The organism is Nocardia sp. NPDC004711 (assembly GCF_053601595.1).
The window spans coordinates 54704-170046 of sequence record NZ_JBSGCB010000009.1 but is presented as its reverse complement, the minus strand read 5'-3'; the positions used below and the strand labels follow the sequence as shown (position 1 = coordinate 170046).

General features: G+C 69.2%; 101 protein-coding genes and 3 pseudogenes (2 of these 104 running past the window's edge). 53 read left to right on the top strand and 51 right to left on the bottom strand.

Annotated features, from left to right (window positions below; genetic code table 11):
• Positions 1-2142 carry the 5' portion of an NAD-glutamate dehydrogenase domain-containing protein gene (locus ACWEKS_RS11275; RefSeq protein WP_452339939.1) on the bottom strand. It extends 963 nt beyond the left edge of the window, so 2142 of the gene's 3105 nt are visible here — the first part of the coding sequence; it begins with the start codon at positions 2140-2142; the stop codon falls past the left edge of the window.
• 86 nt (positions 2143-2228) lie between these two features.
• Positions 2229-2444, bottom strand: a complete 216-nt coding sequence (locus ACWEKS_RS11270; protein ID WP_452339996.1) for a hypothetical protein — start codon at positions 2442-2444, stop codon at positions 2229-2231.
• On the opposite strand from ACWEKS_RS11270, the gene ACWEKS_RS11265 reads away from it, so the two are divergent.
• Positions 2412-2606 (top strand): hypothetical protein, encoded by a 195-nt coding sequence (locus tag ACWEKS_RS11265; protein ID WP_452340001.1) that lies wholly within the window; start codon positions 2412-2414, stop codon positions 2604-2606. The two genes, ACWEKS_RS11270 and ACWEKS_RS11265, sit on opposite strands and share 33 nt — an antisense overlap.
• Positions 2607-2732: 126 nt before the next feature.
• On the opposite strand, the gene ACWEKS_RS11260 is transcribed toward ACWEKS_RS11265, so the two are convergent.
• Positions 2733-4244, bottom strand: a complete 1512-nt coding sequence (locus ACWEKS_RS11260; RefSeq protein ID WP_452339938.1) for an amino acid permease — start codon at positions 4242-4244, stop codon at positions 2733-2735.
• A gap of 1126 nt (positions 4245-5370) precedes the next feature.
• Between ACWEKS_RS11260 and ACWEKS_RS11255 the strand changes: the two genes are divergently transcribed.
• Both ACWEKS_RS11255 and ACWEKS_RS11250 read left to right on the top strand, forming a co-directional pair.
• Positions 5371-5691, top strand: a complete 321-nt coding sequence (locus ACWEKS_RS11255) for a hypothetical protein (RefSeq protein ID WP_452339937.1) — start codon at positions 5371-5373, stop codon at positions 5689-5691.
• Positions 5692-6105: 414 nt separating this feature from the next.
• A pseudogene (locus ACWEKS_RS11250) lies at positions 6106-6283 on the top strand (peroxidase); the annotation flags it as partial.
• On the opposite strand, the gene ACWEKS_RS11245 reads toward ACWEKS_RS11250, so the two are convergent.
• Together ACWEKS_RS11245 and sigJ are read right to left on the bottom strand one after the other, a co-directional pair.
• Positions 6262-6522, bottom strand: a complete 261-nt coding sequence (locus ACWEKS_RS11245) for a hypothetical protein (protein WP_452340000.1) — start codon at positions 6520-6522, stop codon at positions 6262-6264. The pseudogene ACWEKS_RS11250 and the gene ACWEKS_RS11245 overlap by 22 nt on opposite strands.
• A 437-nt stretch (positions 6523-6959) precedes the next feature.
• Positions 6960-7835 carry an RNA polymerase sigma factor SigJ gene (sigJ, locus tag ACWEKS_RS11240; RefSeq protein WP_452339936.1) on the bottom strand — a complete coding sequence of 292 codons (876 nt, stop codon included), beginning with the start codon at positions 7833-7835 and terminating at the stop codon, positions 6960-6962.
• A gap of 72 nt (positions 7836-7907) precedes the next feature.
• Between sigJ and ACWEKS_RS11235 the strand changes: the two genes are divergently transcribed.
• On the top strand, positions 7908-8789 hold the full coding sequence (locus ACWEKS_RS11235; protein ID WP_452339935.1) for an alpha/beta fold hydrolase: 882 nt from the start codon (positions 7908-7910) through the stop codon (positions 8787-8789).
• Between the two features lie 454 nt (positions 8790-9243).
• Here the strand turns inward: ACWEKS_RS11235 and ACWEKS_RS11230 are convergent, their stop codons facing one another.
• Complete coding sequence (locus ACWEKS_RS11230) at positions 9244-9486, bottom strand: hypothetical protein (RefSeq protein ID WP_452339934.1); 243 nt, start codon at positions 9484-9486, stop codon at positions 9244-9246.
• 178 nt (positions 9487-9664) lie between these two features.
• Here ACWEKS_RS11230 and ACWEKS_RS11225 point away from each other — a divergent pair, with 178 nt between their 5' ends.
• From ACWEKS_RS11225 to ACWEKS_RS11215, 3 genes are all read left to right on the top strand, one after another.
• Positions 9665-10813, top strand: a complete 1149-nt coding sequence (locus ACWEKS_RS11225) for an alkene reductase (protein ID WP_452339933.1) — start codon at positions 9665-9667, stop codon at positions 10811-10813.
• A 73-nt stretch (positions 10814-10886) separates the two neighbouring features.
• A complete protein-coding gene (locus ACWEKS_RS11220) occupies positions 10887-11261 on the top strand; it encodes a DoxX family protein (protein WP_452339932.1) in 375 nt (124 codons plus the stop codon).
• A 147-nt stretch (positions 11262-11408) separates the two neighbouring features.
• On the top strand, positions 11409-11567 hold the full coding sequence (locus ACWEKS_RS11215; protein WP_452339931.1) for a hypothetical protein: 159 nt from the start codon (positions 11409-11411) through the stop codon (positions 11565-11567).
• A 329-nt stretch (positions 11568-11896) separates the two neighbouring features.
• Here the strand turns inward: ACWEKS_RS11215 and ACWEKS_RS11210 are convergent, their stop codons facing one another.
• Genes ACWEKS_RS11210 through ACWEKS_RS11195 form a run of 4 tightly spaced genes read right to left on the bottom strand, consistent with a single transcriptional unit; the run spans position 11897 to position 21607 of the window.
• Entirely contained in the window at positions 11897-13195 is a 1299-nt protein-coding gene (locus tag ACWEKS_RS11210; RefSeq protein ID WP_452339930.1) for a hypothetical protein, read from the bottom strand.
• Positions 13195-16638, bottom strand: a complete 3444-nt coding sequence (locus tag ACWEKS_RS11205; protein WP_452339929.1) for a hypothetical protein — start codon at positions 16636-16638, stop codon at positions 13195-13197. Before ACWEKS_RS11205 ends, ACWEKS_RS11210 begins: the two co-directional genes overlap by 1 nt.
• A 24-nt stretch (positions 16639-16662) precedes the next feature.
• Positions 16663-18780 (bottom strand): hypothetical protein, encoded by a 2118-nt coding sequence (locus ACWEKS_RS11200; protein ID WP_452339928.1) that lies wholly within the window; start codon positions 18778-18780, stop codon positions 16663-16665.
• Between the two features lie 16 nt (positions 18781-18796).
• Positions 18797-21607: a DUF6603 domain-containing protein gene (locus ACWEKS_RS11195; RefSeq protein WP_452339927.1), complete on the bottom strand. Its 2811-nt coding sequence runs from the start codon at positions 21605-21607 to the stop codon at positions 18797-18799.
• Between the two features lie 618 nt (positions 21608-22225).
• On the opposite strand from ACWEKS_RS11195, the gene ACWEKS_RS11190 reads away from it, so the two are divergent.
• Positions 22226-22546: a hypothetical protein gene (locus ACWEKS_RS11190; protein ID WP_452339926.1), complete on the top strand. Its 321-nt coding sequence runs from the start codon at positions 22226-22228 to the stop codon at positions 22544-22546.
• A gap of 138 nt (positions 22547-22684) precedes the next feature.
• Here ACWEKS_RS11190 and ACWEKS_RS11185 read toward each other — a convergent pair whose 3' ends face one another.
• The gene (locus tag ACWEKS_RS11185; RefSeq protein WP_452339925.1) at positions 22685-23725 is read right to left on the bottom strand and encodes an epoxide hydrolase family protein; all 1041 of its coding nucleotides are present in this window, start codon (positions 23723-23725) and stop codon (positions 22685-22687) included.
• 43 nt (positions 23726-23768) lie between these two features.
• Between ACWEKS_RS11185 and ACWEKS_RS11180 the strand changes: the two genes are divergently transcribed.
• From ACWEKS_RS11180 to katG, 3 genes are all read left to right on the top strand, one after another.
• Entirely contained in the window at positions 23769-24323 is a 555-nt protein-coding gene (locus ACWEKS_RS11180) for a TetR family transcriptional regulator (RefSeq protein ID WP_452339924.1), read from the top strand.
• A gap of 1411 nt (positions 24324-25734) precedes the next feature.
• Entirely contained in the window at positions 25735-26148 is a 414-nt protein-coding gene (locus ACWEKS_RS11175; protein ID WP_379381392.1) for a Fur family transcriptional regulator, read from the top strand.
• A gap of 64 nt (positions 26149-26212) precedes the next feature.
• Positions 26213-28420 (top strand): catalase/peroxidase HPI, encoded by a 2208-nt coding sequence (katG, locus tag ACWEKS_RS11170; protein ID WP_452339923.1) that lies wholly within the window; start codon positions 26213-26215, stop codon positions 28418-28420.
• 74 nt (positions 28421-28494) lie between these two features.
• Here the strand turns inward: katG and ACWEKS_RS11165 are convergent, their stop codons facing one another.
• From ACWEKS_RS11165 to mmuM, 7 genes are all read right to left on the bottom strand, one after another.
• Entirely contained in the window at positions 28495-29022 is a 528-nt protein-coding gene (locus ACWEKS_RS11165) for a hypothetical protein (protein WP_452339922.1), read from the bottom strand.
• A 31-nt stretch (positions 29023-29053) separates the two neighbouring features.
• Positions 29054-29272 (bottom strand): ferredoxin, encoded by a 219-nt coding sequence (locus ACWEKS_RS11160; protein ID WP_379380697.1) that lies wholly within the window; start codon positions 29270-29272, stop codon positions 29054-29056.
• Positions 29269-30501 (bottom strand): NADH-ubiquinone oxidoreductase-F iron-sulfur binding region domain-containing protein, encoded by a 1233-nt coding sequence (locus tag ACWEKS_RS11155; protein ID WP_452339921.1) that lies wholly within the window; start codon positions 30499-30501, stop codon positions 29269-29271. The genes ACWEKS_RS11160 and ACWEKS_RS11155 overlap by 4 nt, the downstream gene beginning before the upstream one ends.
• Positions 30498-31067 carry a ferric reductase-like transmembrane domain-containing protein gene (locus ACWEKS_RS11150; protein ID WP_452339920.1) on the bottom strand — a complete coding sequence of 190 codons (570 nt, stop codon included), beginning with the start codon at positions 31065-31067 and terminating at the stop codon, positions 30498-30500. The genes ACWEKS_RS11155 and ACWEKS_RS11150 overlap by 4 nt, the downstream gene beginning before the upstream one ends.
• A gap of 58 nt (positions 31068-31125) precedes the next feature.
• On the bottom strand, positions 31126-32253 hold the full coding sequence (locus tag ACWEKS_RS11145) for an FAD:protein FMN transferase (RefSeq protein WP_452339919.1): 1128 nt from the start codon (positions 32251-32253) through the stop codon (positions 31126-31128).
• Positions 32250-32513, bottom strand: coding sequence for a hypothetical protein (locus ACWEKS_RS11140; RefSeq protein WP_452339918.1), 264 nt, complete (start codon positions 32511-32513; stop codon positions 32250-32252). The genes ACWEKS_RS11145 and ACWEKS_RS11140 overlap by 4 nt, the downstream gene beginning before the upstream one ends.
• Before the next feature lie 245 nt (positions 32514-32758).
• On the bottom strand, positions 32759-33658 hold the full coding sequence (mmuM, locus tag ACWEKS_RS11135) for a homocysteine S-methyltransferase (protein ID WP_452339917.1): 900 nt from the start codon (positions 33656-33658) through the stop codon (positions 32759-32761).
• A 37-nt stretch (positions 33659-33695) separates the two neighbouring features.
• On the opposite strand from mmuM, the gene ACWEKS_RS11130 reads away from it, so the two are divergent.
• Positions 33696-34547: an alpha/beta fold hydrolase gene (locus tag ACWEKS_RS11130; protein ID WP_452339916.1), complete on the top strand. Its 852-nt coding sequence runs from the start codon at positions 33696-33698 to the stop codon at positions 34545-34547.
• Positions 34548-34590: 43 nt separating this feature from the next.
• On the opposite strand, the gene ACWEKS_RS11125 is transcribed toward ACWEKS_RS11130, so the two are convergent.
• Positions 34591-35337, bottom strand: a complete 747-nt coding sequence (locus ACWEKS_RS11125; RefSeq protein WP_452339915.1) for an SCO6745 family protein — start codon at positions 35335-35337, stop codon at positions 34591-34593.
• Between the two features lie 227 nt (positions 35338-35564).
• Here ACWEKS_RS11125 and ACWEKS_RS11120 point away from each other — a divergent pair, with 227 nt between their 5' ends.
• Positions 35565-36275: a metal-dependent hydrolase gene (locus ACWEKS_RS11120; protein WP_452339914.1), complete on the top strand. Its 711-nt coding sequence runs from the start codon at positions 35565-35567 to the stop codon at positions 36273-36275.
• An 87-nt stretch (positions 36276-36362) separates the two neighbouring features.
• Entirely contained in the window at positions 36363-36857 is a 495-nt protein-coding gene (locus ACWEKS_RS11115; RefSeq protein WP_452339913.1) for a phosphoribosyltransferase, read from the top strand.
• Between the two features lie 81 nt (positions 36858-36938).
• On the opposite strand, the gene ACWEKS_RS11110 is transcribed toward ACWEKS_RS11115, so the two are convergent.
• From ACWEKS_RS11110 to ACWEKS_RS11100, 3 genes are all read right to left on the bottom strand, one after another.
• Positions 36939-37430 (bottom strand): peptidylprolyl isomerase, encoded by a 492-nt coding sequence (locus ACWEKS_RS11110; protein ID WP_379396555.1) that lies wholly within the window; start codon positions 37428-37430, stop codon positions 36939-36941.
• A gap of 211 nt (positions 37431-37641) precedes the next feature.
• Entirely contained in the window at positions 37642-38028 is a 387-nt protein-coding gene (gene gloA2 / locus ACWEKS_RS11105; RefSeq protein ID WP_452339912.1) for an SMU1112c/YaeR family gloxylase I-like metalloprotein, read from the bottom strand.
• Positions 38029-38087: 59 nt separating this feature from the next.
• Positions 38088-38489: a winged helix-turn-helix transcriptional regulator gene (locus tag ACWEKS_RS11100; protein WP_379380661.1), complete on the bottom strand. Its 402-nt coding sequence runs from the start codon at positions 38487-38489 to the stop codon at positions 38088-38090.
• Between the two features lie 134 nt (positions 38490-38623).
• On the opposite strand from ACWEKS_RS11100, the gene ACWEKS_RS11095 reads away from it, so the two are divergent.
• The 3 genes and pseudogenes from ACWEKS_RS11095 to ACWEKS_RS11085 all read left to right on the top strand — a co-directional run.
• A complete protein-coding gene (locus ACWEKS_RS11095) occupies positions 38624-40204 on the top strand; it encodes an MFS transporter (RefSeq protein WP_452339911.1) in 1581 nt (526 codons plus the stop codon).
• Between the two features lie 108 nt (positions 40205-40312).
• A pseudogene (locus ACWEKS_RS11090) lies at positions 40313-40408 on the top strand (hypothetical protein); the annotation flags it as partial.
• Positions 40409-40566: 158 nt separating this feature from the next.
• A pseudogene (locus tag ACWEKS_RS11085) lies at positions 40567-40773 on the top strand (LmrA/YxaF family transcription factor); the annotation flags it as partial.
• 193 nt (positions 40774-40966) lie between these two features.
• On the opposite strand, the gene ACWEKS_RS11080 reads toward ACWEKS_RS11085, so the two are convergent.
• Both ACWEKS_RS11080 and ACWEKS_RS11075 read right to left on the bottom strand, forming a co-directional pair.
• Positions 40967-41818, bottom strand: coding sequence for a fructosamine kinase family protein (locus ACWEKS_RS11080; protein ID WP_452339910.1), 852 nt, complete (start codon positions 41816-41818; stop codon positions 40967-40969).
• Between the two features lie 63 nt (positions 41819-41881).
• Positions 41882-42673 carry a helix-turn-helix domain-containing protein gene (locus tag ACWEKS_RS11075; RefSeq protein ID WP_452339909.1) on the bottom strand — a complete coding sequence of 264 codons (792 nt, stop codon included), beginning with the start codon at positions 42671-42673 and terminating at the stop codon, positions 41882-41884.
• Between the two features lie 118 nt (positions 42674-42791).
• Here ACWEKS_RS11075 and ACWEKS_RS11070 point away from each other — a divergent pair, with 118 nt between their 5' ends.
• The 3 genes from ACWEKS_RS11070 to ACWEKS_RS11060 all read left to right on the top strand — a co-directional run bounded on the left by ACWEKS_RS11070 (position 42792) and on the right by ACWEKS_RS11060 (position 44949).
• Positions 42792-43577 carry a DeoR/GlpR family DNA-binding transcription regulator gene (locus tag ACWEKS_RS11070; protein WP_452339908.1) on the top strand — a complete coding sequence of 262 codons (786 nt, stop codon included), beginning with the start codon at positions 42792-42794 and terminating at the stop codon, positions 43575-43577.
• A gap of 39 nt (positions 43578-43616) precedes the next feature.
• Positions 43617-43985, top strand: a complete 369-nt coding sequence (locus ACWEKS_RS11065) for a hypothetical protein (RefSeq protein ID WP_452339907.1) — start codon at positions 43617-43619, stop codon at positions 43983-43985.
• Positions 43986-44112: 127 nt separating this feature from the next.
• A complete protein-coding gene (locus ACWEKS_RS11060) occupies positions 44113-44949 on the top strand; it encodes an SDR family NAD(P)-dependent oxidoreductase (protein ID WP_452339906.1) in 837 nt (278 codons plus the stop codon).
• A 66-nt stretch (positions 44950-45015) separates the two neighbouring features.
• Here the strand turns inward: ACWEKS_RS11060 and ACWEKS_RS11055 are convergent, their stop codons facing one another.
• Positions 45016-45552: a sugar O-acetyltransferase gene (locus ACWEKS_RS11055; RefSeq protein WP_452339995.1), complete on the bottom strand. Its 537-nt coding sequence runs from the start codon at positions 45550-45552 to the stop codon at positions 45016-45018.
• Between the two features lie 84 nt (positions 45553-45636).
• Here ACWEKS_RS11055 and ACWEKS_RS11050 point away from each other — a divergent pair, with 84 nt between their 5' ends.
• Both ACWEKS_RS11050 and ACWEKS_RS11045 read left to right on the top strand, forming a co-directional pair.
• Positions 45637-46536: a TIGR03619 family F420-dependent LLM class oxidoreductase gene (locus ACWEKS_RS11050; RefSeq protein ID WP_452339905.1), complete on the top strand. Its 900-nt coding sequence runs from the start codon at positions 45637-45639 to the stop codon at positions 46534-46536.
• 301 nt (positions 46537-46837) lie between these two features.
• Positions 46838-48046, top strand: coding sequence for a hypothetical protein (locus ACWEKS_RS11045; protein WP_452339904.1), 1209 nt, complete (start codon positions 46838-46840; stop codon positions 48044-48046).
• On the opposite strand, the gene ACWEKS_RS11040 is transcribed toward ACWEKS_RS11045, so the two are convergent.
• The 3 genes from ACWEKS_RS11040 to ACWEKS_RS11030 form a co-directional block, all read right to left on the bottom strand.
• Positions 48047-49699, bottom strand: coding sequence for a DUF4153 domain-containing protein (locus tag ACWEKS_RS11040; RefSeq protein ID WP_452339903.1), 1653 nt, complete (start codon positions 49697-49699; stop codon positions 48047-48049).
• Between the two features lie 541 nt (positions 49700-50240).
• A complete protein-coding gene (locus ACWEKS_RS11035; protein ID WP_452339994.1) occupies positions 50241-51224 on the bottom strand; it encodes a HAMP domain-containing sensor histidine kinase in 984 nt (327 codons plus the stop codon).
• An 82-nt stretch (positions 51225-51306) separates the two neighbouring features.
• The gene (locus ACWEKS_RS11030) at positions 51307-51984 is read right to left on the bottom strand and encodes a response regulator (protein WP_379380639.1); all 678 of its coding nucleotides are present in this window, start codon (positions 51982-51984) and stop codon (positions 51307-51309) included.
• Between the two features lie 119 nt (positions 51985-52103).
• On the opposite strand from ACWEKS_RS11030, the gene ACWEKS_RS11025 reads away from it, so the two are divergent.
• The 4 genes from ACWEKS_RS11025 (at position 52104) to ACWEKS_RS11010 (ending at position 54977) form a co-directional block, all read left to right on the top strand.
• A complete protein-coding gene (locus tag ACWEKS_RS11025) occupies positions 52104-52655 on the top strand; it encodes a hypothetical protein (protein ID WP_452339902.1) in 552 nt (183 codons plus the stop codon).
• A gap of 124 nt (positions 52656-52779) precedes the next feature.
• Positions 52780-53340 (top strand): copper chaperone PCu(A)C, encoded by a 561-nt coding sequence (locus ACWEKS_RS11020; protein WP_452339993.1) that lies wholly within the window; start codon positions 52780-52782, stop codon positions 53338-53340.
• Positions 53333-54571, top strand: coding sequence for a Dyp-type peroxidase (locus tag ACWEKS_RS11015; protein ID WP_452339901.1), 1239 nt, complete (start codon positions 53333-53335; stop codon positions 54569-54571). The genes ACWEKS_RS11020 and ACWEKS_RS11015 overlap by 8 nt, the downstream gene beginning before the upstream one ends.
• Positions 54572-54641: 70 nt before the next feature.
• Positions 54642-54977, top strand: a complete 336-nt coding sequence (locus ACWEKS_RS11010; protein WP_402775110.1) for a YnfA family protein — start codon at positions 54642-54644, stop codon at positions 54975-54977.
• A gap of 166 nt (positions 54978-55143) precedes the next feature.
• Here the strand turns inward: ACWEKS_RS11010 and ACWEKS_RS11005 are convergent, their stop codons facing one another.
• Positions 55144-55773, bottom strand: a complete 630-nt coding sequence (locus ACWEKS_RS11005; RefSeq protein WP_379380633.1) for a TetR/AcrR family transcriptional regulator — start codon at positions 55771-55773, stop codon at positions 55144-55146.
• A gap of 119 nt (positions 55774-55892) precedes the next feature.
• Between ACWEKS_RS11005 and ACWEKS_RS11000 the strand changes: the two genes are divergently transcribed.
• Entirely contained in the window at positions 55893-57353 is a 1461-nt protein-coding gene (locus tag ACWEKS_RS11000; RefSeq protein ID WP_452339900.1) for an MFS transporter, read from the top strand.
• On the top strand, positions 57350-58036 hold the full coding sequence (locus ACWEKS_RS10995) for an SGNH/GDSL hydrolase family protein (protein WP_452339899.1): 687 nt from the start codon (positions 57350-57352) through the stop codon (positions 58034-58036). The genes ACWEKS_RS11000 and ACWEKS_RS10995 overlap by 4 nt, the downstream gene beginning before the upstream one ends.
• Positions 58037-58150: 114 nt before the next feature.
• Here the strand turns inward: ACWEKS_RS10995 and ACWEKS_RS10990 are convergent, their stop codons facing one another.
• Positions 58151-58501, bottom strand: coding sequence for a hypothetical protein (locus ACWEKS_RS10990; protein ID WP_379380628.1), 351 nt, complete (start codon positions 58499-58501; stop codon positions 58151-58153).
• A gap of 189 nt (positions 58502-58690) precedes the next feature.
• Here ACWEKS_RS10990 and ACWEKS_RS10985 point away from each other — a divergent pair, with 189 nt between their 5' ends.
• On the top strand, positions 58691-59674 hold the full coding sequence (locus ACWEKS_RS10985; protein ID WP_452339898.1) for a glycosyltransferase family 9 protein: 984 nt from the start codon (positions 58691-58693) through the stop codon (positions 59672-59674).
• A gap of 61 nt (positions 59675-59735) precedes the next feature.
• On the opposite strand, the gene ACWEKS_RS10980 is transcribed toward ACWEKS_RS10985, so the two are convergent.
• Together ACWEKS_RS10980 and ACWEKS_RS10975 are read right to left on the bottom strand one after the other, a co-directional pair.
• Positions 59736-60665 carry an EamA family transporter gene (locus ACWEKS_RS10980; protein ID WP_452339897.1) on the bottom strand — a complete coding sequence of 310 codons (930 nt, stop codon included), beginning with the start codon at positions 60663-60665 and terminating at the stop codon, positions 59736-59738.
• Between the two features lie 233 nt (positions 60666-60898).
• Positions 60899-61225 (bottom strand): ArsR/SmtB family transcription factor, encoded by a 327-nt coding sequence (locus ACWEKS_RS10975; protein ID WP_452339896.1) that lies wholly within the window; start codon positions 61223-61225, stop codon positions 60899-60901.
• Positions 61226-61408: 183 nt separating this feature from the next.
• On the opposite strand from ACWEKS_RS10975, the gene ACWEKS_RS10970 reads away from it, so the two are divergent.
• A complete protein-coding gene (locus ACWEKS_RS10970) occupies positions 61409-62092 on the top strand; it encodes a M23 family metallopeptidase (protein ID WP_452339895.1) in 684 nt (227 codons plus the stop codon).
• 184 nt (positions 62093-62276) lie between these two features.
• Positions 62277-63335, top strand: coding sequence for a hypothetical protein (locus ACWEKS_RS10965; RefSeq protein WP_452339894.1), 1059 nt, complete (start codon positions 62277-62279; stop codon positions 63333-63335).
• On the opposite strand, the gene ACWEKS_RS10960 is transcribed toward ACWEKS_RS10965, so the two are convergent.
• Positions 63286-63612, bottom strand: coding sequence for a hypothetical protein (locus ACWEKS_RS10960; RefSeq protein WP_040857932.1), 327 nt, complete (start codon positions 63610-63612; stop codon positions 63286-63288). The two genes, ACWEKS_RS10965 and ACWEKS_RS10960, sit on opposite strands and share 50 nt — an antisense overlap.
• A 195-nt stretch (positions 63613-63807) precedes the next feature.
• Between ACWEKS_RS10960 and ACWEKS_RS10955 the strand changes: the two genes are divergently transcribed.
• Complete coding sequence (locus tag ACWEKS_RS10955; protein WP_040857934.1) at positions 63808-64143, top strand: RNA polymerase-binding protein RbpA; 336 nt, start codon at positions 63808-63810, stop codon at positions 64141-64143.
• 137 nt (positions 64144-64280) lie between these two features.
• Here the strand turns inward: ACWEKS_RS10955 and ACWEKS_RS10950 are convergent, their stop codons facing one another.
• From ACWEKS_RS10950 to ACWEKS_RS10930, 5 genes are all read right to left on the bottom strand, one after another.
• Positions 64281-65063, bottom strand: coding sequence for an ABC transporter permease (locus tag ACWEKS_RS10950; RefSeq protein ID WP_452339992.1), 783 nt, complete (start codon positions 65061-65063; stop codon positions 64281-64283).
• Positions 65064-65155: 92 nt separating this feature from the next.
• The gene (locus ACWEKS_RS10945; protein ID WP_452339893.1) at positions 65156-66148 is read right to left on the bottom strand and encodes an ATP-binding cassette domain-containing protein; all 993 of its coding nucleotides are present in this window, start codon (positions 66146-66148) and stop codon (positions 65156-65158) included.
• Positions 66145-79797, bottom strand: a complete 13653-nt coding sequence (locus ACWEKS_RS10940; RefSeq protein WP_452339892.1) for an amino acid adenylation domain-containing protein — start codon at positions 79795-79797, stop codon at positions 66145-66147. The genes ACWEKS_RS10945 and ACWEKS_RS10940 overlap by 4 nt, the downstream gene beginning before the upstream one ends.
• A gap of 406 nt (positions 79798-80203) precedes the next feature.
• A complete protein-coding gene (lnt, locus tag ACWEKS_RS10935; protein ID WP_452339891.1) occupies positions 80204-82150 on the bottom strand; it encodes an apolipoprotein N-acyltransferase in 1947 nt (648 codons plus the stop codon).
• Positions 82140-83735: an amidohydrolase gene (locus ACWEKS_RS10930; RefSeq protein WP_452339890.1), complete on the bottom strand. Its 1596-nt coding sequence runs from the start codon at positions 83733-83735 to the stop codon at positions 82140-82142. Before ACWEKS_RS10930 ends, lnt begins: the two co-directional genes overlap by 11 nt.
• A gap of 96 nt (positions 83736-83831) precedes the next feature.
• On the opposite strand from ACWEKS_RS10930, the gene ACWEKS_RS10925 reads away from it, so the two are divergent.
• Genes ACWEKS_RS10925 through ACWEKS_RS10915 form a run of 3 tightly spaced genes read left to right on the top strand, consistent with a single transcriptional unit; the run spans position 83832 to position 84563 of the window.
• Positions 83832-84035: a hypothetical protein gene (locus ACWEKS_RS10925; RefSeq protein ID WP_452339889.1), complete on the top strand. Its 204-nt coding sequence runs from the start codon at positions 83832-83834 to the stop codon at positions 84033-84035.
• Complete coding sequence (locus ACWEKS_RS10920) at positions 84028-84348, top strand: type II toxin-antitoxin system PemK/MazF family toxin (protein ID WP_452339888.1); 321 nt, start codon at positions 84028-84030, stop codon at positions 84346-84348. Before ACWEKS_RS10925 ends, ACWEKS_RS10920 begins: the two co-directional genes overlap by 8 nt.
• Before the next feature lie 41 nt (positions 84349-84389).
• Positions 84390-84563, top strand: coding sequence for a hypothetical protein (locus tag ACWEKS_RS10915; RefSeq protein WP_452339887.1), 174 nt, complete (start codon positions 84390-84392; stop codon positions 84561-84563).
• Between the two features lie 37 nt (positions 84564-84600).
• Here ACWEKS_RS10915 and ACWEKS_RS10910 read toward each other — a convergent pair whose 3' ends face one another.
• The 3 genes from ACWEKS_RS10910 to ACWEKS_RS10900 form a co-directional block, all read right to left on the bottom strand.
• Positions 84601-85095 (bottom strand): FxsA family protein, encoded by a 495-nt coding sequence (locus tag ACWEKS_RS10910; RefSeq protein ID WP_364610100.1) that lies wholly within the window; start codon positions 85093-85095, stop codon positions 84601-84603.
• A gap of 81 nt (positions 85096-85176) precedes the next feature.
• Positions 85177-85839 (bottom strand): response regulator, encoded by a 663-nt coding sequence (locus ACWEKS_RS10905; RefSeq protein WP_452339886.1) that lies wholly within the window; start codon positions 85837-85839, stop codon positions 85177-85179.
• An 89-nt stretch (positions 85840-85928) separates the two neighbouring features.
• Positions 85929-87161, bottom strand: coding sequence for a sensor histidine kinase (locus ACWEKS_RS10900; protein ID WP_452339885.1), 1233 nt, complete (start codon positions 87159-87161; stop codon positions 85929-85931).
• Positions 87162-87261: 100 nt separating this feature from the next.
• On the opposite strand from ACWEKS_RS10900, the gene ACWEKS_RS10895 reads away from it, so the two are divergent.
• On the top strand, positions 87262-88032 hold the full coding sequence (locus ACWEKS_RS10895) for a TSUP family transporter (protein ID WP_452339884.1): 771 nt from the start codon (positions 87262-87264) through the stop codon (positions 88030-88032).
• Between the two features lie 16 nt (positions 88033-88048).
• On the opposite strand, the gene ACWEKS_RS10890 is transcribed toward ACWEKS_RS10895, so the two are convergent.
• Positions 88049-88873, bottom strand: coding sequence for a TetR/AcrR family transcriptional regulator (locus ACWEKS_RS10890; protein ID WP_452339883.1), 825 nt, complete (start codon positions 88871-88873; stop codon positions 88049-88051).
• 187 nt (positions 88874-89060) lie between these two features.
• Here ACWEKS_RS10890 and ACWEKS_RS10885 point away from each other — a divergent pair, with 187 nt between their 5' ends.
• The 5 genes from ACWEKS_RS10885 (at position 89061) to ACWEKS_RS10865 (ending at position 94309) form a co-directional block, all read left to right on the top strand.
• Positions 89061-90587 (top strand): TldD/PmbA family protein, encoded by a 1527-nt coding sequence (locus ACWEKS_RS10885; protein WP_452339882.1) that lies wholly within the window; start codon positions 89061-89063, stop codon positions 90585-90587.
• 21 nt (positions 90588-90608) lie between these two features.
• Entirely contained in the window at positions 90609-92006 is a 1398-nt protein-coding gene (locus tag ACWEKS_RS10880) for a metallopeptidase TldD-related protein (protein ID WP_452339991.1), read from the top strand.
• 180 nt (positions 92007-92186) lie between these two features.
• Complete coding sequence (locus ACWEKS_RS10875; RefSeq protein ID WP_452339881.1) at positions 92187-92432, top strand: hypothetical protein; 246 nt, start codon at positions 92187-92189, stop codon at positions 92430-92432.
• Positions 92433-92590: 158 nt separating this feature from the next.
• Positions 92591-93187, top strand: a complete 597-nt coding sequence (locus tag ACWEKS_RS10870; protein WP_452339880.1) for a dihydrofolate reductase family protein — start codon at positions 92591-92593, stop codon at positions 93185-93187.
• 219 nt (positions 93188-93406) lie between these two features.
• Positions 93407-94309, top strand: coding sequence for a S1C family serine protease (locus ACWEKS_RS10865; RefSeq protein ID WP_452339990.1), 903 nt, complete (start codon positions 93407-93409; stop codon positions 94307-94309).
• A 12-nt stretch (positions 94310-94321) separates the two neighbouring features.
• Here ACWEKS_RS10865 and ACWEKS_RS10860 read toward each other — a convergent pair whose 3' ends face one another.
• Positions 94322-94591: a helix-turn-helix domain-containing protein gene (locus tag ACWEKS_RS10860; RefSeq protein ID WP_354832275.1), complete on the bottom strand. Its 270-nt coding sequence runs from the start codon at positions 94589-94591 to the stop codon at positions 94322-94324.
• A 79-nt stretch (positions 94592-94670) separates the two neighbouring features.
• Here ACWEKS_RS10860 and map point away from each other — a divergent pair, with 79 nt between their 5' ends.
• Positions 94671-95438 carry a type I methionyl aminopeptidase gene (map, locus tag ACWEKS_RS10855; RefSeq protein ID WP_452339879.1) on the top strand — a complete coding sequence of 256 codons (768 nt, stop codon included), beginning with the start codon at positions 94671-94673 and terminating at the stop codon, positions 95436-95438.
• A gap of 254 nt (positions 95439-95692) precedes the next feature.
• Positions 95693-96379 (top strand): TetR family transcriptional regulator, encoded by a 687-nt coding sequence (locus ACWEKS_RS10850; RefSeq protein WP_452339878.1) that lies wholly within the window; start codon positions 95693-95695, stop codon positions 96377-96379.
• Here the strand turns inward: ACWEKS_RS10850 and ACWEKS_RS10845 are convergent.
• The gene (locus tag ACWEKS_RS10845; RefSeq protein WP_452339877.1) at positions 96376-96969 is read right to left on the bottom strand and encodes a TetR/AcrR family transcriptional regulator; all 594 of its coding nucleotides are present in this window, start codon (positions 96967-96969) and stop codon (positions 96376-96378) included. The two genes, ACWEKS_RS10850 and ACWEKS_RS10845, sit on opposite strands and share 4 nt — an antisense overlap.
• A gap of 93 nt (positions 96970-97062) precedes the next feature.
• Here ACWEKS_RS10845 and ACWEKS_RS10840 point away from each other — a divergent pair, with 93 nt between their 5' ends.
• Both ACWEKS_RS10840 and ACWEKS_RS10835 read left to right on the top strand, forming a co-directional pair.
• The gene (locus ACWEKS_RS10840; RefSeq protein ID WP_452339876.1) at positions 97063-97794 is read left to right on the top strand and encodes an alpha/beta fold hydrolase; all 732 of its coding nucleotides are present in this window, start codon (positions 97063-97065) and stop codon (positions 97792-97794) included.
• A gap of 120 nt (positions 97795-97914) precedes the next feature.
• The gene (locus tag ACWEKS_RS10835) at positions 97915-98295 is read left to right on the top strand and encodes a PPOX class F420-dependent oxidoreductase (protein ID WP_354832266.1); all 381 of its coding nucleotides are present in this window, start codon (positions 97915-97917) and stop codon (positions 98293-98295) included.
• Between the two features lie 447 nt (positions 98296-98742).
• On the opposite strand, the gene cobN is transcribed toward ACWEKS_RS10835, so the two are convergent.
• Complete coding sequence (cobN, locus tag ACWEKS_RS10830) at positions 98743-102378, bottom strand: cobaltochelatase subunit CobN (protein WP_452339875.1); 3636 nt, start codon at positions 102376-102378, stop codon at positions 98743-98745.
• Between the two features lie 299 nt (positions 102379-102677).
• On the opposite strand from cobN, the gene ACWEKS_RS10825 reads away from it, so the two are divergent.
• The 3 genes from ACWEKS_RS10825 (at position 102678) to ACWEKS_RS10815 (ending at position 105343) form a co-directional block, all read left to right on the top strand.
• Positions 102678-102932 carry a hypothetical protein gene (locus tag ACWEKS_RS10825; RefSeq protein ID WP_452339874.1) on the top strand — a complete coding sequence of 85 codons (255 nt, stop codon included), beginning with the start codon at positions 102678-102680 and terminating at the stop codon, positions 102930-102932.
• Between the two features lie 410 nt (positions 102933-103342).
• Complete coding sequence (cobG, locus tag ACWEKS_RS10820) at positions 103343-104542, top strand: precorrin-3B synthase (RefSeq protein WP_452339873.1); 1200 nt, start codon at positions 103343-103345, stop codon at positions 104540-104542.
• A 249-nt stretch (positions 104543-104791) separates the two neighbouring features.
• Positions 104792-105343: a hypothetical protein gene (locus ACWEKS_RS10815; RefSeq protein ID WP_452339872.1), complete on the top strand. Its 552-nt coding sequence runs from the start codon at positions 104792-104794 to the stop codon at positions 105341-105343.
• Here ACWEKS_RS10815 and ddaH read toward each other — a convergent pair.
• Positions 105312-106184: a dimethylargininase gene (gene ddaH / locus ACWEKS_RS10810; RefSeq protein WP_452339871.1), complete on the bottom strand. Its 873-nt coding sequence runs from the start codon at positions 106182-106184 to the stop codon at positions 105312-105314. The two genes, ACWEKS_RS10815 and ddaH, sit on opposite strands and share 32 nt — an antisense overlap.
• Positions 106185-106339: 155 nt before the next feature.
• Here ddaH and ACWEKS_RS10805 point away from each other — a divergent pair, with 155 nt between their 5' ends.
• The 4 genes from ACWEKS_RS10805 to ACWEKS_RS10790 all read left to right on the top strand — a co-directional run bounded on the left by ACWEKS_RS10805 (position 106340) and on the right by ACWEKS_RS10790 (position 109746).
• Complete coding sequence (locus tag ACWEKS_RS10805; protein ID WP_379380569.1) at positions 106340-106777, top strand: Lrp/AsnC family transcriptional regulator; 438 nt, start codon at positions 106340-106342, stop codon at positions 106775-106777.
• Positions 106778-106906: 129 nt separating this feature from the next.
• Positions 106907-107542 (top strand): precorrin-8X methylmutase, encoded by a 636-nt coding sequence (locus tag ACWEKS_RS10800; RefSeq protein ID WP_452339870.1) that lies wholly within the window; start codon positions 106907-106909, stop codon positions 107540-107542.
• The gene (gene cobJ, locus ACWEKS_RS10795) at positions 107539-109164 is read left to right on the top strand and encodes a precorrin-3B C(17)-methyltransferase (RefSeq protein WP_452339869.1); all 1626 of its coding nucleotides are present in this window, start codon (positions 107539-107541) and stop codon (positions 109162-109164) included. The genes ACWEKS_RS10800 and cobJ overlap by 4 nt, the downstream gene beginning before the upstream one ends.
• 36 nt (positions 109165-109200) lie before the next feature.
• Complete coding sequence (locus tag ACWEKS_RS10790; protein WP_379400066.1) at positions 109201-109746, top strand: PadR family transcriptional regulator; 546 nt, start codon at positions 109201-109203, stop codon at positions 109744-109746.
• A gap of 12 nt (positions 109747-109758) precedes the next feature.
• Here ACWEKS_RS10790 and ACWEKS_RS10785 read toward each other — a convergent pair whose 3' ends face one another.
• From ACWEKS_RS10785 to cynR, 5 genes are all read right to left on the bottom strand, one after another.
• Entirely contained in the window at positions 109759-110505 is a 747-nt protein-coding gene (locus tag ACWEKS_RS10785) for a cobalt-precorrin-6A reductase (RefSeq protein ID WP_452339989.1), read from the bottom strand.
• Positions 110502-111077: a hypothetical protein gene (locus ACWEKS_RS10780; RefSeq protein ID WP_452339868.1), complete on the bottom strand. Its 576-nt coding sequence runs from the start codon at positions 111075-111077 to the stop codon at positions 110502-110504. The genes ACWEKS_RS10785 and ACWEKS_RS10780 overlap by 4 nt, the downstream gene beginning before the upstream one ends.
• A gap of 199 nt (positions 111078-111276) precedes the next feature.
• On the bottom strand, positions 111277-112032 hold the full coding sequence (locus ACWEKS_RS10775; protein ID WP_452339867.1) for an aspartate/glutamate racemase family protein: 756 nt from the start codon (positions 112030-112032) through the stop codon (positions 111277-111279).
• 26 nt (positions 112033-112058) lie between these two features.
• Positions 112059-113606: an NCS1 family nucleobase:cation symporter-1 gene (locus ACWEKS_RS10770; RefSeq protein WP_452339866.1), complete on the bottom strand. Its 1548-nt coding sequence runs from the start codon at positions 113604-113606 to the stop codon at positions 112059-112061.
• A 189-nt stretch (positions 113607-113795) separates the two neighbouring features.
• Positions 113796-114683, bottom strand: coding sequence for a transcriptional regulator CynR (cynR, locus tag ACWEKS_RS10765; RefSeq protein WP_452339865.1), 888 nt, complete (start codon positions 114681-114683; stop codon positions 113796-113798).
• A gap of 208 nt (positions 114684-114891) precedes the next feature.
• Here cynR and ACWEKS_RS10760 point away from each other — a divergent pair, with 208 nt between their 5' ends.
• On the top strand, positions 114892-115343 hold the 5' portion of the coding sequence (locus ACWEKS_RS10760) for a nuclear transport factor 2 family protein (protein WP_379380553.1). 19 nt of this gene lie beyond the right edge of the window; 452 of the gene's 471 nt are visible here — the first part of the coding sequence; its start codon is at positions 114892-114894; the stop codon falls past the right edge of the window.

The following is a 115343-nucleotide window of genomic DNA, read 5'->3' as shown; positions in this document are numbered from 1 at the left end:
GCCGGTTCCCGCGCGCCGGCGGGCGGTGAGCTCCGCCGGAGTGGGCAGGAATTCGGCGGCGCGGTCGAGGCCGGTGGCCTGCTCCAGGTTCTCGATCAAACGACCGTGCCGATCGATCAGGAAGGGGGCGTGCGCCTCGGCCAGGCTGATGGCCAGCGACTGCCGATCGCAGTCGGCGAGCACAGCGGCGACCACCGCGCCGGCATTGTCGGCCAGCAGCCGATCCCGTTCGGCCGGAGTCAGCGAACCCGCGGTCACCGCGGCCGCGAGCGCGATCTTGAGATTCACCTCGCGATCCGAAATCGCCACGCCCGCAGCATTATCGATGAAATCGGCATTGACCCGGCCGCCCGCCACCGCGAACTCGATGCGCGCCCGCTGGGTGAGACCCAGATTGCCGCCCTCGCCGACCACCCGGCAGCGCAGCCGCGACGCCGCAATCCGCACCTCGTCATTGGCCGGGTCGGCGACCGCGGTGTCCGGCTCGTCGCCGCCGCGCACATAGGTGCCGATCCCACCATTGAACAGCAGGTCCACCTCGGCACTCAGAATCGCCCGGATCACCTCGGGCGCAGGCAGTTCCGTCGCGGTGACGCCCAGCCGATCACGCACCTCGGGGGAGAGCGGGACGGACTTGGCGGTGCGCGGCCACACGCCGCCGCCCTTCGAGATCAGGGCGCGGTCGTAGTCGGCCCAGCTGCTGCGCTCCAGACCGGCCAGGCGGCGGCGCTCGCCATACGACAGCAGCGGGTCCGGGTCCGGGTCGAGGAAGATGTGGCGGTGGTCGAAGGCCGCCACCAGCAGAATCCGATCGGTTTCGAGCATGCCGTTGCCGAAGACGTCGCCCGACATATCGCCGATGCCCGCCACCGTGAACGGCTGCGCGTCGGCGTCGATGCCCAGCTCGGCCAGATGCTGCCGGATCGAGCACCACACGCCACGCGCGGTAATGCCCAGTGCCTTGTGGTCGTAGCCGCTGGAACCGCCCGAGGCGAACGCGTCGCCGAGCCAGAAACCCCGCGATACCGCAATGTCATTGGCCAGATCGGAGAAGCGCGCGGTGCCCTTGTCCGCCGCGACCACCAGATACGGATCGTGGTCGTCGTACACCACACAGTGCGCGGGCGGGATCGTCACGCCGTCGACAATATTGTCGGTGACATCGAGCAGGCCGCCGATGAACGCCGAATACGCCGATTCGACGGTGGCGGGATCGCTTCCGCGCCGGGCCACGAACACCCCCTTCGCGCCGGTCGGCACGATGACCGCGTTCTTGACCGTCTGGGTCTTCATCAGCCCGAGCACCTCGGTGCGGAAATCGTCCCCGCGATCCGACCAGCGCAAGCCGCCGCGGGCGATAGCGCCGCCTCGCACGTGGCTGCCCTCCACATCGGCCGCGTGCACGAAGATCTCGCGATAGGGCGTGACCGGGGCCGAGATCGAGAGCCGGGCCGGATCGACCTTGAACGCGGCCACCGCGCGACCCGGCTGATACCAGTTGGTGCGCAGCACCGCGGTGCAGAAGGTGTACAGGCCACGCAGCAGCTGATCCTCCGGCAGCGTGGCCGCGGCCTCCAGCCGTCGCTGCACCGCCGCATCGGCGGCGGCCACCGACTCGGCCCGCCCGGCAGTTCGCGCCGGATCGAACCTGGCGTGGAACAACTCCACGAACGCGCGCACGAATTCGGTATGGGCGGAAAGGATCTCGGTGACCGTGACCTCGCTCAGGCGCAGGCCCACCTGCCGTAGATAGCGGCACGCGGCACGTACCAGGACCACGTCCTGCCAGGCCAGCTCGGCCGTGCCGACCAACCCGATCAACCCGTCGACCTCCACGGCGGTGTCCACGGCCGCCAGGAACGCTTCCGCGATCAGCTCGGCCGTTCGCTCGTGCAACGGAAAAGCGGTGGGGCGGAAGGTGAACCGATGCACGGCACGTAACTCATCGCCACTCACCTCATGGGTGATCACCTGCAATCCCAGCGCCGAGAAGACCTCGATCAGCGTGGTGAGATGCGGCGGCGCGCCATGCCAGACCAATCGCGCCGACGACAGCTCACCCGCGATCCGCTCGAATTCCAGCCGGGGGACGGCATCGATCCGCTGTTCGTCCAGCGTGCCGGTGCCTGCTCCGCGATACATCCGTTCAACTCCCTGTGCGCGATGGGTCCGTCCGCAGCCAATCTGCCGCATTGGAGACCCACGACACAGTGGACGAACCGGCACGCTCACCCCACCCCGATCCGCCGCCCTGTCCATTGCCGACCGACCCTGCGACGCGCACCACGATGCGGCACTCGACGCTCTCCGCCGCCGCCGCAGCGTTTCACGAACCGCCCCCGCAGTCCGGTGACCACCTCGTAGTGGATGGTGCCGAGTGCGCTGGCCCAGTCCTGTGCGACGGGTTCGCCGTGTTGGCCGTGTTGGCCGTTGCCGAAGAACACGGCGTGGTCGCCTTCGTGGACGCCGCCACCCGGGCCGAGGTCCACGACCACCTGGTCCACCGGGTTGCCCGGCTCATCGGCGTGGGGGAGATGGGAGAAGATCGCGCGCAGGCGGATCGTGCCCGCGCGGGTGACCCGGATGAGTTCGTCTGTCCACCTTGATCGCGATCGTCGCGGGTTTCCCGACCGAGGAGGCGGCCGCGGCGACGACGAGCAGATGCCGGGTGGAGGGGACCCCGATCTCGATGCCCGCCTCGATGGCGCCGCGGTAGTCGCCGTCGGGGTTGTTCAGCCAGCACACCGGAGCGAGCTGGCCGGGCCGGGATCACCGCGCGTCCCCGGATCAGGTGCCTGTTCGGCGGCCGGGGCGCCACCGGAGCCGCCGCGTGCCCGTCCGAGTCGGGTCATCGCGGCGTAGCCGGCGCAGACCAGCCCCGCCCAGGCGGCGCCGACCGCCACCGCGGTGCGCCCGCTGTCGGTGAAGAACAGCAGGACCACGACCAGGCCGAGGAATCCCAGGGCGAGCGGGGTGGTGACCCGTGCGGCGGGGAGGCGGTAGTCGCTGGCCGGGAGGATGCCATCGGCGACGCGGGCGCGGTAGATCCTGTGGCAGACCAGGATGACGGCCCAGACGAAGATGATGCCGACGGTGGAGACCGAGGTGATATAGGCGAAGGCCCTGTCGGGGGAGACGGCGTTGACGACGACGCCGAGGACCATGACACCGGCCGAGAGGCAGATTCCGGTGAACGGCACCGAGCGGGAGCTGAGGGTGCCGACCCGGGCGGGTGCCTCCCCGCGCAGCGACAGGCTGCGCAGCATCCGTCCGGTGGAGTAGATGCCCGAGTTGCACGAGGACAGTGCGGCGGTGAGCAGCACGAAATTGATGATGCCGGCCGCCGCCGGGATGCCGATCTGCTCGAAGACCTCGACGAACGGGCTCTTTCCGGACTGGAAGTTGCGCCACCCGGCGACGGACATGATCACCAGCAGCGCACCGATGTAGAACAGACCGATGCGGACCGGGAGGGTGTTGATCGCCTTGCGCAGTGTCTTCCTGGGCTCGCGCGCCTCACCGGCTGTCACCCCGACGAGTTCGACTCCGACGTAGGCGAACAGCACGATCTGCAGGGTCATCAGGGACTGGCCGAATCCGTGCGGGAACACCCCGCCATCGGCCCACAGGTTGGTCACCGACGGGTGGGCGGCGTGACCGAATCCGATGGTCAGAACCCCGATCCCGATCAGGATCATGCCGATGATCGCGGTGATCTTGACCGCGGAGAACCAGAACTCGGCCTCCCCGAACAGCCGCACCGAGATCAGGTTCGCCCCGAACAGCACGGTCAGCACAACCAGGGCGGTGATCCACGGCCTGATGTCGAACCAGTACTCGATGTACTTGCCGGCGACGGTGATCTCGGCCATGCACGTGCTCACCCACACCGCCCAGTAGGTCCAGCCGGTGGCGAACCCGGCGAACCGGCCGAGGAACTCGTGGGCGTAATCGGCGAAGCTACCGGAGACCGGCCGGTAGGTCAGCAATTCGCCCAGTGCCCGCATGATCACGAAGATCGCCAGGCCCGCGAGCAGGTACGACACGATCAACGCGGGACCCGCCTGCGCGATCGCGCCGCCCGATCCGTAGAACAGGCCGGTCCCGATCGCCCCACCGATCGCGATCATCTGAATCGTCCGCGGACTCAATCCGCGGGCGTAGCCCTCCGACTCGGTGGCTGCGGGCTCGGGTTTCGTACCGGCCATCGTGGCCGTCCGTTGTTGGTGGTCGGGCAGTGTCATGTGCACTCCTTCGGTGATCGCGGCCGCGGCCCTGACGTCGACGTCGAGAGGGCGGTCCGATGGCGCGGCGCGGTCATCACCCGGATCGCATTCCGGATGGGTCGTCGCCGAGGATGGCGCGGCCGGGGAGGACTAGGCGGCCAGGTCCAGGCAGGTGAACAGAACCCGATCGGCGCGCAGCCGGGAGTATTCCTCGGCGACGGGTTTGCAGGGGATTCCGATTCTCACGGGTAGAGCTCCTGAACGTGTGTGGATGTGAGCGACAGGTGTCGCAGCGAACGGTGGACGTGAGGCGCATCACTCGCTGGCGTCACCAAGTATGAATATTCATCAATTCGCTGCCAACGAAACTGCAGATAATTCTGTAGTATTGGACAACTTTTCTGAATCTTCATCCCACAGGAAAGGTTGGGTCCCTGAACCGAAGCATGTTCAGGAGGCGAGCGACCAGCCCGGTACTACCGCCCGCGCATCGCCGCCGACGCACTGCCGCCCTGAACCCCATATCGCCGCCAGGGCTCGTCGCGCGGTTCACGCGTCGGCCGGTACAGAGACGACCGGCATGCCCGGGCACGCCGGCTGCGCTCGGCTCTCGAGCCGGATCGCTCGGCGCCGGCATCCGAACCGGGGTAGCTCACGATCGGAATGCCGGCCACGCGCGAAAACGTCACTCCCGCAACAATGCCGAGGAATCCACGCCGAGGAATCCACTCAGATCCGCGGCCCAGATCCGCGGTTGGCCGGCATCCGGGCATGCGGGGAACAGCGCCACCATGAATCGGGTGGACTTCCCGAGCGCCGAAGATGCTTCGGAATCGACACAACACCGAGCAGCGTGTCGAATATCCAAATGACCAACTCGGAAAATCAAAGAATTACATTCACAACTATGGCGTATTTTCCTAATTATATTCCATACTCAATGTCGCCAGTGGCCCACATCACAGTTCCGGCGGATGCCTGACCGAGACACCACTGGGCGACGAATGCGACAGCCGGGCTCGACCCGTGTATGCCGAACCGACGATGGCGGGTGGCACACGCCGACCTGCGATAACAGATCCATCCGGCTCGCAGGGGTTATCTCCGATATCTCCTGTGGCCGGCCGAACGGGAACCGAACACCATGACAACCGCTCCATTGCCTCTTGCTTACGGATACGTGCGCGACGATCTACTCGATGGTCGCGAGCCGGATTCGAGTGATGACCAGCTGCGCGATACCGCCCGCTCGCTCGGATACGAACTCGGCGCGGTATTCCACGAGCCCTCACCGCAGAGCGCCACACTGCCACCGGCGTTCGTCGAGCTCGTCCAGGAATGCCGTCGAGCCGCAGCACACGCGGTGATCACCCTGCGCGGGCACATGTCGCAAATGGCCGTGTGCCGGTTGGTGCTGCTGGAGATCCTCGACGTGCGGACCGGCACCGCCGTTTACGAGGTCTAGAACGTACTCATCGGCCGATCCACCGACCGAATTCAGCCGATGAGCGAGGACACGACCGGACGTCACCGTAACTTGACATAATTGCCTTGCTTATTGGTGACGAAAACTGTTGCAACACAACACAACCCAGGGGAGGGGCCAGGGGAGAGACCCCAAACCGCCCTCATCCGACGACACCGCCAATGCCCCGTCCACACAAACATGAGAGCGTCGAACACGGGACCGTCGATCACCGAAAGACAACTGTGAGCCAGATCCGGAAATCCACCCGTATCCGAGAGCGCCGACCAGCCGCTAAAAAACTCCACATCACGTCACGCCAGACACATACGTCACAGTGACGCATCCCTGGGTGAATGACTATGCGGGAACATGAATCAAACCCAGACCAGCATCCAAGTTTGCCTGGATTTCGCCCGCCTCGTTCGCCAGTTCGAGTTCGTCCAGAACGTGTAGATCAACGACAAAACGTTCCACGAACTCGGCAACGAACACGACCCGATCGTGGGCACCCAGGACGGCACTACTCGACTACTCGATCCCGGGCCGGCCCCTCCGCAAAGAACAAACTCAGCTTGCGGCTTTCACCAGCGAAAACGCGATGCAGAATCCCTGCTCGATCATTACCCGAGCAGTAATGATCGAGGCGAAGTCGAGGAATATCTCACGGATGGATGCCGGGTGGTCGGCCGCATGACCGGCGGCTCCCATTCGCAACATCACCTCGGCGGTGCCGGCCGGGCCGAAACGCACGGTGTTTTGACTGCGAACCCGTTGAACCGCAATGGTTTTGCTGTCATGGCGTCCGTGTGACCAGACGTCAGTGCGCACGCCGTTCGAACAAACCTGCCGGCCTCGATCGGCGACTGTCAGGGCCTATGCCCGGGGTTCCAGGCTTTGCGGACGAACTCGAGTCGGTTGCCGTCGGTGTCGGCGACATTGGCGGCGTAATAGCCGGGGGCGCAGTAGGTTCAGTCGGCCGGCGGTCCTTCACCGGCGAGTTGAACAAGAAATAACAACACCCACAACCGTTCTCACGATGCCCTGGGTCTGGCGCCTGGGGCATCACGGCGTTAGCGCCCTGGTCAGGGCTGCGCCGAGGCGGTTGGCTTCGGCGCAAGGTTCGCCCTCGCCGGTCTGGGGGCGCACATTGACGAACTCGGCGCGTACGCGATGCTGCAGGCGAGCCGCCCACAGACCCTGCTTGGCGCCGAAGCTGTCGATCAGGGAATGACTTGGGTCGCGGCGTGGGGCACCAAGGTCTCGTTTCAGCGAGCGTTGAGGCGTGCGAGCTTGTCGGGATTGCCGATGGCGCGGATCGCGACCACGTGGTTGTCATGGGACTCCAACGCGATCACGACCATGACGGGGCCCGCGAGTGACACGACCACCCCTGGCTCGCCGTTCACCGATGCGACCCGGAAGTCGGCGCCCGCTCCGAACAGTGTTCTGGCCAGCGTGACGCCGACCAGCTCGGCGCCGACCAATGGTCCGACGGGGGCGCCGGCGACTCGCCCGCCGGAGTCGAATTCGCCGACCACGTCGTGAGCCAGTACCTCCATCAGTGCCGCCAGGTCGCCGGTGGTGCAGGCGTGTGCAAATCTCTCGGCGACCGCGCGCGCCTGTGCTGGTGAGACCTCGAACCGCGGCTCAGGGTTGTCGCGCAGCGCGGCTCGCGCACGACTGGCCAGCTTCCGGGCCGCGGCCGGTGAGCGGCCGACCACCCCGCCGATCTCCTCGAAGCTCACTCCGAAGACATCGTGGAGCACGAACGCGACGCGTTCGGCGGGGCTGAGGGCGTGCAGCGCCGCCAAAAGCGCCAGGCGCACGCTGTCATCGAGGGTGACCTGATCTGCGGGATCGAGATCGGTGCCAGCCTGCTCGACGAGCGGCTCGGGCAGCCACGGCCCGACGTAGCGGGCCCGGGTGCGGTCGGCGCGCAGCCGATCGAGGCAGACTCGGCCCGCAACGGTGACCAGCCAGCCCTCGACGTCGTCGATGCCCTCGCAGCCGCGGCGGGTGAGCCTGGCGAAGGTCTCTTGCACGGCGTCTTCGGCGTCGACGAGGGTACCGAGCATGCGGTAGGAGACGTCGAGCACCCGCCGCCGGTGTGCGTGCCAAGCCTGCTCGATGATGTCGCTCATACATACCTCCGACGAATGAGCCTGGTGAAATGTGTCCGTCACATACGACCGCGCCGCCACGTCCTTAGAGATATGACCCTTACTACCAAACCCGCTCGGCCTGACTGGCTCACCACGCAGGATTGGCCGCATCCGCTGTACGCGTTCGACTTCGACGGGCGCCGCGTCGTCTACACCGATACCGGCGGTGACCGTCCGGTCCTGCTCATGGTCCACGCCGGACTCTGGTCGCTGCTGTGGGCCGATCTGATCAGTCACCTCGAGGACCGATACCGGTGCGTTACCCTCGATCTGCCCGGAACAGGACTCTCCGATCCCGGCGAGGCCACGGTGGCATCGGCCGCGCACACGATCACAGCATTCATCGACCATCTCGACCTCAACGCCGTGACACTGGTCGTACACGACCTCGGGGGCCTGGCCACACTCGCTGCTGTACACGATCGAATCGACCGCGTGGCCGCACTGGTGGCCATGAACACCTTCGGCTGGCGGCCCCGGGGAATGCTGTGGCTCGCACTGCGATTCTTCGGTTCGGAGCTGATGCGGGAGGTCGACGCATGGCTCAGGTTGGTCGCCTGGGCGAGTGCGACAAGGTTTGGTGTCGGTAGACGATGGAACCGCACCCGTAAGACTGCGTGGCGACGTGGTCTGCGCGACCGCGACCACCGGCGGTTCTTGCACCGAATGTTTCGCGACGCGACCCGCGACCGCGCCACCGCCACATGCGCAGAAAGCACGGTCACCGCGCTGGCTGGCCGGCCGATGATGACGGTATTCGGGCGACTCGGCGACTACTTCTTCTTCGTTCAGCGTTGGCGGCGACTGTTCCCGGGCCTGACCAGGGTCACCGTGCCCTGGGGGCTGCACTTTCCGATGGCCGACAACCCGCAGCTCGTGGCCGATGCCATCGACCGCTGGCACCGCAGCCACGTGGCCCGTGCTCAACCGTGAATCCAGATCCCACTGCCACCTTCCGGTCGGCTACCGACCCTCTGATTTCGCTGCACCTTCGACCGGGAGCCAACGGCAACGACCACCTGATGCTGGCCGAGTTGCTCGACCGGGCGGACGCCCTGTTCAGCCTCGACAGCACGACACCGACCGCGACCGAACAGGACACGCTCGAAGCTGTCGGAGACATGCCCGTAATTCCGCGGTCGGGGAAGATCACCAGCGGGGGGACCCGCGACCTCGAAGGCCTCGGCCCCGCGACTCCCTGGAGAAGGCCCGGATGTGCCAGTCCCGTTCGGCCGCACCGGCTTCGGGGACCTCGTCCCATTCCTCGCGCCCGAGCGTCGTCGTGGTTGCCCGGCGCGGGCCCGGTGATCCGGTGACCGCGCCCGGGTATTTCTTACGCACCGCCGAACACGTCACCTCGAGAGCCGCCAGGAAATCGTCCGTTCGATCACCTGGCGTGGAAAAACTCCACGAACGCGCGCACGAATTCGGCATGGGCGGAAAGGATCTCGGTGACCGTGACCTCGCTCAGACGCAGGCCCACCTGCCGTAGATACCGGCAGGCGGCACGAACCAGGACCACATCCTGCCACGCCGGCTCGGCCGTGCCGATCACCCCTGTCCATTGCCGACCGCCCGCACCAGCCCGAAGGGAAAGGTCCCACCGGTGTCGAACATCGATACCGGACATTCACTCACCTGTTCAGGTGATGGAGGAACGGCTGCGCACTCTCGATACTCGACAGCTGAGCCAGAGCCGCTACCCACGAGAGAAGTCCGCCGCTCATGAAGACGATGTCGCCGCACGGCGTATCCGCAGGACGTACCTGCCGGATCCCACCGGTCCCGCGCCGCGACCACCTCGGCCGATGCACGTGACCGGTGAGCAGCAACCGCTGTTGCAGCCCTACCTGATGGGTGATCTGCAGTTGGCCAACCGGGTTGTCATGGCGCCGCTGACCCGCTGCCGCGCAACCAATCCCGATCTGGCACCAACCGAGCTGCACACCCTCTACTACGCGCAGCGCGCATCGGCCGGCCTGATCATCACCGAAGGTACCTGGATCAGTCGCGACGCCGTCGGCTGGCACGATGTCCCCGGATTGTTCACCGACACGCAGATCAAGGCCTGGGCCGCAGTCACCGATGCCGTTCACCGAGCGGGCGGAATCGTCTTTGCACAGCTGTGGCACACCGGCTCGACCTCACACCCGGACTTCCGCGGCGGAGCGGCACCCGAAGCCCCTTCGGCGATCAACCCTCGGCTGACCTCCCCGACGCCCTCGGGCAGGAAGCCGACCGTCACCCCCTACGCAATGACTCGTGCCGATATCGCCGACACGATCCGGCAGTTCGCCGACGCCGCGGGTAATGCGAAACGTGCGGGCTTCGACGGGGTTCAATTGCAGGCCGGATTCTCGTATCTGATCAGCCAATTCCTCAATCCTCGAACCAATCTGCGCACTGACGCCTACGGAGGATCGATCCAGAACCGGGCACGGTTTCTGTTCGAGGTGATCGATGCCGTGAGTCAGCGCATCGACATTCGACGCGTCGGTGTGAAGGCCGGCCCGGTATGGGCGGAACGCGGTGAATTCGTCTCTACCGCGGACACAATCGCTACCAGCGAATACGTTATAGAGCACCTGGCCGGCTACCCGATTGCGCACTGGCTACTCATGGGTGCGATGGCCGATCTGTCCGGAGGTCCCCTCTCGGATCTCCAGGGCGACGGGATGTACCACCACTTTCGCCCCTTCTACGCGGGGCCCCTGATCGCCAACGTCGGTATGACACAAGACCGCGCCAACAATCTGATCTCGCAGAAATTGACAGATCTCGTCGCATTCGGCGAGCCGTTCATCGCCAACCCGGACCTTCCTGCTCGGTTCGCAACAGGCGCACCGATCCTCAGATCCGATCGGGCGCTGCACTACACGCCAGGAGCCCACGGTTACACCGACTACCCGCCGATACGGCTCGACCACTCGGACCCGTTTCGCCGCGACGGCGCCTAGCGCCGGCTGCACCGACCGATCCACTCATAATCGAGGAGATCCGTCATGACCACCTGTCGACCGAGGAGTGATCATGCATACCGCTTATCTTGTCGTCACATGGATCGCTATCGCGATGACGACCTTCTCGAGCATCGCCACGATCGCTCATAACAAAAGGATAATTGCCACCCTGGATGCCGTGAACGTGCCTCGGTCCTGGCTGGTGTTCCCGATCGCCACCCTCAAGCTCTCGGGCGCGATCGGGCTGTTCCTGGGTCTCACAGCGATTCACGGGATCGGAACGGCAGCCGCGTTCGGCCTCGTCCTCTACTTCACCTGTGCCGTCTACACGCATCTGTTCGCGGGTGACTTCTCGCTGAGGATCTCGGGGGCGGTCACCTTCTTGCTCTTGTCCGGGGCAACGTTATGGCTGAACATTGCGGACCTGCATCCGACCTGGGATTGAAACGGAGCGGACGCTCGGCTGGGTCCCGGTGCCGGCCTGGGAATCCGTCACGCTCTGGTCTGGTGGGTCTGGTTCAGTCCCACCAGAATTCCCAGCTGTTGCTGTTGATGAGTGTGGTGGCGTAGCCGCCGCCGAAGCGGACTCGGCATGAAGACCGGCAGCGCGGGGGAGATCGATGCATTGCGGCACCTGTTCAACAAGATGCTCGGGCAATTTCACTACTGCCTCCAAACCCGCCAGTCCTTCCACCCCTCAAAAGCGTTCGGACAATCCCGCTCAGCACCGCCCGAACCCGCTGCCGCGTGACTCTTCAGGAGATCGGAGGTCTCACGGGCCTTCTCGCACCGGCAGGCAAGCCACGACGCCGCGCAGGCCGCCCACCGAGCGCCGAAGTCCGCCCTTCCCTTGCAGTCGGCCCGCTCGACGGATATCGAGAACTGGGCAAACCCGAGCCGCTGATGGGATTCGGAGAGCGAGATCTCGTCGTGGCGCAGTGGGTCCAGTTCGACGCTGTTGAGGTGCTGCCATTTCCGGGCCGCCCCGACCGGATAGTGCCCTGCGACGATCCGATTCGGGGTTTCCTCAGTTGACGACGGTTTAGCCGAGCCGGATCGGAGGCGGGTGAGGTTCTCGGGTCAGGGCTCGGTGATTCCATCGTTGGCGATGACCGGAATATTGAATTCGGCAGCCCTGCCGTCGATTCGGAGGATGCGATCGGGCGGTGGGTTGATGACAATCCCTCGAATCGCGAGGCGATAGAGCGAGATCCCAATCGTGTTGATTTGCAGCATCGTGTATCTCGCGTCGTTCGTGTCGGTGGCGTAGTGGTATTCCGGTTGGGAGCCGAAAGTGCCGCAATCGCGCCATGTCAATGTCACCACGTCGAACAGGCTCAGGCGTGCTCCATTCGGCAGGTATCGTCCGGTACCGTCGCCGAAATACAGATCCACCGTCCGGACATTCAGTGTCCGACCGAAGTGAACCTGTACGGGCATTAACGGTACAGGGAGGTGTTGACTCAGGTAGTAGGTGTCGAGGTTGTCGTCGAGCATGAGCTCGGGGGGGTGATTCGGATCGGCACCGAGAACGGGCGAGACCACCGCCCGCATTGGCTCGGCCTGGATGAGGAACTGTCCCTGCACCATGAGGTTGCCGACCACGAGATCGGGGATGCGGACCGTGACGGTAGTGGCGAGCGTCCGTTCGACGGTGTTGTTGCCGACCTGGACGGTGCCGCGGAGATAGAAAACCGTTGTCCGGGTGACGTTGTCCATGGTTTTCGTTGTCTCGCCCATGACGTTGAACTCGCCGCCGTCGTACAGCAGTTTCAGCGACGACGCGCCGTTGACTTCCCAGTTCAGCTTCACCGAATCGCCGTTGTCGATGATCAGACGTTCGGCCATGAAGTTGTCGAGACGGAAGCTCGGCGGGAACTTGCCGACGTTGAACGTGACACTCCCGGTCTCCCAGGGCTCGTCGTCGCCGAAACCTGTTTCCCGCCACTCCATGTCGATGCGCAATGGAGCGCTGCCGACCACCTCGTTGATCCGGGCGCCCATCAGCTGGATGGTGACGCCCTCGTCCCGGGTGATTACCGAGGATCCCGATGGCGTTGTGAAGGTGATGGTTTTGGCGGTGGCGTCCGTGCGCGGTGACCAATTCTCGAGACTGATCTGCGGCGAGATACTCGCGATATCCGGTGTCAGATCGGGAGAATTGGTACCCACCGGCACCATGATCGTGATCTTGCGGCACTCGACGCCAACACCGCTGCGGCGGCTGCCCACCAGCACGAGGTCTGCGCGCTCTGGATCGCCGCTGGACGGGGAGACGCGCGCCGGGTCCGGATCGGTGGTCAGCTCGAAGTGCAGTGGCGCTGTATTTCGTACCTGACTACCGTCGGGCGTCGCGAAATACTGCGGAATGACCGTCATTACCGTGCTCCTCGTCCGTTGCTGCTGCGGCTGTGCTCGGCGGCATCCCGCAAAACCAGGAAGCCGGAACGGATTTCAGGGTCGGCGCCGACGGGAAGAGAGGCGGGATCGGGGACGACGATGGGGAGCTCCGACCAGCCCGGGCCCACCGGTTCGGCCCATGACCAGACGCCGGTGGCGGTGGTCGGCTGTGGGAGGGTAACCGCGCTCGATTCGGTGCTGGCGATGAGCAGCGGCCCGGTGCGGAAGTTCACCGCCATGTTGGCCAAGGCGGCATCGGTGAAGCGCTGTGGCACGAAAACCGAAGACACCGGCAGGATATCGGTGTTGGCGTGGACGGCGGCGCGAGTGTCGAGCAGCAAGGTGACGGTCGCGGTGCTGTCGCCGTCGAAGGCCAGCTTGAGGCGGTCGCCGCGACCGATGGCGCGAAGGTAGCCGCTGTGGGAACCGGTCGGCTCCAGGACGGTTTCGAAGTGGTCGTAGTCGTCGTCGACGACGCATCCGATGAGCCCGTCGTCGAATTGCATTGCCTCGCCGAGGCGTACGTTCCAGCGGTAGCCGGGCATCTGCGGTGGTGGTGGGTTGAGGACCTGCTGCCAGGTGACGTCCTTGCGCACCGGGCCGCAGAGTTCCAGGTCCAGGCGGGCGCGCACCAGGGCCAAGGGGCGGCCGAGCAGGAAACCGAGGCTCTGGTCCTCGGGGCCGTCCGGGTCGATGGATACCAGCGTGCGATCGATCAAGGCGCGCACGGCATCCAGGACGTCGGGGTCGCGTTCGATCGTGGACAGGAACCGATGCACGTGCGGGTAGGGCCCGGACAGATCGTCGAACTCGGCCACGGGAGAGTCGGGTAGCGCCGTCCAGGCGACGATCTGCTGCCCGGAGCCCGACAACACCCGCCGCAGATCGCCCAGCGCGGCGCCGTCCGGGTCGTAGATGGCCAGCGACCGGTCCAGGCGGTTGTGAATCAGCCACGCGCACACCGGATTCGCGTCCGCGCTGAGTTCGACGTCGTCGTCGCCGCGAGCGGAGAGGAAGTCGAAGCGCAGCCGCGCCGGTTGCAGCAATCGCGGTCCCAGTTCCACGTATCGGTCGGTCTGGATCTCGCCGACGCTGTATTCCGGGGTCATGGACTCCGGTTTGAGCAGCCGGTTGAAATGCAGGGGGTTGTCGATGAGGTTGACCGCACGCCCGAAGCGGTCCACCACCGACAGCCGGGTGAACATCAAATGTCCCGACCGCAATTCCTGAAAATCGGAGGGCTCCCAGTCGTCCCATTCGAAGACCGGTTGCGGTCCTGGATCGGGCGTCAGGCCGACACTGCTGCCGATCAAATCGGCCATCTCTCCGCTGGGTGCGCGGTTGGTTCTGGTGAGGCGTTGCCCGACGGCGGCGCTGAGCCCATCGAGCCGCTGGGACAGCTGATCGAGGTTGCTCAACTGCTCGTGCATGGCACTCAGGAGCGATTCGGGCAGGTCGTCGCGGCCGTCGGCGTAGCTGGACAGCTTGCCGTCCTGGTCGTATCCACTGGTGGGCATGAGGATTTGGCGGCCGCTGACGGTGACGGCGGGCTTCAGATCGCCTTCACCTTGCCAGCGGTAGTAGTTTCCGTCGAATCGCCAGCGCTCCTGCGCGCTGTCCACGAACGGGATGGCGGTGTACTCGGCCTCCCACATGAGGTACAGCGGCTGCCACGGCTGCTGCCAGGCGTCGGTACCGTATGCGGGCAGGGTGCCGGTCGGATTGCCCAGTCCCACACCGGTTTTGCGTGCCTGGTCGATGATCAGGAACTCGGTCACCAGCTCCCGCATCGGCCCGGGCAGGCCGGCGACGTTCACCTTGGTGACATCGGCGGCGACGGTAGCGGCGGTGATACTGCCGATTTGTGTGATCAGGCGCTCCCCGACCCGGCATGGCAGGTCCGAGCCGCGGGTCAGCGGGGCGTTCAAATGGGCGCCCTGCATCATCAGTACCGGGTCGGCATGCTGCTCGAACGGATCCATGGGCACGCGCTGCAATTCCAGTGTGCTGCGCAAGCCTTTCATGGCGGCATAGTCTCGAGCCTCGGCCAGCAGCGCATCAGCCGTTGTCGCCCATGGCACTTCGGCGCGCAGCGCGGCAACGTCGCCTATCAGCTTGTCGACCCGCCACGCGGTCGAATTCTCCCGGTTCGGTTCGAGTTCGCGGGCGATTCGGGGTCCGATGGACTCGGGCTGCTTCGGTTCGCACGACAGCGCCCACAGCACGAACAGCCGCTGTTGGGCATCGGAGAGTTCGCGTTCGAGCGCGTCGAGATCGCGCTGCTTCCGGTTCAATTCGGCGACCACATCCGCTGCACGTGCGTGGGCGGCTGCCCGCTCGGAGGCCGGCATGGCGGCACGCGCATCCTCGCAGCCGCGATCGACCACACGCCACCCGAATCCGCCGGGCACCGGACCGAATCCGCAATCGTGCGCGGCACGCTGCGGGAACAGCTCGCCGTCGGCCCGGTCGTATTCGCCGAGGACACCGAGGGTGAACGCGGTGTAGAGCCGCGCATCGGCCTCGCTCAGGGCATTCGACCCCCCCGCCTGTGCCTGGATCACCCCGGCCGCCTCGCCCGCGCTGTTGCCGATCGCTACCGCGATATCGCGAGCATCGGGACTGGCGGAGCGGTATGCCCCTCCGGTCGGACGCCAGTCGATGCCCAGCGCGGTGCCCGAGTACACCGAGCGGCGCGGCTCACCGAATGTGGCGGCCAGACTCCACTCCAGCCGGGACAGCAGATCGGCGAATCGCTCGTCGGCGTGATCGCCGGCGACGAGGATGTCGCTGTCTGGATCGGAGTACCAGCCGACAACCTGATAGCTGAGCCGGTCGTCGTGGTCGGGGTCAAGATCGCTGAGGGTGTCGTGCATGGAGAAGACGTTCTTGTTGTACGGCTGGAACACCGAGAACGTCAGCAATCCGGGGCCGAGCGCGGTGAGAAACGGTGTGCCGCCCGGCTCCTGCCACGGGCTGGAAGTACTGAGGTCGACCAACTTTCCGATCTTGGTCGCGACACCTGAGGTCGGATCCAGATAGGACACCGATCCCTCGCGGCGCTCCAGGAAATCACTGTGCACGATCCACGCCCGCACACCGCCAGTGGATCGCCGCACCACCAGCCAGCGGTTGGGCACCAGCGGAAAATCTCCGATCTCGCCGGTCTCCGCGTCCTGGACGCCGCGCGCCAGCGCCTCCGGCAGCTGCCACTGCAGATACACGCCGACGCGGGAGGCGTCACCGCCCCACATCTCGGTTCCCGCGAACGGCTCGGGCTCGGGTGAGGCGTTGTCATCGACGAACGGAACGAAATTGGCGATCCAGCGCTGCATCACATAGGTGCCGTCGGTGTCGCGGGTCTGGGCGTTCACCGCGAACGCCGCCACCTCGACCGGCACGATCAGAGTGTCGTTGGGCATGCGAGTCCCCTCGGGAAGTATCGATCAGGGTCGGTCGAACGCGAAGGTCTGCAGCTGCGGCGCTTTGAGCATCTGCAGTGCGAACTGCGCCGGAGTCAGGGTGGACAGCCGGTGTGCGGCGGCCAGCGCGGGCACCAGCTTGCCCGCCACATCCAGCACATCGTGCGAGGGCCGCAGGAACTGGCCGAAACCGGGCGGATCCGGGAACTCTGCGATGTACTCGCCGATGACCCCGCTGAGCTTGCGCAGGTCGATGGTGCCGAGATCGCCGACACCGAAGTACAGGCCCTGCGGCGGCTCGGCAATGGTGAAGGTGTCGAGGGTGTCCGGATACATCAGCATGAGCACATTGCTGCCGAAGGTGGTCCGGTGCACCGGCTCGAGCTCCGTGTCACCGCGGAAAGCCGTGTAGATGGTGCGAGGCCAATTCGGCACCAGCACCGACCGAATCAGCACACCGCAGGCCGGTGGCGCAGGCACCCCGGCCGCCAGCGCATTCAAATCCTCGTCCAACGCATGGCCGACACCGACACTCAACGCACCGTCGACGGCCGCCCGCACCCACGCGCAATCGATATGGAAGAACCGAATACTCTCCGGCGGAAGCATTCTCGGGTCGGGCACCAGATGGTCGAACGGCATCATCTGCAGCGTCGTGAGCCGACTCAGCCACTCCTGCACCGGGTCCAGTTCCTCGCGCAGCGCCGACCGCAGCACCGCCCCGCTGTGCTCGCCGGACACCGTGGCGCACAATCCTTCCGCCCGCAGTGCCGACAGCGCGCCGTTGCCCAGTATCGTGCGGGCTGCCGGCCGCCGCGGCGCGGTCGACAACTCGGCGCCACTGCGAGCCAGCGCCGCCGGAAGCCGAGACTCCAGCAGACGATCGAACGCGCGACGCACCTGATTTTCGTGCAACGCTGCCCCGGCCTCCCGAACCCCGCGCCCCGCAACCAGTTCCGGATGCACGGCCAATCGGCGCACGGCTCGGCGGCCCGCCTGGCGGAACTCCAGCAGTCGATTCCGGAACGGCGCGTCGGCCAGGGCCAGGGTCCGTCCGAGACTGAATGCGCTCGCATAACCGGTATCGAAAACGCCCCACTCCTTCAGGTAGATGAGCGCCTCGCCGCTGGAATCCAGCCGGGGATCACGCGGCGGCGGCAGCGGCCGGGCCGGTGTGGCGGTAAACGGACCACGGTAGAACCCGATGCTGCGTTCTCCGGACTCCAGACGTTGGGGCAGGACCGTCGCACCGCTGTGAAGGCGTTGCCGCGCATCGCCGTCGAGGTCGCCCGGCGGTACCGGCAGTCGCAACACCGGGTCCGGTTCTGCCGCCAGATTGGCCACCAGCTCACCGAATCCGATGCCGTCGTCGTCCAGCGTCTCGAACGACCAGGCGTGCAGCGACACCATGCGCAGGCCCGCAGCCGGCGCGGCGCTCTGCATATACGGCTCGAATCCCTCCACCGAAACCAGGTGCACGACATGGCGGGTGGCCGTCGCGGCGGGGAAGCGATTGCCGACGATCACAGCGTTGAGGTCCTCGAGTACCGGCTCCGGATCGGTGCCGCGCACATGGCTGGCATCGGGCCGCCCGCCCTCTCGGATATGCGCCAGCAGCGCCGCCTCGGCCAACGTCGGGCGGATCCTGTCGAACAGAGCTGCCGACACATGGATACTGCAACAGGTTATTTCGGCTTCGCCGTCCATCAGCTTGTCGATGGTGGGCGGTGTGCCCGGTCCGGCTGCCCCGTCGAGCAGTTGGGCGACCGTGGAGACCGTCACCTCGCCGATGGCCTGCGGGTCGGCCGGCAGTTCCCCCGCCCGGAACACCAGCAGGAATACCCAAGGAATGCCATCCTGCGCACCCTTCGGCAACCGAGCCCACGGCAGACCGGCGCTGTCGAGGGTGATGTGCGGCAGGACCTGGCTGTATTTGCCGACCGCGCCCGGGACCGGGTAGCAGGCATGAATCTCGGAGTCGCCCAACGTAAATCGTGGCCCACGCACACCGAACCGCTGAGTGCGGGTCTGCAGCGCGGCGACAGTCTCGATCGTCTGTTCGACGGTGAGGCGGTAGTCGCCCGCGTAGAGCGAGGGAATGCGGTGGTCGAGAAATCTGGTGCGATAGTGGGTGGTAGGCATGTGCCGATCGCCTCTCTCAGCCGACGAGCATCGGTTCGGCCGTGAAGGCCGTCTGGCAGGCACGGGCGTACCCGGACAGGTCGGAATCGATCTGGCCCAGGTCGAAGCCGAGTGCGGAGAGCTGTCCCGCCAGCCGCCGCCGGGCATCGGTCTGCGGCGTCGCGGCGACTGTGGTGGCAATGGTGGTGATGACGTCGCCGGGCCGCCTCGGGGTCGCGCCGATGGGCCCGCCGTCGGGGTCCAACGGCTGGCGGCCGTCGGGTGTGACGGTGTCGAAGCTGATGGCCCGCTCGTCGATGAAACCGGTCGAGGTGCCGTATTGCGGTGCGGGCGAGGTCAATTCGACGCCGAGCAGCTGGTTCTTCACCAATTGGTCGTCGCCGGAGGGGAGGCTGCCGGAATTACCGGAACCCCACAACTCGGCCGATATCGCCGCCATCCGCCGCGACCGCGTCCAGGCGCCGAGATCGCGGCGGTCGCCGCCGAGTGTGAGTGTGACCCGCTGATTGCAGGTGACGCCGCGCCATTTCGTCGGCCGCAGATTCACGGTGCTGCCCGTTTCGGCGAGTTCGAAGGTGCCGTCCGACTTTCCGAGGTGGACCCTGGTGATCGGAACGGTGGTGTCGCTGTCGAAGGTGAATCCGCTGGCCGACACCTCCCAGTAGTCGTCCCCGTCGCGGGTTCCTGGATGTTGCTCCGCGAGCAGCCCGGCCTGCGGCAGGATGCGCACGTTGTTGTTCGCCGGCGGGAGCATGGCGGAGAACCCGGCCCAGTCGAGTTCATTGCTCGCCCCGGCACGGCCGTTGCCGAAGTTGATGGTGAAGGAGATGAACCACAGCTTCACCTTCGCCTGGCCGCCGGTCGGCGGACCCCAGATCGCCAGGCCCACACCGACTTCCACAGTGATCGTGATCCGGACGAAGATGATCTTCACCGAGGCCGAGACGCCGATCGACACCCGCATGCCCACATCGATGTAGAACGGCTTCCACTGGATCAGGGCATTCATATCGGCTGTGCACCACGCACGCACGACGCCGGAGTGGAACCGCACCGCCAGTGCACCGCCCACCATCGCCGCGGCCGGGGTAATCGCCAGATACGCCGAACCGGAGATGGTCACCGAACCGGTGAGATCCCAGTCGAATCCGAGCCGTGGAACGATCGGATAGTGCTGCGGGGCACGATAATTCGGGTGAAATCCACCCACGGTGTAGACGAAGTCGCCGGCATGCGGGCTGCTGCCGAACCAGGCACGGAATGCGACACCGCCGCGCAATCGGCAATTGGGGTCGATGACGAACGAATCGGGCCTGAGCAGCATGTCGAAGGCGAGCTCACCTTGGTTCGGTTTGAGCACCGCCCGTAGATCCGCGGCCACCCGCGCATACTTCTTCGACCCGGCCTTGGGGAATTCCGCGGCGGCGCTGCCCAGCAGGGAGAGGGTGAACTCGTCGCCGGTCTGCAGCACCGCCAGCGCCCTGCCCGAAATCAGTTCGACGAGGGTGAATCCCAGGCCGGCCGCCACCCACAGCTCATCGTCGCGAGGCGTGACCCACGCATCGGAACCCGCGGTGAGCGCGCGCAACACCTCGACCGGATCGCCCTTACCCGCGCCGATCGCACCGGGATCGTCGAGAGCCTTCAGGAACGGGAAGGTGCTCACATTCTCGATCTCGGGAACCCTCACCCGGCTGTTCCACCCGAATCCCGCCGACACGCCGGTCAGCCGCAGGCACGGAATGCCGATGCCAGGGTCGCCGCCAATGCCCACGTACGCAAACAAGGAAGGGTTCGCCGCACCGGACTCCGGCACCACATACGCGCCCATACCGGTGCCGTAGATGCCCGACTTGGCCCCCTTGAACGAAAACATCAGCACACCGCCGATGACCGTCTTGTACGGGGAGCTGGCGGGCATCAAGCCGAGCGCACCCCCGATGCGCATTGGGCTGTAATCGAATTCGACGTTGGCGATGGCGCCGTCCTCGCCGAGCGTCAGCCCGAATCGGCCGTTCCCCCGCTCGAGCGAGGCGCGGGTGCCCGCCAGGAGGGCGAAGCCGTCGGCGGTGGCCACCGCCCGCGCAGGGCGAAACACCGAACCGGTGCGCCGGGCGCGCGCAGTGGGTACCGGCATCGGACGGCCCAGACCATCCACCCGGGACGGATCCAGCGGCGTGTCTGGACGTGGGCTGACCAGTGGCACGAGGAAACGGCGGGGCGACAGCCCGGGCTCGGGCAGCAGCAGCCAGGAACCGGGCGGCAGCTCATCGGCGAACCGGTCGGGCAGCAGCGTGCGCGACAGGTCTTCGCCTCCCGATATTCCCCAGTGAGCCAGCCGGGTGACCGGTAGCGCGGTGTCGATACAAAGCACCTGCCAGCCGGCGGCGCTCGCTGTGAAGATTCGCTCGCCGTTCTCGCACAGCGCGATCGTGGTCCCGGCACCGGCAGCGAGCAGCGTCGCGCCCACTTCGTCGTCGAGTCGCAACGTGAGGCTCTCCGCAAAGCCGCACGGCAGTTCGGGCACCTCGAACCCGACGCACCGAGCCAGCAGCTGCGCGGAGGCGCCCGGTGCGGGCAACCGCACCTCCAGAGCGACACCTTCACCATCGCGCCCGATGCCGAGCCGCGCCGATGCGGGCGAATCGGCGAACGATACCCGGGCCGTGCCGCTGAAGGCGTCGATCCCCGAGGTGAACCGCACTATGCCGTCCGGGAACAGCACACGCAGTCCGTCGCCGAACCCGAAGGCGCCGACCGGGATCTCCGCTGGTTCCCCGCACGATTCGTCGAGGAACTTTCGTAGCCAATGGATTCGAACTGTCATGTCACAGCTCCCTTGCTACCCGATCACCTCTGCACCCCAATCCACCGCACCGTAATGACATCCTGTGCCGGAATGGTCCGAACACCGCGCTGGTGGCACGAATCGAGAGCATTCAGGCACGGAAGGTCGCAGATATCTCCGAATTAGCTGCGCGGTCGGGATCGTCGTGCAGAATTCGGGACAGAACCGGGCCCGACCGGTCGGTGAACCTTGGCGAGGTGAAATGACCGATCTGATGGGAGCGACCGTGCACGAGCTGCTCGCGCGGATGCCACGCACCGACGGCCGCAAGCTCCACGACTACGACCGCCGAGAAGAAGTTGAACGTCCGGACAGCGAAGTCGCTGGATGGCGGTTTGCGGATGCGGATGGCGAGGCTCGTTGTGGCGGCGTGTGGCCACCGAGACCGAGCAGGACCTCACCGCGCCGCATACCGCGCTTACAGCCCGGACTCGCTCAGCGACGCCTTCGACGACGTGCTGATGGTCGAGTGGGAACAGCGCACCGCCCCCACCGCCGCCGTTCACGAGGTCGCACTCACCACCGCGGAGATCAGGCGTGAAGTGATCGCGAGCGCTAGCAACACAGCGCCTCACCCGCACGGAGGGCTGATCTGCCATGTCTGTCGAATCCCCCTCGGCCACACCCGAATACCGGCTCGGCGGACTCTCGCTTGTCGAGGCGAGACTGCTGCCACTCGCCCGCCTACTGGTAGCGCTGCCCTGGGCCGCGGCGACCTTGGTCATTCTCCGGAGTCTCGCGGTGTGGGCCGGCCTGTGGGCGGCCATCGCCGTCGGGGTCATACGCTGCGCGGCCTGGTTGTTCATGCGCCTGCTCAGCTGGGTACTGCCGGATGACGAAAGCCGTCGCCGCTCGACTGCACGACACCCCGACGAGGCGGTGTATCCGCGGGAGTACGAGGAGCCCCTCGCGGGTTGATCGCGGCTCGGCACGATGTGCTGCACGCGGCGGGCATGCCCGAATCCCGTCTGCGACTGATGGTGCGGGATAAATCCCAAACACGCGGGAGGCCCGCCCACGCACAACCGCAGAGTTCGGAAGGTCGGTCAGCGGTTTTCAACTGCCGACTTCGACCGCGCGGCGCAGATCGGTGCAGTAGGACCGAGGTTGTTCCCAAGCCGCGAAGTGGCCACCTGTCTGGTGTCTCACGTAGTCGCGGATATTCAGGAACTCCTCGGCGTAGGTTCGCGGCTCCGGTTTGAGGTCGTGCGGGAATACCGACAACACGGTCGGCGTCTCGATGCGGCGGGGCAGGCTGACCGGCTCGGTGTAGGTGGCGAACGAGGTGCCGATCGTGCCGGTGACCCAATAGGCCGTGACCCAGGTGAGCAGCTCGTCTGGCGTGAAAGCCGAAGTGTCGGACCAGGATTCCAGCTTCTCGACAATCCACGCCGCAAGGCCGGCGGGTGAGTCGCAGAGGGCGACGGCAAGGGTGTTCGGCCGGGTCGACTGTATGGCGATATAGCCGCCCTCGGTCCGGAACCATCGTGCCGCATGTGTGAGGTAGGCCGCCGCGTCTGGTGCGAGCGTCGCAGGATCGGCGGTGAGCGCGCGGTGCGGGGCGATGTTGGTGAGGTGCAGGGCGGCGACGCGGTCGGGGTGCTCGCCCGCGAGGACTTCCGCGACGGTGCCGCCCACGTCGCCGCCGGACAGCGTGTAACGGGAATAGCCGAGTTCGTCCAGGGCGTCAGCGATGATCCCGGCGATCCGGTTGACCGACATTCCGGGCGTGGTGAGCGGGGGAGCGAACGGGAAACCGGGTAACGCGGGCACCACCACGTGCATGTCCGCAAGCAAGGGCAGGACGCGTTCGAACCGCAGCACAGAGTCCGGCCATCCATGCAGCAGCACGACCGCCGGGGCGTCCGGGTTCGCAGATCGCTGGTGGATAACTCGTAGTTCGGCACTGCCCGTCTGCACTGTCTCCCAGGGGAATTCGCCTATGCGGCGCTCGTGCACGCTCCAGTCGTAGGCGGTCGCCCAGCGGTCGAGCAGATCGTCGAGGCGGGTGCCGCCGAGGCCGCGTTTTGCGTCCTCACTCCATGGGATCACCACCCGCCGTGTCCGCCTGAGCCGTTCCCGCGTCTCGTCATTCATGTGTATCAACATACACATGATGTGTATGTTGATACACATGATTGTGCGCGATGCGGCCGCCACCCGTCAGCGGATCCTTGAACACGCGCGGCGCGAGTTCGCCCAGCGCGGATACACGGCCGTCACGGTCAAAGGCGTGGCCGACGCAGCCGGGGTCTCACCCAACCTCATCACGCGGTACTTCGGCGGCAAGGACGGACTCTTCCTAGCGGCAGCCCAGGTGGAGATCCCAGTCTCGAACTCCTTCGACGGCGACCGTTCCGAGTTGGGCACACGACTGGCCGCAAGCATCGTCCAGCGTTGGTCGGCTGCATCGGCGGAGGATCCACTGCTCGTGCTGCAACGCGCGTCCGGCGAGCGTCCGGAGGCGGCCGAGGCGCTGGCCGCCTTCCTCGACACGAACTCGTTGAAACCGCTGTATCTCTATCTGCGCGAAACCGGTCTCGACGATGCGGAAGCCCGCAGCAGAGCCGCCGCGATCGACGCCTTCGTGCTCGGCGTCTCCACCCGTCGCCGGGTCCTGCGCTCCGAACTCGGCAACCCCGCCGACCTCGAAGCCTGGCTCAGCGTCACTATCCAGCGCCTCGCCGACGGGTGACATGCAACCAGAATGCTACGTAGCCAGGGCCTACGTCTCCGCCTCGCTGCATCGATCAATCAGCAACGCGCCCCAACACCTCCCGAATGGGTAACGTCAGAGCTCGCCGTCCCGCAAGCCGCTCTCACCGAAGTCGCCCAGGCCGAACACGTCCGCGGACACCGCCAGCGCCGTTCAATCGAAGGAACCCCCGCTCACGGAACCCGGCCAGCCTGAGCACAAATGGCACCTCAGAAGGCGAAAGCGGTTACGCCGTACGACATCTGGTCGCGATCCACTTCCAGATTGCGGTTTCGAGATCGGATGCCTGGATGAAGATGTCGGACTTGCCGCCGCGGCTGTACACCTCGCTCTGGGCCCCGGGACGGGGCGCGTTCCCCCATCCCCATCAGCGGCGGTTCGTCACTGTGACGTAAGGGAATGGGGGAGTAAGGGACACCCGAGACTGCCCCAGGGGTCCAACTGGCAGGACCAGCCCCCGACCGATGCCTTCCGTCACGCCAAACAACCCATCGCCGCATCGGGCTTCGCGCGAGCCTCGGCACACACAATGCACGCCCGGGAAATTGTTCACGTACGCATCCATCCACAAGCAAGCGCGACAGCCGGCACAAGGAGGCCGACACGCGAAGTGACGCATGGGCCGCGTCGGCCGGGGTCGACACTTCGAATTGACATAATTACTTATTGTCGGCGAAAACTGTTGCAAAACAAAGGAACCCAGGGGAGCAGTCCAAACTCCGGACAATCCGGGAAAGACATGCGAGTCCCGGCGCCGGCCCACCCGACACGCACGAGCCCGCCACACACCGTCCGGAAAAGCCCTGCACGCCACGGAGAATCAAAACCCCAGGACACCGCACGGAACAGCAAAACGGCGGCCGAAATCCGGAAAGACCTGCACGTCACGAACGAAGTCACACACGCACCAACAGTCACATACGTCACAGTGACACAACATGTCGACGCATAATTATGCAGAAGGCATTGAATAATCCGCCGCACACGCAGGTTTTCCCGGATGTATCCACCCGATCCGGAGCGCACGCACCCTCGACGGACCACACGCAACTCTTTCCGGATCGGACAACAGCAGGTTAAAGAAGCAGGTTCAAGATCAACTACCATGCCGTAACTACGCCGATAATCAACACTATGTAAAGTTGCGTAGATGTCGGTGCCCACTGACATCCTTTTGCTATGACAGCCCCTTCCCTCGACGAGCTCATCCGCTGTTCGCAGACCAAGGGTTGTGGCGAATGGAAGCCACGGTCGGCGATGGCACAACCGGGTGTCGCGGTCTGCCGTCGGGTGATCATTTTTTTGGGCGCCTATCCGGCCCAAAGACTTGATTGATTCCAGAAAAAGGGGCAGACTTCGGGTTGTGCCCACGCCTACGGATTTCGAGCGCATGTTGCGCGGGGCCGCTTTGCGTGTGACCGCACCGCGGCTGGCGGTGCTGACCGCGGTGCACACTCACCCGCACTCGGATACGGACTCGATCCTGGGGTTCGTGCGCGAGACGCTGGGCGGGGTTTCACACCAGGCGGTGTACGACGTATTGAAGGCTCTGACCAGTGCGGGGCTGATTCGCCGCATTCAGCCGATGGGGTCCGTGGCGCTGTACGAGACGCGCGTCGGGGACAACCATCACCATGTGGTGTGCCGGTCGTGCGGCGTGATCGCCGATGTCGACTGCGCCGTGGGCGACGCGCCCTGCTTGACCGCGTCCGACGACAACGGTTTCGCGCTCGACGAGGCCGAGGTCATTTACTGGGGCCTGTGCCCCGAATGCTCGAAAACTACTGCGACACAAGACAAGTAGCGGCCACAATCGTGGCCGACAGCTAGCTGATCATTCAGATGATCACTCACTGAAAGGACACACCGTGCCTGAAGAACACCCGCCCATCGGTGAAGCCAATACCGAACCCGCCGGTGGCTGCCCCGTCGTACACGGCCGGCTCAAGGACCCGGCCGAGGGCGGTAACGCCAACCGTCAGTGGTGGCCCAACCAGCTGAATCTGAGCATCCTGCAGAAGAACCCGGCCGTCGCCAACCCCATGGACGAGGGTTACGACTACGCCGCCGAGTTCAAGACCCTGGACCTGGCCGCGGTCAAGCAGGACATCGTCGAGGTCATGCGCACCTCGCAGGACTGGTGGCCGGCCGATTTCGGCCACTACGGCCCGTTCTTCATCCGCATGTCCTGGCACGCCGCGGGCACCTACCGCATCAACGACGGCCGCGGTGGAGCCGGTGCCGGCATGCAGCGTTTCGCTCCGCTGAACTCGTGGCCCGACAACGCCTCCCTCGACAAGGCGCGGCGTCTGCTGTGGCCGGTGAAGAAGAAGTACGGCAAGAAGCTGTCGTGGGCCGACCTCATCGTCTACGCCGGCAATGTCGCCCTCGAGGACATGGGCTTCCAGACGTTCGGCTTCGGCGGCGGCCGCGTCGACCAGTGGGAGCCCGAGCAGGACGTGTACTGGGGTCCGGAGACCGAGTGGCTCGGCGACGCCCGCTACACCGGCGAGCGTGACCTCGAGAACCCGCTGGCCGCGGTCCAGATGGGTCTGATCTACGTCAACCCCGAAGGCCCCAACGGCAACCCGGATCCGCTGGCCGCGGCCGTCGACATCCGCGAGACCTTCCGCCGGATGGCCATGAACGACGTCGAAACCGCGGCGCTCATCGTGGGTGGCCACACCTTCGGTAAGACCCACGGCGCGGGCCCGGCCGACAATGTCGGCCCCGAGCCCGAGGCCGCCCCGCTCGAGGAGCAGGGCCTGGGCTGGAAGTCCACCTTCGGTACCGGTGTCGGCAAGGACGCCATCACCTCCGGCATCGAGGTCACCTGGACCCCCACCCCGACCCAGTGGGACAACTCCTTCCTGGAGACCCTCTACGGCTACGAGTGGGAGCTGTCCAAGTCGCCCGCCGGTGCGCACCAGTATGTCGCCAAGAACGCCGAGGAGATCATCCCCGACGCGTTCGACGGGTCCAAGAAGCACCTGCCGACCATGCTGACCACCGACCTGTCGCTGCGGTTCGACCCGGTCTACGAGCAGATCACCCGCCGCTGGCTCGACCACCCCGAAGAGCTGGCCGAGGAGTTCGCCAAGGCCTGGTACAAGCTGATCCACCGCGACATGGGTCCCAAGGTCCGCTACCTGGGCCCCGAGGTGCCGGCCGAGACCCTGCTGTGGCAGGACCCGATCCCGGCCGTCGAGCACGAGCTCATCGACGCCGCCGATGTCGCGGCGCTCAAGGCCAAGATCGCGGAGTCGGGTCTGACCGTGGCGCAGCTGGTGTCGACCGCGTGGGCGGCGGCCTCGTCGTTCCGCGGCTCGGACATGCGCGGCGGCGTCAACGGCGGCCGCATCCGCCTGCAGCCGCAGGCCGGGTGGGAGGTCAACCAGCCCGACGAGCTGGCGCAGGTCATCCGGGTGCTCGAGGGCATCCAGGAGTCCTTCGGCAAGCCGGTCTCCTTCGCCGACCTGGTGGTGCTGGCCGGTAACGTCGGCGTCGAGCAGGGCGCCAAGGCCGCCGGCTTCGATGTCCAGGTGCCGTTCCGTGCAGGCCGCGGCGACGCCACCCAGGAGCTGACCGACGTGGAGTCCTTCTCCGCGCTCGAGCCGGCCGCCGATGGTTTCCGCAACTACGTCGGCAAGGGCACCCGCATCCCGGCGGAGTACCTGCTGCTGGACAAGGCCAACCTGCTGACCCTGTCGGCGCCGGAGATGACCGTGCTCGTCGGTGGTCTGCGCGTGCTGGGTGCGAACTACCAGGGTTCGCAGCTGGGCGTGCTCACCGACAAGCCGGGTGCGCTCACCACGGACTTCTTCGTGAACCTCCTCGACATGTCCACCAAGTGGGGCCCGTCGTCCGCCGACGACGGCACCTACGAGGGCAAGGACCGCGCCACCGGCAAGACCGTGTGGACCGGTTCGCGCGTCGACCTGGTGTTCGGCTCCAACTCGCAGCTGCGGGCCCTGGCCGAGGTGTACGCCGAGGACGACTCCAAGCAGAAGTTCGTCAACGACTTCGTGGCCGCCTGGACCAAGGTCATGGAGCTCGACCGCTTCGACCTGGCGTGACGACAACCGTCTGAACCCAGTAGGACGATGCCCCCGAACCGACCCGGTTCGGGGGCATCGTGCGTGTCGGGATGCTAGCCGGCGGACGCCTCGATGCGGACGCGGCCGAAGAAACGGCGGGCGATATCGGTGCCGTCGTGGTCGTAGGCGTTCATCAGCTCGGTCAATTCCTCGACCAGCGCCCGCAGCGCTGGAGTGTCCGAGCCGTCGGAGTCGGTGGCCCACCCGGTCGGGAGGTTGCCGACCGTGATGAGAATGCCTGCGTCGTAAGGGGTTTCGACGGTATACGTGAGCTGGTCGGGGGCGTCGCACAGGGCGCTGCGGGCGGCGAGGTCGCCATCGCCGTCGGGCAGGGTGAGGATGCGGGCCAGGGCGATGTCCTCGCCGATCATGTCGGCGATACGGGACAGGCTCGCGTGCCGGCCCGGACGATCGTGGCGCGCACCGTAGGTGCGGTCGCCGGCCCGGTGCGCTCCCCCGCCGGTCTTGCTCAGCAACCGGTCCAGCATGCGCTGCGCCGCCGCCCGCTCCGCCTGCCCGGTGCGCGGATGCTCGATGAGACTGCGCAGCCGCTGAATTCGGCCCGCCGTCGCCGTCGCCATGCTCTCCCCTTCCGACGCTGTCGACCCCCGATCATGCCAGCGGCAGCAACCGTAAAGCGAGGCGCGGGCACAGCCGCACCGCATCCCGCGCGGCGGGCAGATCCGCGCGCTCCAGCACCGGGTCGCGGTGATCGCGGGTCAGCGGGAATCCCCAGTCGTCGCGGGCGAAGGTGCCGGGCAGCAGTTCACTGCACACGCCCCGGCCGTCACAGCGGGTCCAATCGATGTGCAGGCGAAGCGGTTCGCTCATCGCAGTGCTCCGGTGCGGGCCGGTGCGGCCGCTACACAGTGGCCGTGCTGATGCCGAGCCACCTCGTCGGCGAACACCTCCAGCGCGGACCGCACCATTCGAGCGGTCCCGTCGGGGTGGTGACAGGCTCCCCTGCCCTCGACCAGCAGGGCCACCCGGGCGATCTCGGCGGGATCGCCGACTCCGTCGACCAGCTGCTCGAATCGGGTTGCGAGGGTGGGCAACCCATTGCGGCACGGACCGCACTGCCCGGCACTCTGGGCGGCGAGATAGGCGGTGATCTCGGCGGTGACCCGCAACCCGCACTCACCGTGCGGCAGCACCCGCACCACCCCGGCGCCGGGGACGGCACGCAGATGCCACAAACCCTGCGCCGACAATGCGGCTCCGGGCAGGGCCAACCCGGAGATCCAGGCGCCATGCCAGCCGCCGACCAGCACCGCGCGCACCCGGGCCGGGTCGGTGCCGCCGAGACCGGCGACCACCTCCGGCAGCCCGGCACCGGACGCAACCTCGAAAACACCGGCGATTCTGGTGCCCGACAAGCTGATCAGCATCGTGCCCGGCTCATCCCGAACCCCGACCGAACGGAACCACGACGGGCCGTGCCGGGCGATCAACGCGAGCTGGGCCAGCGTCTCGACATTGTGAATCAGCGTCGGGCGACCGCCCACGCCCGAGCGGGAGGTGGAGACCACCTGATCGGCCGGGAGTGCCGCGCGTCCGGACAGACGATTCACGACCGCCCACTTCTCCCCCGCCAGGAAAGTCTCGGCGGCAGCGGTCAGTTCGATCGCCGGTTCGCGGTACCCGGCCATCCGCCGTTCCACCAGTGCCCGCCGCAGCGGTTCCAGTACCGCCTCCGAGGCATGGACCCGGCAGTCCCGGCTCCCGACCGCGGCCGCCGCCGCGACCAGGCCGTCCAGCACCAGATGCGGCGCGCGAGTAAGCAATACGGCATCCTTGTGACTGTCAGGCTCCCCCTCCGCACCATTGGCGACCACGATCGGGCGACGCCCACCGGCCACCGCCGCCAGCTTGCGCGCCACCGGGAATCCCGCGCCGCCACGCCCGCGCAGCCCCGCGGCCGCCACCGCATCGATCAACTCCCGCGTGACAGCGGGCAACCGGCCATGCGTGGCCTCGTGAGCGGCCAGATCAGCCGTCTGCGCGGCCAGCAGCCTGCGCACCGCCACCGCGCGGCGACCCCCAGATTCGACGCCGGTCATCGGGCCACCTGCCCGGCCGTCACACCGATCTCGGTGAATCCCCGGCTGATCCGCCAGCCGACCGCGGCCACCACCGCGACCGCACAGAACAACAGCACTGCCACCAGCCACGGCCGGAACGCGTCGGTCCCCGCCCCGAGCGCATGGATCAGCGCCACCGGCCACAACACGTACGTCGCCCAGTGCACCGCACGAAACGCGTTCGGGCCGATCCGATGCCGCAGCAGACCCGACACCGTCACCGCGGCGAGCAGATCCACCGCCACCGTGCCGAACCCCACCCACACCGGCCGATACACCCCGCCGAACGGCACCACCACATCCACCAGCCGCAACTGCGCCCACGGATCGGCCAGCAGACTCACCACGTGCACGGACACCAATCCGACCGCGGTCAACGCCGCGCCCCGATGAAACACCGCCATCCCCGCCCGCGGCAGCACGACGACCCGCCCCGACCGCGCGACCACCCCGGCCACCACCGCCACTGTCAGCACCACCAGCGCCGTGACGCCCGTCCCCCGCCCGAACGCCCACAATGCCTCGTCGAACCCCGCCTGCCCCATCAGCATTCACCTCCCCGGGATGCCCGCGCCGGCCGGTTCACGATTCGGGTCAGTCGGTTCATGATTCGGTTCCGTTCTCCCGAGTTCCGGGCTCGTCGTCACCGGACGCGGCCTGCGGCCATCCACACAAGGTGATGACCTCACCGTCGCGACTCACCAGCCGCGACGGAAAACCCTTGCCGCGCAAACCCGTCAGCGCGTCACGGCCACGAATGACGGCCGCCGTGGCGGCGGTGTTGGCAGCCAGGCAGGATCCGGCGGCGACCGATACCGTCCGCCACACCGGATCCGCGGCGAGGCCGGTGCGCGGGTCGACGATGTGGTGCACCAGAGTGCCGCCCCGCCACCAGCGGCGGCGCAGCGTGCTCGAAGTGGCCAGTGCCGCGCCCGCGGGAAGGGTTATGCGGGAACGAGGTTCACCGGGGCGATCCTCGACCAGCACCTGCCAGCCGCTCGCCGGTGCGGGGCCCGCGGTGGCGATGTCACCACCCAGGCTCACCAGCACACCACAGCCGAGCCGATCGGCGACCACCTGCGCGCAATGGTCGGCGGCAAGTGCTTTCGCCGTCGCGCCCAGATCGAGCAGCACCCCGGCAGGCACACTCAGCAGATCGCCATCCAGCCTGACATGCGTCCAGTCCGGGCGCACCGTGAGCGCCACGGGTACCCGCAGCCCGGCAGGCCCTTGGCCGCGGCCGCCGACTCCGACGTCACCGCGGCGATCGACTCCGGTCTCACCCTTGGTGACCCGTTCCGCGCCCTCGAGGCCACGGATCCCGGTGCGCGAGTCGGACTTCCGAGCTACCGCATCCGGGTGGTCCTCGGCCGGCCGGGCAGCCGAGCCCGGGAGCAGCAACGTGAAGTCACGGTCGTAACCCAGGGCAATGAGCGAGGTACCGATCGTGGGGTCGAGATCACCGCCGGTGTCGCGGGCGGCCGCGAGGGCGGCATACAGATGTCCGGCGAGCAGTGCGCTGACGCGCACCGGTTGCCCGGCGGTCCGCGCCAGGCGGCTGATCTCGGAGTCCGCGCGGAACCGGCTGCAGGCGGCGTCGACCTCGGCGAGGTGGGCGCGGATCAGGGTGCGGGCCGGGCGCAGTGCCGCCGGGTCGGTGACGACCACGCGCGCGGTGGTGCTCCACACCGGCCATTCGGTCGAGGCCGTGCGGTCGGGGGCGGCGATCACGAGCCGCTCGATCGGGCGTGGACGCGACCGGTACCCGAGCGCAACGCCGGGGTGGGGTCGGTGGTGACATTCGCCGGGGTGCCGTCGGAGGCCGCGGTGGCGTCGGGGGTGGCGGATTGGGTTGTGCTGCCGCCGCTCTGAGGACTGCCGTGGTTGTCGACGTAGGCCAGCGCGGTCGCGGTGAGCGTGCCCGCCGCGGTCACCGCGAGCAGGGTCGCGGTCGCGGTGCGCCCGGCCCGCAGACTCGGATGTGACGGCATGCTGATTCCTGTTCGCTCGGATCACCCGGGGGCGCGGCGCTCCCGGTATGGGCTCGAACCTCAGCATGCGAACCGGCACTGTGAGAGCGCTGTGAAGCAGGGTCCTGGATGCTGCGAATACGCCGGGAGCCGGCACCGTCCTGTCCTGGCCGCTTTTGTGTTTGTTCGCTACGTCAAAAAATGTTTGTACATGCACATGTCTGCATGCGAACATTCATCATTGGGCAGACCAGGGCGTCTGTCGCCTAGCCTGCGGCGACGACCGCGGCGAGCCGCTCGATATCGGCGGGCAGCACCCGGCAGCAGCCACCGACGATGGCCGCACCCAGCCCCGCCCACTCTTCCGCCAGCCCGGCCGGGAACCGCGCCTCCCCCGTCCAGCACCGTTGCCCGGCGTCCCACTTCTCCCCGCTGTTCGGGTAGACGATCACCGGTTTCCCCGTCACCTCCCGGGCCAGGGCGATCGCCGCCGCGACATCGTCCGGCGCACAGCAGTTCACCCCCACGGCAACGATCTCCGGAACCGCGGCGGCGATCGCGAACGCCTCCCGCAACGGCTGCCCGGCCCGGGTCAGGCCGCCGTCGATGGTGTAGCTGAGCCAGGCGGGCACGCCACTCCCGTCGAGCAGGCCGGCCAGCGCCTCCGCCTCGTCGATGTCCGGAATCGTCTCCAGCGCAAGCACATCCGCCCCGGCCTCGGCGAGCACTTCCAGCCGCGGCAGGTGCCAGCGCTTCAGCTCGGTCAGGGAAAGCCCGTAGCGGCCGCGGTATTCGGAACCGTCGGCCAGGGCCGCACCGTAGGGGCCGATCGAGGCGGCGATCCAGCGCTCACGTCCGTCGTCGATCTCGTCTCGTGCCGCACGCGCGAGCGCGACACTGCGCCGCAGCAATCGGGCGGTCTGGTCGCGATCGATTCCACGCGCCGCGAATCCCTCGAACGAGGCCTGATAGCTCGCGGTGGTCGCGATGACCGCGCCCGCCCGGAAGAACGCGGTGTGCACGGCTCGGATCTCGTCGGGCGCGTCGACGAGCAGTCGCGCCGACCACAACGCGTCGGACAGATCGTGTCCGCGCGCTTCGAGTGCGGTCGCCACGCCTCCGTCGGCGACGGTCACCTCGCCCACCGGGATTCCGAACTCGGCCATCGGCCTCCAAACTGCAACCTGTTCTACTGTGAGTGGCGTGGATGTCACCTACGAGAACACCCGACGCGAGATCACCACCGACAAAGGCGTCCTGCGCTACCACGAGGCCGGCGACGGTCCTCCTCTGATTCTGCTGCACGGCTCCGGAATCGGCGTCAACGGCTGGCGCAACTTCCGCGGCAACCTCGGCTTCTACGCCGACCATTTCCACTGCTACGTCCTGGAATTCCCGGGCTTCGGCGTCAGCGACCCGGTCCCCGGGCACCCGGTCCTGACCGCCGTCGACTCCGTCGTCCGGTTCATGGACGCATTGAACATCGACTCCGCCGCCATGATCGGCAACTCCATGGGTGGCGTCGTCGCGGTGAATGTCGCCATGCACCACCCGCAGCGGGCCGAGAAGATCGTCGCCATCGGCGGTGTCGGCCACAGCCTGCTCGCCGCCAACCCCAGCGAAGGCACCCGGCTGCTGTCGGAATTCGCCGACCAACCCAGTCGCGAGGGCCTGGAGCGCTGGCTGCGCTGCATGATCTACGACCCCAAGATGATCACCGACAGCCTCATCGAGGAACGCTGGACCGCGGCCACCGAACCCGCCGCGCAGGCCAGCCTCAAGGCCATGTACGGGTCCGAAGCACTTGCGCTGCAACAGCAATTCCTGGAGAACTCCCCCACCCCGCCCTACTGGTCCATGCTGCACAAGATCAAGAGCCCGGTGCTCATGACCTGGGGCGCCGACGACCGCCAATGCCCCACCGACATGGCGCTCATCCCGCTGCGGCAGATCCCCGACGCCGAACTGCACGTGTTCCCCAAGTGCGGGCACTGGGTCATGTACGAGGCCAAGGAGGCCTTCGAACGCGTCACCCTCGAATTCCTGCACCGCTGAACAGGATTCCCGGGTGGGCTCACCGGCCCACCCGGACAGCGGGTCAGCGGTCCCCGAACACCGCCAGCTGGCAGGCGTTCAGCAGCGTCACCAGCTCCTCGCCCTCCTTGTCATCGAGGGCCGCGAACGCGGGCGCGATCAGATCCTCGGTGATCGACTCCGCCTGCATCCAGCGGCCCTTCAGCTCCGCGTTGATCTCGTCGAACGGCTCCGGCCAGCCGAAATTGCGGGCCTGATCCGGACCCGGCTTCAGCGGGGAGCCCGCGATCAGCACCGCCTGCAACGGGGTCAGCCCACTACCCAGCACGCCGATCAAGTGCAGGCCGCCACGCAATTCCCGCAGTACGTGGATCAACTGCAGCACCAGGCCCGGCGCGTCCTCGGCCTGCGGCAGGGCACGCCAGCCCGCGAACAGCGGCGCGCCCACCGGATTCGCGGCCGCCACCACCCGCTGTAGCAGCTCGGCCAGGCGCCCGGAGTCCTCGAACGAGGCCAGCTTCCGGCGGCCGAAGTTCTGGCACGCCGCCAGATATCCCTGGGCCGCTGCCGCGGCCGGCATCGAGGCCGTGGCCTCCCACGCCTCCCGGATCGCCTCGGGACGGAAGAAACCGAAGGCCGCGGTCACCACATCGGCATCCACATCACCCAGGACGCCGGCACGGCCGCGGGTGTAGCCGGGCATGAAGCCGGGGACACCGGTGCTGTCGGCGAAGGCTCGGGCTTCCCGGGAGAACATGAATCCCCCACCGATCGTCTGGATCTGATCCTTCACCGCGGACGCTACCGACATGTCCGTTCCTCTCTGAGCGGAAAGCGCAATCGATCCGAGACTATTTCAGGACGCCGACCGGCCGCACACGGGCCACCCGAATGTGACCGGGAGCGCACTCCCCACACCAAACCGACTGTCCTGAAACATATTTGCCTCGCCCGACCGGAATCCGCTGCCCGGCAAGGTCCCTCGCCGCATCACGCAGCCGGAAAGACCTGTCGGTTACATCCGCTAACCTTCAAGCGGTGCTAGGACATTCACATGCGACCAGCGGCGCGCTCGCCTGGTCGGCGGCGGCCGCGGCGCTACCGTTCACCGTCTTGACCTATCCCGCAGTGCAATCCGGGGCCATCGGCTCCGTCGATCTGGTGATGGGCACCTTCCTCACCGCGGGCGCCGCGCTGCTGCCCGACGCCGATCACCCCTCCGGCACCATTTCCCATGTACTGGGGCCGATCTCGCACTACGCGTGCAAGTTCATCTCGTGGATCTCCGGCGGGCACCGCCACGGCACCCACTCCTTCGCCTTCGTCGCCGCCGTCACCTACGGCACCTGGGCCGGTGAACACCTGCTCGGCCGCTACTTCACGCTCTCGCTGGTGTTCTTCCTGCTCGCCCTCGCCGTCAAGGCGCTCGGTCTCGCACCCACCGGCGACGGACTCAAGTCCTGGGGCACCGTCGTCATCCTCGCCGTCTGCGGCACCTTCGCCATCGACCACTGGATCAGCGACAAACCCGCCTGGCTGCCCTTCTCCGTCGGACTCGGCGCCCTCGCCCACCTCGTCGGCGACTGCCTCACCGATCGCGGCTGCCGGCTGCTGTGGCCGCTCAAGATCCGCACGCGTATCCCGATCATCGACCGCACCGGCAACAAGATCGAGACCATGGTGCTGGTCCCCCTCTTCGCCCTCGGCACCCTCGCTCTGCTCTGGTACACCCTCACCCACCATCCGTGAGCCGAACGAGTCGCCGGACCGGGCAACGACCGGCAACCCGGCTCGTATGATCCGAAGACCACCGCAACGGGCAGAACGGAGTCGGGCATGAGCGATCGCGAGGAACTGAGCTGGGACCTGTTCGGGGACGCCAGCCGCGAACTATCCCAGGCCATCGCCGACGACGGCTTCGAACCCGACCTCATCCTGTCGATCGCGCGCGGCGGGCTCTTCGTCGCCGGCGCCCTCGGCTACGCCCTGGACGTCAAGAACCTCCACGTCATGAACGTGGAGTTCTACACCGGCGTCGACCAGCGCCTCGACATGCCGGTCATGTTGCCGCCCGTCCCCAGCGCCGTCGATCTCACCGGCGCGACCGTCCTGGTCGCCGACGACGTCGCCGACACCGGCAAGACCCTCAAACTCGTGCGCGACTTCTGCTCCCATCACGTCGCCGAGGTGCGCTGCGCGGTCATCTACCAGAAGCCGCACTCCGAGGTCGACTGCGAATACGTGTGGAAACGCACCGACAAGTGGATCAACTTCCCCTGGTCCGTGCTCCCGCCCGTCGTCAAACGCGAGGCCCGCGTCCTCGACGCCTGACCCGAAACCCAGTACGCGCCAACGACAACGGCCCGGAACCATTCGGTTCCGGGCCGTTTGTTCAGTTGCCGCAGGGACTGATCAGACCAGTTCGACGGACAGGATGGTGATCGGCTCGACCGGCACATCCTGGTGGCCGGCCTTGTTGCCGGTGCGCACACCCTCGATGGCGTCCACGACGGCCGTGCCGTCGACGACCTTGCCGAACACCGCGTAGCCGAAGCCGTCCTGGCCCGGGTAGTTCAGGAAGGCGTTGTTGCTGGTGTTGATGAAGAACTGCGCGCTGGCCGAGTGCGGGGCCGAGGTGCGCGCCATGGCGACGGTGTACTTGTCGTTCTTGAGGCCGTTGGCGGCCTCGTTCTCGACAGTCTGCTTGGCAGCCTTCTGCTGCATGTCGGCGGTCAGGCCGCCGCCCTGGATCATGAAGTTCGGGATCACCCGGTGGAAGACGGTGTCCGCGTAGTGGCCCGCCTTGACGTAGTCGACGAAGTTGGCGACGGTCTTGGGTGCCTTGGCCTCATCCAGTTCCAGGGTGATGTCCCCGGCGGAGGTCTTCAGGAGCACTTTGGTCATACCGACCATCGTATGGGAGCCCCCAACCCAGCGACCGAGCGGCATCGAATAGCCGCTCCCCTCTTCGAGGTTGGGTGGTGATGGGTGTGGTCAGGCAGGTGTGCGCGGTCGTGAGTGCCGGAGTCTGTTCAAAATAGAGCAACATGCGTTGATGCGCATATTTCCATTTCTTGATGTTCAATTGGGAAAGCCTCCGACGGAGGCCCTGACCTCAGGCTTCGTACAGCTCCAGCGGCAGACCATCCGGATCGGCGAAGAACACGAACCGCTTCCCCGTGTACTCATCGACCCGCACCTCCTCCACTGCCACTCCCCTATCCCGCAGCTCAGCCACCGCCTCCCCCACATCCGCCACCGAGAACGCCAGATGCCGCAACCCGGCAGCCTCGGGCCTGGAGGGCCGCGCCGGCGGCTCCGGAAACGAGAACAACTCCACCTGCCCGCCATCGGGCAACACGAGATCCAGCTTGTACGAACACCTTTCGGCCCGATAGTTCTCCGCAATCACCCGCAACCCGAGAACCTCGGTATAAAACGCCTTCGACTTCTCATAGTCCGACGCAATGATCGCGACATGATGAATCCGCTGCAGCTCCACTCCCCGACGCTAGCCCACGACTGCTCCTCGACGGCTACGTTGATCCACCGAGACGATGCCTATTGCGCCCCGACCGCCTCGACGGACCTGTTGTCGTATGCGCGGCGAGCAGCGGCGATCGTGGGGCGGTGCCGGAGCGCCCAGTCGGCGAGAGCCTGGAAGGCCTCCTCGAGTTCGCGAGCGGGCTCTGTCGCGATGTACTCGACCCTCGGTGGGACACACGGGTATACGGTGCGCTCGATGAGCCCGTCGCGTTCGAGCCGACGCAACGTGAGAGTGAGCATTCGCCTGCTGATCCCGTCGATGGAACTCTCCAGTTCGGTGAATCGCACGGGACCTTCCGTACTGGCGAGAATGACCTGCACGACCCATTTGCTCGCGACGCGTTCCAGAACCTCCTGGAAGGGACATTCGTCCTCGAGGTCGTAGGGCATGGATACCTCGGTGTTCCTCTGTGACATGAAAGTGCCTTCTTCCGCTGCAGCTGGAGGTCACAGATCATGGCCTCTGTAACAAATCGTAACTGACACGCGGCTTCGGAGAGTGAACGACAATGTCAGTCCATGATGTAGGCAAACCGAGCCCAATCCCCTCGGTGACTCCACCCGCCAGCGCCCGCTGGTGGACGCTCGGCATCGTCACCCTGGCGACGTCGATGCTCATGATCGATCTGACCTCGGTCAATGTGGCGCTACCCAGCGTGCGAACCGACTTCGAGATCACCAATCTGCCCGACCTGCAATGGGTGTTGGACGCGTACTCGCTCACGCTCGGTGTCTTCCTGCTCACGGCCGGTTCACTGGCCGACCGCTACGGCCGCAAGCTGATGTTCCTGCTGGGGTTCGGACTGTTCTCGGCAGCCTCGCTCGCCTGCGGATTGGCTTGGGACAGCTGGGGTTTGAATCTCTCGCGCGGCATACAAGGCATCGGCGCCGCGGCGCTGTTCGCGATCGGCCCCGCTCTCATCGCCCAGGAATTCAGCGGTAAGGAACGCGCCCAGGCCCTCGGTATCTTCGCCGGCGGATACGGCGTGGCCATCGCCGGTGGTCCCGTGGTCGGCGGCGTCCTCACCCAGTACCTCGACTGGCGGTGGATCTTCCTGGTGAACGTACCCCTGGGCATCTTCGCGGTCGTCGCCGGAATGCTGCGAATTCCCGATCGCGGTGACCGTACCCCCCATCCGAACGACTGGGCAGGCTTGGTGACCTTCTCCGCAGCGATGGCGATGCTGGTCTTCGCGATCCTGCGCGGCAATACCGAGGGTTGGAGCAGCGCTCTGATCGTGAGTCTCTTCATCGCATCGGCGGTCCTGCTGATCGTATTCGTCGGGATCGAACGGAGCCTCGGACCCCGTGCCCTGCTGGATCTGTCCCTGTTCCGGATCGTGAGTTTCGACAGTCTGGCGGCAGTGACCGTGCTGCTCATGGGTTCGTCGCTGGCCGCGATCTTCCTGTTGATGTCGTTCGTGCAGATCGAGCTGGGGCACTCGCCGATGGCCACCGGCCTGCGACTGTTGCCGATGTCGGCCGTCATGATGGTGATCGGTGGCGTCGCGGGTTCGCTCACGGCCAAGGTCTCGCCACGATGGCTGCTCGGCATCGGATCCCTGGCGGTCGGCGCCGGCATGATCTCGGTGCCACTGCTCCTGAAATCGGACAGCTCGTGGACGGCCCTGCTCGTCAACTTCCTGCTCCTCGGCGTCGGAATGGGCATCTTCAACCCCACCCGCGCGGCGATGGCAATCAACGTTGTCGAACCCGCTCGGGCCGGAATGTCCAACGGTGTCAGCGAAACCTTCCAGCAGATAGGCGTAGCCCTCGGCATCGCCGTCTTCGGCTCCTTCTTCGAAGCCCGCGTCGCGAGCCACTTCGCCGCCTCCGACATCGGCCAGCAGATCGGTAGCGCCGCCCATGATCAGGGGAAGGCCGCGGCGGCGGCCGGGTCGTCGGCGCTTTCATCATTGCCCAACGGCCTCGGTGCGCGAGCGGTATCGGCAGCCCACACCGCGGTGGTCGATGGGCTCAACAACATGATGACGGTCGGCGCCGTCCTGCTCGGCATCGCAGCGGTCATCGGTTTCGTCTTCACCCGCAACCGCGACCTGCACGAAAGCTGGCAGGACAACAGCGATGAAGCCGAAGCGCCTGCCCGGCAGCCAGTTTCCGAATGCATCTAGAACTCCGGGCTACGGCGGTGGGCATCGCGGGGACAATCGCGATGCCCACCGCCACCGCAGTTCCCGACCTGTCGCACGCGAACGAACACCACACGGGAAGGGAACCCCATGAGAGTGCGAAACAGGCTGCTGGACAGCACTATCTCGCTGATGCAGCGCAAAGGCGTAATCGGAACCTCGATCTCGGAGATTCTCGAACACAGTCGGGCATCGCGCCGATCGTTGTACATCCAGTTCCCCTGCGGCAAGGCGGAATTGATCGATCTCGCCACCCGCAGGGCGGGTGAGCAAACATATGCGTACCTCGAGAAGCTGGCGACAGAATCGGAACCGCACCAGATGATCGACCAGATCATCGAGCATTGGATCAGCGACTTGTCGACAATGACTTCGGTGCCGGATGCCCGATCGCGGCAGCGGCGCTCGCACGCTGCGAAACACCCACGGCCGCCGACAGTGCCGCCGACGTATTCGGCCGCTGGGAACAAACGCTCGCCCACGCACTCGTCGCACACCGTGTCGCTCCGGAAGACGCACTTGCTCTGGCTACCACCACGTTTGCGGCGGTCGAGGGCGCGATCGTCATGTCGATTGCCGCCAGGTCCTCGGCCCCCCTGGATAGAATTCGCAGCCGAATGACTTCGCTTCTCGGCCACTACGCCACTACGACAACCCCTTTCGTTATGCCCGGGGCCACTACTGCGTCACCGCCGGACTCCCACCGCCTGTACCCGGACCCCATCCCCCAACACAGGCGCACAGCTACCCCGCCAGCGCCGAGGTCGCTGCGGCCAGCAGCATCCCGCGATACGACTCACCGAACAGCACCACATGCACCAGCAGCGGGTGCAATTGATGGAGTGGGATCCGTTGCCGCCAGCCTGAACTCAAGGGAGTGACTTCCTGGTAGGCGGCCAGGATACGGTCGAGGTGGGGTGCACCGAACAAGGCGAGCATGGCCAGGTCCGTCTCCCGGTGCCCGCCGTGCGCGGCCGGGTCGATGAGGACGGCACGGCCGCCCGACCACAAGATGTTGCCCGACCAGAGGTCGCCGTGGATGCGGGCGGGGGGTTCGGGTGGGCCGGCGAGGTGGTCGATGCGGTCGATGACGCGGTCGAGGAGGCGGGTGCCGGCGCGGCCGAGTTCGGGGGCGGCCGCGGAAACGTAAGGGGCCAGGCGGTATTCGGCGTACCAGGGGCTCCAGTCGCCGGTGGTGAGGGTGTTGTTCAGGGGGAGGGTGGCGATGTATCCGTCCCAGGGGGCGCCGTAGGTGTGCGGGGTGGCGGTGTGGAGGGTGGCGAGGTTGTGGCCGAGGTGTTCGGCGGCGGTGGGGGTGGCGGGTTCGGGTGGCTGCCAGGGCAGGACGAGCATGTGGGGGTCGGCGGCGACGACGGGTGGGATGAGGGTGGGGTGGCCGGTGGCCAGCCAGCGGAGGCCGGCGGCTTCGGCGGTGAGGACGGCGGAGGGGGTGCCGTTCTGGACGGCTTTGACGAAGAGGGTGCGGCCGTCGGCGGTGTGGGCGCGGTGGAGGGTCCAGGCGTGGCTGTGGCCGAGGTGGTCTATGCGGGTGATGGGTGTGCCGGTGAGGTGGGTGAGGTGCGCGGGCACGTCCATGGGATCTCATTGTGGGGTATGGACCGGCCCGCGCGGACCGACTAGTCGGATCGGGTTGCGGGGTCAGGTTCCCGGGACGGTGAGGCGGTCGCGGAGGTGTGCGGCGGTGGCGGCGTCGGCGGGGAGGAAGGCTTCGATGGCGAGTTCGGCGACGGTGACGTTCATGGGTGTGCCGAAAACCGTGGTGACGCTGAGGAAGGCGAGCTCGTGGCCGTCGAGGCGCACGCGCAGGGGGACGACGGCCTGCTCGGGCTCGGGCAGGCCGGGTGATTCCTCGCCGCCGGGGTAGGCGCGCAATTCGCCGAGCAGCGCGCTGAGTTCGGGTGATCCGGTCACTTCGATCTGGCGTTGCAGGCGTTCGAAGAGGTGGCCACGCCATTCGGCAAGGTTGATGATGCGGGGGGCGAAACCGTCGGGGTGCAGGGTCAGGCGCAGGGCGTTGACGGGCGGCGCCAGCAGGGCGGGGTCGATGCCGTCGAGGAACAGTCCGATGCCGGCGTTGGCGTCGACCATGGTCCAGTTCGCGTCGATGGCGAGGGCGGGGTGGGGTTCGAGGCCGGTGAGGATGCGGCGGAGGGCGTCGCGGACCGATTGCATGGCGGGGGTATCGAGTTCGGGTTCGGCGTAGACGGGTGCGTATCCGGCGGCCAGGAGCATGCGGTTGCGTTCCCGCAGGGGGATGTCGAGTTCGTCGGACAGGTGCAGCAGCATCTGGCGGCTGGGGGTGGCGCGACCGGTTTCGATGAAGCTGAGGTGGCGGGTGGAGGTTTCGGCGCGGCCGGCGAGTTCGAGCTGGCTGAGTCGCCGGGTGGTGCGCCAGTGCCGCAGGAGGTCGCCTGCCGTGTGAGTCGCCATGTGCCGATCGTACGAATGATCAACCACCACAGGCCATTACTCGGGAGGTAAGCGCGCAGCCTCGGGCAATACGAACCTTACTCTGTTTATTCGAACACGTATCTGTTAGAAATGTGGGGTGGATGCCGGTGAACGGTTGGATGTGACGCTGCGCCTGGTGCAGGGCGCGGAGCGGGCCGCGGTGGCGGAATTGGCGCAGCGCCTGGGTGTTTCGGAGATGACCGTGCGCCGCGACCTCGATGCGCTCGAGCAGCGCGGCCTGGTGCGGCGGGTGCACGGCGGGGCGGTGGCGACCCGGGCGCGGACCGAGGCGGGCGGGTTCGCCGATCGCGCGGGCTGGTCGGCCGCGACCAAGGATCGGCTGGGCGCGGCCGTCGCGGCCCTCATCGCCCCCGGGTCGCGGGTACTGCTGGACGCGGGCACCACGACCGTGCATGTGGCCCGGGCGCTGGCCGAGCGCGGTCCGTTGACGGTGACCGCGCTGAGTCTGCAGACCGCGGTGTGCCTGGCCGACCGTCCCGGGATCGAGTTGCTGGTGGCGGGTGGTCGTTCCCGGCTCGGTGAGCAATCCCTGGTCGGACCTTTGGCTTTGCGGGCGGTGGGGTCACTCGCGTTCGACGTGTTCGTGATGTCGATCGGCGGGGTGCACGCCGAGTACGGCTGGTCGGAGTTCTGTCTCGACGATGCCGCGGTCAAGCAGGCCGGGATCGCGCAGTCGGCGCGGGTGCTGGTGGTGGCGGATGCGACCAAGCTCGGGGTGCGGGCCTTCAGCCAGGTGGCCGCGCTGGGCGCGGCGCACGAGTTCGTCACCGACCGCTCCGCATCCGACCCGGCGATCCACCCGGCCGGCCCGCGGACCCTCGATGCCCTGCGTGAGGCGGGCGTCGTTCTCCATACGGCGTGAACCGAATTGGCGTATGAACCGATGATCGAAGGAGCTACCGTGTCGAATTCTCAGATGATCCTGGTCGCGGGCCCGTACCGCTCGGGGACCGGTGACGATCCGGTCAAGCTGGCCGCGAATGTGCGCGCCATGAACGAGACGGCCCTGATCCTCTTCCGCGCCGGGCATCTCGCGGTCACCGGTGAGGCGCTGGCGCTGCCACTGCTCGAGACCGCCGGCAGTACGCGCCCGGGCGACCCGCTCTACGACGAGATCTTCCATCCCGTCGCCGAGCAGCTGCTCTCCCGCTGTGACGCGGTGCTGCGCATCGGCGGTCCGTCCGAGGGCGCCGATCGGATGGTGGCGCAGGCGCGCGCGGAGGGCAAGCGAATCTATCTGAGCCTGAGCGAGATTCCCGCGGCCGTCTGACCGGCCCGCGCCCGCGGCGGCCCGGGCTCGAAGCGCGCGAACGGCGAAGTCGGACGGCGGTTCGGCGCCGGATACGCGGTTCGGCGTACCGCGACAGTGCGCCCGGGGTGTGGCAGGCTGGCCGGGCATGAAGACCATGCTGATCACGGGGGCCACGTCGGGCATCGGGTTGGCGGCGGCGGGGCAGCTCGCGGCGGCCGGGCACCGTGTCATCCTGGTCGGCCGCAATCCCGGAAAGCTCGGTGCCGCTGTCGAATTGGTGCGTTCAACCGCGACCGCGCCGGTCGATGCGATCGAATGCGACCTCTCCTCCCTGGCCGAGGTGCGGCAGCTCGCCGCAACCGTCGCCGCTCGATACGACCGGCTCGACGTGCTGGCCAACAATGCGGGCGCATTCCACATGTCGCGCACCGAAACCGGGGACGGTCTGGAGGCCACCTTCGCGGTGAACCATCTCGCCGGATTCCTGCTCACCGAACTGCTGCTGGATCTGGTGCGCCACAGTGCCCCGGCGCGGATCCTGTTCACCTCGTCGGTCATGCACTACGGCAATGCCCTCGACTTCGAGGACCTGCAACTGCGGCACGGCTACAGCGGCGCCACCGCCTACGGCCGCGCCAAACTCGCCAACATTCTGTACGCGCGCGACCTGGCCCGGCAGCTGGACGGAACCCGGGTGACCGCCAACGCCTTCCACCCGGGGCTGGTCGCCACCGGTATCTGGGACGCCGCACCCTGGTTCGCCCGGCCCGCGCTGGCGCTCGGCAAACGCCTGTTCATGACCGACGCCGGCACCGCCGCGCGGACCCTCACCTACCTGGCGACCGACCCCGACGTCTCCTCCGTGTCCGGCTGCTACTTCGAGCGCAACCGTGTCAAGGCGCCCTCCCCCACCGCCCAGGACGACGCGGCCGCCACCCGCCTGCACCGGTTGTGCGCCGAACTGGCGGGCCTGCCCGGCTGAGGTCGCGCCGAACCAGCTTCCGCGGCCGGAAGTCACACCGATCCGTTTTCATGTTGCCGGTATCGGTCACAGCGGCCTGATCACCCGCGCGGGATTGCCTGCGGCGAACACCTTTTCGGGCAGCTCGCGGGTGACGACGCTGCCCGCCCCGACCACCGTGTTCGCGCCGATGTTCACGCCCGGGCAGACGATGACCCCGCCGCCGAGCCACACATTGTCGCCGATGGTGATGGGCGCGGCCGTCTCCCAGCGGTCGCGGCGCAGCGCGTGATCGTCTATCGGGTGCAGGGCGGTGAGCAGCTGGGCGCGCGGGCCGATCGAGACGTCGTCGCCGATGGTGACCGGCGCACAATCCATGACGATGGCGTCGTAGTTGAGGAAACTGTTGCGGCCCAACCGGATCAGCTGCCCGTAGTCGCATTGGAAGCGCGGCATGATCCAGGACCCCTCCCCGATCTCGCCGAGCAGCTCGTCGAGGATGCTGCGACGCTCGATGTCCTGACCGGCATGGGTGGCGTTGAACCGGTCGAGCAACCCCTGGCAGCGCAGACGTTCGGCGACCAGTTCGGGGTCGTTGTCGCGGTACGGCTCTCCGGCGAGCATGCGGTCCTTGTGTTCTCCCACCCGTCCATCCTGTCCGCGATCCCCCGGGCCTGGCGTGATCGCGTGTCTGGTATCACCGGAAGGGTGAAAATCGGGTTCGCTCTTCCTCAGCATGGTTCTCAGGCCCGCGAGGGCGCGCGGGTGGCGTATTACGCGACCGCGCTGGAGCAGGCGGGGGCCGACAGTCTCTGGGTGGGTGAGCGGCTCATCGCCGCCACCAATCCGACGATCGGTTACGCCGGCAAGGACACCATTCCCGACGAGTTCAACTCGGTGCTGGACCCGCTGTTGCTGCTCGGGATCGCGGCCGCGGTGACCGAGCGGGTCGCCCTCGGCGCGAATGTGCTGATCGCGCCGCTGCATCGGCCCGCGCAGCTGGCCCGCGCGCTCACCACGATCGACGTGGTCAGCAACGGCCGGCTGATTCCCGGCTTCGGCATCGGGTGGTCGCCGGAGGAGTACGCGGCCGCCGAGGTCCCCTTCGCCCATCGCGGCGCCCGGCTGGACGAGACCCTCGATGCGCTGGAAGCCATCTGGACCACCGACCCCGCCGGGTATCGCGGCCGCTACGTGTCGGTGCCCGAGCATCGCAGTGAGCTCAAGCCGGTGCAGCGGCCGCGGCCGCCGATCTATCTGGGCGCGTTCAGCCCGGCCGGTCTGGCCCGCATCGGCCGCCGCGCCGACGGCTGGCTGCCCGTGGTGCCGGTGCCGGGCCCGCCCGCCTGGGGTCAGCAGCTGTTGAAGCTGCGCGGCGTGATCGACGACGCCGCGGTCGCCGCGGGCCGCGATCCGAAGGACATCGGCACCGTGCTGCGGGTGAACGTCGCCGCGGGCACCGACCTCGAACGGGTCGCCGCCACCATCGAGAAGGTGGCCGCCGATACCGGATTCGACGACTTCTTCATCGATCTGCTCTATGTCGCCGACTCCCTCGACGGCATGCTCGACGCCGCCCTGGAGCTGCTGGGCCGGCTGCACAGCTGAACCGGCTGCGCGGTCCGGCCCGCCACCCATCCGCGCCGCCACCCATCCGCGCCGTCCCCGGTAGCGGCCCGCCGCCATCCGCTCAGCACGGCCGGACGCGCCGGTCGCCTACCAGCTCATCGGCGATTTCGCTGCCCGCCGGCCGCCCAGCGCACCGGCGATTCGAGCCGGTTGGGCGAAACCCGAGCCGGGTGGGCAAATCGGGCACTCACCGGGCATACTCGATCCCGTTGTGCCGCAGGGCCGCCGGGTGACCGCCCGGAACAAGGCCCCGGTGATGTGCTGAAGGGAGTCCGGGCCGGTGGGGTTGCGGAATCCGGTCGTGCTGGCCGGAGTCGTCGGAGTCGGAGTACCGGTGCTGGCGGCGGGGGTGGTCGCGGCGCTCACCATCCAAACCGGTGAGAGCGGCCCGGACTCGGCGACGACCGACACGACGACGGCCCCCGCGACAGCGGCCCCGGCCACCGGGCCTGCCATGACGCCGACCGCCATCGAGGCCGCGGCGCCGGATCCGGTCGGCTTCCAACCCGATTCGATCACCTTCATCTCCGCCGACGAAGGCTGGGTGCTGGGCCGGACCTATCCGTGCGCGAGCGAGCCCTGCCTGGCACTGCAGCACACCACCGACGGCGGGCAGACGTGGCAGCGGGCCCCGCTCCCGGCCCCGCTGCGCGATCCCGGGTCCAAGGGCCACTGGCTGAAGTTCGCCGACGCCCGCAATGGCTGGATCCGGGCCGGCGACAAGCTGTTCGCCACCCACGACGGCGGAAAGACCTGGCGCGAGATCGATCTCGACATCGATCCGGTCGTCGACGCCTGGTCGTTCACGATCTCCGACGACAGCGTGTACATCGCCACCGTGCAGCCCGGTGAACGGACCGTGCTGTTCACCAGCCCCCTCACCCGCGATGCGTGGACCGGTCCCACCGAGATCCCGGTACCCGGCAGCGGCGGCCCGGACCCCTCGGCCGCTGTCACCGTTCTCGGTAGCCGGGCCTGGATGGTCGTCACCAACCGAGGTGCGGACGGTGCCCGATCGGTCGACGGCACGTGGACACCGTGGAAGCTGCCCTGCGGCGGCAACGGTCCCGCCGCCTGGCACCCCTTCTCCGAAAAGCGGCTCGTCGCACTGTGTGGCCGATCCGGCCCGTACTCCGACGGCGGCACCACCACCCAGCTCATGACGTCGACCGACGGCGGCGCCACCTTCACCGAGACCGGGCAGCTGTCGCCGACGCTGTCCGCAGCCGCCGCGCTCATCCCCGCCGACCCGACCCATCTGGTCGCCGCTCTCGACGACCACCTGCTCACCTCGACCGACGGCGGCGCAACGTGGACGACCACCTACCGCGCACCCGCCCAGGGCTGGCGCGAGAGCTCGGGCCATTTCGTCACCGAGACAACCGGTTTCGTGATCATGACTCAGACCGGGTCCAAGCACCTGGCCACCACGATGCTCGCCACCCAGGACGCGGGCCGCACCTGGACCCCGGTCAGCTTCGGCTCCTGATCACCGGCGGGCGATGGCGCGCGCGTAGTTCCAGCCCTGCCACGAATCACCGGACAGGTGTGCGCGAATGACGTCCGCAATGGCCGCGCGCTCGGCATCGGGGAGCCGGTCGGCCACCGGCAGCACATCCGGCGACAGGGTGCTCAGATACCCGGTGTCGAGGGACTTGCCCGCCTGCCAGCGCTCCACATTGCGTTCGGCGACGAACCGTTCCGGGTTCGCCACCGCCAGCGCCAGCAATGTCGCGAGCGCGGCGCCCACCGCGGCGCGCGGCACCCAGCCGCGCCGCAACCGCACCAGGCTCGCCAGCAGCAGCAGGCAGACGAGCGCGATCCAGGCTTCGAACACCTCCACGAGCAGCCGCATCACCGTGAACCCGTATGCCTGCTGATAGGTCCACATGCGATGCAGCGCGGACGCCACGATCACCAGCGACAACCCGATCACCATCGTGATCGCGCCCCGCAACCAGCGGCGTTCGATCACCGTGTCCTGCAGCGCGTGCCGTAGCACCATCCCGATCACCGCGAGGGTCAGCATGCTCACGATCGACAGCTGCCAGAATCCGGAGCGCGCGTACTCGGCATACGTCAGCCCGGCCGTGCGCTGCACATACCCGTCGCCGCCGAACAGCACCAGCACCTGCGTGCCCACGAACGCCGCGAACACGATCGTCAACGCGCCCACCGGAATTCCCCACTCGATCGGCGAGAATCTGCGCACCCCCAGCCAACCCAGCGGATCCATTCCCCGGCCCGGGCCCGCATCGTCGGCCACCGGCGGCGGCCCCGCCAGCAGATACAGCGCCCCGGCCGTCCCCGACCCGACCACCACGAACACGAAACCCCACCGCACCACCGCAGGCACATCGATGCGCGGCAGCAGCACGTCCACCAGACCGGCGAACACCGCGTCCGCGCCTGCCAGCAACGGCACCACCATCACCAGCAGCGCGGCGGCCACCGCCACCGACCACCACACCCGCGGCGAACCTTTCCCGAAGCGGCCACGCGCCCCCGTCATCGCCCGATACAGCCACGGCAGCGAATTCAGTCCCGCGAACGGCACCGCGGGCAGGTCGAACCACAGCCCGTACACCGACCGCCGCACCACCGCCAACGACCCGGCCATCGCTGCCCCGAGCACGCAGAGCACGAAAAGCCAAGGGGCAGCACGGAACACACCCACACCCAGCAGCGCCAGCGCCACCCCGGACCACCAGATCCGATCCCACGACACCCGGCCCGTCCACCCCGACCCACCGGGACGCAGCTGGCCCGCATTGCCGGTCCCGGCACCGTCCTCGGGCCCTCCGCGGCCGCCGACGGAGGGAGCAGCCACCGAGCCGACATCAGCGGGACGGCGGGTAGTCGTGCCGGACGTGGGAGGCGCGGCCCGCGCGGAAGAGGGCTGCGCAGCGGGCACAGTCCCAGAAGCAGCGGCGACCGCTGCATCCGCGTCCCGCGCCGCCGAGACAACGCCGTGCTCGCTCGAGACCGTCCGCCGGGCCGACCGGTCGACCGCGTACACCGCGCCCGTGATCACCAGGCCCGTGAGCAGCCATCCGACACCGGGACGGTCGACGGGCACCAGGATCGCCCCGGCACATCCTGCCGCGGCGGTAGCGGCCAGCAAACCGCTCGGCACGGACACCCGCGCCGAGCGAGGCGGAATCGGCTGGGGTGGCACAGAATTCGTGACGCCGGCGCGCACTGTGGACGAACCGTCCGGTTGTGTCGGCGGGGCGAGCGGGGGCCACTGCTGGCCGGGAACGGTCGGAACTGCCGGCAGTGCGGGGGCGGACCACTGCCCGGGGGGCACGATCACAGGGGTCGCCCCATCAGCGCTCGCCTTGGACGGAGTCGCCACAGCAGGGCTCGCCGGATCAGGGGTCGCCACTGCAGTTGTCCACGGTTCGGGCGCTCCCCGCTCTGGCTGCGGCGCTCCATGCCTTGCCCATTCGGACGCGCTCGGGCCGGTACTTCCCGGCCCGGGTTGGAGTTCTTCGGGTTCGCGAGGTTCCGAACCAGGTGTCGGCGGTTCACTCGTTGTGAGTTCAGGTGCTGCGGTCGCGGGCGGCTGGTGGTCGGGAGAGGGTGCGGCGGAAGGGTTTTCGGGCATGGCAAGGCCTCCGATGGGTGTGCGGGAGTGACCCGGGAGCGCGGGGGCGCTGCGGGTTGCGGATGCGGTGGGGTCAGGAAGCGGGGAGGGTGATGCGGATGCGGGAGCCGGGGTCGGCGACGGCGATGGTGCCGCCGTGCAGGTCGACGATCCAGCGGGCGATGGCCAGGCCGAGGCCGGTGCCGCCGCCGGTGGCGCGGCCGCCGCGGGTGAAGCGTTCGAAGACGCGGGCACGGTCGGCGATCGGGATGCCGGGGCCGTCGTCGGCGACATCGATGACGGTGCCCGCGCGGTCGGCGTGGGCGTGGATGCGGACCTCACCGCTGGCGGGTCCGTGGCGGGTGGCGTTGTCGAGCAGGTTGAGCAGGACCTGGTGCAGGCGGGCACGATCGGCGTGCACGGTGAGATCGGGAGCGGCGACGATGGTGAAGCGGACGGGACGGTCGACCGCGGCCGCCATCACCTCCGCTTCGGCGACAACCTCTTTCAGCAGCGGCTCCACGGCGACGGGTTCGCGGTCCAGCGCCACCGCACCGGCCTCGACGCTCGACAGCGCCAGCAGCTCCGACACCAGCAGGCTCAGCCGCTCGGTCTGGGCAAGCGCGGTGCGCAGGGTCGCCGGATCTGGTTCGGCCACACCGTCGACCAGGTTCTCCAGCACCGCCCCCAGCGCCGTGATGGGGGTGCGCAGTTCGTGCGACACATTAGCGATGAACTCGCGCCGCTGCTGATCGGCGGCGGCCAGATCGGCGGCCATCTGATTGAACGCCGCCGCCAGCTGACCCACCTCGTCCCGGGAGGTGGCGCGCACCGGCCGCGAATAGTCCCCCTGCGCCATGCGTTTGGCGGCCGCCGTCATCTCCCGCAGCGGCAGGGTCATCCCGTGGGCGAGCACCTGCGAGAAGAGCAGCGCGAGCAGTGTGGCCGCGATGGTGGTGCGCGGCGGCAGCCATCCGATGCGTGAGGCGAAGAACCCGAACGCCACCGCCCCGGACCCGACCATGAGGATCGCCAGCTTCAGTTTGATCGACCGCACCCGGTCCAGCGGCCGCGGCATCCACCCCGCCGCCCGATTCCCGGCCGCCCGCAACCACTCTCGCACGCTCACCGCTCCCCCTCCGATCCGCGCCCACCGCCGTTCATCGAGCCTCCAGCGCGTACCCCACGCCGTGCACGGTGCGGATCAGGTCCGCGCCGAGTTTGCGGCGCAACGCCTTGACGTGACTGTCGACGGCGCGGGTGCCCGAGGCATCGGCCCAGCCCCACACCTCACTGAGTAGTCGTTCCCGGGCCAGCACGGTCCGCGGCCGGCGGGCCAGGTGCACCAGCAGCTCGAATTCCAGTGGGGTGAGCTGGGTTTCGGCGTCGCCGCGCCACACCCGGCGCTGATCGGTGTCGATGCGCAGATCACCGACCACGATGGCGGCGACCGGGGCGGCGGTGCGGTCCACGCGGCGCAGCAGGGCGTGCACGCGCGCGGTGAGCACCCGCATCGAGAACGGTTTCGTCAGATAGTCGTCCGCGCCGACCCCGAGGCCGACGAGCATGTCGGTTTCGTCGGTGCGGGCGGTCAGCATGAGCACCGGCACCGGCCGGCGAGCCTGGATGCGGCGGCAGACCTCGAGCCCGTCGAAGCCGGGCAGCATGACGTCCAGCACCACCAGATCCGGGTCCCCGGCCGCGTCGGCCGCCACGGCCGCGGGCCCGTCGTGCGCGATGTCGACCGCGTACCCCTCGGCGCGCAGCCGGGCGGCGAGGGATTCCGCGATGGTCGGCTCGTCCTCGACGACGAGGATCCGGCGCGCACTGGTTTCCATGCAGGTGACATTAGGCAACCGCCGTGGAGATGGTTCGCATCGATTGTGAAGATCCTGTGGAGACGCCGGTCATACCACCTGGAAGCATCGACTCCGACACGACGTCGTAGCATGGCCCGGTGCGCTCAACGACGGATCACACCGCGCGCCTGCGCGGCGCTGCCGTCGGCGCATCCTCCGGCGCGGTGGCGATTCTCGCGCACGGACTGGGTGGCGGCGCGACCCTGCTCGACGGTTCCGCGCTCGCCCTGCTGTTCGCCGCGTGCACGCTGATCGGGGTCGCGGTGGCGACCCTGCGCCCCCGCTACGGGATCGCCGGAACCATGGCCATGCTGGCGGCGGGTCAGTCCATCGGCCATGCGGCACTGTCGATGTCGCCGGGCCACCACCATCACAGCTCCTCGCCGTCGATGCTGCTGGCCCACCTGGTCGCAATTCCGGTGGGCGCGCTCGTGATTCGCGCCGCCGAGGCCGGCATGCGCCGGGCCATCACCAGCGTGCGGCGGTTCATCCTCGCGCTGGGTTCGATCCTGCGGCCGTCCGCGCCGCGCCTGCGCCCGTGCCGCGCCGACGATCGCGCCGAGGCGCGTCGCCTGCTCGTCAGTCCGGGGATCGGGCGTCGTGGCCCACCGCGGGCCGGCGCACCGTTCTCACACCTCGCTCCGGCATAGATCCGCGACGCCTCCTCCCGGCGCAGTGGCCGAATCAGGCCTGCGCCGAACGGGTGTCGCCGTGAACCGGTCCGGGGTGACCTCCCTTCCCCCTGACACACGGAGTCCATTTCCCATGTCCCAGATGCCCTCCTGCCACAGCTTCCGCCTGCGCACCGGCGGATTCGCGCGCCGGGTCGGCGCGGCCGCCGCCGTCGCGACCCTGGCGCTGCTGCCCGTCGCCTGCTCCTCCTCGCAGACCGCCTCGGACGCCACCGGCAAGGCCGCCGACCGGATCACCCTGACCGATCAGTGGATCAAGGCCGCCGACAGCGGCATGTCCGCCGCCTTCGGCACCCTCGCCAACACCTCCGACCAGCCGATCAACCTGGTCGCGGCCACCAGCCCGGCCTCGGCCACCGTGGAGATCCACGAGGTCGTCCCCGACGCGGCCGGAGAGAAGACCATGCGGCCCAAGGCCGGTGGCATCGTCATCCCCGCCCACGGCAGCGCGACCCTCGAGCCCGGCGGCGACCACCTCATGTTCATGGGGTTGAAGGCCCCGCTGCGCACCGGCGCGGACACCCCCATCACGCTCACCTTCTCCGACGGCTCCAGCACCACCGTCACCGCGCAGGTGCGTGACTTCGCGGGCGGCAAGGAGAACTACCAGCCCTCCGGCGACAACGCCGCCCACGGTGGCTGACCGGCCGCAACCGCACCCCCGCCTGTCCCGCCGGCGACTACTCGGCGGCGGCGCCGTGGCGGGCGCCGCGGTGACAATTGCCGGCTCCGCCGGCGCCGGATGGGGTGCGGCCACACTCACCCACCGCGACCACGATCGCGATCCCGGACTGGACACGGTCGCGTTCCACGGCCCGCATCAGGCCGGCATCGCGACGGATCCGCCGCTGCACGCGGCCTTCGTCGCCTTCGACCTGGTGGCGGGTGCACAGCGCGAGGACATCATCGGGCTGTTGAAGATCTGGACCGACGACGCCTCGCGCCTGACCCAGGGCCGACCGGCGCTCGCCGACACCGAGCCGGAACTGGCCGCCCGGCCCGCCCGGCTCACCGTCACCGTCGGATTCGGGCCGCGGTTGTTCACCGTCGCCGGACTCGAGGACCAGCGGCCGCACTGGCTGAAACCGTTGCCGCCCTTCACCATCGACAAGCTCGATGCCGCCTGGTGCGGGGGTGATCTGCTGCTGCAGCTCTGCGCCGACGAGGCCACCACGGTCTCGCACGCGGTCCGGGCGCTGTCCAAGCATGTGAAATCGCTGGTCACGGTGAAGTGGGTGCAGCGCGGGTTCCGCAATGCCGCCCGCGGCCGGACCATGCGCAATCTCATGGGCTCGGTGGACGGCACGGTCAACATCGCGCCCGGCACCACCGATTTCGATCGCCTCGTGTGGGACGACGGATCGGTGCGGCCGTGGCTGGCCGGGGGCACCTCGATGGTGTTGCGGCGCATCGCCATGAACCTCGAGACCTGGGACGAACTCGACGCCGACGGGCGCGCCATCACCGTCGGCCGCACCGTCGAGCACGGGGCGCCGCTGTCGGGCACCCGGGAATTCGACGAACCCGACTTCGCGGCCGTGGACCAGTACGGCATCCCGAAGATCCCGCCGTCCTCCCACATCGCCCGCGCCCACCACGCCCACGACGGGGAGCGGTTCCTGCGCCGCGGCTACAACTACGACGACGCGCCCGCCCCCGGGCACGTCTCCAACTCGGGTCTGCTGTTCGCGTCCTTCCAGCGCGACATCGACGCCCAGTACCTGCCGGTGCAGCAGCGACTGGCCGACTTCGACGCCCTCAACCAATGGACCACACCGGTCGGCTCGGCGGTCTTCGCCGTCCCGCCCGGCGTGCCCGGCCCGGGCGGCTACCTCGGACAGCAGCTGTTCGACCACGTCGACGCCCAACGATGATCCGGACCGGTCGGACCGCACACGGGGCGGTCCGACCGGACCCCGGCCCCGGACTCTAGGGTGGGCTGCCATGACCGTCTTGCGATCGATCGTGCTCTTCGGGCTGGCCGCCGTCGCCGAAATCGGTGGCGCGTGGCTGATCTGGCAGGGAGTGCGCGAGCACCGCGGCTGGCTGTGGCTGGGGGCGGGGGTGGTGGCGCTCGGCTGCTACGGGTTCGTCGCCACCCTGCAGCCCGACGCCCACTTCGGGCGCATCCTCGCCGCCTACGGTGGCGTCTTCGTGGCGGGGTCGCTGCTGTGGGGCATGGCGCTCGACGGCTTCCGGCCCGACCGCTGGGACGTGATCGGCGCACTGGTGTGCCTGGCCGGGGTCGGGCTCATCATGTACGCACCGCGCTCGGCGTGAGATACGCGGGCGCCAGACACGCGGTGGCATTGCTCCACGTGAAACCGGCTGCGCCCGAACCGCATTCACGCACGCCACGCATCGCCGCCGGATCGCGCCGACGTGCAGTCGATGCAGAATTGCCGGGCGCGAACGGATTACGCATTCCCGCCGGTCACGGCGATGGTCAGCGGCCGGCCCCGAGCAGGCCGTCGATGATCGCGCGCGCGGTGGGCAGCGCCGTGTCGTCACCCATCCGCGCGGCCGTATTCGCGGCCGCCACAACCGCATCCAACTGGAACGCGACGGCGTGCGGGTCCAGCCCGGCCAGGTAGCCCTGCTCCTGAGCGCGGCCGATCTCCTTCTCCAGCACCGCGAACCAGTCGTCGCGGTCGGCCGCCAGGGCGTCGCGCACCGGGCCCGGGCGGCTGTCGAACTCGGGCACGCTCGCGCCCCGGAAGCAGCCGCCGGGTAGCAGCGGCTCACCCACGTAGTCGAACCAGTGGTCGATGATCGCCCGCAGTCGCGGCATGCCACGGTCCGCGCTCAGGGCGGGACGGACGACGTGCTCGATGAACACCTCGCGCGCCGACTGCACGGCGGCCAGCTGCAGGTTCTCCTTGGTGCCGAACAATGTCGCCACCCCCGACTTGCTGACCCCCAGATCCCCGGCGAGCCGGCCCAGACTGAGCCCGGTCAATCCCTCGACCGAGGCCACATCGGCGGCGTGACGGGCGATGGTCGCGCGGGCCCGCGCCCCCTTGAGCCGCCGCTGATCGGAAATCTCCTGCTCGGAAGGCTGCACCGGTTCATCCACCTCTTCATCTTCGCACCAACTGTTGCTTTTACGCACGATCGGTCGTACTTTTCATAAATACGAACGATCGTGCGTACTGTTTTGATCCCGCTCCGACACCCTTCCGTGGAGAGCCCGTCATGACCGACATCAGCCAGCGTCAGCCCGCAGCACCCGATACCTCCCCGCCGAGCACCGAAGCTCGCGCCGGCCGATCCTCCTCGGCCACAACGTCCTCCGACCGCCCGGCCCGCCTCGCCCTGCTCGTCGCCTCCGGCGCGGCGTTCGTGTCCTTCCTGGACCTGTCGGTGGTCAACATCGCCTTTCCCGCCATCACCCGCGACTACCCCGGCACCGCCGCCACCACCCTGACCTGGGTGGTGAGCGGTTACGCTGTCGCCTTCGCCGCCCTGCTCACCCCCGCCGGCCGGCTGGCCGACGTCCTCGGCCGCGGCCGCGTGTTCCTCACCGCCCTGGCCGGATTCGCGCTCACCTCGCTGCTGTGCGCGCTCGCGCCGGGAGCGGACTGGCTCATCGCCGGCCGCTTCCTGCAGGGCGCCACCGCGGCCTTCCTCATCCCGGCCGGACTCGGCCTGGTCCTGAGCGTCACCCCGCCCGCCCGCATCGGCGTCGCCATGGCCGCCTGGACCGCGGCCGGTGGATTCGCCGCCACCGTCGGCCCGGCCGTGGGCGGCGCGCTGGTCGACTGGTTCGGCTGGCGTTCGGTCTTCGTCATCAACGTGCCGATCGCGGCACTGCTCATCGCCACCGGGCTGCGGCTGGCGCGCGGCGATCAGCGGCACGCGCAGGGGCTGCCCGATCCGATCGGCACCGTCGCCACCGGACTCGGCATCGGCGCGGTCGTGGCCGCGGTCACCCAGGGACAGCAATGGGGGTGGGGCGCTTGGCAAACCCTCGTCACCGGTCTCGGCGGGCTCGTACTGCTGGGCCTCGCACTGTGGCGGTCGCGGACGCATCCGCGCCCCGCCATCGCGGTCGGGCTGTGGCGCAGCCACCACTACGCGCTGGTCAACGCCGTCGCCTTCGTCTTCGGCGCGACCATGTTCGCGTGGCTGCTGGCCGGACCGCTGTGGCTGGACACGATGTGGCACTACTCGGTGCTGCAGTCGGCGGCCGCCATGACCGTCGGCGCGATCGCCTCCATGGTCACCGCGGTGCCGGCCGGGCGCGCGCCGGTGCCGTGGCAGCGGTGGCTGGGCGTGCTCGGCGCCCTCATGTTCGCCGCGTCCACCCTCTACATGAGCACCGGCAGCTGGGACGCCACCCCGGCGCTGTGGACAGCGTGGGTGCCGGCCGGACTGCTCGGTGGCGGCGGCATCGGCCTGCTCATCACCGTGCTCGGCACCGCCGCCGCGCGATCGCTGCCGCCGCACCGGTTCGCGGCCGGGGTCGGCATGAACCTCACCGCCCGCCAAGCCGGCGGCGCGCTCGGGGTGGCCATGCTCGCCGCGGTGTTCGCCGCCCACCCGGCCCAGCCGCTCACCGCCTTCCACACCCTGTTCGCCGTCTGCGCCGGAATCGCTTTCGCCGCAGCCGTTCTCGCCGCCCTGCCGATCCGAGCCGAGGAGCCCCGGCCATGACCGCCCATATCGAAGCCACCGATCCGTTCACCCTGTCCGATCCGGCAGCCGCCGCGATCCTGCGCGACGTGCCGTTCCGGCGGTTCGCCGTCATCGGCGACTCCACCGCCGCCGGCACCGGCGACCCCCGGCCCGGCTACGACACCGTGCCCTGGGCCGACCGCGTGGCGCGCTGGCTGCTGGCCGCCCACCCGAGCGCCGACTACCTCAACACCGGCGTCCCGGGCGCGGTCGTCGCCGACGTCACCGCCGGGCAACTGCCCGCGCTCGAGGCATTCCGCCCGGACCTGGTGCACGTCACCTGCGGCGGCAACGACCTGTTCCTGCGCAATGCCCGGCTGCCCGAAGTGGAGGCCGCCCTCGACCAGCTGTGCACCCGGGTGGCCGTCACCGGCGCGCGGCTGTCGCTGTTCACCCTGGCCGATTCCTTCATCGGGCGCATGGCTCCCCTGCGCCCGCTGTTCGCCGGATTCGCCGACGCCGTGCGCCGCGTCGCCGAGCGCCACGACGCCATCCTCACCGAATTCTGGGACCACCCCGCGCGACTGCGCCCGGACTGGCTCTCGGCCGATCTCATCCACCTGACCATGGCCGGGCACGCGGTGGTCGCCGCCGAGATCGCCAAGAACCTGGCCCGCCACACCGCCCGCGAACTCCCGCCCGAACTCGTCCGGCACCCCTGAGCCCGGCCCGGAAACGCCCGATGCCGCACACGGTGCAGTCATGCACCCTGTGCGGCATCGCCTTTCACGCACGAAGACGCTATGCGGTTGTCGCGCTCACGGTTTCGCGCTCGCTCACTTCCACAGCGCCGCGATGAAGACGTTCAGGATCGCCAGCCCGCCGGCCGCGTGGGTCATCCACGCCACCTCCTTGCCGCGCTTGGCATCCGCGCGACCCATTTCGGCGAAGGCCGCAACCAGCACCGCCACCACGAGTTTGGTGATCATCTTCGCCATATCGGGGTCCTTGCCCAGCGAATGGATCGACTCGGCCATGCCGAGCAGGATCACTCCGGTGAGGATCTGCACACGCGCGCCCCACACCATCAGCTCCGACACCCGCGGCTGGGAGGCGACATACCCGCCGACCACCGCCGCCATACCGAGCAGATGAGCCGTGACCATGAGGTTGTAGACGACCGTCATGACTGCACACGGTAATCCATCCACCCGCGACAACGACAGCCGGTAGTAACAGCGGTTTTCCGCCATCGTGTGGACCGGTCCCCAGGGTTTCACCCCCGTGCGGGCCGGGTAGTCCTCACGCAATGGTCCCCGCACGTCCGGTGGCGGACCGCAGCGTCGTGGGCAGCGTGGCCGGCTAGGAGAATTCAGGTGGCGGTTGTACTAGTGCTGCGAGCACGCGGATTGGGTGATCTCCTCACCGCTGTCCCCGCGTTGCGCGCCCTGCGCCGGGCCCGGCCCGGCGACCACATCGCACTGGCAGCACCTCATCGCCTGAAACCCATCGTCGACCTCATCGCCTCCGTCGACGAAATGGTCCCCATCCACGACACCGTCGGACTGCGCTGGGACGGCGAATCACCGGCCCTGGCCGTCAACCTCGACGGCACCGAAGGCATCGCGGAACTCTCCCGCACCAAGCCGGAACGCATTCTCACCTACCGCAATCCGGCCTTCCCCGACCTGCCCGGCCCGGAATGGCAGCCCGAGATGCACGACGTGGACCGCTGGTGCCATCTGCTCGAATTCGACGGCATCGCCGCCGACCGCCGCAACCTCGGCCTGGTGCCGCCGGTGGCGAGCACCAGTCACCGCAACGCCGTGGTCGTGCACATCGGCGCGGGCGCGACCGCCCGGCGCTGGCCGGCCGACCGGTTCGCCGCCGTGGTCCGGCATCTGCTGGTCCAGGATCGCGATGTCGTAGTGACCGGTGACGAATCCGAACGCGAGACCGCGCTCGGCGTCGCCACCCGCGCAGGACTCTCATCGGCGCGAGTCCTCGCGGGCCAGCAGAACCTCATCGAACTGGCCGCCACCGTCGCCGAGGCCGCCCTCGTGGTGTGCGGCGACACCGGCGTCGCCCACCTGGCCACCGCCTTCGGCACCCGCACCGTGCTGCTCTTCGGCCCCAACCCGCCCAGCCGCAGCGGCCCGCCCCCGCACCTGCTCGGCCGGCACGCCGTGCTCTGGGCCGGGCAGACCGGCGACCCGGACGCCGACGACATCGACCCGGGGCTGCTGAAAATCGGTGTGCCCGAGGTCGTCAACGCCGTCGACAAGCAACTGCGCAAACGCCCTTGGCCCGGCACCGGATTGGACCGCCGCGCCCAGCAGACCTTCCGGCGGGTGGGGTGAATCCCGTCCTCGGAGCTCTGCGGGGCTTCGCCCGGCAAACCCGCTGAGATCGCGCCCGCCGTCATTCCCGCGATTCGGACGGCCGTGCGTTCCCGCGCAACCGAGGACGGCTGTTGCGTTGTGTCGCACTGAGAGTCAGCGCCGCCATCACCAGCGCGATGCCCGCGAGTTCGGGAACAGCGGGCCGCTGGGCCAGCGCGAGCGCGCCGATGACGGCCGCGGTGGCCGGGAGCAGAGCCAGCAGCAAGGCGAAACGGGCGCGGCCGACCGTGCGCAGGACCAGCTGGTCGAGGGCGTAGGGGACGGCACTGGACAGCACGCCGACACCGACACCCAGCAGCCAGGTGCCCGGGTCCGCGAAAACGGCTGGGGCGAGTACACATTGGCGCGTCACCAGGATCGGGGCCAGCAGGAGTGCGGCGGCGGCCATACCGACGGCCAGGGCGTCCAGGCCCGAACCCGCGTCGGCGACCCGCTTGCCCAGCAGGATGTAGCCCGCCCACAGCGCGGCCGCCAGCAAGGCGAACGCGACACCGGCCGGCCGGGCATCGGGGGAGACGCCCGCCAGCAGGAAGACACCGGCGACCACCAGGGCGACGGCGAGGAGATCGCGGGGCCGGCGCGATCCGAGAGTGGCCACCGCGACCGGTCCCAGGAATTCGATGGCGACCGCAGTGCCGAGCGGGATCCGCGCGATCGCCTCGTAGAAGACGATATTCATGCCCAGGGTCACCACGCCGAACCCGGCAGCCACCCCGATCGAGCGGCGGGTCCAGCGCCGGCGCCAGGGCCGCCGCCACGCCAGCAGGGCGACACCCGCGGCCGCCGCACGCAGCCAGGCCACGGTCGCCGGTTCGACCGTGCCGAACAGATGGACGCCGATCGCCGCACCGAGATACTGCGAGACGCCACCCGCAATGAAGATCAGCGGCACCGACCAGCCGGGTAACACTGTCCGGCGCGGACTCTCGACAACGACGGACGTACCCACCCCGCCACCGTAACGCCCGGCCGCCGCGCAGGGCCGCGCCGAAGCCGGCCGCGGCCGGGGATTCAGCTGGGGACGGGATCGACGCGGCCGCGCCCGGAGTCTCAGCGAACCAGCCGTACGCGGCCCTGCTGCCTACCGCCCGTTTCCCGACACCGGTCCGCTCCCGCAGCCTCGCGTCCACTCCCGCGATCCCGGCCCAGTCCCGCCGCGTTCGGCCTGCCGGCAGGTTCGCGCTACTCGGAGGGGGGTTCGGTCTGCGCGCTGGACAACGCCGCGGAGTAGGCGGCCAGGGCGCTGGGCCAGAACTGTTCGAGATAGTCACGCGCATCGGCCAGCCCGCGCGGGTCCAGGGAGTAGAGACGGCGGTTGCCCTGCGGCCGCATCATCACCAGGCGCGCCTCACGCAGCACCTTCAGATGCTGGGAGATTGCCGAACTGGTGACACCCAGGGCCTCAGCGAGTTCACCCACCGATTTCGGACCCTGCGGGAGAGTTTCGAACACCGCTCGGCGAGTACCGTCGGCGAGCGCGCTCAACACCCGCACTCCATTAGTGACCACTTAAGCAGAGTGCCCGTGCCGCCCTCCCGGGGTCAATTCGCCGGCAAACCCCCGAGGCCGACGTCATCCACGAATTACCTGCGTGTCGTTACCGTCTCGTAATACACGAACTGGACTTTCGGTGCACTGTGACGGTCGCAACTCGGCTTCTGAACGACACCCGGATTCTCGTACGGTCGAGCAATGCCCGTAACCGTTCCGTTATCTCGTCTGCATGGAACCGGCCGGTACCGCTCGGTCGCGACCCGTGCCGCGGCCGTCACCGCCGTCGTCGGCGCCACCCTGACCGCGCTGGCCGCCACCGACCCGCACGCCACACACGAGCTCACGGGCGACTCTGTGGCAAACGCCGCCCAGGTCGACGGCACCTTCACCGCCTTCACCCCGCGCGAGGCGCAGATGCCGCAGGTGGTGCCGCAGCCGGTTATCGACTTCCTCAACGGCCTGCACGCCGAGCAGGCCCGCCCCAAGACCGTGCGCCCGGTCGCCGGTCCGCTCACCTCCGGCTTCGGCATCCGCTGGGGCGCCATGCACGCCGGTATCGACTTCGGCGAGGGCTTCGGCGCGCCGATCCACGCCATCACCGACGGCAGCGTCATCGAGGCGGGCCCCGCCTCCGGGTTCGGTCTGTGGGTGCGGGTGCTGCAGGACGACGGCACCATCGGCGTCTACGGCCACATGCAGGACATCCTGGTCCAGGTGGGCCAGCAGCTGCGTGCCGGCGACGTACTCGCCACGGTCGGCAGCCGCGGCTACTCCACCGGACCGCACCTGCACTACGAGGTGCACACCGGTGGCGGCGCGCCCGTCGATCCGCTGCCCTACCTGGCCGGGCGCGGCATGGACGTCAGCATCCCCGTCGACTGACCCCACCGCTCATCCGGGCGCCCGCTGCAGGGTGCACGGATCGGTTGCGCGACAACGGCGTTCGCGACCCACGCAGCACAGCTCCGGCTCACACCGCCGGGGCTGTTCTCATACCCCGGTACTACGTGCCCACCCCACCGGCGGGGGACGTGGCGGGCGGCCGCACGGACCTAGCGTCACCGTCATGACCACGCTCGATCGTCCGCCGCTCGCGCCGTTCACCCCTGCCATCCCCGCTCGCCGGCTGCACCGCCCCCTGCTCGTCACCACCGCGGCCATGGCGGCCCTGGCCGTGTTCTCCCTGGGCGCCATGGCCTTCGACGACCGCATGCTGCTGGGCGAATCGGTGTGGCTCAAACCGCTCAAGTTCGCCATCGCCATGGTCCTCTACTGCGGCACCCTGGCCTGGCTGGTGTCGTTCCCGCACCGCGGGCAGCGGCTGACCTGGTGGATGGGCGCCGTCTTCGCCGCCACCGCCATCGTGGACGTCGGCTTCGTGGTGGTGCAGGCCGCGCGCGGCACCTTCAGCCACTTCAACACCCAGCACGACGCGGTCAACACCATCGGCCAGTGGGTGTTCATGACCGGCGTGCCCGGACTGCTCCTGGCGAATCTGGTGATCGCGGTGACCCTTTCGTGGCAGCGCGTCACCGACCGGCCCACCTCGCTGGCCATCCGCGCGGGCCTGGGCATCGCGGTGTTCGGCATGGCGCTGGGCTACACCATGGGCTTCAGCGGCCAGCAGCAGACCACCGACGCCTACGGGCACCCGGTCCGGCTGGGCGCGGGACACACCTTCGTCAGCGGGCAGCCCGCCGTCCGCGACGGTGTCGAGGGCATGCCGATCACGCACTGGAGCACCGCGGGCGGCGACATGCGGATCGCGCATTTCGCGGGCCTGCACGGCATTCAGCTGCTCCTCGTGGCGGCCATCGTGCTGGCCCGCCTCGCCCCGGCCGTGACATGGCTGCGCACCGAGCGCACCCGCACCCGGCTGATCGGGGTGCTGGCGCTCGGCTACACCGCTCTGGTGGCGCTGCTGATGTGGCAGGCGTTGCGCGGACAGCCGGTGACCCGGCCCGACGGTGAAACCCTCACCGCCCTCGGCCTTGTCGCCGCCGTCACCGCGCTCGGCATCGGCATCGTCTACGCACTGCGCGTGCGCGCCCTGCCCGCCGGCCGCCACGCCGCGGTCAGCGCAGCCGTTCCGCCTCGCGCGTCAACGCCACCAATGTCGCGGTGAGATCGGCGAGTTCGATCATCTCGGCGCCCTCCGCGACCGCCGTGGCCACGTCCTCGGCGGCGCAGCGGGCCGCGAACCAGCGATCGGACAGGTCCGAGACCTCCTGGGCACTGAGCACCACCGAATCCTCGGGAATGCCGGTGCCCTTCACGCTGTTTCGATGTTCGTACGCCCGCTGGCGACACGATTGCCGGCAGTACCGCCGGCGGCGTCCGATCTCCGATTCGGCGATCTCCCGCCCGCACCATTGGCAGCAGGACAGCACGCGTCGAGACATGGTCCGTCACATTAGCGGTTTGCGGCCGCGACCGGGCGGAAGGGCACGCCGCGGCGGAGTGGGCGCGCCGGACGAGTAGGATGGCAGGGTTCTCCCACGGGAACCGACACGTGCGCGGCTGCGTTGACAGTAGGTAGCGCAGCTGCAGAAACACTGATGTAGAACATTGCCGACAGGCGAGAAGGGACCGCACTCATGGCAGATCGCGTACTCCGGGGGTCTCGGCTCGGAGCGGTGAGCTACGAGACCGACCGCGACCACGACCTGGCGCCGCGTCGGATGGCGCGGTACCGCACCGACAACGGCGAGGAATTCGACGTTCCCTTCGCCGACGACGCCGAAATCCCGCCGACCTGGCTGTGCCGCAACGGCCAGGAGGGCATCCTGCTCGAGGGCACCACTCAGGAGCCCAAGAAGGTCAAGCCGCCCCGCACCCACTGGGACATGCTGCTGGAGCGTCGCAGCAAGGAGGAGCTCGAAGAGCTCCTGCAGGAGCGCATGGAGCTGCTCAAGACCCGCCGCCGCGGCTGAGCACCGCGACAAAACGGGAAGGGCCCCGCACCACACCGGTGCGGGGCCCTTCCCGTGCCGGGGTCAGCCCGGTGGGCCGTAGTGAGCGGCAAGGGTGGCGTCGAAGAGGGAGTGGTCGGCGCGCTGCCGGCGCCGGCTCAGTGACTGGCCACCTTCCGGTACTGCAGCAGGGCGATCGGCACCGAGATCGCCAGGATGGCCAGCGAACAGTAGACGGAGTACGCGACGCAGTGGTCGGCAGGCCAGCCGGTGGCCGGTGTGAACGACGGCGGGGAGCCGTTGTCGAAGAGCTTGCGCCCGGCCGCCGACACCGCGGTGATCGGATTCCAGGCGGCGACGGTGCGCAGCGGACCGGGCAGCGTCTCCCCGGAGATGAAGGCCGAAGAGATGAAGGTCAGCGGGAAAAGCCAGATGAGACCGGCGCTCTGGGCCACCTCGACGCTGGGCGACATGAGCCCGGTGATCGCCCCGACCCACGACATGGCGAACGCGAACAGCAGGATCACCCCGAACGCCAGCACCGCGTCGATGATCGACCCGTTGATCCGCCAGCCGACCACATACCCGCAGACCACCATGACCGCCAGCGCCAGGATGTTGACCACCAGGTCCGACAGGGTGCGGCCCATCAGCACCGCCAGCCGCGACATGGGCAGCGTCCGCATCCGGTCGATGATGCCCTTGTGCAGGTCGTTGGCCAGGCCGACGGTGGTGAACGCAGCATTGAAAGCGACTGTCTGCGTGAAGATTCCGGCGAGCAGGAACTCCCGGTACTGGCTGCCGCCCAGGGACGCGCCGAAGATGTAGGCGAACAGGAACACGAACATCAGCGGCTGGATGGTGGCGGTCACCAGCAGGGTGGGCACCCGCAGGATGGTCAGCAGGTTGCGGTAGGCCACGATCGCCGAGTCGCGCACCACCCGGGGTAGCAGCAGGAGAGGACCCTCGATGCGGGGGCGGCCCTGTTCCTCCTCGGGTGGCGCGGGAGCTTCCGGTTCGGCGGGGAGGGTCGTCACGACAGGATCTCCTCTTGGACAGACTCGGGGGCGGGGACGTCCGGCTTGCGTTCGCCGGATTTGCCGGTGAGGGAAAGGAATACGTCGTCGAGGGTGGGCCGGTCCACGACGGCGTCGACCACGTGTACCCCGGCGTCGTCGAGGCGGCGCAGCGCCTCCACCATGGTGCGGCTGCCGTCGCCGACCACCACGGTGACCGTGTCGGCGCCCTCCTCGAATTCGGCTTCGCCGATACCCACCTCACCCAGCACCTGCTGTGCGGGGGCGGGATCCTGGCCGGGCGCGAGGGTGACGGTGAGCTTGTCGCCGCCGATGGAGGTCTTCAGCTCGTCGGCCGAGCCGCGGGCGATGACCCGCCCGCGGTCGATGACGGTGATGCGGTCGGCGAGGAGGTCGGCCTCCTCCAGGTACTGGGTGGTGAGCAGCACGGTGGTGCCGTCGTCGACGAGTTCGCCGATGACACGCCACATGTCGAGGCGACCGCGCGGATCCAGGCCGGTGGTCGGCTCGTCCAGCACGACCACCGGGGGCCGGCACACCAGCGCCCCCGCCAGGTCCAGCCGGCGGGCCATACCGCCGGAGTAGGTGCCCGCCCGCCGCCCGGCCGCGTGGTCGAGGCCGAGGGCGGTGAGCAGTTCGGTGGCGCGTTCGGCGGCCCGCTTGTGGTTCATGCCGTACAGCCGGGCCACCATGCGCAGGTTCTCGAATCCGGACAGGTTGGCGTCGATGGCCGCGTACTGGCCCGACAGGCCGATCCGGGTGCGAACGCGGGCCGGATGCTTCAGCACGTCCACTCCCGCGACGTGCACCGAGCCCGCGCTCGGGCGTAGCAGGGTGGTGACGATGCGGACCGTGGTGGTCTTGCCCGCGCCGTTGGGCCCGAGCAGGCCCATCACCGTGCCGGACGGTATCTCGAGATCGATACCGTCCAGCACCCGTACCTTGCCGTAATACTTCACCAGCCCTTCAACTTCCACGGCCAGACTCATCGCATACCCTCCCGCCGGGCTCGGATGGCTGCCAGCTGATCCCGCAACACCGGCCCGATGACGGCGAGGGATTCGGGCGTTGTCATGCCGGCGTGCGTGCAGCGCACCAGCTGGTCGTGCACCGCACCGGTGACGTAGGGCTGCCAGGCCGCGGCACAGCGGTCCGGGTCGGCCCGGTTGATCTCGTCGTCGGCGGCGGTGAAGAACAGCAGATCACCGTCGAAGACGCGGGGCCGGAACCCGTGCGCCTGCGCCGCGCCGTTCTCGTATCCGGTGTAGAGCCGTTCCAGGTGCTCGACGGTGAGCGCCGCGAACGGCCCGGATCGCCCGCGGAGCAGTTCGGCCGCCTCGGTGAGCGTCAGGCGCGAATCGATGTCGGCGTCACCGCCGAGCAGGTCGGAACCGAATTCGGCGACCACGGCCGCTACCGACGGCACCGCCTCCTCGAGCCACCGATCCGACAGCTGGTAGCTGTCCATCATGGCCAGCAACGCGACCTCGTCACCGGCCTCCTGCAGCTGCACGGCAATCTCGTGGGCGATGAGCCCGCCCAGCGACCAACCCAGCACCTGGTAGGGGCCGGTGGGCTGCACCGACTTCATGTGCGCCACATAGTGTTTCGCGGCCTCGGCGATGGTGCGGTGACTGTCCTCCCCGGCCACGTGCGGGGCCTGCAGGCCGTACACGGGCCGATCCTGCGGCAGATGCGACAGCAGCCCGGCGAAGCACCAGGACAGGCCGATGGCCGGATGCACGCAGAACAGCGGCGGCACACCGGAATCGGCGACCGCCCGCAGCGGCAGCACCGCGCCCAGGGCCGCGGTCAGCGCGGCGCCCGCGTCACCCTCGGCGGCGGCGAGCCGCCCGGCGATGCCGGCCGGGGTGGACTCGCCGAACATGGCCTGCACCGGGAGGTCGATGCCGCCCGCCCGCAGCTGGGCCACCACCTTGGTGGCCAGCAGCGAGTTGCCGCCGAGCTCGAAGAACCCGTCGTCGGCGCCGACCTGTTCGACGCCCAGCACGTCGGCGAAGGCGGCGCACAGCGCCTCCTCCAGCGGGGTCGCGGGGGCCCGGTAGCCCTCGCGGGCCGCGAACACCGGTTCCGGCAACGCCTTCCGGTCGAGCTTGCCGACCGGGGACAGCGGCACCCGGTCCAGCAGCATGATCGACTGCGGGACCATGTAGTTGGGCACCAGCTCGGCCACGTGCGCGGTCAGCTCGGCGGTGGTGGGCGCGGTTCCGGTGCGCGGCTTCACATACGACACCAGCGCGGTGGACCCGGCCGGGGTGCGGTGCCCGATGGTGGTGGCGAACTCCACCTCCGGGTGCTTGGCCAGCGCCGCGTCGATCTCGCCCAGCTCGATGCGGAAGCCGCGGATCTTGACCTGGTGGTCGGTGCGGCCGACATACTCCAGATCCCTTGCGCCGCCCTCGCTTTCGAGCCAGCGGACCAGGTCTCCGGTGCGGTACATGCGCTCACCGGGCTTGCCGAACGGGTTGGCCACGAAGCGCTGTGCGGTCAGGCCCGGGCGGCGCAGGTAACCGCGCGCCAGCGCCGCGCCGGCCAGGTGCAGTTCACCGGTGACCCCGGCCGGGGCCGGGTGCAGGCGCGCGTCGAGCACGCTCGCGCCGACCCCGCGGATGGGCCCGCCGATGGTGATCTGCCCGCCGGGCGTCATGGGGTGCGAGATCACCGTGACGATGGTGGTCTCCGTCGGCCCGTACACGTTGTAGAGCCTGCGGCCCGGGGCCCACCGGCTGACCAGGTCCGGTGGCAGCGCCTCGCCGCCGACCAGTACATGCCGCAGTGCGGTCACGCCGGCCGGATCGACGGTGCCCAGCGCCGAGGTGGTGATGAAGGCGTGGGTGATGCCCTCCTCGATGAACACCTGGCCCAGTTCCTGCCCGCCGACCACACCCTGCGGGCTGATCACCAGGGTGGCGGCCCCGCCGAGAGCGAGCAGCAGGTCCAGCATGGCCGCGTCGAAACTCGGTGTGGCGAAGTGCAGGACCCGGCAATCGGGGCCGACGTCGAAGCGCTGCGCGGTCTCGGCCGCGAAGTTGGACAGGCCGCCGTGGGTGACGACCACGCCCTTGGGGATGCCGGTGGAGCCGGAGGTGTAGATGACGTAGGCCGGGTTGTGCATGCGCAGCGGCACGATGCGTTCGGCGTCGCGGATCGGCGCATCGGAACTGGCGAGCACCCGCCGCCGGAACGACGGCGCGTCCAGCATCGTCCAGTTGGCCGCGTCGGGCATGCGCTCCCGATAGCCGGACAGCGTGATGCCCACGGCCGCACCGGAATCCAGCAGCATGTGGCTGATGCGCTGCTCCGGGTAGTTCGGGTCGACGGGCACGAACGCGCCACCGGCCTTGGCGATGGCCAGCATCACCGCCACCGATTCGGCCGAACGCGGAATCCCCATGGCGACCAGGGTTTCCGGGCCCACCCCGTAGCCGATGAGCACCCGGGCCAGCCGGTTGGTCCAGCGGTCCAGAGCGTCGTAGGAGATCTGGGTGCCGTTCGAGCGGACCGCGATGCCCGACCGATTGAGGTTGACCGCTGCCTCGAACACCTCCGGGAAGGTGATGGGCAGGCCGGGCTCGGTGCCGCGGACCGGCGCCAGCGCCGACCATTCGGCCGAGTCCAGCACGTCCAGATCGCCCACGGCGGTGGCCGGATGCGCGGCGGCCGCAGCCAGCAGGCGCACGAACCGCTGTGCCAGCCGCTGCGCGGTCGCCGCCTCGAACAGGTCGGAGGCGTAGTTCACCGACACCGTGATGCCGTCGGGTTCGCGGCGCGGCGTCCAGGATTCGGTGAGGGTGAACTGCAGATCGAATTTGGCGATGCCCGGGTCGGCGTCGTCGGCCTCGATGCGCATGGCCGGCAGCTCCAGCACCCGGGCGGGCTGGTTCTGCACCGACAGCATGACCTGGAACATCGGGTGATGCGCCTGGGAGCGCACCGGATTCAGCACCTCGACCAGGCGCTCGAACGGCACGTCGGCGTGGGCGAAGGCTTCCAGATCGGTGTCGCGGACCGCGCGCAGCAGGTCGCCGAACGCGGCGCCGCCGTCGATGCGGGTGCGCAACACCAGGGTTCCGACGAACATGCCGACCAGGCGGTCCAGCGCCGGATGTCCGCGTCCCGCAATGGGTGTGCCGACCGTGATGTCGTCGTCGTGCGTCAGGCGATGCAGTAGTGCGACGAGTGCCGCGTGCAGCACCATGAACATGGTGACACCGTGTTCGGCTGCCAGCGCCTGCAATTCGCGGTGGGTGAAGGCGTCGAGCTTGCACTCCACCGTGCCACCCCGGTAGGTCGGCACCGGCGGCCGCGGCCGGTCGGCGGGAACGGAGAGCCGTTCGGGGATGCCGTCGAGGGCGCGCCGCCAGTAGTCGAGCTGGCGGCTGATCACAGAGTCCGGATCGTCCTCGCGGCCCAGCACATCCTGCTGCCACAGCGTGTAATCGGCGTACTGGATGGGCAGTTCGGGCCATTCCGGGGCCTGCTTGCCGGTGTGCGCCCGGTAGGCGGCGGCCACATCGGCGGCCAGCGGCTGCAGCGACCAGCCGTCCATGGCGATGTGGTGCACGACCAGCACCAGCACATGTTCGGTCTTGCTGCCGGTCAGGCGCAACAGGGCCGCGCGCACCGGCACGCTGGTGGCCAGGTCGAAACCGCCGGCGGTGACACGGCGGATCTCGCCGGGCACCTCGTCCGCGGCGACCGTCCGCACCGGCAGGCCGACGGCGCCCTCGCCCGGCTCCAGGATCCGCTGGCAGGGTTCGCCGTCGATCTCCGGGAAGACGGTGCGCAGGGTCTCGTGACGGTCCTGCACGGCGTGCAGGGCCGCGCGCAGCGCCGGGATGTCCAGCTCACCGTGCAGGCGCAGGGCGACCGGAACGTTGTAGGCGCCCAGCGCTTCTCCGTGTTCGCCGGCGTTGAATTTCTCCAGGAACCACAGCCGCCGCTGGGCCGCGGAGAGCGGGATCCGCGCGGGGCGGGTGCGCCGGCGCGGTTCCGGCCGCAGATCCGCCGAGGAGGATCCGGCGTCCAGGGCCGCGGCGAGTCCGGCCACGGTGGGCGCGGCGAAGACCGACCGCACCTCCAGCCGCACCCCGGTGACGGTGGCCAGCCGGGCCACCAATTGGGTGGCCAGCAGCGAGTTTCCGCCGACCTCGAAGAAGCTGTCGTCCGCGCCCAGGGCCTCGGCGCCGACCAGCTCCCCCATCACCTCGGCGACCAGGCGTTCGGTGTCGGTCTCCGGTTCCCGCGAGACCCCGGCGACGACGGCCGTGGGTTGCGGCAGCGCGTCGCGGTCGAGCTTGCCGACCGGGGTGAGCGGAATGTGGTCGAGCAGGGCGAGGGCGCTGGGCACCATGTGCGCCGGCAGGTGCTCGGCGCAGTGCGCGCGCAGCTCCTCGGGATCGGGTGCGGCGGCGAGGTCCACGGGCAGCACGAACGACACGATGCGGCGCGCACCCGCGATCTCGCGAACCTCGGTGTGGGAGAAGCGGATTGCGCGGTGGGCGGTGAGCACGCCGTCGATCTCGCCCAGCTCGATGCGGAAACCGCGCAGCTTCACCTGGTGGTCGCTGCGGCCCAGGTAGACGATGTCACCGTCGCCGGTCCAGCGCACCACATCGCCGGTGCGGTAGAGGCGCGAGCCCTCCGGGCCGTACGGATCCGCGACGAACCGGGCGGCGGTGAGATCGAACCGCTCGAAATAGCCGCGCGCACAACCCTGTCCGCCGATGTACAGCTCGCCGGGCACGCCGACCGGGACCGGGCGCAGGCGCTCGTCCAGGACCACGGCGCGGGCGCCGCGGACCAGGTTGCCGATGGTGATGGGCTCGCCGACCCGCAGCGGCGAGGAGATGGTGACCACGATGGTGGTCTCCGTCGGGCCGTACACGTTGAACATCAGGCGGCCGGGGGCCCAGCGCGCCACCAGTTCCGGTCCCAGGGCCTCGCCGCCGACCATGATCGCGCGCAGGTGCGGCAGCGGCCAGCGGTCCCGGTCGATGGTCGCCAGCGCGGCCGGGGTCATGAAGGTGTGGCTGACCCGTTCGCGTTCCATGAGCGCGGCCAGTTCGTCGCCGCCGTACACGTCGGGCGGGACGATGACCATGGTCGCGCCCGCGCAGATCGCGAACAGCAGGTCGTAGACGGAGGCGTCGAAGCTCGGAGACGAGAAGTGCATGATCCGCGAGTCCCGGTCGACCCGCGCGCGCTCGCGGACCTCGTCGGCGAAATTGGATAGGCCGCCGTGGGTGACGGCCACGCCCTTGGGTTTTCCGGTCGAGCCGGAGGTGTAGATGAGGTACGCCAGATCCGTGGTCCACAGGGTGCCGGTGCGCTCGGCATCGGTGATCGGCCCGTCGTCGAGGACCTCGAGCTCGTCGAGCAGTACGGCATCGTCGAGCAGCAGCCACTCCACGCTGTCGCCGCCGCCGGCGGCGTGGAGCCGGTCGGCGTGCTCGCTCATGCTGACACCCACCCGGCAGCCGGAGTCGGCGAGCATGTGCTGCACCCGGTCCGCCGGATAGTTGGGGTCCACCGGCACGAACGCCGCACCGCACTTGGTGACGGCCAGCGCCGTCAGCACCGACTCCACCGACCGGGTCAGGCCCAGCGCCACCCGGTCACCCGGGCCCAGGCCGCGGTGGATCAGGGCCCGCGCCAAGCGGTTCGAATACACGTCGGATTCCAGGTAGGTGAGCTCGGTGCCGTCGAGTCGCAGGAACACCCGGTCGGCGTGGAGGTGCGCGGTGGCCGCGAAGTAGGCGGCCAGGCTGCACTGCGGCTCTGGCGCGGGGCCCCAGGCCGGAGTGAGCATGTCGTGCTCGAGTTCGGTGCGCGCGTCGATGTCACGCACGCGCACGTGCGCGTCGGTGGTGACGGCGCCGAACACCTTCACCAGGCGCTCGGCCAGCAGGCCTACCGTCGACTGGTCGAAAAGCTCGGCGGCGTAGACGAATTCGAAGGCCCGCTGGTCCTCGCCCGCGCCGGGCAGCACCCGCAGCTCCAGATCGAACTTGGCCAGCGCGATATCGAGTTCCTCGGCCTGCAGCGACAATCCGGGCAGCCGCAGCGCGGGCAGCGGGGTGTCCTGCACGGTCAGCGCGACCTGCAGCAGCGGGCTCGCGCCGTAGCGGCGCTGCCCCGTGTCCGCGGACTGCAATTCCTCCACGACCCGCTCGTAGGGCACCTCGGCGTGCGCCATGGCGGCCAGTTCGGTGTCGCGGTCGGCCTGCAGCAGTTCGGCGAAGCTGCGGTCGGGGTCCACATCCGAGCGCAGGATCAGCGTGTTGACGAACATGCCGACCAGATCGTCGAGGCGGGTGTCGGTGCGCCCGGCCACCGGGGTGCCGACGATCACGTCGCGGCCGCCGGTGACCACGCGCAGCAGCACGGCCAGCGTGGAGCGCAGCACCATGAACAGGCTGACGCCGTGTGCCCGGGCGACCTCGGCGAGCCTGCGCTGCAGGACTTCGGGCACCTCGAACCGCACCGATCCGGCCCGCTGGGTGGGTTCGGCCGGGCGGGGCCGGTCGTAGGGTAGTGGCAGTTCCCCGGGCAGCTCGGCCAGCGCGGTACGCCAGTAGGCCAGCTGGGTGGCGGCGGCGCTCTCGGCGTCGTCCTCCGTGCCGAGAATCTCGCGCTGCCACAGGCTGAAGTCGGCGTACTGGACCGGCAGCGGCGTCCAGGTGGGCGCCGCGCCGCCGTGGCGGGCGGCGTAGGCAATGGCCAGGTCCCGGGTCAGCGGGCCCAGCGACCAGCCGTCGGCGGCGATGTGGTGCAGCGCGATGCCGAGCAGGTGCCGGCGGGTTCCGGTGCGCAGCAAGGTCATCCGCAGCGGGATCTCGCGGGTCAGGTCGAAGCCGCGGCGCGCCAGCGAGCGCAGGGCGTGGCGCGCGCCGACCTCGTCGGTCTCGACCACGTCCAGCACCGGCAGGCACCGTGCGGTGTCCAGCACGACCTGGTAGGCGCCCTGGGCGTCCTCCGGGAAGACGGTGCGCAGCACCTCGTGCCGCTCCGCCACGTCCGCCAGCGCCGCCCGCAACGCGTCGATGTCCGGATCGCCATCGATCCGCAGCACGAATGCGATGTTGTAAGCGCTGGATTCGGGGGAATATCTGTTGAGGAACCACAGTCGCTGCTGCGGCAACGACAGTGGCACGCGCTCCGGGCGCGGCGTATGCACAGCCAGCGCTACACGCTCGGCCCGGGGCGCTTCCGCCAGCCGTGCGGCCACCCCGGCCACCGTCGGCAGCTCGAAGATCTCGCGCACCGGCAGCTCCACCCCGAACTCACTGTGCAGGGCCGTGGTCAGGCGGGTGGCCAGCAGCGAGTTGCCACCGATCTCGAAGAAGTTGTCGTCCGCACCCGGCGTGAGTCCGCCCAGCACACTGCCGAAGACCAGCGCGACCTGTTGCTCCAGTTCGGTTTCCGGGGCGCGGGTGGGCGCGGCGGCCACGAACTCCGGTGCGGGCAGCGCCTTGCGGTCCAGCTTGCCGGTCGGGGAGACCGGTACGGCGTCGAGCACGGTGAGCGCCGCGGGCACCATGTAACCCGGCAGCCGTCCGCGTGCGGTCTCGAGCACCGCGGCCGGGTCGATGTCGGTATCGGCGGTGAGATAGGCCACCAGACGCGGGATTCCGCGCTCGTCGTGGTGAACGACGGTGAGCGCGAAGGTGACTCCCGGATGCGAGGCCAGCACGTGGTCGATCTCGCGCAGTTCGATGCGGAAGCCGCGGATCTTGATCTGGTCGTCGGCCCGGCCCAGGAAGCGCAGCTGTCCCGCCCGGTCGGCGACCACGAGATCGCCGGTGCGGTACATGCGTTCGCCGCGCCGACCGTGCGGGTTGGCCGGGAATTGTTGCGCGGTCAGGCCGTGCCGGCCCAGGTAGCCGCGGGCCAGGCCGGGACCGGACACGTACAGCTCGCCCGCCACGCCCGGCGGCACCGGGTGCAGGCGGCCGTCGAGCACGAACAGCCGCATACCGCGCACGGGCCCGCCGATCGGCACCGGCTGCCCCGCGAGCATGGGCCCGGTGGCGGTGGCGGCGACGGTGGCCTCGGAGGGGCCGTACATGTTGTGCATGCGCCGCGCCGGACGGCCGGGCCGGGAATCCGGTGCGGTCCAGACCTCGACGAGGTCCTCGGGGCAGGCCTCGCCGCCGACGATGACGGCCTCCAGCTCCGGCAGGTCGTCGGCGGGCACGGTGGCCAGGGCCGCGGGCGTGACGAAGGCGTGCGTCACGTGCTCTTCGCGCAGGATGCGCGCCAGCTCGGCGCCGCCGAAGACGCCCGCGGGCACCACCACGATGGTGGCCCCGGCCGCGAAACCGAGCAGCAGCTCCAGCACCGACGCATCGAAGCTGGGCGACGAGAAGTGCAGGGTGCGAGCCGAATCGGTGACCTTGAACAGGTGCATCTGCTCGTGCGCCAGCGAGGCGATGCCCGCATTGGTGACCACCACGGCCTTGGGCTTGCCGGTGGAACCGGAGGTGTAGATCAGGTAGGCCGGGCCGCCGATGCGCAGCGGGTGGTGCCGGTCCGCGTCGGTGACCGGGGTGCCGGGCAACTGCGCGCACTCCTGCGTGAGCTGCTCGGAGCCGAGCAGCAGCCAGTCGACGTAGCTCTTGCGATGGCGGCCCCGATTGCCGGGCCAGGTGGTCGGCATGTTCGCGCGCCGTTCGGCATTGGTGATGCCGAGCATGGCGCCGGAATCGGCGAGCATGTGGGCGATGCGGTCGGCCGGATAGTCGGGGTCGACGGGCACGTACGCGGCACCGGTCTTGGCCACCGCCCACACCGCGAGGATGCTCTCCAGGCTGCGCGGCAGCGCGATCGCCACCACCACCTCCGGGCCCGCGCCGTGCTCGATCAGCACCCGCGCCAGGCGGTTCGAGCGTTCGTCGAGCTCCCGGTAGGTGGTGTCGACGCCGAGGTAGCGGACCGCGACCGCGTCGGGCACCCGCTCGGCGGTGTCGCTGAGCAGTCGGGCCAGGGTGATGCTGGGCACGGCGGGGGAACCCACGATGGGCACCAGCTTCGCGATCTCCCGGACGTCCAGCAGCGGCAGGTCGCCGACCGGGGTGGACGGGTCGGCGACCGCGGCGGCCAGGAGCGCGCCGAAGCGCCGCGCGATGGCCTCCACCGTGGTCCGGTCGAAAACGTCGGCGGCATAACCGAATTCGGCGGTGAATCCGGCGTCCTCGGCGGAGATGCCGGCCGGTTCCTGGACGGTCAGCTGCAGGTCGAACTTGGCGACGTCGGTGGCCAGGGGCACCACCTCGGCCTGCACGCCGGGCAGGTCGACGTCCAGCTCGGGGTTGCTGTCGTAGGACAGCATCACCTGGAACAGGGGGTGGCGCGCGGCGGAGCGCTCGGGATTGACCACCTCGACGAGCCGCTCGAACGGCACGTCGGCATTGGCGAAGGCATTGAGGTCGGTTTCGCGGACCTCGGCGAGCATGCGGTCGAACCCGGCGGCCGGGTCCACCCGGGTGCGCAGCACGAGGGTGTTGACGAACATGCCGACCAGATCGTCGAGCGCCGGATCGCTGCGCCCGGCGATCGGCGTGCCGATCACGATGTCGGTGGTGTTGCACAAGCGCGCGAGCACCGCGGCCAGCGCGGCGTGCAGGACCATGAAGGTGCTGACCCCGCGTGCGGCGGCCACGCCGGCCAGGGCCCGGCGGGTCTGCGCGGAGATGTCGAACTCGACGGTGCCGCCGGCGGTGCTGCGGTGCCGCGGGCGGGGGCGGTCCAGTGGCAGGTCCAGCTGGTCGGGCAGGTCGGCGAGCGCGGCGCGCCAGAAGGCGAGCTGCCGGGCCAGGGCGCTGGCCGGGTCGGCCTCGTCGCCGAGCAGTTCCCGTTGCCACAGTGCGAAATCCGCGTACTGCACCGGCAGCGGCGTCCACCGCGGCGCCGCGCCCTGGGCGCGGGCGGCGACCGCGGTGATGATATCGCGGCTCAGCGGGGCGATGGACCAGCCGTCGCCGCTGATGTGGTGCAGCACCACCAGGAACAGGTGGGTGTCGGGCCCGATGGCGTACAGCGCCACCCGGACCGGGGCCTGGCTGCGCAGATCGAAACCGTAGCCGGCGAATTCGCTCGCCAGCGCGACCGCGTCCTCGCCGGTGGCGTCGATGGGATCGAGGGTGAGCGGGATCTCCGAGGCCGGGTGCACCAGCTGGCAGGGCCCGTCGGGGGTGTCGGGGAAGGTGGTGCGCAGGCTCTCGTGCCGTTCCAGCACATCCACCAGACCGGCCCGCAGCGCCGGAATATCCAGGGGCCCGGTCAGTTTCACCGCGAAGGCCATGTTGTAGGCCGCCGCGTGCTCGGCGAACCGGTTGAGGATCCACAGCCGCTGCTGGGCCAGCGACAGCGGAAGCTGTTGCGGCCGTTGCCCGGCCACCAGTTTCGGGGAGGTGTTCTCCGGCTCCGCGGCCGAGAGCCGGGTGGCCAGTGTGGTGATGGTGGACGTTTCGAACAGATCGCGGATGGTGAGCGACGCGCCGAGGGCCGCGTTCACGCGCGCGACCGCCCGGGCGGCGGTCAGCGAGTTGCCGCCCAGGTCGAAGAAGCTGTCCTCGATGTCGAATTCGTCGGTGCCGAGCACCTCGGCGAAGATGCCGGTGAGCTGGTGTTCCATGGCGGTGCGCGGGGCGGCGACGGGCCGGGCCGGGCGGCGGGCGCCCGCATCGGGTGCGGGCAGCGCCTTGCGGTCCACCTTGCCGTTCGCGCTGAGCGGTAGTTCGTCCAGCACCATGAGATACGACGGCACCATGTAGCTGGGCAGGGTCCGGCGCAACGTGGCGGTGAGGTCGGACGGGTCGAGGTCGCCGGCGCCGGGGGCGGGCACGACGTAGGCGATGAGCTCGTCCCCGCTGCGGCCGCGACGGGCCACGCACACGGCGCGCGCGACCCTGGCGTCGGCCAGCAGGACGGCCTCGATCTCGCCGAGTTCGATGCGCAGGCCGCGCACCTTGATCTGGAAGTCGCTGCGGCCCAGGTATTCCAGGACGCCGCCGGTGCCGGTGCCACGCCAGCGCACCAGGTCGCCGGTGCGGTACATGCGGGCGCCGGGGGTGAACGGGTTGGCCACGAAACGGTCGGCGGTGAGGGCGCCACGACCCACATAACCCCGGGCCAGCTGCACGCCGGCCAGGTACAGCTCGCCCACCACGCCCGGGGCGACCGGCTGGAGCCGGGCGTCGAGCACATAGGTGCGGGTGTTCCAGATGGGCGAGCCGATCGGGACGTCGGTGCTGCCCGGAGTGCAGTGCCAGGCGGTGACGTCGACGGCGGCCTCGGTCGGGCCGTACAGGTTGTGCAGCTGCGGCGCGCCGGCGGCGCCGCCGAGGGCGGCGTGGAAATCGGCGACGGTGGCGGCGGGCAGCGCCTCACCCGAGCAGAAGACCCGCGACAGTCCGGTGCAGCCCCGCACATCGGTGTCGGTGAGGAACACCGACAGCATGGACGGCACGAAATGCGCTGTGGTGACGCCCTTCTCGGCGATGATGCGGGCCAGATACGCGGGATCGCGGTGCCCGTCGGGGGCGGCGATGACCAGGCGGGCCCCGATCTGCAAGGGCCAGAAGAACTCCCACACCGAGACGTCGAAGGTGGCGGGGGTCTTCTGCAGCACCACGTCGGAGGAGTCGAGCGGGTAGGCATCCTGCATCCAGCGCAGCCGGTTCACGATGGCGGCGTGGGTGACGCCGACGCCCTTGGGCGTGCCGGTGGAACCGGAGGTGAAGATGACGTACGCGAGGTGGTCGGGACGCAGCGGCGCGGTCCGATCGGTATCGGTGACCGGGTGGCCGGGGTGCCGCGACACATCCGCGGTGTCGATGTCGAATTGCGGTGCGGTGCCGGGCATGTCGAGCCTGTCGCGCGACGCGGTGAGCACGCACAGCGGCCGGGCCTGGTCGAGGATGGCCTCGATGCGGTCGGCCGGGTGGTCCGGGTCGATGGGCAGGTAGGCGGCGCCCGCCTTGACGATGGCGTACATGCCGACCAGCAGGTCGAGGCTGCGCCGGACGGCCAGGCCGACCAGGGTGTCGGGTCCCGCGCCGCGCGCGATGAGTTCGCGGGCCAGCCGGTTGGTGCGCTCGTCGAAGGCGGCGTAGGTGAGGGTCTCGCCCTCGAAGTCGAGCGCGACCTGATCGGCGGAGGCGGCGGCCCGGTCGGCGAACAGCCCGGCCAGGGTGCCCTCCTGGCGGGCCACCTGGGTCGAATTCCATTCGTGCAGCACGCGTTCGCGTTCCGGATCGGTGAGCACCGGCATGTCGGCGACCGGCGTCTCCGGGTCGGCGGACACGAAACGGGCCAGGTAATCCAGCAGCCGGTCGTGGTGCGCGGCGAGTTCGGTATCGCTGTAGAGGCGCGGGTTGGCCTCGAAGTCGATGTGGATGCGATCGCCGAGACCGTTGTACAGGTTGATCGACAGGTCCTCGACCGGGCCGGTGGACAGCACGTTGATGGCGCCCATCAGGCTGCCGAACTTCAGCTCGTTGTGGAAGAGCATGAGGTTGACCATGGGGCCGAAGAAACCGCGGGCGTCGCGCGAATAACCGCAGTCGCGTCGGATGTCGTCGCTGCGATAGCGCTGGTGGCGCAGGGCACCGGTGATCTGTAGCTCGACCGCGCGCACGGTGTCGGCGACGGTGTGGGTGTCGGTGAACTGCACGCGGATGGGCACCACGTTCGAGACCACACCGCTGGAGCGGCGCAGCGCCACGGTGGTGCGCGCGGACACGGGCAGGCTCAGCACCACGTCCTGGGTGCCGGTGACGGCCCGCACGTAACCGGCCAGGGCGGCCACGAACAGCGCGGAGCTGTTGGAGCCGAACGCGGTCGCGGCGGCCTCGACGGCGGCCTGGGCGTCATCGGCGAGCACGGCGTTCGCGCTACGGCGGCCGGCGTCGGACACCGCGGGCAGCATTCCGTTGCTGGACAGGGTGATCGGCTCGCCGGCGCCGTCGAGCTGCTGACGCCAGTAGTCGCTGTCGGTGACGAAGCGGCTGGTCTCCCGGTAGCGGTTCTCGTCGGAGTAGATGCTGGCCAGCGGGGTGGCCCGGGAGTCGGCCGGCTCGTCGTGGGCTTCGAGGGCCGTATAGATCTCGGCGGCGCGGGTGGTGGCGTTCATGGCGCCGTAGCCGTCGATGACGATGTGGTGGCCGCGGCTGTACCAGATCCAGTCCGAGTCGCCGACCTGCAGCACCACATTGGTGGTGAGCGGGTCACGTTCGATGTCGATGGGCGAGCTGGCGTGCTCGTTCATCCAGGCGCGGGCCGCGGCGCGCGGGTCGGTCTCGGCGCGCAGGTCGTAGCGGGCCCAGCCGGGCCGCCGGTGGTAGTCCACCAGCTGGTGCGGCACCCCGTCGATCTCGAGCAGGCGCACGTGGCCGACTTGGCTCTCGGCGCCGTAGCGCTCGATGGCGTACAGCAGGCGGCCGACGTCCAGGTCGCCGTGAATCTCGACGTATTGCGCGATGGTGAGGGGGATGTCGGGCCGGATGCGCTGGGCGTACCAGAGAGCCGACTGCGCGGGAGAGAGCGTGAAAGGTTGAGCCGAGAATTCACCAGAAGAACATTGGTCGACACGGTCGGTGGCCAATGAACTCATCAAAAAACTCCGTTCTGCCGCTGTAGACGCAACTCCCCGAGCCCCGAAAATCGATCACGGTCCGCCCCGATGGCCCGGCGATCGCGCGCATGCGCGAGCCGTAGGACGTGATCCACGTCCTATGATTCGGAGCATCCCGCCGAGCGGATCGGTGGTGATCTCGAGTTGTCCGCAACGAACGGGCGTTGACGGCGCGAAGATTAAGTTCAGTTACCTCATGGCAAACCTCGCTAGGATCGCTTAACTCGCCTAAGGAAACCGCACGACCACAGACAGACCGGAGACTCCAACAAGCCATGGCAACGAAGTGGCGAAACTGCCTCGCCGACGCGGGACGGCCCTCTCACACGTGCCCGCGGGTAATACGCCGGAAAAAGCCTCCGGGATCAGATCCGGTCGATCGGAGTCACGCGCGCGGTGCCCGATGCCGGATCAGCGCTGCCGCAGTGGCAGCAGCGGCCAGGATACACACGATCGCCTCGGGCGCGGCGCCGAAACGAGTGGCAAATGTCGTATTGTTCCGCAACGGCAACGTCGCTACCAGCGCCGCAGGTTCGAATTGCGGTGTCTGCTGCCGGATCACGCCGTCGGCGGTGATCATGGCGCTGACGCCGGTGGTCACCGAGACCACCACCGCGCGCCCGTGTTCCACCGCGCGCACCCGCGACATGGCCAGCTGCTGATAGGTCATCTCGCTGCGGCCAAAGGTGGCGTTGTTGGACGGGACCGCAAGCAGCTGCGCGCCGGCGCGCACGGACTCCTCGAAGGCGCGATCGAAGACCACCTCGTAGCAGGTGGCCACGCCGATGGCCACCGGGGCGCCGCCGCTGAACGGCTGGGCGTGCACCACGCCGTCGCCCGTACCGGGGACGAAATAGCCTGCGCGGTCCGCGTATTCGGAGAAATGCCGAAAGAAGTTGCGGTACGGGAGGTATTCGCCGAAGGGCTGGATGATCTTCTTGTCGTGCCGCTCCCCCGGTCCGGCGTCGCCGTTCCACACGATGACCGAGTTGGTGGTGGTGCGGTCGTCGTTGACGAGCACCGCGCCGACCAGGATGGGGGCCTTCACATCCTTGGACGCCTGCGAGATCTCCTGGGCCGCATCGGCATTGCGCAGCGGATCGATATCGGAGGAGTTCTCCGGCCAGATCACCACGTCCGGTTGCGGGGCCCGGCCGGCCGCGATGTCGCGGGCCAGTTCCTCGGTGCGCTTGACGTGATTGTCGAGAACCGCGCGGCGCTGGGCATTGAAGTCCAGGCCCAGGCGCGGCACGCTGCCCTGGATGGCGGCGACCGTGATCGGCCGGTTGCCGTCCTCCGGGCCGGGCAGCGCGGTCCGGAGGATCACTCCGGTGAGGGGAACTATAGCCACAAGCATTGCCGCAGCAACAATCCGGTTCCAGGATGTGGGACGGATAGCCCCCGATCTGGGAGAATCCGAGGCGACCGCGGCCGGCCCGACGCCCTCCTCCGCACCCGATGCGAAGCGGCGCAGCAAACTCGCCGCAAGCCACGCCAGCCCGGTGCCGGTGAGCGCCACCGCGAAGCTCACCAGCGGCGCGCCGCCCACCATCGCGAAGGGCAGATACCACCCGTCGGCCTGACCGAAAGCCAGTTTCCCCCAAGGGAACCCGCCGAACGGAAAGCTGGCCCGCGCCCACTCGGTCAGCGACCACACGGTCGCCACCCACAGCGGCCATCCGGGCAGCGTCGCCACCCACCGCGTCAGCAGCCCGAACAAACCGACATACAGGGCGCAGACGGTCGACAGGGCGAGCCACGGCACCGGACCGACATAGATCCCGGTCCACGGCAGCAGCGGCAGGAAGAACGCCAGCCCGGCCACGAACCCGAATCCGAATCCTCCACGCGCCCGGCAGGTTCCGCGCACGGCGAGGGTCAGCACGGCGATCCCGACCGGAGCCAGGTACCACAGCGTCCGGGGCGGGAAGCTCGCGTACAGCAGCAGCCCGGCCACCGCCGCGGCCAGCAACCGCGTCACTTGCGGCCGTGCCGTCGCTACCGCGATCGCCCGCGCCGCCGCCCCCGGCCGGGACTCCGGCGCGGACGCGACCCCGGCCCGCGTGACCGTCGAAATGCCGTCGCCCTCATCGCCTTCCGATGCCGCGCCGAGGGCGAGATCTCCGTCACGCTCGGCCCCTGCGGTCGCCACCGGATCCGGGCCCTCGTCGGCGGTCCCGGAGCCAGTGTCCGCATCGCTGGCCGATCGTCCCGATCCGGTAGCTGCTTCCGCGCCGGAACCGTCGGTCTCGCGAGGTCCGGGATCCGGCGTGGCCGGTCCGGTGGAAGCCGGTGCGGCGGTGCGGTTCTCGGAGTCGGGCTCAGGCTTCATGAATGGTGACTCCGCGGTGCACGGTGCGCAGGCAGCGCGGCAGGGTGGCGTCCGGGGTGAGGGGCGGGAGGCCGGGGACGCGGGAGCGGGGGTCGGTGGACCAGCGCTGCACGGTATCCGCGGCGGCCGCGACGACGAGCTCGCGGGCGTCCCAGATGGCATAGGAGGCCGGGGCGCCCGGGACGAGAGTGCCGGCGACACCGTCGCGGACGCCGCCCGCACGCCAGGCGCCGCGGGTGGCCGCGGCGAAGGCGGCCCGCGGCGAGATCTGATGGCCCGGGGTGCGATGGTTGACCGCGGCGCGGATGGCCTCCCACGGGTTCAGGGCGGTGACCGGCGCGTCGGAGCCGATGGCGAGCGAGATACCCGCGGCGGCCATGGCGGCGAACGGGTTGAGGGTGGCGGCGCGTCCGGCGCCGAGGCGGGTGGCGTACATGCCGTCCGGGCCGCCCCAGGCGGCGTCGAATCCCGGTTGGACACTGGCGATCACGCCCCAGGCGGCGAGTTTGCCGATCTGGTCGGCGGTCATCATCTCGGCGTGCTCGAGGCGGTGCCCGCGGGAGGCGACGGCCGGGCCGCCGAGTTCGCCCACGACCCGCTCGAATCCGGCGACGACCGCGTCCATGGCGGCGTCGCCGATGACGTGGAAGCCGGTCTGGATGCCGGCCTCGGTGCACGCGAGCACGTGCGCGGCGATGGCCTCGGTGTCTAGGTAGGAGGTGCCGGTGGTGTCGCGGTCGGCATAGGGTTCGCGCAGCCACGCGGTGTGCGAGCCGAGCGCCCCGTCCACGAACAGGTCGCCGCCGAGGGCGTGCACGCCGAGTTCCTTGACCAGGGTGCGGGCTTCGTCGGCGGTGCGCACGGCCTGTCCCCAGTAGGCGCGCACCTCGACGCCGTGCCCGAATTCGAGGAGTTCCCGCACGTCGTCGGCGCCGGAGATCTCGGGTCCCGCGCATTCGTGCACGGCCACAACGCCATTGGCGGCCGCCGCGTCCAGCGCGACCTGCCGGGCGGCATCCCGCTGTGCCCGGTTCAGCGCACCCAGCGCGGCCGCACGCACGCGATGGTGGGCGTCCGCGCGCAGCGGCTCACCGCGGGTGAACCCGGTCGCTTCGGTGATTCCGGGTACCGCGTCCAGCAGCGCGGTGGAGGCCACCGCCGAATGTGCGTCCACGCGAGCCAGATACACCTGGCGTCCCGGCGCTGCGGCGTCGATCTCCTCGCACGCCGGCGGCCGTCCACCCGCCCAGGTGGTCTCGTCCCAGCCCTCGCCGAGGATCACCCCGTCCGGGTGCGCGGCGGCGAACTCCCGCACCAGCTGCAGGCATTCCTCCAGCGAACGGGCCTGTGCCAGATCGAGTCCCGTCAGCGTCAGCCCCAGCCCGGTCACGTGCACGTGCGGGTCCACGAACCCGGGGGCCACGAACGCCCCGTCCAGCTCGATGATCTCGGCGTCCGGATGCAATGCCCGCCCCGGCTTGTCCAGCCCCACCCACACCACGGTCCCGTCACTGACGGCCATGGCCGTCGCGTCAGGATTGCTCGAACTGTAGATACGACCGCCGACAAGCAACTGGGTACTCACGGGTCTCCAGTCTGCCCGACGCGCCTGCCACGCTCACAACCGCACTGCGCACCAAAGACCGCCACACCGGTAGCACCCTAGTGCTACCGTGGTCGCATGAAGATCTCCGTGTCGCTCCCCGATGATCGCGTCACCGAGCTGATCAAGGAACAGCCGAACGTATCGGATTTCCTCTATCGCGCCGCTCGCCGCATGCTCGTGGCCGAGGAACTCGCCGCGCTCACGCCCGATACCGAGGCCGATGCATTCGCCGAGGCGTCCGAAGCGGCGTCGCTCGAGGCGTGGGCCGCCGATGAGTGACGTCCCCGGCATCCAGGGTGAGATCTGGAAGTTACGCGGCGTCCGCGACATCGTGCATACCGTCGTCGTCCTCGACTCGGTGCCACACGTCGTCCGGGGCGGCCTCATCGCGGTGGCGATGGTGATATCCACGCGCGAGGCTCCCAATCCCCGTGCGCTCCTGACCGTTCCGATCGCAGGCACCGATCAGGCGGTAGCTGTTTTCCGGCTTGGCACGTTCAGCGCGTCCTTGTTCCTCGAAAAGATCGGGAAGCTCGACTCCGCGACCCTCGAGAATGTGCGAATGGCGCTGCGAGCTCGGTTCGATCTCTAGCCGTTCGGCAACGAACTGCCGGAGATCGCGAACGCCTGGCTGTGGGATCACCTGCTGCCGCTGGCCGGGCCCGCGGACGGCCCGTTCCTCGAGGGCTGGATCTGATCGGCGCCGGTTTCACCCACATCGTGCTCGGCCTGCGCGCGCCGTATCCCGACAAGGTGGCCAGCCGGCTGGTCGAGAACGTCATCACCCCGGTGCGCGACCGGCTCTGACGCCGGGACACACCGGGGTGAGGGACAGCGCTGTGGGTCAGCGGGGGTCGATCATCTTGTACCCGTTGCCCTGGCCGTCGTCGTAGTACTCGGTCACGACGGTGGCGTCGATGACCTCGCCGTCGGGGTCGATGACGACATTGCGGTAGCCGTAGGGGCCGACCGCGGTGGCGACGCGGCTCAGGCGGCGGGCGGCGAAGGCGGCCACGACCGGGCGGAACAGGAAACGGGTGACGGGCAGCAGGGCCAGCAGGCCCAGCGCGGTGGTGAGCAGGCCGGGCACGAACATGAGGACCGCGCCGACCGCGACCAGGGCGCCGTCGGCGACGGCGGTGCTGGGTTCGAGTTCACCGCGGGCCGCACGGCGGAAGCTCTGGAACACGCGCCGGCCCTGCGAGCGCACCAGCACCAGACCCACGGCCGAGCCCGCCAGCAGCAGCAGGATGGTCGGGAACACGCCGATGAAGTGGCCGACCACGACGAGGGTGGCGATCTCGGCGACGAACCAGGCGAGGAACAACAGGGCAGGCATCGGGCGATCCTTTCGATCGATCTACCCGTGCAACGCGCGACGGCGCGGTTTTTCTCCCGGATGCGTCGCCGGTCACATCCGCTAGGCGCTGCCCGGCCGCACCAGCCCGGTCTCGTAGGCCAGCACCACGGCCTGAACCCGGTCGCGCAGGCCGAGTTTGGTGAGCACCCGGCCGACGTGGGTCTTCACCGTGGCCTCGGACAGGAACAGCGCGCCGGCGATCTCGGCGTTGGAGCGCCCGGCGGCGATGTGTTCGAGGACCTCGCGTTCGCGGGCGGTGAGCACGTCGAGGACGCGGGGATCGCGCCCGGCGGCCGGGTCCTCGGCGATGAGGCGGGCCAGCAGCCGCTTGGTCACCTTGGGCGAGACCACCGCATCCCCGGCGGCGACACTGCGAATCGCGGAGATCAGATCTTCCGGAGGCGTGTCCTTGAGCAGGAATCCGCTGGCCCCGGCGCGCAGCGCGCCCAGGGCGTGCTCGTCGAGATCGAAGGTGGTCATCACCAGAACCCGGCTCCCGCACCCGGATTCGATGATCCGGGCCGTCGCGGTCACCCCGTCGGTCACCGGCATCCGCACATCCATCAGCACCACATCGGGCCGCAGCTCCCCCGCCCGCGCGATGGCGGTGGCCCCGTTGTCGGCCTCTCCCACCACCTCGAGGTCGGGGTGCGCACCGAGCACCATCCGCAGTCCGGCCCGCATGAGCTCCTGGTCATCGACAACGAGAACGGTGATCGGCACCCCCACAACCTATCCGGCCGCCCGGTGCGGTGGTGTGCGCGGGCCGGGGCCGATCGCGGGACGCTCTGGTCGTCGCAGGTGGGAGCCGGTCAGTCGGGGGCGTCGCGGTCGAGGGGGATGGTGGCGCGGACGGTCCAGCCGCCGTGGGGATTTCGGCCCGCGGTGAGGGCGCCGCCGAGGACGGCGATGCGTTCGCGCATGCCGACGAGGCCGAGGCCGCTGCCGGGGATGCGGGCCGGGGGCGGGAGAATGGTGAGTGTGGTTGGGGCGCTGGGGGATCCGCAGCCGCCGGGGGTGGTCGCGGGCTCGACGGGGGCGCCGCCGGAGTCGGTGATGTCGAGCAGGACGTCGGCGGCGCGGCGGGTGACGCGGACGTCGGCGTGCGGGTCGGGGCCGGCGTGGCGGAGGGTGTTGGTGAGCGATTCCTGGACGATGCGGTGGATGCCGAGGCTGACCTCGGGGGTGACGGTGTCGAGTTCGCCGCTGAGTTCGAGGGAGACGTCCAGGCCCGCGCTGCGCATCATGTCGACGACCTTGGCGATGCCGGCGGTGCCGTGCTGCGGAAGTTCTTCGGGCGCATGCTCGGTGCGCAGCAGTTCGACGGTGCGGCGCAGTTCGCGCAGGGCGTCGCGGCCGGTGCCGGCGATGGTGGTGAGTGCCTGTTCGGCGGTGTCCGGGTCGTGACGCAGGGCGTAGCGGGCGCCGTCGGCCTGCACGATGATGACGCTGACCGCGTGCGCGACCACGTCGTGCAGTTCGCGGGCTATGCGGGTGCGTTCGGCGGCGACGGCGTCGTGGGCGCGGCGTTCGCGGTCGTAGTCGGCGACGGCGAGGCGGGCGGCGACCTCGGCGTCGTAGGCGTGGCGGGCGCCGACGAATTCGGCCAGCGTCCAGCACAGTGCGTAATAGAGGGCGGTGAAGGCGATGTCGGTGCCCGACGGTTTGCCGATGGCGGCCGCCGAGATGAGGCTGTCGAGCAGCAGGATGCCCAGGTAGAGCAGACCTTGGCGGCGGCCGACATACGCGACCAGGGTGTAGAGCATGATGCCCAGCCCGAGCAGCGCCGGATGCACGGAGGTGTCGCCGACCGCCCCGTGTACCAGTGAGGCCGCGATCGACAGCAGCACCACCGCGAGCGCCGCGGCGCGGGTGTGGGTGCGGCGGAACACGATCGGCAGCGGCAGCAGCACACTGAAGACCAGGTAGGTCGGCTTGTACTGACTGTTGCTCAGGGCGAGCACATCGATGGTGAGCAGCAGCAACGCCACCACGGAATCGGTGATCAGCGGCTTGCCGCGCAGCCACAAACTGAACCGGCGCACCCGTCCACCCTACGGTCGTGCCCGCGGGCGGCCTCGGGTCGGCGTGCCCCGGGCACTCAACCGTTTGATCTTGCTCCGGGGTTTCTGGTTGGGTCGCCCTGTGAGTCTTGCGGACTGGGCGGTCTTGCTGACCGCGGCGACGGCGGCCGGATGGGTCGATGCGGTGGTCGGCGGCGGGGGCCTGATCGTGCTGCCCACCCTGTTCGTGGTGCTGCCCGGCCTGGCCCCGCAGACGGCCCTGGGCACCAACAAGATCGCCGCGTTCTCCGGCACCAGCGCCGCGGTCCTCACCTTCGCCCGCCGGGTGCCGATGCGCTGGAAGGCCCTGATCCCGGGCGCGGTCATCGCCGCGATCGCGGCCGCCTGCGGTTCCGCGGCGGTGGCGCTGATCGACAAGAAATACTTCGTTCCGATCGTGATGGTCGTGCTGGTGGGCGTGGCGATCTTCGTGACCCTGCGGCCCTCGGTCGGCGTCACCATGGCCACCCACCCGCCGACCCGCCGCAAGACGATCCTGGTGGTCGCCCTGGCCGCGGGCCTGATCGGGCTCTACGACGGCATTCTCGGCCCCGGCACCGGGACCTTCCTGATCATCACCTTCGCCACCCTGCTCGGCACCGAGTTCGTGCGCGCCGCCGCCATGGCGAAGGTCATCAACTGCGGCTCCAACCTGGGCTCGCTGCTGTTCCTGGCGAGCACCGGCCACGTGCTGTGGGCGCTGGGCCTGTCCATGGCGGTGGCGAATGTGGCCGGGTCCGTGGTCGGTTCACGCATGGCGCTGGCCAAGGGCGCGGGCTTCGTCCGCGCCGTCCTGCTGGTGGTGGTCGTCGTCATGGTGATCCGCCTGGGCTGGCAGCAGTTCGGCGGCTGACCCCGGACCGCGACGGTCAGACGCGGGCGTCCTCGGCGGGCCGGTGACCGCCCGGCAGCGAGCGCGGGCTGCCGCCGTCGAAGGCGGAGCGCTGCAGGGACTCCGGGCCGAGCCGGTGCACGGTGGGCATCGGCCGCAAGGCGTCGGGCTCCTGGCGTAGTGGCCCGTCGGACTGCAATGCGGTCTGCTCCCCGGGCAATTCGCGCGGCGCGGCGGTCTCGGGCTGGGTCAGCCACGGCGCCAGCACCTTCGAGGTGGTCTCCTGGATCTTGCGCTGCAGCGCTTCGCCGTCCTCGAGGCCGGGCCGCTGGAACAGCACGGTGAGCGCGCCCGAGACGGCCCCGACCACCGCGCCCACCAGCGCGGCCGCGCCGACGTCGTCGAGTTCGTCGGGGAAGGCGGCGCGCAGCTGGCGCGCGATCTCCTGCTGGGAGGCGAGCTGGGCGTAGGCGGCGCGACCCGAGACGGCGGGCACGGTGCGCGAAACCTGCGCGCGCAGCACGGCGATGCGGGCGGCGAGGGTGTCGCCGAGGTGGTCGCCGGGATTGTCACCGGCGGCGCGCAGGGCGCGCAGCAGTACCTCGACGGGGCGCTCCCCGGCACGGCGGGTGGCGATGGCGCGCACGGCGGCCTGCACACGTTCGTCGGGCTCGGGGAACAGTAGTTCCTCTTTGCTGGCGAAGTAGTTGAAGAACGTCCGTGTGCCGACTTCGGCGGCGGCCGCGATATCGGCGACCGTGGTCGCCTCATAACCTCGGCTCTCGAACTGTTCGACGGCGGCTTCGAGCAGGGCTCGGCGGGTGCGTTCCCGTTTGCGATCGCGGAGTGCGGATGGCGGCACGCGGGCAGACAGTACGGCATCCGGTCAGCAAAACGTGGCATGTCCAGCTGTCGTGCGCGCCGTTTCAGGCTGTGCTGCTTCACACTTCGTGCATCGTTGCAGCGTATGCAGTTTTGCGCGAAGTGAATTCGGTTCGAGGTGAGTCGTTTCTTGTACGCCCGGCGTGTCGGCCTCTAGCGTGGTGCGGGTGAGCATCGCTACCAAGGTCGTGGACGAGCAGTTCCGCGCGCTGCCGCTGTCCGCGCTGGCCGACGCCGCGCTCAGCGCGGCCCGCGCGGCCGGGGCCGAGTACGCCGACCTGCGCGTGCATCGGCTCGTGCAGCAGTCCATCCGATTGCGCGACGGACGCGTCGAATCGGTGTCCGACAGTACCGACCTCGGGTTCGCGGTGCGCGTGATCGTCGACGGCACCTGGGGCTTCGCCTCGCACGCCGACCTCACCACCGGCACCGCCGCCGAGGTGGCGCGCCGCGCGGTCACCGTCGCGCAGACCCTGCGCGCACTCAATCGCGAGCGCGTCGAGCTGGCCCCGGAGCCGCGCTACGACGGCGCGGAGTACGTCTCCGCCTACGACGTGGACCCCTTCGAGGTGCCGACGCCGGAGAAAGTGGCGCTGCTGCTGGACTATTCGGACCGGCTGCAGACCGCCGACGGCGTGGATCACGTGACGGCATCGGTGCTGCAGGTCAAGGAGCAGACCTTCTACGCCGACAGCTTCGGCTCTCGCATCACCCAGCAGCGGGTCCGGCTGCACCCGCAGTTCGAGGCCATCACCGTCGACCCGTCGGCGGGCGTGTTCGAGACCATGCGCACCCTCGCCGCACCGGCCGGGCGCGGCTGGGAGTACGTCACCGGCGCGGACGGAACCTGGGACTGGGCGGGCGAACTCGCGCGGATGCCGGAGTGGCTGACCGAGAAGGTGAAGGCCCCGACCGTGCAGGCCGGGCCTGCCGACCTGGTCATCGACCCGACCAACCTGTGGCTGACCATTCACGAGTCCATCGGCCACGCCACCGAGTACGACCGCGCCATCGGCTACGAATCCGCCTACGCGGGTACCTCTTTCGCCACCCCCGATCTGCTGGGCACCCTGCGGTACGGCACCCCGATCATGCACGTGACCGGCGACCGCACCCAGCAGCACGGCCTGGCCACGGTCGGCTGGGACGACGAGGGCGTGGCCGGGCAGCGCTGGGACCTGGTGCGCGACGGCGTGCTCGTCGGCTACCAGCTCGATCGCGTGTTCGCGCCCCGCCTGGGTCTCGAGCGCTCCAATGGCTGCTCCTACGCCGATTCCGCACACCACGTGCCGATCCAGCGCATGGCCAATGTGTCGCTGCAACCCGATCCCGACCGCGACACCAGCACCGCCGAGCTCATCTCCCGTGTGGAGAACGGCATCTACATCGTCGGCGACAAGTCGTGGTCGATCGATATGCAGCGCTACAACTTCCAGTTCACCGGCCAGCGCTTCTTCCGCATCCGCAACGGCGAACTGGCCGGGCAGCTGCGCGATGTCGCCTACCAGGCCACCACCACCGACTTCTGGGGTTCGATGGAGGCGGTCGGCGGGCCCTCGACCTGGACGCTGGGCGGGGCGTTCAACTGCGGTAAGGCGCAACCCGGTCAGGTGGCGGCGGTTTCGCACGGCTGCCCCTCGGTCCTGGTGCGCGGCATCACTATTCTCAATACCCGCGCCGAAGCCGGACAGTAGGAAAGGACCGACACGGTGAGTGTGCTCCCCGCCCCCGAGGTCGTCGACCGCGCGCTGCGGGCCTCCCGCGCGGACGAGGCCATGGTGATCGTCACCGACGCCCACGAGGCGTCGCTGCGCTGGGCCGGAAATTCCATGACCACCAACGGTTCCTCGGTCTCGCGGGACTGGGCGGTCGTCTCGGTGTTCCGCGACGGCCCGAACACCGCCCGCGTCGGCAGCGTCAGCTCCACCAGCGTGGATCCCGCCGATATCGAAGCCGTGGTGCGCGCCAGCGAAACCGCCGCCCGCACCGCCGAACCCGCGCGCGACGCCATGCCGCTGCTGCACCCGGACGCCGTCGACGCCGACACCCTCGACAAGCTGCTCGACTGGGACGGCGACCCGGCCACCACCGACATCGGCGTCTTCACCACGCTGGCAACCGATCTCGCCGCCGGCTTCGACGGCGCCGACCGCCTCTACGGTTTCGCCCACCACCAGATGCACTCCACCTGGCTGGGCACCTCCACCGGTCTGCGCCGGCGCTGGGTGCAGCCCACCGGCTCGGTGGAGATCAATGGCAAGCGGGGCACGGGCGCCGAGCTGGCCAGCGCCTGGGTCGGCACCGGCACCACCGATTTCGGCGACGTCGACACCCCCGGCCTGCTGGCCGAACTGGCGCGCCGCCTGGACTGGAGCAAGCGCCGCATCGACCTGCCCGCGGGCCGCTACGAGACGCTGCTGCCGCCCTCGGCGGTCGCCGATCTGATGATCTATATGGCCTGGACCATGGAGGGCCGCGGCGCACACGAGGGCCACACCGCGTTCTCGCGGGCGGGCGGCACCCGAATCGGGGAGCGGCTGACCGGGATTCCGCTCACCCTGTACTCGGATCCGAGCGCGGCCGGGCTCGAGTACCAGCCGTTCGTCGCGACACCGTCGTCGTCGGAGTCGCTGTCGGTGTTCGACAACGGCCTGACCGCGCAGCGCACCGATTGGGTCCGCGAGGGCGTGATCGAGTCACTGGTCTACCCGCGCGCCACGGCCGCCGAATTCGACGCGCCCGTCACGGTGCCGGGCGAGAACCTGCTCATGACCGGCGGCGGCGAGGCCACCCTGCCGGACATGATCGCGCGCACCGAGCGCGGGCTGCTGCTGACCTGCCTGTGGTACATCCGCGAGGTCGATCCGGCCACGCTGCTGCTCACCGGCCTCACCCGCGACGGCGTCTACCTGGTCGAGAACGGTGAGGTCACCGCGGCGGTCAACAACTTCCGCTTCAACGAGAGCCCCCTGGATCTGCTGCGCCGGGTCAGCGAGGCGGGCCGCACCGAGATCACCCTGCCGCGCGAGTGGAAGGACTGGTTCACCCGGACGGCCATGCCGCCCTTGCGGATTCCCGACTTCCACATGTCCTCGGTGAGCCAGGCGACCTAGCCCGGCCCGGCGGCGCCGAACCGAACACCTGAATCCGATTGCCGCCCGGCCCGATCCGCACCGAGACGGTCGGTCGCCGTGCTACTGCGCGTCGAGCCGGGCGGCCAATGCGCGCCGGCAGGCGGTGGCGCTGACCGACGCCGACCTGTTCGGCTGGGGCTGGCGGGCCACTCGATCGACATGCAGGGCGTCTTTCTGATCTTCGCGCTGTGGCTGCAGGCGGGTCAGGGCTACACCCCGATGCAGGCCGGTGTGCTCACCGTCGCGTTCTCCGCGGGCGGATTCTTCACCGCGCCTGCCGCCGACGGCCTGGCCGTGAGGTTCGGCCGCTGGATGCTGCTGGCCGGGGCGCTGCTGATGGTGGGTGGTTTCGGCTGGGTCGGGCTGTGCGTGCTGCTGCCCCGGCACACCACCCGCCACGACTGAACAGCATGGCGGTCGGCGTGTGCACCGGTTCGGTTCCGCGCCAGGGTTTCCCGACAACTTCTCCGGGCATGAACGATGAGTTGCCGATATCGGCTCCGACTTCATCGCAGAGACGGCGATCCCCCGCCGCTTCGCTCCACCCATGAAGGAGTACGGCAATGAGCAAGGTAGTCACCGGCGCGAGCATGTCCCTCGACGGATACATCGCGGGCCCGGGCGAAACCGGATTCGAGCACCTGTTCGCCTGGTACCAGAGCGGCGATGTCCCGATCCCCAGCACCCACCCCGAGATCCCGTTCGACCTGACCCCCGAGGATGCCGCGTATCTGCGGGCCTGGCTCGACGGGGTCGGCGTCTACATCGTCGGCAAGCGCCTGTTCACCCTGACCGACGGCTGGGGCGGCGTGCACCCGGCGGACAAGCCCATCGTGGTGGTCACCCACACCGTGCCCGACGAGTGGGTGGCCGAACATCCCGACGCGCCCTTCACCTTCGTCACCGGCGGTGTGAAGGAGGCGGTGGAGGTCGCGCGCGGCATCGCCGGCGCGAAGATGGTGGGCGTCAGCGGCGGCAATGTGGCCCGCCAGTGCCTGGAACAGGGCCTGCTGGACGAAATCTGGGTCGATATCGTGCCGGTGCTGCTCGGCGGCGGCGTCCCGCTGCTGGGTGAACTCTCCAACGCGCCGGTCCTGTTGGAGGATCCCGAGATCGTCGCCGGCACCCGCGTCACCCACCTGAAGTACCGCCTCCGCTGAGGCCCTGACCTCGGCCTGCACGGGGCGTGGTTGCGCTGTCGGCGAACCGGTTGTCGTGACGATGGTTTCGCGCGCATCCTGGGATTGAGGCAACGTAATCATGTAATCGGGATGGTGGTCGTCGTGGACGACGAAGCTGCCCTCTCGTCGATGGACGAGAACGCGAACTCAGCGGCATCGACCCCGCAGCCCGGCTTCGGAACCCCCGACGCCGCGGCGATGGACGCCTACTCGCGCACGGTGATCGGGGTCGCCAAATCGGTGACACCGCACGTCGCCAGCGTGCAGACCCGCCGCGGCGGGGGCTCGGCGGTGGTCTTCACCGACGACGGCTTCCTGCTCACCAACGCGCACGTGGTGGGCGAGGCGGCCGACGGAACCGTGGTGTTCGCCGACGGGCTGGAATCGAGATTCGATGTGGTGGGTGTGGATCCGCTCTCGGACCTGGCGGTACTGCGCGCCCGCAGCGGCGCGCCGACCGCGGTGACGCTCGGCGACGCCGACACCCTGGTGGTGGGCCAGCTGGTGGTCGCGGTCGGCAGCCCGCTCGGGCTGGCCGGGTCGGTGACCGCGGGCGTGGTGAGCGCGCTGGGCCGGTCGGTGCCGGTCGGCAATCGCCGCGCCGCCCGCGTGATCGAGGACGTGATCCAGACCGACGCCGCCCTCAACCCCGGCAATTCCGGTGGGGCGCTGGCGGATTCGGCGGGCCGGGTGGTGGGGATCAATACCGCGGTCGCCGGCATCGGCCTGGGCCTGGCGATTCCGATCAATGCCACCACCCGCCGCATCATCAGCACCCTGCTCACCGAGGGCCGGGTCCGGCGCGCCTACCTGGGCGTGGTCGGGGTGCCCGCACCGCTGCCCACCGCGGTGGCCGCCCGCACCGGGCAGGACGCCGGGCTGCGCATCGTCGAGGTGGTGCGCGGCGGCCCGGCCGAGCGCGCCGGACTGCGGCGCGGCGATCTGATGCTCAGCATCGCGCGCACCGAAATCCGTGACGCACAGGGGATTCAGCGGCAGCTGTTCGCCGACGCCATCGGCCGCTCGCTGCCGGTGACGGTGCTGCGCAACGGCGCGATGGTGGATGTCATCGCGGTGCCGGTAGAACTGACCGCCGACTGAATCGGCCCGCAGTCACGATGCCGAGCGCTGGTCCGCGTGGCCCGGCTGCCAGATCTCGGCGAGCTCGTCGAGCGGGATGTCCAGTGCGCGGCTCAGGGCCACCACGGTCCCGAACGCCGGGGTGGGCAGCCGGCCCGATTCGATCTTCCGCAGCGTCTCCGGTGAAATGCCCGCGCTCGCGGCCACCTCCAGCAGCTCCCGGCCGCCACGGGCGGCACGCAGCGCGGCGCCCAGGCGCCGACCGGCTTCCAGCTGGGCGGGGGTGAGGGGCAGTCGGACCATGCCCGCCACCCTACGGTTGGTATTTAAATACCGCAACCCGCTATGGTCGGTATAAAAATACCGAAACGAGGAGGTTGTCATGGTGGAGCTCAAGAGCCCGGCCGAGATCGAACGCATGCGGGTGACCGGGCAGTTCGTGGCCGGAGTGCTGAGCGAACTGCGAGAGAAGGCGCAGATCGGGGTGAATCTACTGGAACTGGAGGCCGTGGTGCGCGACCGCATCCGCGAGCGCGGCGCGGTCTCCTGCTACTGGGACTACACCCCCTCGTTCGGACGCGGCCCGTTCCGCAACACCGTCTGCCTCTCGGTCAACGACGCCGTGCTGCACGGACTTCCGTTCGATTACGCCCTGCGCGACGGCGATGTGCTGAGCATGGATCTGGCGGTGAGCATCGACGGCTGGGTCGCCGACTCCGCGGTCACCACCATCGTCGGCACCCCCGATCCGGAGGACGCGCGCCTGGTCCGCGCCACCGAGCAGGCCCTCGACGCGGCCATCGCGGCGGCGCGGCCCGGCAACAGCATCGGCGACCTGTCCGCGGCCATCGCACAGGTCGCCCGCGCCGGCGGCTACCCCATCAACACCGAATTCGGCGGCCACGGCCTGGGCCGCACCATGCACGAGGACCCCCACGTACCCAACGACGGCCGCGCCGGGCGCGGCTTCCGGCTGCGCCCCGGCCTTACCCTCGCCATCGAACCCTGGTTCGCGCGCGGCACCGACCGCATCGTCACCGACCCGGACGGCTGGACCCTGCGCTCGGCCGACGGCTCGCACACCGCGCACTCCGAGCACACGATCGCCATCACCGACGCGGGCCCGCAGGTCCTCACCCGCGCGGCGTGACCGGTCCGGCCTGGGCGCGGAAACCCGGACGGCACGTCGGGTTTCCGCGCCCGGCCGCGTGACGGGGATCGACGTCCGGGCTACGCGGATGCCCGGCGGATCCCGGCGTCACGGTCTCGGGACCGCAACGACACCGCCCATCTAAGCGCCCGCTTAGTCTACATGTGACCGGAGCCACGTCACCCCCACCGGCCGGGCATCCCTCGCGCCCGGCCGGTGATCGAGTGAAACACTCTCTGGGAGATACTCATTCGATGGGTAACGACGACATCGCGCCGATCACCGGGGACGGCATCCGCGACACCGCCGCCGACGGCTCTCGTGACACCGCCGCGGTGGCGCACCTGGAGCTCACCCAGCGCCGCTTCCCCGAGGGCCAGCGCCGGATCTTCCTGGCCGCCATCGACGCCTTCGCCGAGCGCGGCTTCCACGCCACCACCACCCGCGACATCGCCGCCCGCGCCGGGCTGAGCCCCGCGGGCCTGTATGTGCACTTCGGCTCCAAAGAGGAAGTGCTCTACCGCATCTCGCTGTCGTCCATGCGCCTGACCCAGCAGGTCGCGGTGGCCGCGTCCGCCGGTTCCGGCAGCGCCGCCGACCATCTCAGCGCCGTGGTGCGTGATCTGACCGTCTGGCATGCCGAGCACGCCGCCTCGGTGCGCGTGGTCCTGCACCACATGACCGACCTGACCCCCGAGCACCGCTCCGAGGTCGTCGACCTCCAGGTCGCCATTCACCGCCTGGTCCGCGATCTCGTGAGCCAGGGCCTCGCCGACGGCGTCTTCGACGTCGCCGACACCAATGCCGTCACGCTGGCGCTGATGTCGCTGTGCGTGGACACCGCACGCTGGTACCAGAAGGACTACCGCCGCTCCCCCGAGGAGATCGGCGCCGACTATGCGGCGCTCGCGCTGCGGATGGTCGGGGCGAATCCCGCCTAGCCCGCCCGGCCGGCCGCGGGTAGGCCTGCCATCACCAGATCGACTGCGCCGCTGACGTATTCGGGCGTCAGTGGCTCGCCGCGCAGCAGCAGCCGGAACCAGATCGCGCCGGCGAGCAGGTCCATGATCGCCGCGGGATCGCAGGTCGCGGCCAGTTCACCCCGGGCCATCGCGCGCTGGAACACCGGCTGCTCGCGGCCGAGCCGGTCGGCGAAGAACGACGCCCCGACCGCCGCCAGGTGCGGGCGCGCCGGGGCGGCCGCCAGCACGGCGATCGCGATGGGTGCGGTCGCCTCGGCGGTCAACAGCCCCGCGATCGCCTGCGCGAGTGCCAGCAGATCGCCCCGCAGGCTGCCGGTGTCCGGCACCGGGAAGGCCAGTACGTCGGAGTCGATCAGCGCCGCGGCCAGCAGCGCGTCCTTGGCCGGCCACCACCGGTACAGCGTCGTCTTGTTCACCCCCGACCGTTCGGCCACCGCCTCCATGGTCAGCCCGTCATAGCCCTTGGCAGCCAGCAGCTCCAGGGTCGCCCCGAAGATCGCCTCGGCCTGTCGCGGCCTGCCCGCCGATCGTCGTCCCGGTGTCGTCACTCCCCCAAAGTACAACACAACGTTGCGTTGTATCTCCGGCACTGCTTTCATGGAAACGCAACGCGGCGTTGCATTTCGATTCGGGAGGTAGTCATGACGAGAACGCCTGTCCTGCTGGTCCACGGCATTCGGCTGAGCAGCACCTGCTGGGTGGAGGTCGGCGAGCACCTCACCCCGCAGCGCCCGGTCCTGGCGATCGATCTACCCGGCCACGGCACCCGCCGTGGCGAGCGCTTCACGCTGCCGGGCGCGGTCGAGGCCGTGCGCGCGGGTCTCGATCGACTCGGCGGATCCGCGCTGGTCGTAGGCCATTCCTTGGGCGGTCTCACCACCATCGCGGCCGCGGCCGCCCATCCGGACCAGGTAGCGGGCGCGATGCTCGTCGGCGCCACCCTGGTCCCGGGGCCCGCACTGGCGACCCCGTTCCGGCTCATGCATCGCGTCCTCTCGTCCCGGCCCGACGGCGGACAGGCCCTCAGCGAGAAGGTCTTCGACCGTGCGGCGCCACCCCGGGTCGCCGCGGCGATCGCCCGCGGCGGCATCGCCACCGAGGTGATTCCGGATGTGCTCGCCGCCATATCCGGTTTCGATCCGGTTGCCGCGCTGGCGACCTACCCGGGCCCGGTGCGCCTGATCAATGGCGGCCACGACCACTTCCGCCTGGGCGAGCAGCGTTTCCTGCGTGCCTGCCCGAACGGCCGGCTCCTGATCGTGCCGCGCGCGGGCCACTATCTGCCGCTCACCCATGCCGCGACGGTCGCCGACCTGGTCGCAGACTTCGCGGCGCCGCGAGACACCACCCACGAAGCCGCCTCCGCGTACTAGGCGCCGAACGGGTCCGCCACGCCGGTCGGTTCGCGACCCACGGTCCGGACCCGACCGGGATCCCCGCCCGTACGCGGCGCGTGATCCGCGTCGTACGCCGGTTCCGGATAGGCTGCGGAGGTGGACAACCCGTTCGGGCCCGTGGGCACCGCGAACTACGTCAATCTCGTCACCTACAAGAAAGACGGCACGCCGGTCGGCACGCCGGTGTGGGCCGCGCTCGACAATGGCCGCCTCTATGTCTGGACCGTCACCGACAGCTGGAAGGTCAAGCGCGTCCGCCGCAATCCCGAGGTCACCGTGCAGGCGTGCGATCTGCGCGGCAAGACCCGCGGCGAGATCGTGAAGGGCAGCGCGACCGTACTCGACGCGGCCGGCACCGAGCGGGTGCGCGATCTCATCAAGCGCCGCTACGGCATTCAGGGCTGGCTGGGCATCACCCTGAGCAAGGTGCGTCGCGGCAGCGCGGGCACCATCGGCATCGAAATCGTTCCGGCGTAACGGTATTCGCGCACGGCCGCCGGACCGGCTCGACCGGTCCGGCGGCCGTGCGTGTTTCCGCCCCTGGTTCGAGCTAGGGTTGATCCCCGGCGATGATCGCGCCGAGGAGTCCGCCGACACCGCAGCCGACAATGCCCGCAGGGCCGAGCAGGCGCATCCATGGGATACGCCGGAACACTGCAACTCGATTACGCATACGCGAGGGCGCGGCGAATCGAGGAAATTCCCACATCGAATTATCGGACCCGGCAACGCCTTTGGAACGTTACCGGGTGACCCGGTGCCTGGTGACGAGTACGAAGTCCGCCCCGAACGCGACACCGGGACGATTCTCATGATCCCCTCGGGCCGGAGGGCAGGGAAGACCGAGGTGCCGGGGTTGTCCGCCCTTGTCCTGCGCGTCACCCCGGCATGCCGCGACCGATCGAACAGACCGGTCGAATTCGATTACTCCAGTTCGCCTTCGGTTTCCAGATAGATCTGCCGCAGCCGATCCAGGGTGTCATTGTCGGGCTGTTCCCAGAGTTTCCGCTCCGCCGCCTCCAGTAAGCGCTCCGCAATACCGTGCAGCGCCCAGGGATTCGACTGCTCCATGAACTTCCGATTGGTCTCGTCGAAAACATAGGATTCCGCGAGCTTTTCGTACATCCAGTCGGCGACCACATTCGTGGTGGCGTCGTAGCCGAACAGATAGTCGACGGTGGCGGCCATTTCGAACGCGCCCTTGTACCCGTGCCGGCGCATGGCCTCGAGCCAGCGCGGATTCACCACGCGCGCCCGGAACACCCGGGTGGTCTCCTCGGACAGGGTGCGAGTGCGCACCGCGTCCGGGCGGGTGCTGTCGCCGATGTATGCCTCGGGATTCTTGCCGGTCAGCGCGCGTACCGCCGCGACCATGCCGCCGTGGTACTGGAAATAGTCGTCGGAGTCGGCGATGTCGTGCTCGCGGGTGTCGGTGTTCTTGGCCGCCACCGCGATTCGCCGGTACGCCGTGCGCATGTCGTCCGCAGCGGGCGCGCCGTCCAGGTCGCGGCCGTAGGCGAAACCGCCCCAGGCCGTGTACACCTGGGCCAGATCATCATCCGTGCGCCAGCTCTTGGAATCGATGAGCTGCAGCAGGCCCGCACCGTAGGTGCCCGGCTTGGAGCCGAAAATCCGTGTGGTGGCCCGGCGTTCGTCCCCGTGCTCGGCCAGGTCGGCCTGGGCGTGGGCACGGACATAATTGGATTCGGCGGGCTCGTCGAGCTCGGCCACCAATCGCACCGCATCGTCCAGCAGCGCGAGTACGTGCGGGAAGGCGTCACGGAAGAAGCCGCTGATACGCACGGTCACGTCGATGCGCGGCCGGCCCAGCTCCTCGAGCGAGACGGCCTCGAGCCGGGTGACGCGGCGGCTGGCCTCGTCCCACACCGGCCGCACGCCCAGCAGCGCGAACACCTCGGCGATATCGTCGCCGGAGGTGCGCATGGCCGAGGTACCCCACACCGACAGGCCCACCGAGCGCGGGTACTCGCCGTGGTCGGCCAGGTACCGTGCGAGCAGCGAATCCGCCATGGCCTGACCGGTTTCCCAGGCCAGCCGCGACGGCACCGCCTTCGGGTCGACCGAGTAGAAGTTGCGGCCGGTCGGCAGCACATTGATCAGGCCGCGCAGCGGCGATCCGCTCGGCCCGGCCGGAATGAAGCCGCCGTTGAGCGCGTGCAGGATTCGTGAGATCTCGATGCTGGTCTGCCGCAACCGCGGCACCACCTCGGTCGCCGCGAAGCCGAGCACCTTGCGCACCTCGGCCAGGCGGGCCGGGACCTCGGTGATCCCGGCCGCATCGGCGAGCTCGCCGGCCAGCAGGGTCTCGGTGACCGCGTCGATGGAGTCGACATCCCAGTCGACCTCCTGCATGGTCAGCACCAGTTCGCGCGCCAGCTTCTCGAACGCGTCCACCCGTTCACGGGCCTCGTCCCCGGATTCACTGAGCCCCAGCGCTTCTCGCAGACCCGGGACATTGACCTCGCCGCCCCACAGCTGGCGGGCGCGCAGCATGGCCAGCACCAGGTCGACCTCGGCCTCACCCGCCGGAGCCTGGCCGAGAATGTGCAGGCCGTCGCGGATCTGCACGTCCTTGATCTCGCACAGCCAGCCGTCGACGTGCAGCAGCATGTCATCGAAGGATTCCTCGTCCGGCCGCTCGGTCAGGCCCAGATCGTGGTCCATCTTGGCCGCGCGCATGAGCGTCCAGATCTGCTGGCGGATGGCGGGCAGCTTGGCCGGGTCGAGCGCGGAGATATTGGCGTGCTCGTCGAGCAGCTGCTCCAGACGCGAGATGTCGCCGTAGGTTTCGGCGCGCGCCATGGGCGGGATCAGGTGGTCGACCAGGGTGGCGTGGGCGCGCCGCTTGGCCTGGGTGCCCTCGCCCGGGTCGTTCACCAGGAACGGGTAGATCAGCGGCAGGTCGCCGAGGGCGGCATCGGTGCCGCACGAGGCCGACATGCCGAGGGTCTTGCCCGGCAGCCACTCCAGATTGCCGTGCTTGCCCAGGTGCACCACGGCGTCGGCGGCGAAGCCCTCCGGCGCGGCAAGCCAGCGGTAGGCGGCCAGGTAGTGGTGGCTCGGCGGCAGATCCGGGTCGTGATAGATGGCCACCGGGTTCTCCCCGAACCCGCGCGGCGGCTGCACGATGAGCACCACATTGCCGAAACGCAGTGCGGCGATGACGATCTCGCCCTTCGGGTCCGCGGACCGGTCGACATAGAGCTCGCCCGGCGGCGGTCCCCACGCCTCGATCACGGCCGCGCGCAGATCCTCCGGCAGCGTCTCGAACCACCGCGTGTACAGGTCGGCGCCGATGCGAATCGGGTTGCCCTCCAGCTGTTCGGCGCTGAGCCAGTCCGGATCCTGCCCGCCCGCGGCGATGAGCGCGTGGATCAGCGCGTCGCCGTCGGCCTCTTCCAAGCCCGGGATCTCCCCCGCCGCGCCGAGATCGTAACCGGCGAGCCGCATTTCGGTGAGCAGCCGGATGGCGCTGGCAGGCGTGTCCAGGCCGACCGCATTGCCGATCCGGGCATGCTTGGTCGGATACGCCGACAGCACCAGGGCGACCTTCTTCCGGTGCGCCGGAATGTGCCGCAGCCGCGCATACCGCACCGCGATGCCCGCCACCCGCGCCGCACGCTCGGGATCGGGCACATACGTCGACAGCCCGTCGGCGTCGAACTCCTTGAACGAGAACGGCACCGTGATGATCCGCCCGTCGAACTCCGGCACCGCCACCTGCGTGGCCACATCCAGCGGAGACAGGCCGTCGTCATTGGCCTCCCACTGCTCGCGACCGCTGGTCAGGCACAGGCCCTGCAGGATCGGCACATCCAGATCCGCGAGCGCGCCCACATCCCACGCCTCGTCGTCGCCGCCCGCCGACGCGGTCGCGGGCTTGGTGCCGCCGGCCGCCAGCACCGTCACCACGAGCGCGTCGGCGGTGCGCAGTTCGGCCAGCAGTTCCGGTTCCGCGGTGCGCAGCGAGGCGCAGTACACCGGCAGCGCCCGCGCGCCCTTGTCCTCGATGGCCGAGCACAGTGCATCGATGTAGCCGGTGTTCCCGGCCAGATGCTGGGCGCGGTAGTAGACCACCGCCACCGTCGGGGCGTCCGCCCCGACCGGACGCGAATCCCGTTCCAGCGCACCCCAGCTCGGCATCTCCACGGGCGGCTCGAAGCCGTGCCCGGTGAGCAGCACCGTGTCGGACAGGAAGTTGTGCAGCTGCAGCAGGTTTCGCGGGCCGCCCGCCGCCAGGTAGTTGTGGGCGTCGGCGGCCACGCCGCCCGGCACCGTGGAGCACTCCATGAGCTCGGCGTCCGGCGCGATCTCACCGCCGAGGGCGACCAGCGGAATCCCGCTGGCGCGCACCGTCTCCAGCCCCGGCTCCCAGGCGCGTTTGCCGCCGAGGATGCGCACGATCACCAGCTCGGCGCCGTCGAGCAGGGCGGGCAGGTCCGCCGGCAGCAGGCGCGCGGGATTGGCGAGCCGATACTCGGCGCCGCTCGCCCGCGCGCTCAGCAGGTCGGTGTCGGAGGTGGACAGCAGCAGGATCACAGGTTTCAGGCCTTCCTAGGGTGACGCGCCCAGCACGGTTCGGCGCCCGCCGGGAAGGTCTGACTGTCACAGTGGCGCGACCGCACCGGAATTGCACCGGATTCTTCCGTTCGACGAGCTCGCCGATGCTATCGCGCCGACTCCGCGGGGCCGCTATCGCGCCCGGATCACAGTGCGGCAAAGGCTCCTCCGAGCTCCTTCGTGCGCAACTGGACGCCGCGTACGCTGCCCGTATGCCAACCACTCCAGGATGGGTCAGGCGGAACCGCTTTGCTGCCTGGTCGGGATACTTTTGCGTATTGGTTGCCTTCGCAACGCTGGCCATGGCCCTCACGGCCGCCGGCACCGGTCACACCGAGTGGGCCATGCTCGCCGGCATCGTCTGCGCCGCGACCATCCTGTTCGGCATCACGGTCATGACCACCACCGTCCACCGCGACCACGTCGACCACCACAACGTCCCGAGCCTCCTGAACGACACCTGGGAATCCACCCCCGCCTTCGCCCGCCGCCGCGGCGCCCCACTGGCCATCGAACCGCATCGCATGCGCTGACCCACCCGCCCTTCCAGCAGGATTCCGGGGCTCACACCCCGGAATCCTGCTGTCCGGGGCCAGCCACTCCGCGCCGCACAGCCTGAAAGGGCGCGCACGACAGCTGGCGACGGCGAGGCGGGCGGCGACGGCGAGGCGGGCGGCGACCTCGGCGTCGTAGGCGTGGCGGGCGCCGACGCCAGCCCAGGCGGATCACCATGGCGACGACCACCACCAGCAGGACGCATCCCCGCCCTGAAAGACCAACTGCGGCTTCGTGATCCATGCTCCAGGTTCGGCACGGACCGACTCGCGCACGACACATGCTCAGATCGCAATATCTATAGATGTGGATACTTGTGGGTGCTGGTCCGTCCCGTTCCCGGCCCGTAGGTGCCCGACCTCGGCGTCCTCCGTAGGCTGGGGGCGTCATGACGCGAACCGATCCCGATTCCTGCCCGGGCGTGGTGCGCCTGCACCAAGCGGCCGATGGTCCCCTCGCTCGCATCCGGGTGCCGGGCGGACACCTCTCCCCCGGCCAGGTGCAGGCCCTGGCCGCCGCGGCCGTCGATCTGAGCGACGGCAATATCGAGCTCACCTCCCGCGGCAATGTGCAGTTCCGGCAGGTGCGGGATGCGGCCGCGCTCACCGAGCGGCTGACCGACGCGGGCCTGTTACCCAGCGCGACACACGAGCGGGTGCGGAACATCGTCGCCTCTCCGCTGTCCGGGCGGGTCGGCGGATGGACCGATGTGCATCCCCTGGTGCCGACGCTCGACGAAGGTTTGCAGGCGCATCCGCGACTGGCCGACCTGCCCGGCCGGGTGCTGTTCACCCTCGACGACGGTCGCGGCGATGTCAGCGGACTGGGCGGGGATATCGGTGTGCACGCGCTCGACGAGAACACCTACGCACTCCTGTTGGCAGGCAAGGACTCCGGTATCCGCGTATCCCCTGCCGACGCGGTGGATCTCATGCTCACCGCGGCGCACGGTTTCCTGGAGCTGCGCGACGGCCAGTGGCGGTTGCACGAGATCCCGGACGGCGGCGCCCGACTGACCGATCACCTGCTGACCGCCCGGCCCGGCCTCGACGCGTCCGGCGACCCCGTCGAACTGCCGGTGCGCCAGGACATTCCGATCGGCTGGCTGAATCAGGACGATGACCGGGTCGCGCTCGGCGCCGGCGTGCGCCTCGGCTCGCTGCCCGCCCGCACCGCCGAATTCATCGCCGCCGTCGAGCGTCCCGTGTTCCTCACCCCGTGGCGCAGCCTGGTCCTCACCGATCTCGACGAATGGACGGCCGAGCAGGTGGTCCGCGTCCTCGCCCCCATGGGCCTGATCTTCGACGCCAACTCCCCCTGGCTGCTGGTCAGCGCCTGTGCCGGCCGCCCCGGCTGCGCCAGGTCGCTCACCGACGTCCGCGCCGACGCCACGGACGCCGTGGACACCGGCCGTGCAGTCCCCACCGGCGCACCACAATTCGCGCGTGAAGGCCTCGACGCCGATGACATCGTGGCCGCCGGCCGCCAGCACTGGTCCGGCTGCGACCGCCGCTGCGGCCGCCCCAAGGGCGCGGTCACCGACATCATCGCAACGACCGACGGCTACCGCATAGTCCCGTCCACATAGGCCGAGGTCGCCGTCACCGAGTAAGAACCCGCGTCTGCCCCCGCCAGGCCCGCCCGCGACACCGGTCAACCCCGTCTGCCGCCCCGGCAACGCGCACCTGCCGTGCCAGGCCATTCGCACTGCCCGGCGGGCACGCTGCCCAGGCCGCACTACCACGAAATCCCGCTGGGCATGCCGCCGCGGCTTGCCGCGCATGCTGGTGCACAGTGGGTCCTAGGCAGCGGCGAGCATCGGAGACGGGAGGCGGTCATGGCTGTGCCTGAGGTCAGCGATGAAGAGATCGCGGCGATGTCCGACGACGAGCGGCGGGAGCTGATCGGGCGTTTGCGGCTGCCGCCCGAGCGGGTGCTGCCGCGGCCGGAGGTGGTGCGGGTACATCGGCGGGTTCGGTTGGCGCTCATGGTCGGCGGCTGTCTCGCGCTGATCCCGTGGATCGTGTACCTGGGGTTCTCGCTGCCGGCGGAGTACCACGCACAGAACTGGTCGCTGGCCTGGATCGGGTTCGACATCGCGCTGGTGCTGATGATGGCGACCACCGCCTACCTGGGCTGGAAGCGGCGGGTGGTGCTGCTGCTCCCCGCCTTCGGCACCGGGCTGCTACTGCTGGTGGACGCCTGGTTCGACATCGTGACCGCCGATGCCCGGGACGTGTGGGTGTCGGCGGGCACGGCGATCCTCGGTGAGATCCCGCTGGCGCTGTTACAGATCACCGGTGCGATCCTGCTGCTGCGCTTCCTGATCCTGGCGCACCCGCTGCACGATCCGGCGGTCACTCCGTTCCGGACCCGGCTGCCGTTCTGACCCGGTGCAATTCGAGCGTGCAGCACTTCACGCTGCCGCCGGACTTGAGCAACTCCGACAGGTCGATCCCGATCGGCTGGTAGCCGCGGGCCCGCAGCTGCTCGGCCAGGCCGACTGCCTTCTCGCTGAGGAAGACGTGGTAGCCGTCGCAGACGCCGTTGAGGCCCAGCACATTCGCGTCCTCCTCGTCGGCGATGAGGGCGTCCGGGTACAGGCCGGCCAGCAGCCGGGCGCTGGGCCCACTGAAGGCGCCCGGGTAGTACGCGACGGTGTCGTCGAGCACCATGAGCGCGGTGTCGAGGTGATAGAACCGCGGATCCACCAGATCCAGCGAGACGACCGGCAGTCCGAAGAACTCCGCCACCTCCTCGTGCGCGCCGGGAGCGCTGCGGAATCCGGTCCCGGCGAGGATCCGGTCGGCGGCGATGGCGAAATCGCCTTCGCCCTCATTGGTTTCGCGGGCGGCGGCCACCGTGGCGAATCCGCGGGCCGCCATCCACGCGTGGAAGGCCGGACCTTCCTGTGCGCGTTCGGGATTGGCGAAACGGGCCGAGAGCGCCCGGTCCCCGATGACGAGTCCGCCATTGGCGGCGAACACCATATCGGGCAGTCCGGCAACCGGTTCGATGACCTCGACCCGATGCCCGTGCGCCTCGTAGGCGGCGCGCAGCCCGTCCCACTGGGCCAGGGCCAGGGCGCGGTTCACCGGGTCGGAGGTGTCCATCCACGGATTGATGGCGTAGGTGACATCGAAGTGTTCCGGGCGGCACATGAGATAGCGGCGGGGAACGGGCCGGCGGGCGGCGGGATCACGGGCGGGCAGCGTGGCTACGGACGTCAACGAGACTCCCTCGGAAGCGGCGCGGACGGGGGCTGATCTGAAGGTAGGTGGCGTACCGTTGTGCTCGAAATAGCGAATCGTTGCGCTGATCTCGGGATGAGTGGCGATTCGTTGCGTGCCACCCATGCGTGCGCATCATTGCGAAAGGGCCGAGCATGGACGAGCTGGACCGGCAGATCCTGGCGCATCTGCTCAAGCACGCGCGCGCCTCGTTCCAGGACATCGGCTCCGAGATCGGCCTGTCCGCGCCTGCGGTCAAGCGGCGGGTCGACAAGATGGTGGCGGGCGGGCAGATCACCGGTTTCACCGCGGTGGTGAACCCGGCCGCGCTGGGGTGGCGCACCGAGGCGTATGTCGAAGTCTTCTACCGCGACAACATCTCCCCCGCCGAACTGCGCCGCAGCCTCGAACCCATTCCGCAGGTGGTGGGGGTGTGGACGATCGCCGGTGAGGCCGACGCCCTGGTGCATGTGATGGCCACCGATATGGCCGAGATCGAGGCGACCGTCGAGCGTATTCGCGAGAACGCGCGGGTCGGGCGCACCCGCAGCAATATCGTCATGTCCCGGCTGCTCGAACGGCCCCGCACGTGATCCGGTCCGGTCGCGAACGGTCCACTGTGCCAGCTGAACCCCGTCGCGAGGCGGCCCGAACCCGGTCGCCAGGTGCCGGCGCACGACCCGCTCAGCGCGGCCCCGACGGCGAAATCTAGGGTGGACTCCATGTCCGACGTGCGTGCCAGCTATCTCAAAGACGGGGCCGAGATCTATCGGCGCTCGTTCGCGACCATCCGGGCCGAGGCCGATCTGACCCGGTTCCCGGCGGACGTGTCGCAGGTGGTGGTGCGCATGATCCACGCCTGCGGGCAGGTGGATCTGGCCGGTGACGTCGAGTTCAGCACCGATGTGGTGGCCAAGGCGCGGGCCGCGCTCCAGGGCGGCGCGCCGATCCTGTGCGACGCCAAGATGGTCGCCTCGGGCGTGACCCGCAAGCGGCTGCCCGCCGGCAACGACGTGCTGTGCCTGCTCGACGATCCCCGGGTGCCGGAGCTGGCGGCCCGCATGGACAACACCAGATCGGCTGCGGCGCTGGAACTGTGGAGCGACCGGCTGGACGGCGCGGTGGTGGCGGTCGGCAATGCGCCGACCGCGCTGTTCCACCTGCTGGACATGCTGGACGCCGGCGCGCCCCGGCCCGCCGCCGTGCTCGGCATTCCGGTCGGGTTCATCGGGGCCGCGGAATCCAAGCAGGCCCTGGCCGAATACGGCGGTGTCGAATTCCTGACCGTGCGGGGCCGGCGCGGCGGCAGCGCCATCACCGCCGCCGCCCTCAATGCGATTGCGAGCGAACAAGAATGAGCAAGCTCTGGGGTGTCGGGCTCGGACCCGGCGATCCGGAACTGGTGACGGTCAAGGCCGCGCGGATCATCGGCGAGGCCGATGTCATCGCCTTCCACAGTGCCCGCCACGGCCGCAGCATCTCCCGCGCCATCGCGGCCCCCTACATGCGCGAGGGTCAGCTCGAGGAGCACCTGGTCTACCCGGTGACCACCGAGACCACCGACCACCCGGGCGGCTATCAGGGCGCGATCGACGAGTTCTACGAACGCGCGGCCGGGGTGCTGGCCGGCCATCTCGCCGCGGGCCGCACCGTCGCCCTGCTCGCGGCCGGTGACCCGCTGTTCTACAGCTCGTTCATGCACATGCACCGGCGCCTGGCCGACCGCTTCGACACCGAGATCATCCCCGGCGTCACCTCGGTCAGCGCCGCCTCCGCCGCCCTGGGTACCCCTCTGGTGGAAGGGGACCAGGTCCTCACCGTGCTGCCCGGCACCATGCCCACCGAGGAACTGACCCGCCGCCTGCGCGAAACCGACGCGGCCGCCATCATGAAGCTGGGCCGGACCTACCCCGGTGTCCGCCAGGCCCTTTCCGACTCCGGGCGTCTCGGCGACGCCTACTACGTCGAACGCGCCAGCTCGACCCGCCAGCGGGTGCTGCGCGCCGCGGAGGTCGACGAAGCGAGCGTCCCCTACTTCGCGATCACGATAGTGCCGGGCCCCGAACCCGCGACACGGATCGCGCTGACTGCCGACAGTGCGCCCACATCCTCCGAAACAACCGGTGCCACTACGGATTCCGGTATCACCTCCGCGACGAACGGCCGCCCGCGGACCGCGGCCGCCCACGCCCCCGCAGCGGGCGTCGCCGGTGGCGAACCTGGCGCGGCGGGACAGGTCGGCGAGGTCGTGGTGGTGGGTCTCGGTCCGGGCGCGGAGGCATGGACCACGCCGGAGGTTCGGCAGGCGCTGGCCGAGGCGACCGACATCGTCGGGTACACCACGTATGTGAACCGGGTGCCGGTGCGTCCGGGGCAGCGGCGGCACGCCAGTGACAATCGGGTCGAATCCGAGCGCGCCGGAATGGCTTTGGACATGGCCAAGCAGGGCGCGAAGGTCGTGGTCGTCTCCTCCGGCGATCCGGGCGTGTTCGCCATGGCGGCGGCGGTGATCGAGGAGTCGGCGGATCCACAGTGGCGGGAGGTGCCGGTGCGGGTGCTGCCCGGCGTGACCGCCGCCAGTGCGGTGGCCAGCCGGATGGGCGCGCCGCTGGGGCATGATTTCGCCATGATCTCGCTGTCGGATCGGCTCAAGCCGTGGGAGACGGTGGCGCAACGGATTTCGGCGGTGGCGTCGGCGGATATGGCGTTCGCCGTGTACAACCCCGCATCGTCGCAGCGCACCTGGCAGGTGGCGGCCATGCGCGACCTCGTGCTCGAGCATCGCAAGCCGCAGACGCCGGTGGTGATCGGCCGCGATGTGGGCGGCCCGGCCGAGTCGGTGCGGGTGGTGACGCTGGCGGAGCTGGATCCGGCCGAGGTGGACATGCGGACCCTGTTGATCATCGGCGCGTCGACCACCACGGTGTTCGACGCGGCCGGTGGACCCCGGGTGTTCACGTCGCGCCGCTACGGAGACTAATATTCCACTGTAGAACGTAGGCTGGAAGGAGTGCCGGTGCCTGAAGACAATGCTCGACGCCCGCTCAACTCGACGGCCGCGTCCCTACTCGGATTCCTCCACCAGGGCGAATTGTCCGGGTGGGATCTGGTGGCGCTGGCCCAGGATCGCATCGGCGACTTCTGGACCATCACCCAGAGCCAGGTCTACCGCGAACTGGCCACCATGCACCAGAACGGACTGGTGGACAAGGGTGCGGCCGGCGCCCGCGACCGCACCCCCTACCGGATCACCGAGGACGGCCGGGAGGCCTTCGCCGAGTGGATCGCCCGCGATCCCGGCGCGGAGACCATCCGGGTGCCGCTGCTGCTGACCCTCTCCTTCGGCGAGTTCGTCGACCCCCAGCGGCTCGAACGCATCGTCGCCACCGGCCGCACCGTCCACGAGCAGCGCCTGTCCGGCTACCTGTCCGGCCACGACGAACAGCGTATGTCGCCCTACGAACGGGCCACCCTGGATTTCGGCATCCGCTACGAGCGCGCCGTGCTGGAGTGGTTCGATCGGCTGCCGGAGCTGCTCGACCGCACCAGCCGCCTGTCCTGAGCCCGGGCCGGCCTAGCTTCCCGTTCCATGCCGGGCGCGCAGCCAATCCCAGGCTGCCGCAACGGCTTCCACCTGCTCCGCGCCCGCGGGCAGTGGCGGCCGGTCGATCATCACGACCGGTATGCCGAGCTCGCGCGCGGCGGTGAGTTTGGCCTCGGTCAGCGCTCCCCCGCTGTCCTTGGTCACCATGACGTCGATGCGCTGCCGGGTCAGCAGCGCGATCTCGTCGGCGACGCTGAAAGGCCCACGGGCGAGCAGCAATTCGCGATCGACCGGCATCGCCCCGTCGGGCGGGTCGATGGCCCGGATCAGGAACCACGCGTCCGAGTGCGCGAACGCGGCCACGCCCTGGCGGCCGATGGTGAGGAAAACCCGTTTCCCCAGGGCTGCGGCGGCTTCCGCCGCGAGCGCCAGGTCCGGAACGCGCATCCATCGATCCCCGGGCTGCTCGGTCCATCCCGGCCGCCGCACGTGCAGCACCGGTATCCCCAGACTCGCGGCCGCGGCCGCGGCGTTGGCGGTGATGCCCCCGGCGAACGGGTGCGTGGCATCCACCACGACCTCGATTCCATTGCCGTGCAACCACTCCCGCAGACCGGCGACGCCCCCGAAGCCCCCCACGCGCACCTTGCCGACCGGCAGCAGGGGGTCGCGCACGCGCCCGGCGAGCGAGGACACGATGTCGAATCCTCGCTCGCCCGACGCGATGTCGGCGAGTTCCCGGGCTTCCCGGGTGCCGCCGAGAATCAGCGTTTTCAGGGCTGCCCGCTGAAATAGGCCGAGCCCGAGTCGATCAGCGGCTGTCCGCCGACGATCAGCAGTCCGATGATCGCGCCGGGAATCGCGCCGATCCCGAACAGGAAGGCGCCCAGGATGCCGCCGATGATGCCGCCCAGCGCGGCGTGCTGCAGCTGACCGAAGAAGTCGGCCTGCGAATCGATGTCCTTGGCGGTCGACACCGGTGCCGAGACCGAGGTCAGAGTCAGCTGGGTGCCCGCGGTGTCGATGGCGGCGGTGAGGCCGTACTGCTTGCCCGCCAGCGTGCCGTTCAGCGGCACCTGGGTCACCACATCACCGGCCTGGTTCTTCAGGAACACGGTCTGGCTGGCCGCATCCAGGCTGAACCGGCCGCCGGTCACCTGGGTGACGATGTCGTTCGCGTCGGTGAGCGCCACGCTGTAGTCGACGCCCTGCTGGCTGCCGTGCAGCGTCGACGGGGACTGCTCCACCGCCGGAGCGGGGTCGACGGGGACGGCGTAACCGGTGCCCGCGGCGACACCGGTCGCGGCGGCGGCAATGAACGCGGTGGCCACGAACTTTGTGTACTTCATGGAAGTCATCGATCTCCAAATAGTCTGAATCGAACCCGATAACAATCGGGTCACGGGGATTCACACTACCGTTGGTTTACGCACGTTTCACTCTGAATGCCTCGCGCGCGGAGCCGCTTTCATGCCAATGACCCATTTGAGCAGCGCACGGACGCAGGGAGCTCCGCCGCGACATAGCCGGAACGATACCGCGCGAGCGTCAGGCGCGAAGGGTGGACAGCAGCTCGGCAGCGGCCCCCGACAGCGGCCACCCGGTGACCGTCTTCGGGCGCGGCGCCGCGAAGGTCCGCACCTTGGAGGTCGACAGGCCCAGCGCGACAAGCGATTCCGCGAGCTTGACCGCAGCGCTCACGCCATCCACGACGGGCACGCCGCAGCGCTCGGCGATGCGGCGGTCCAGGCCCGCCATGCCGCCGCAGCCCAGGCAGATGACCTCGGCGCCATCCTCGCGGACCGCACGCTCGGCCTGGTCGACGACGGCGACCACCGCCGCCGCCGGATCTGCTTCGAGGGCCAGCACCGGCAGGCCGCTCGCGCGGACGGACGCGCAGCGCGCCTCCAGGCCGGCGAGTTTGAGCCGGTCGGCGATCATCGGCACGGCCCGGTCGAGGGTGGTCACGACCGAGTACGCGTGGCCGAGCAGCATCGCCGTCATGGCGGCGGCCTCGGTGATGTCGACAACCGGGACGTCGAGCAGCTCCTGCAGGCCCTCGCGCCCGTGCTCGCCGTAACCGGCCTGCACCACCGCGTCGAACGGCTCCGGGTAGTTGACCACGGCGTCCATCACGCCGACCGCCGCCAGGTAGCTCTCGAAGTTGCCCTCGACCGATTCGGCGCCGAATCTCGGTGTGAGACCGACGATCTCCGTCCCCTCGGCCGCGACCGCGCGGGCCTGGGCGGCGATGGCGTCGGTCATCGACGCGGTCGTGTTGACATTGACGACGAGAATCCGCATGTCGGATTACCTCCCGGATAGTGGGTTCAGTGGGTGCACTCGACGGCGATCGGCTCGCCCGAGACGTCCTCGAACGCGACCTTGCGGTCGGCGATCAGGAGATGGATCACGGCCCCGGATCCGGCGCCGATGAACCACGCGAACGGTGACACTGCGTCGAGCGCGGGAATGAACGCGATGAGCAGCGACACCGCGGCGGCCGGAACGAAGGCGCCCAGGGCGCGCGGGTTGACGCCGCCCCGATAGAAATACGCGCCCGCCGGATCCTCGCTGTAGAGCGCGGGGACGTCGATGCGGCCGCGGCGCAGCAGCCAGTAGTCGGCCATGATGATGCCGTACAGCGGGCCGAGCAGCGCCCCGAGCCCGCCGAGGAAGTACTCGATGACCGCCGGGCTGTTGTACAGATTCCACGGCAGGATGACCAGCCCGATGACGCCGCTGACCAGTCCGGCGCGGGCGAAGTTCAGCGTCCGGGGAAACAGGTTGGTGAGCGCGTAGATCGGGGCGACGAAGTTCGCCATCAGATTCACCGCCACGGTCAGGACCAGCAGCGCCAGCGACGCCAGCACCAGCAGGGCGGTATTCGGGATGGCGTGCACGATGTCGGCGGGACTCGCGATCACCCGGCCATCGATCTCGAGCTGGCCGCCGGCCATGACGACGACGATGGCACCGAAGAAGAGCACGTTGATCGGGATGCCCCAGAAGTTGCCCCGCACAATCGAACCGGGGCTTTTCGATGCCCGGGTGAAGTCACAGAAATTGAGCACGAAGGTGGCGTAGACGGCCACCCACAGCGCCGCTCCGGCGAAGATCTCGTGCCACATGGCGAACCCGGTCAGCGGGTGGTCGACCGACCAGGCGATCGAGCCGCCCGCCTTGGCGAAGACCCACACCGCGAGCGCGGCCATGGTGACGAGGATGACCGGTCCGGCGAACGCCTCGTACTTGCGGATCATCTCCAGTCCCCGCTGCGCGAGGAAAGTCTGTACGGCCCACAGGGATCCGAAGGCGATCCAGCCCAGTGTCGACAGGCCGAGGATCGCGTTGTGGTCCCAGTCCGCCGCGCCGGGCGCGAGCGCGATGATCAGCACGCGCAGCACCAGCGAGGCCAGGTAGGTCTGGATGCCGAACCACGCCACGGCGACACCACCGCGCAGCAGCGCCGGAATCTGCGCGCCCCGCACGCCGAACGCGATGCGGGTCATCACCGGGAACGGGATGCCGGTCCGGTAGCCCATGAACCCGGTGATGCTGAGCAGCACGAACAGCAGTGCCGAGCCCAGACCCAGCGCCACCAGGATCTGCCAGCCGCCCAGGCCGAGTGCGAACAGCCCCAGCGCGAAGCCGTAATTGCCGAGGCTGTGCACGTCATTCGCCCACAGGGTGAAGATGCTGTAGCCCGACCAGCGCCGGCCGGCGCGTCGGGTGGGAGCCAGGTCCCGGTTGTAGAGGCGGGTGCTCAGGCCGGGCGCGAAGGCGACGCCGGCCGCGTCCGCCGGGCGGGGATTCGCCGCGATCGCACTGTCACCCACCGGCGATACGAGCTGGGCGGTGTCGTCGGGAACCAGCATGGGTAGATCCTCGATTTCGCATGGCGGAAGGAGTTTTCCAGCGCGGGCTGGCCTCCGAGTGTCTGTTGACACAACACCGATCGTCAATCGGCCCGCCCCGTCCCGTTCACCCTCGCCATTGCCGTGACCGGCGGGTATAGACCACGCCGATGCCGGCCATCGGCAGAACGTCTGACCGGCAGGCGGGATTCACCCGGCCTGGCGGGCGCTCCAGTCCCGGGCGAGCCCGAAGAAGGCGCGCGCGGCCGCGGTGCGATAGGCGTTCTCGCGGCAGAGCAGAACCGCGATCCGGGTCGGCAGCGGCGGATCCAGCGCCACGGCCGTCAGGCGCGGATGATCGCGGGCGATGCCGTCGGGCAGGATGGTGGCGAGCGCGGTGAGCTGAACCGCCTCGATGACGGCGTGAATCGAGTTGGCCTCCACCAGGATTCGCGGGCTCACACCCTGCTCGCGAAAATAGGCGTCGATGTGCAGCCGGGTGACGAATTCCCGATTGAGCAGGGCGAGATCGTATTCGGCGAGCTTCGCCGCCGGCACGCGCGAGCGCGCGGCCCGGCGATCGGCGCCGACCAGGCTCAGCGTCTCGGTGAACAGGGTGGCGGCCTCGATGCCCGGCAGGTGCCCGCCCGCGAACCCGATCCCGACGTCGATATCGTCGGCCAGCAGCCCGGATTCGATCACGTCCTGATTGGTCTCGCGAATATCGAGAGTGATCCCGGGATGCCGGGCGCGCACTTCGGCGATGAGCGGCCCGATCAGATAGGCCGCGAAAGTCGGGGTGTATGCCAGCCGCAGATGCCCGCGCGACAGATCCTCGACATCGTGCACCGCCCGATCGGCGGCATCGAGTTCGGCCAGCGCGAGCCGAGCATGCCGGGCATACACCTCCCCCGCATCGGTGAGCCGGACCGCGCGCCCGGTCCGATCCAGCAGCGGCGCACCCACCAGCCGCTCGAGTTGCCGAATCTGCTGCGAGAGCGTGGGCTGCGAAACATGTAAATCCTCTGCAGCGCGCGTGAAACTCCCATGCTCGGCCACGGCGAGCAGATACCGCAGATGACGCAGCTCCGGAGTCACCCACCGACTATAGATCAAGCCAATCGACCCATCCCCAGCTATGCCATAGACGCTATAACCCCAGCTCACCCTGCGGTGTGCGCCGCTTCCGCAATCCAATGGAAGGCAGCGTCGGCCCGGCAGGCTCGGCGGCGTGACCGGTCCTACTCACCGGAACTGAACAGCGGAAGCGGTTGGTTCGGTGACGGGCGGGCTTAGTTTGAGCGGCATGAGGAATGAAGCACTCGAGGCGATTCGGGCAGTCAAATATCGATATCTGCGCACGCTGGATCTCAAGCTGTGGGACGAATTCGGCGACACTCTGTGCGAAGACGTCACCGCCGCCTACGGGTCGCCCTCCGGTGAGATGCCTGCGGAGTTCAAGGGCCGTGAGCAGATCGTGGAGTACATGCGTGGTGCGCTGGGCGGCAACATCATCACCGTCCACGTCGTGCACCATCCGGAGATCACGGTCGATGGCGAATCCGCCACCGGCAGTTGGTGTCTGGAGGACACCGTGATCTTTCCCGAACACAGCAGCATCATTCGAGGCGCCGCCTACTACAACGACACCTATCGCTGCGAGGACGGCGTCTGGCGGATCGAACGAACCAGCTACGAACGCATCTACGAATCCACCATGTCCACGGAAGGACTGCCCGGATACGCCCTCACGGCGAA

What these genes read in the sequence shown, in the direction of transcription:
- ACWEKS_RS11260 (WP_452339938.1), bottom strand. Translation starts at nt 4,244, where the DNA reads ATGACACTGCCCGACCACCAACAACGGACGGCCACGATGGCCGGTACG.
- ACWEKS_RS11255 (WP_452339937.1), top strand. Translation starts at nt 5,371, where the DNA reads ATGACAACCGCTCCATTGCCTCTTGCTTACGGATACGTGCGCGACGAT.
- sigJ (WP_452339936.1), bottom strand. Translation starts at nt 7,835, where the DNA reads ATGAGCGACATCATCGAGCAGGCTTGGCACGCACACCGGCGGCGGGTG.
- ACWEKS_RS11235 (WP_452339935.1), top strand. Translation starts at nt 7,908, where the DNA reads ATGACCCTTACTACCAAACCCGCTCGGCCTGACTGGCTCACCACGCAG.
- ACWEKS_RS11230 (WP_452339934.1), bottom strand. Translation starts at nt 9,486, where the DNA reads ATGTCCGGTATCGATGTTCGACACCGGTGGGACCTTTCCCTTCGGGCT.
- ACWEKS_RS11225 (WP_452339933.1), top strand. Translation starts at nt 9,665, where the DNA reads ATGCACGTGACCGGTGAGCAGCAACCGCTGTTGCAGCCCTACCTGATG.
- ACWEKS_RS11220 (WP_452339932.1), top strand. Translation starts at nt 10,887, where the DNA reads ATGCATACCGCTTATCTTGTCGTCACATGGATCGCTATCGCGATGACG.
- ACWEKS_RS11215 (WP_452339931.1), top strand. Translation starts at nt 11,409, where the DNA reads ATGAAGACCGGCAGCGCGGGGGAGATCGATGCATTGCGGCACCTGTTC.
- ACWEKS_RS11210 (WP_452339930.1), bottom strand. Translation starts at nt 13,195, where the DNA reads ATGACGGTCATTCCGCAGTATTTCGCGACGCCCGACGGTAGTCAGGTA.
- ACWEKS_RS11205 (WP_452339929.1), bottom strand. Translation starts at nt 16,638, where the DNA reads ATGCCCAACGACACTCTGATCGTGCCGGTCGAGGTGGCGGCGTTCGCG.
- ACWEKS_RS11200 (WP_452339928.1), bottom strand. Translation starts at nt 18,780, where the DNA reads ATGCCTACCACCCACTATCGCACCAGATTTCTCGACCACCGCATTCCC.
- ACWEKS_RS11195 (WP_452339927.1), bottom strand. Translation starts at nt 21,607, where the DNA reads ATGACAGTTCGAATCCATTGGCTACGAAAGTTCCTCGACGAATCGTGC.
- ACWEKS_RS11190 (WP_452339926.1), top strand. Translation starts at nt 22,226, where the DNA reads ATGTCTGTCGAATCCCCCTCGGCCACACCCGAATACCGGCTCGGCGGA.
- ACWEKS_RS11185 (WP_452339925.1), bottom strand. Translation starts at nt 23,725, where the DNA reads ATGAATGACGAGACGCGGGAACGGCTCAGGCGGACACGGCGGGTGGTG.
- ACWEKS_RS11175 (WP_379381392.1), top strand. Translation starts at nt 25,735, where the DNA reads ATGTTGCGCGGGGCCGCTTTGCGTGTGACCGCACCGCGGCTGGCGGTG.
- ACWEKS_RS11165 (WP_452339922.1), bottom strand. Translation starts at nt 29,022, where the DNA reads ATGGCGACGGCGACGGCGGGCCGAATTCAGCGGCTGCGCAGTCTCATC.
- ACWEKS_RS11160 (WP_379380697.1), bottom strand. Translation starts at nt 29,272, where the DNA reads ATGAGCGAACCGCTTCGCCTGCACATCGATTGGACCCGCTGTGACGGC.
- ACWEKS_RS11155 (WP_452339921.1), bottom strand. Translation starts at nt 30,501, where the DNA reads ATGACCGGCGTCGAATCTGGGGGTCGCCGCGCGGTGGCGGTGCGCAGG.
- ACWEKS_RS11150 (WP_452339920.1), bottom strand. Translation starts at nt 31,067, where the DNA reads ATGGGGCAGGCGGGGTTCGACGAGGCATTGTGGGCGTTCGGGCGGGGG.
- ACWEKS_RS11140 (WP_452339918.1), bottom strand. Translation starts at nt 32,513, where the DNA reads ATGCCGTCACATCCGAGTCTGCGGGCCGGGCGCACCGCGACCGCGACC.
- mmuM (WP_452339917.1), bottom strand. Translation starts at nt 33,658, where the DNA reads ATGGCCGAGTTCGGAATCCCGGTGGGCGAGGTGACCGTCGCCGACGGA.
- ACWEKS_RS11125 (WP_452339915.1), bottom strand. Translation starts at nt 35,337, where the DNA reads ATGTCGGTAGCGTCCGCGGTGAAGGATCAGATCCAGACGATCGGTGGG.
- ACWEKS_RS11115 (WP_452339913.1), top strand. Translation starts at nt 36,363, where the DNA reads ATGAGCGATCGCGAGGAACTGAGCTGGGACCTGTTCGGGGACGCCAGC.
- ACWEKS_RS11110 (WP_379396555.1), bottom strand. Translation starts at nt 37,430, where the DNA reads ATGACCAAAGTGCTCCTGAAGACCTCCGCCGGGGACATCACCCTGGAA.
- ACWEKS_RS11100 (WP_379380661.1), bottom strand. Translation starts at nt 38,489, where the DNA reads ATGTCACAGAGGAACACCGAGGTATCCATGCCCTACGACCTCGAGGAC.
- ACWEKS_RS11080 (WP_452339910.1), bottom strand. Translation starts at nt 41,818, where the DNA reads ATGGACGTGCCCGCGCACCTCACCCACCTCACCGGCACACCCATCACC.
- ACWEKS_RS11075 (WP_452339909.1), bottom strand. Translation starts at nt 42,673, where the DNA reads ATGGCGACTCACACGGCAGGCGACCTCCTGCGGCACTGGCGCACCACC.
- ACWEKS_RS11060 (WP_452339906.1), top strand. Translation starts at nt 44,113, where the DNA reads ATGAAGACCATGCTGATCACGGGGGCCACGTCGGGCATCGGGTTGGCG.
- ACWEKS_RS11055 (WP_452339995.1), bottom strand. Translation starts at nt 45,552, where the DNA reads ATGCTCGCCGGAGAGCCGTACCGCGACAACGACCCCGAACTGGTCGCC.
- ACWEKS_RS11035 (WP_452339994.1), bottom strand. Translation starts at nt 51,224, where the DNA reads ATGCCGCGGCCGCTGGACCGGGTGCGGTCGATCAAACTGAAGCTGGCG.
- ACWEKS_RS11030 (WP_379380639.1), bottom strand. Translation starts at nt 51,984, where the DNA reads ATGGAAACCAGTGCGCGCCGGATCCTCGTCGTCGAGGACGAGCCGACC.
- ACWEKS_RS11020 (WP_452339993.1), top strand. Translation starts at nt 52,780, where the DNA reads ATGCCCTCCTGCCACAGCTTCCGCCTGCGCACCGGCGGATTCGCGCGC.
- ACWEKS_RS11010 (WP_402775110.1), top strand. Translation starts at nt 54,642, where the DNA reads ATGACCGTCTTGCGATCGATCGTGCTCTTCGGGCTGGCCGCCGTCGCC.
- ACWEKS_RS11000 (WP_452339900.1), top strand. Translation starts at nt 55,893, where the DNA reads ATGACCGACATCAGCCAGCGTCAGCCCGCAGCACCCGATACCTCCCCG.
- ACWEKS_RS10995 (WP_452339899.1), top strand. Translation starts at nt 57,350, where the DNA reads ATGACCGCCCATATCGAAGCCACCGATCCGTTCACCCTGTCCGATCCG.
- ACWEKS_RS10990 (WP_379380628.1), bottom strand. Translation starts at nt 58,501, where the DNA reads ATGACGGTCGTCTACAACCTCATGGTCACGGCTCATCTGCTCGGTATG.
- ACWEKS_RS10970 (WP_452339895.1), top strand. Translation starts at nt 61,409, where the DNA reads ATGCCCGTAACCGTTCCGTTATCTCGTCTGCATGGAACCGGCCGGTAC.
- ACWEKS_RS10965 (WP_452339894.1), top strand. Translation starts at nt 62,277, where the DNA reads ATGACCACGCTCGATCGTCCGCCGCTCGCGCCGTTCACCCCTGCCATC.
- ACWEKS_RS10960 (WP_040857932.1), bottom strand. Translation starts at nt 63,612, where the DNA reads ATGTCTCGACGCGTGCTGTCCTGCTGCCAATGGTGCGGGCGGGAGATC.
- ACWEKS_RS10955 (WP_040857934.1), top strand. Translation starts at nt 63,808, where the DNA reads ATGGCAGATCGCGTACTCCGGGGGTCTCGGCTCGGAGCGGTGAGCTAC.
- ACWEKS_RS10945 (WP_452339893.1), bottom strand. Translation starts at nt 66,148, where the DNA reads ATGAGTCTGGCCGTGGAAGTTGAAGGGCTGGTGAAGTATTACGGCAAG.
- ACWEKS_RS10940 (WP_452339892.1), bottom strand. Translation starts at nt 79,797, where the DNA reads ATGAGTTCATTGGCCACCGACCGTGTCGACCAATGTTCTTCTGGTGAA.
- lnt (WP_452339891.1), bottom strand. Translation starts at nt 82,150, where the DNA reads ATGAAGCCTGAGCCCGACTCCGAGAACCGCACCGCCGCACCGGCTTCC.
- ACWEKS_RS10925 (WP_452339889.1), top strand. Translation starts at nt 83,832, where the DNA reads ATGAAGATCTCCGTGTCGCTCCCCGATGATCGCGTCACCGAGCTGATC.
- ACWEKS_RS10920 (WP_452339888.1), top strand. Translation starts at nt 84,028, where the DNA reads ATGAGTGACGTCCCCGGCATCCAGGGTGAGATCTGGAAGTTACGCGGC.
- ACWEKS_RS10910 (WP_364610100.1), bottom strand. Translation starts at nt 85,095, where the DNA reads ATGCCTGCCCTGTTGTTCCTCGCCTGGTTCGTCGCCGAGATCGCCACC.
- ACWEKS_RS10875 (WP_452339881.1), top strand. Translation starts at nt 92,187, where the DNA reads ATGCAGGGCGTCTTTCTGATCTTCGCGCTGTGGCTGCAGGCGGGTCAG.
- ACWEKS_RS10870 (WP_452339880.1), top strand. Translation starts at nt 92,591, where the DNA reads ATGAGCAAGGTAGTCACCGGCGCGAGCATGTCCCTCGACGGATACATC.
- ACWEKS_RS10865 (WP_452339990.1), top strand. Translation starts at nt 93,407, where the DNA reads ATGGACGCCTACTCGCGCACGGTGATCGGGGTCGCCAAATCGGTGACA.
- ACWEKS_RS10860 (WP_354832275.1), bottom strand. Translation starts at nt 94,591, where the DNA reads ATGGTCCGACTGCCCCTCACCCCCGCCCAGCTGGAAGCCGGTCGGCGC.
- map (WP_452339879.1), top strand. Translation starts at nt 94,671, where the DNA reads ATGGTGGAGCTCAAGAGCCCGGCCGAGATCGAACGCATGCGGGTGACC.
- ACWEKS_RS10850 (WP_452339878.1), top strand. Translation starts at nt 95,693, where the DNA reads ATGGGTAACGACGACATCGCGCCGATCACCGGGGACGGCATCCGCGAC.
- ACWEKS_RS10840 (WP_452339876.1), top strand. Translation starts at nt 97,063, where the DNA reads ATGACGAGAACGCCTGTCCTGCTGGTCCACGGCATTCGGCTGAGCAGC.
- cobG (WP_452339873.1), top strand. Translation starts at nt 103,343, where the DNA reads ATGACGCGAACCGATCCCGATTCCTGCCCGGGCGTGGTGCGCCTGCAC.
- ACWEKS_RS10815 (WP_452339872.1), top strand. Translation starts at nt 104,792, where the DNA reads ATGGCTGTGCCTGAGGTCAGCGATGAAGAGATCGCGGCGATGTCCGAC.
- ACWEKS_RS10805 (WP_379380569.1), top strand. Translation starts at nt 106,340, where the DNA reads ATGGACGAGCTGGACCGGCAGATCCTGGCGCATCTGCTCAAGCACGCG.
- ACWEKS_RS10800 (WP_452339870.1), top strand. Translation starts at nt 106,907, where the DNA reads ATGTCCGACGTGCGTGCCAGCTATCTCAAAGACGGGGCCGAGATCTAT.
- cobJ (WP_452339869.1), top strand. Translation starts at nt 107,539, where the DNA reads ATGAGCAAGCTCTGGGGTGTCGGGCTCGGACCCGGCGATCCGGAACTG.
- ACWEKS_RS10780 (WP_452339868.1), bottom strand. Translation starts at nt 111,077, where the DNA reads ATGAAGTACACAAAGTTCGTGGCCACCGCGTTCATTGCCGCCGCCGCG.
- ACWEKS_RS10775 (WP_452339867.1), bottom strand. Translation starts at nt 112,032, where the DNA reads ATGCGGATTCTCGTCGTCAATGTCAACACGACCGCGTCGATGACCGAC.
- ACWEKS_RS10770 (WP_452339866.1), bottom strand. Translation starts at nt 113,606, where the DNA reads ATGCTGGTTCCCGACGACACCGCCCAGCTCGTATCGCCGGTGGGTGAC.